Here is a 115,343-nt window from a genome sequence, read left to right as displayed (position 1 = left end):
AGCAGCCGCCCAAGCAGAACAAGGGTCATGACCAGTGCGCTGGTTTCAAAATACACAGGCTGGTCAAGGCCAGACAGCATGACAACGGTACTGAACACAAAGGCGATACCCGTGCCCATAACCACCAGCACATCCATATTGGCGGCCCCGCCACGCAAGGCGTGCATGGCCCCACCATACATGGACCGGCCACACCAGACCTGCACAACGGCTGCCAGCACACATTGCATCCACAAGGGCAGCATGGTTGTGTGCACCCCTGCCAGCATACCCAGCATCTGCCCCGCAAAGGGCAGACTCAGCACGGCGGCAAGCACAAAATTGCGCCACTCGCCACGCAATGCAGTCTTTTGCTGCGCAGTCTGCGCATCCGGGTTCTGCTGGCTGTACAGGGTTGCGCCGTAACCCGCTTTTTCCACACGCGCGATCAGGGCTGCGATATCCACAACGCCGGGCACAAAACTGACATGTGCGCGCTCGCTCGCCAGATTGACCGATGCCTGAACGGATGGCAGGGCATTAAGCACTTTTTCCACCCGGTTCACGCAGGCAGCACAGGTCAGCCCGCTCAGGGCCAGATCCACACTGGCAGTTTCAGGCGCAAAACCCGCGCCGCGCACGGCTGCAAGCACCTGTGGCAACTGGGCTGCGGGGTTCTCCAGCGTGACCTGCGCCTTTGCCGTGGCAAAATTGACCGATGCCTGCAAACCCTGCTGGCGGTTAAGCACTTTTTCCAGCCGGGCAGCGCAACTGGCGCAACTCATACCCTCTATGGAAAAACTGACAATCTGGCTCATGCTCTTGTTGCTCCGCGCCCATGGTCGGACAGACCGGGGCCAAACATGCTTACGCACGGGGGATGATCGGGTTGGGGCCGCATCCATTCTTCTTGCCATATATGCCCCCCAGGGGTATATTTAAAAAATGTTGCGTCGTTTTTTCCTGCGTCAGATCGTTATGGGCTGCCTGCTTGTGCTGGCCGCATCCCTGGGGCTCCGGGCTGCGCACACACCCGCGCAGGCGGCACAGACAGCCATAGCCCACCCCACCATGCACATGGCCGGGCACGGCTGGGCGGGTGCACCCACCCAGCACAACCAGACTCCGGCAGCCATAAACTGCCCCACTGGCGCTTCAGCCACACACCACCGCATGCACCATCACAGCGCATGCTGCATGACAGGGAACGTCCTGTCTGTTGTCGAGGCATCAGCTGGCATATTGCCCGATGCTTTGCTGTGGCACGCCCGGGCACGCCCGGTTTTTGCCACCCCCCCCACCCTGCCCGACCGCAGGGCCGCCCCCCTGCTGCGTCCACCCAGACTGCGTACGGCCTGATACACCCGCCGGAGACACATCTCCGCCCGATCAGCCAGACGCCCTGCCCCGTGCAGAGCGTGCAGTATGGACCAGACCATGCCCAATTCGTCCTCCCATCGTGGCAGAGGCATTGCGCGCCGCCAGTTTATAACTGGCGCCAGCGCACTTGCTGCCATAGCCAGCCTGCCTGCTACCCCCCGCGCGCAGGCCGATACACTGTTTGCCCCCACCATTCCCCCAACCCCACAGCAGGTTTATGACCTGAACATAAGCCCGCTGACCTGCACCATTGCCGGAAAAACCCAGACCATACCCGCCATGAACGGCAGCATGCCCGGCCCCACCCTGCGCTGGCGCGAGGGGGAGGCGGTCACCCTGAACGTGCATAACCACCTGACCGAAGACACCTCCATCCACTGGCATGGCATACGCTGCCCGGCCGCGATGGATGGTGTGCCCGGCCTGAGCTTTGGCGGCATTGCGCCGGGGCGGAGCTTTACATACCATTTTCCCGTCAGACAGAGCGGAACCTACTGGTACCACAGCCATTCCAACATGCAGGAAGCACGCGGGCTGTATGGAGCCATTATCATAGACCCCCGTACTCCACAGACCACAACATGGGAGCGGGACTACGTTATTCTTCTCTCCGACTGGTCAGACGTGGCCCCACACGACATTATAAGTAACCTGAAATTTCAGGACGACTACTACAACTTCCGCCAGCGGACAGCGGTCTCCCTCGTCCATGACGCCAAGCAGGATGGTCTGGGGACCGCCATAAAAAACCGTCTGCAATGGGCGGGCATGAACATGTCCGCCACCGATATTTCAGACGTAACCGGGATTATCTACACCTACCTGATGAATGGGTGCACACCAGAAACCAACTGGACCGGACTGTTCCGCCCCAACGAGAGGGTCAGGCTGCGCTTCATCAACGCGTCTTCCATGACCTTTTACGACATTCGCATTCCCGGCCTGCAAATGGATGTGGTGCAGGCCGATGGCAACGACATAGAACCCGTACGGGTCGATGAGTTTCGCATTGGTGTGGCCGAGACCTATGACTGCATTGTGCGGCCCACCGACAGCAGAGCCTACACCATTTTTGCCCAGACGGAGGACCGTACGGGCTTTGCACGTGGCACACTGGCCCCCATGCGGGGCATGCGGGCCGCCATTCCCCCCATGGACCCACGCCCCGTGCGCACCATGCTGGACATGGGAATGCCATCAGCCATGCAGGGCATGGACATGAAAGGCATGGAGATGTCCGCCCCGGACCCACTCCCTGCCCATACCCCACCGCTGAATGTTGAAAACCAGAACATTGCCCGCATGCCAACCGACCGGCTGGCCGATCCGGGGGATGGGCTGCGCGATAATGGCCGCCGGGTGTTAACTTACGCCGACCTGCGCGCCCTGCACCCGGTGGAAGACACCCGCCCCCCCTCACGTGAGATCACGCTCCACCTGACTGGCAACATGGAGCGCTACATATGGGGCTTTGACGGCAAAAAATTCTCCGAAGCAGAGCCAATCCCCCTGCGGCTGGGCGAGCGCGTCCGCTTTACCCTGATCAATGACACCATGATGGAGCACCCCATTCACCTGCACGGCTTCTGGAGCGAACTGGAAAACGGACAGGGTGCGTACAACCCGGTCAAACATACCATTATCGTGCAGCCGGGGAGTAAACTCAGCTACCTTGTCTCGGCCGATACACCCGGATTATGGGCCTATCACTGCCACCTGCTCTACCATATGGACCTTGGCATGTTCCGCACAGTGGTGGTGTCATGAGCAGATACACCTCAGCCGCCTGTGCGGCCCTGCTGCTGTTTGGCATAAACCTGCCAAACGCCAGCACCCCAGCCCATGCCGCCAGCCAGCCGCCAGCCATGGCAGACATGGCAGACATGGACAATATGCCCGGTATGAACATGGGCGAGAGCATGGATATGCCAGCCCATCCGCCCTCCACCCATGCCAGCGCGTCCCGGCCTGCCACGCCCCCCACCAGCGGGAGCGGCACACCCCCTGCGGTCTCCGGCACATTCCGCGTGAACCTGCCAGCCCTGGCACCCAGCAGCCAGTGGCCTGCCACCCCCCCCGCCACACCGATCGTGCATTATGTGCATAACATGCCGCCTGTCATGGACCGCGGGACCTATTTTCACGTTCTGATGGAGCAGTTCGAAGGTCGCTACACGGCGGGGGACAGCCTGCTGCGCTATTCCGGCCAGAGCTGGTTTGGCACTGACCATGACAAACTCTGGATCAAGTCCGAAGGCACAGTGGATGGGCACCGCCATATGAGTGATGGCGACCACGAATTTTTATACGACCACGCCATTTCCACCTATTTTGACCTACAGGCCGGTGTCCGGCTGGACCTGGATAGTGGCCCAAGCCGTGCATGGGGGGCTGTCGGGGTGCAGGGTCTTGCGCTTTACTTTTTTGATGTCTCAGCCACGGCCTATTTTAATGCCCAAGGTGTGGCGGGCAAACTGGAAGGGTCCTATGACCTGCTGATTACCAACCGCCTGATCCTGCAACCACAGGCGGAGTTCAACTTCTATTCCCATACCGACGCACAGCGTGACGTAAGCCGGGGTTTTTCCGATATTGATGCGGGTTTGCGCCTGCGTTACGAATTCAAACGCAAGATAGCCCCCTATATTGCCGTGACCTATGCCGGTCATTACGGCAATACCGCAAACCACAGGGCCAACTGGCATGGCACAGCCGATAACGGGCCAGAAGACATCCGCTTTACCTTTGGCGTACGCACATGGTTCTAACCCCTGCCAACGCCCGACCCGTGCACTCCCTTTTGCGTCCAGCGCACAGACACTCTACACAGGGAGGAGAGTAACACCACGGGGCGGATACGAAGCCTGACAGGCTCCATACCCGCTCCGGCTCCTGCCTTTTTTCAGAACAGCCTGTAGAAGCCCATGCCCCCAGACAAACCCGGTTGCCATGCCTGCACCCCCCCCGCTCCGCCCAACGCGGAGCGGCACGTTACCCAACCGGACAAGACAGCCCTGATCAACCGCCTCAAACGGATTGAAGGGCAGGTTGGGGGGATTTTGAACATGGTACAGGATGACCGCTACTGCGTGGATATTCTTACCCAGCTATCCGCCGTTAAATCCGCGCTGGATGGTGTGGGTGTGCAAATCCTGACATCCCACGCCAAAGGCTGCGTACGCACGGCCATTGCCGAAAACGGCGGAGAGGAAGCCCTGGAGGAACTGATGGGCGTTATCCGCAAGATGGTAAAATAGGGTTTTCTGCAAAAAGCCCTCCCCCACACACGCGGGCAAAACATTCCCTTCACGCTATATTGACCCCGCCAGACATCCTCCGTAAAAAGTGTGAGTTTTCATCCCGCGATGCCCCATCAGGCGCAGCTTTACTGAGCGCTGGAGGCGCCGCTTTCCCATGTCCAAGACTTTTACCGACCTCTCCCTGATGGAGCCTCTGCTCCTTGCGCTGGCCGAGACGGGCTACGTAACTCCCACCCCCATTCAGGCCCAGTCCATTCCCCTGCTGCTCGAAGGCCGTGACCTGCTGGGGCTGGCCCAGACAGGCACGGGCAAAACAGCTTCTTTTGCGCTGCCGCTCCTGCACCGCCTTGCCACAAACCCACGTCCGGCCCCCAAGGGAGGGGCGCGTATTCTGGTTCTTGCGCCCACGCGCGAGCTTGTCTCCCAGATTGCCGATGGTTTTGAAAACTTTGGCCGCCACATGCAATTGAGCGTAACAACGGTTTTTGGCGGCGTAAGCCAGATGCATCAGGTCAACGCGCTCAGGGACGGTGTGGATATTCTTGTTGCCGCACCCGGACGCCTGCTGGATCTGATCGAACAGGGGCTTTGCGACCTGTCGCAGCTTGAAGCCCTGGTGCTGGACGAAGCCGACCAGATGCTCGATATGGGCTTTGCCAAACCGATTGAGCGGATTGTGGCAACCCTGCCCAAAGACCGGCATACCGTGCTGTTTTCCGCCACCATGCCCAAATCCATTGCCGCACTGGTTGAAAACCTCCTGCGCGATCCGGCCAAGGTGGAAATTGCCCCCCCTTCGACCACCGTGGACCGGATTGAACAGTCGGTTATGTTTGTGAATGCCGCCGACAAAAAAACAGCCCTGCTCGCACAGTTGCAGGAATCCGACATTGGTCAGGCCGTTGTTTTTACCTTGCAGAAAAACATTGCCAACGAAGTCTGCACTTTTCTGACCGATGCCGGGATTACGGCGGAAGCCCTGCACGGCAACCGCTCACAGGGGCAGCGTGAACGCGCACTCAATGCGTTCCGGGAGGGCACGGTGCAGGTTCTGGTGGCAACGGATATTGCCGCACGCGGGATTGATGTCGATACGGTCACGCATGTTTTTAACCACGACCTGCCAAGCCTGCCCGAAAGCTATGTCCACCGCATAGGCCGCACCGGGCGGGCGGGCCGCCGTGGTATTGCCGTAACCCTGTGCGATGCCGAACAGCGCGCCTGGCTCCATGACGTGGAACGCGAGATCGGTCAGACTCTGACAGTCCATACCGAGCATGAATGGCACTCCGAAGATGCCCGGAACTCCACCATGCGCGCCCCCGTGCTGGGTGGCGGACCTGTCAAACAGGTCAAGCCGCAGGTCAAACGCGAGCGCAAGGTCTGGACCGAGGAAGAAAAACAGGCCGCACGCGCCGCAGCCCAAAAAACAGCCTGAATAATACAGTCATTTTTATGGGCGGGGGGTATAGACAGCCTGGCTGTCACCTCCCCCGCCCCGCGACCGCAGATTGAGCAAGACCCTACAGGCCCTGATCAGTCCCGTGCGGCAGCCACACCAGCGCGTACGCGCTGGCCTATGGTGGCATCAATATTGCTCCAGTATTCAAACACCCGTGACAGAACAGGCTCTTCAACACCTTGGAGAACATGGCCGACAATGTTGCTCACCAGCCGATCCCGCGCAGCACTGTCCATGACACGGTTGATCAGGATATTGGCCTGCGCAAAATCATCATCATCCGCGCGTAAGGTGTAGGCTTCCCGCACAAAGGCCCCATCAGCCTCCCAGACTGCGTTATCTGGAAAACGCCGGGCATCCGCCGCCGGCCCACCCTTGGAGTTGGGCACATAAGCCGGGTCATGTGCCGGGCGCATGCGCATTGCACCACCCTTGATGTAACCATGAACGGGGCATTTGGGCGCGTTAACCGGGATCTGCTTGTAATTCACACCAAGGCGTGCGCGGTGGGCATCGGCGTAGGCAAAAGCACGGCCAAGCAACATCTTGTCCGGAGACAGACCCGTGCCCGGTACAAAATTATTCGGTTCAAACGCAAGCTGTTCGATCTGGGAATGAAAATCCGTTGGGTTCCGGTCAAGCGTGAGCCTGCCGACATCCACCAGCGGATAATCCTCATGCGGCCAGACCTTGGTCAGATCAAACGGGTTGATACGGTAGGTTCTGGCATCTTCATACGGCATGATCTGCATTTTGAGCGTCCAGCATGGATACTCCCCACGCCTGATTGCCGCGTAAAGGTCCCGGCGATGATAATCCGCGTCCTGCCCGGCAATTTTACCAGCCTGCTCCTGTGTGAGGCACTGAATACCCTGATCGGTTTTAAAGTGGTATTTAACCCAGAACCGCTCCCCCCGTGCATTGACCCACATGTAGGTATGGCTGGAAAAACCATCCATATGCCGCCATGACGCCGGAATCCCCCGATCTCCCATAAGCCAGGTAACCTGATGTGCGGTTTCCGGGCTGAGTGTCCAGAAATCCCACTGCATGTCGTTGTCACGCAGGCCGTTATCGACCCGGCGCTTCTGGGAATGGATGAAATGCTGGAATTTGAGCGGATCACGCATAAAGAAGATCGGCGTATTGTTGCCGACCATATCAAAATTGCCTTCATCCGTATAAAACTTCAGGGCAAAGCCGCGTGGGTCGCGCCATGTATCGGGGCTGCCAGCCTCCCCCGCCACGGTTGAAAACCGCGCCACAACCTCGGTTTTTGCGCCCGGTTGCAAAAATTTTGCGCAGGTATAAGCACCTACGTCGTGTGTCACTTCAAATGTACCAAACGCACCGCTGCCTTTGGCGTGAGGCTGGCGGTCCGGGATCATCTCGCGATTAAAAGCCGCCATCTGCTCGATCAGGTAATGGTCGTGCAGAACAATAGGACCATCCGCACCGACGGTGAGCGCGTGTTCATCACTCGAAACCGGGATGCCGGATTCCGTTGTGTGTGTTTTCACGGTTGAATCATGTGTCACCACGGTCTCCTTCGCGTGTTTGCATAGACTTATGCAACGCATATCCTGTGCCGGGTGTTCATCACCTGTTCATCACTTTTTCCGGCAGGACCAATCATGCACATATGCAGGCGCGGTCGTGTGCCCCCCAGTGGACCAGGGGGGACCATCAGACGTGCAGGATACAAAAAAGGCTCCCCCACCTTCCGGCAGGGGAGCCTTTAAGCACAGCGTAAACGCCGTAAGGCGCGCAGTCTTAGTTCTTGGTTTTGTCAACCAGACGGGACTTGGCGATCCAGGGCATCATGCCACGCAGTTTTTCGCCAACGGCTTCAATCTGGTGGGCATCGTTACGAGCGCGGGTCGCTTTGAAGAACACGTTGCCGGATTTGTTTTCCAGCACAAAGTTACGTACGAAGGTGCCGTTCTGGATATCCGTCAGGATGTCCTTCATGGCCTTCTTGCTTTCCGCCGTGATCACGCGCGGGCCGGACACGTACTCACCATATTCAGCAGTGTTGGAGATGGAGTAGTTCATATTGGCAATGCCGCCTTCGTAGATCAAGTCCACGATCAGCTTCATTTCGTGCAGGCACTCAAAATAGGCCATTTCCGGGGCGTAACCACCTTCAACCAGCGTTTCAAAGCCAGCGCGGATCAGCTCAACCAGACCACCGCAGAGCACGGCCTGCTCACCGAACAGATCGGTTTCCACTTCTTCCTTGAAGGAGGTTTCGATCGTGCCTGCACGGCCACCACCAATGGCGGATGCGTAGGACAGGGCAATGTCCAGAGCCTTGCCGGACTTGTCCTGTGCAATGGCCACCAGACAGGGCACGCCGCCACCACGCTGGTATTCAGAACGCACGGTGTGGCCGGGGCCTTTGGGTGCGATCAGGAACACGTCCAGATCAGGGCGGGCTTCAATCAGACGGAAATGAATGGACAGACCATGAGCAAAGGCCAGAGCGGCACCCGGCTTGAGGTTCTTTTCCAGAGATTCGGTGTACAGTGCGCCCTGACCTTCATCGGGGGTCAGCACCATAACAACGTCTGCCCAGGCAGCGGCCTTGTCGGGCGTCATAACCGTAAAGCCGGCATTACGGGCTTTTTCCGCTGCCGTGGAGCCTTCACGCAGGCCGATCACAATGTCGGAAACACCGCTATCCTTCAGGTTGTTGGCATGGGCATGGCCCTGACTGCCGTAACCGATAACGGCCACCTTTTTGGATTTGATCAGGTTAACGTCGGCATCACGATCATAATACACGCGCATAGCCATTATTTTTTCTCCCTGTTGCCGGGGGTCAGTCCCCGGCGTTGCACCTGTCTATACTTCAGAAGTTCTGAATTGTCTGCGGCCCACGGCAGATGGAGGCAACCCCGGTGCGGGACACCTCAACCAGCCCGAGCGGGCGCATCAGCTCAATAAAACTGTCCAGCTTGTCCGTGGAGCCGGTCAGTTCAAACACAAAGGAACTGGCGGTTGTATCTACCGCGCGAGCCCGGAATGCCTGTGCGATGCGCAGGGCTTCGGTCCGCGGTTCACCAGAGGACACGACTTTGACCAGAGCCATTTCCCGCGCAACATAAGGCCCTTCCGCCGTAAGGTTGACCACGCGCGAGACGGGCACAAGCCGCTCAAGCTGCGTTTTGACCTGCCGGATGGAAGACTGCGTTCCCGTGGTGACAATGTTCACGCGGGAGGTCTGGCCGTGCTCATCCACCGGAGCCACGGTCAGGCTCTGGATGTTGTAGCCACGGCCCGAAAACAGCTCCACAATACGGGCAAGAGCCCCGCTCTCGTTATCCACCAGAAGGGAAATAACAGCGGAACCGGAAACTTCAACCTGCATACTCATGTTTCTCGCAATCAAGGCAGAAGGGACAAGACGGAACCCAAAAGAACAGAACAGGCCGATCAGACCAGCATCTGCCCTTCCTTGCTGATCGTGGCACTGCCTGCTTCCTGCTCCGGGCCAAGGATCATCTGGTTATGGGCTGCACCAGATGGAATCATGGGAAAACAGTTTTCCCCCTCCGCCACGCAGATATCCACCAGCACGGGGCCATCATGCTCCAGTGCCTTCCCGATGGTGGCATCCAGTTCGTCCAGCCGGGTCACACGCAGGCCGGTGGCATGAAAACTTTCCGCCAGCTTTACAAAGTCCGGCAGGGCATCGGAATAACTTTCCGAATAGCGCGAACCGTGCAGCAGTTCCTGCCACTGGCGGACCATGCCCATATAGTGGTTGTTGATAATGAAAATCTTAACCGGCAGGCGGTACTGCGCAATGGTCCCCAGTTCCTGAATGTTCATCAGGGTTGAGGCTTCCCCAGCAATATCCATAACCAGCGCATCAGGGTGCGCAATCTGCGCACCCACGGCCGCTGGCAGGCCGTAACCCATGGTGCCAAGCCCGCCCGATGTCAGCCAGCGGTTGGGGGCATCAAAACGGAAGAACTGCGCAGCCCACATCTGATGCTGCCCCACTTCGGTGGAAACGTAAGTATCCCGCCCGGTCTGGCGTGCCAGTTCGTATATCCGCTGAATGGCCTGCTGTGGCTTGATCACGGCATCGGGGGCCTTGTCCTGCCCAAAACGCAGGCAGTCCAGCGCGCGCCAGCCTTCAATCTGTGCCCACCAGGCGTCCAGGTCGGACTTATGGGCGTAAGCGGGCTGCTTTTCCCACTCTTCGATCATCAGGCCGATAATCTGCCCGACCTCCCCCACAATGCCTTCGTCCACATGCACGATCTTGTTGATCTGGGAAGGATCAATATCAACATGAACCTTAAAGGAAGTGGGGGAGAAGGCATCCAGCCGCCCGGTCACCCGGTCATCAAACCGGCTACCAAGGGCAATCAGCACATCGCAGCCATGGGTTGCCAGATTGGCCTCGTACGTTCCGTGCATGCCCAGCATACCAAGGAAGCGCTGGTCCGTACCGGGGAACGCCCCCAGCCCCATGAGCGTGGACGTTACGGGAAAGCCCGTCAGTTCCACCAGCCTGCGCAAAGCAGCACTGGCCTGCGGGCCGGAATTGATAACCCCGCCACCCGTGTAAAACAGCGGGCGCTTGCCTGCCTTCATGGCGGCTACGGCGCGGGCAATGGCAGCGCGGTCTGGCTGGGAACTCATGCGGGTGGTACGCGGAGTTACGGCGTGTGCTTCCACATAGGGGGCGTCACCGACCGTAATGTTCTTGGGCAGGTCAATCAGCACCGGGCCGGGGCGGCCGGAACGGGCAATGGCAAACGCCTCATGCACCGCAGGCGCCAGATCTTCTGGCCTGCGCACCAGATAATTGTATTTGGTGACCGGACGAGTAATGCCCGTTGTATCCGCTTCCTGAAAAGCGTCATTGCCGATCAGGGGGGTGGGTACCTGCCCGGACAGGCAGACCAGCGGGATGGAATCCATCATGGCGTCCAGCAGACCGGTTACGGCATTGGTCGCCCCCGGACCACTGGTGACCAGCACCACGCCCACCCTGCCGGTGGAGCGGGCATAGGCCTCCGCCGCATGCACGGCGGCCTGTTCGTGGCGCACCAGAATATGGCGGATATGATTCTGCTTGAACAGGGCATCGTAAATGGGAAGGACGGCCCCACCGGGGTAGCCAAAAATAACCTCCACACCCTGTTCGACCAATGCGCGCAGTAGAACTTCCGCACCCGACAGGGTGGTGGTTGTCTGAGCGTCCAGTGTAGCCGAGCCGGTTGTGCGTGTCATAGCGTCCTCTCTTCCCGAAATTGGGAGCTGGTCGTCTGTTTAGGACCCGGGATTGGGTGCGTCAATCCCCTTTAGAATAAAGGAAATAATTTCATCATACTTTCTTTCCGAAAATTGCTCAAAATCAGAAAAACAGGCATTAACTATACAGGTCAGCCCCTCCACCGTAAGCGGATGATGGGCAAACCATGTAGCCTGCCGCTTGGTGTAACGCCCTGTGGCGGCAACAGCGCGGCCTGCGGCTTCGGCCTGCGTTATCTCCCCCCGCAGCATGGCGGCCAGTTCAGGCACACCATGGGCGCGCATGGCAGGCAGGTCTGGGTCCAGATTCTGTTGTAACAGGGCGCGCACCTCCTCCACGCCACCCTGTTCCAGCATGGCGGTAAACCGGGCCTGTATGCGCGCGCGCAGTTCCACACGGGAGGGGTCCAGACGCACGGCCACAAAATGGGCGGGGGCGGGCGGCAGGCCGGGCTGCGCCAGCCACCAGTCCAGCCCGTGACCCGTGGCCTGCCATACCTCCCACGCCCGGGCCACACGCTGCGAATCCACAGGCTGGAGGCGGGCTGCCGTTTGCGGGTCCACCGCCATGAGCTGCGCATGCACCGCGGGGGCCCCTTGCTCCGCCACCAGAGCGCGGGCAGCCTGCTGCACAGCTGGAGGGCTTTGCGGAATCTGGGCCAGCCCATCGGTCAGGGCACGCATGTACATGCCCGTACCCCCGCACAGTATCGGCAACCGCCCCTCATCCCACGCCTGTTGCATGGCAGCCAGAGCCTGCCCGCGCCACCATGCCACACTCCCTTTACGGGAGGCAGGCAGCACACCATACAGCCGATGCGGCACGCGCTGTTCTTCCGCCGCATCCGGGCGGGCGGTCAGCACACGCAGGTCTTTATAAACCTGCATGGAATCCGCGTTAATGACCACGCCCCCCAACTGCTGGGCCAACCTGAGAGCCAGGGCGGATTTGCCCGAGCAGGTCGGCCCGGCCAGTACAAGAGCGGGGGGCGGGCTTTGCGTTTGGTGGCCTGCCGGGCCGGGGCATGGGTGTTCTGCTTGCTTCATGTCCGTATTCCTGCCACACACGCAGGTACCATGACGAGCCTTGTTCTGACCCTTGTTGCCCCCCGTGAGGCAACAACCCTCGATACCGCCACAATCTCCCTCGCGCGTGATATTGTCCACGCCAGAGAGGAAACCGTTATCCTCTCTCCCGCAGAGGCAGTGGATATTCCCTGCCCGGGCTGCACGCCGGACGTGCTGGCCCAGGTGCAGGCGCATCTTGGCAACAGGGTGGACGTGATACTGAGCCCGGCAGAAGGCCGCCGCAAAAAACTGCTGGTCTCGGACATGGACAGTACCATTGTCGCCAACGAAACACTTGATGATCTGGCAACCCTTGCTGGCATTGGGGACAAGGTTGCCGCCATTACCACCCGCTCCATGAATGGCGAGCTGGATTTTGCCACCTCCCTGCGCGAACGCGTGGCCCTGCTCAAAGGGCTCCCCCAGAGCCTGCTGGAAAAAGCATGGCAGGACGTACACCTGAACCCCGGCGCGGTGGAAATGGTGCGCACCATGCGCGCGCATGGTGCCTACACGGCGCTGGTATCGGGCGGGTTTACCTTTTTTACCTCCCGCGTGGCAGCCCTTTGCGGGTTTGAGGAAAACCACGCCAATACCCTGCTGACCGATGCCACAGGCCACCTGAGCGGCGCCCCCGGCCTGCCCATTCTGGGTGCGCAAACCAAGCTGGATCTGCTCGAACAGCTCAGCACACGGCACAAGCTGGATTCCAAGGCTACTCTGGCCATTGGCGATGGCGCAAACGACCTGCCCATGCTGCGCGCCGCAGGGCTGGGCATTGCCTTTTTTGCAAAGCCGGTTGTGCGCCAGGCCATAGCAGCCCAGATCAACCATACCTCGCTCCGCACCACGCTCTTCATGCAGGGCTACCCCGCATCCGCCTTTGTAAGTGCATAACCCGCAACACCAGACGCTGAACGCCTGTAAAAAAAGTAAAGCAGCACCATGCAGTTTGACCCAAGGGATATCTCAACCTACCCCATAGCCCGCGCAATCAGCATTGTACTGGGTGCCGGGCTGGTGCTGTACTGCCTTAATTTTTATCTGATTCTGCCACAGGATACGCCCGAACACGTCATGCGCCATGTGGCCGCATTGATTGTAGGCACCATCCTGCTGTTGGGCAGTATCTGGATCTAGTTCCAGCCCGGCTCCTGCCATCCCGCTTTTTCCATGACCAGAATAGGCGGTATCCCGCCTTAAGGGAGCGATTTTCCTGTTTTGTCCCCTGTGTGTCTGGAGCACTGTGCGCGCCTCAGGGGTCTGCTCCGTGTGGTGGTGCATATTTTTGCGCGTTGCATACCCCCTCCCCTCCAGGGTAGGGGTTAAATATGGTACATCAGTCTCACTCCCTTATCCGGCGGCAACTGCAACAGGCCCACGGGCATCTGGCTAAAGTGATTGCCATGCTCGACGAAGGCCGGAGCTGCTCCGAACTTGCGCAACAGCTTGAGGCCGTGGAAAGCACGATCCGCAAATCCAAGCGCATGCTGGTGCAGGACCACCTTGAACACTGCATTATAGACGCCATTGCCACAGGCGAGATCAGCCGCGAGGATGCCTTGCAGGCTTTTGCCGCCCTGACCAGATACCTGTAAGCGCATGCTGCATGTTTTGCGCCACCGCACGTACCGCCACCTGTTTGGGGCCCAGCTTGTTGCCCTGACCGGCACCGGCCTTGCCACCGTAGCACTGGGGCTGCTGGCCTTCCGCGTGGCTGGGGGGCATGCCGGAGCCGTGCTGGGCACCGCACTGGCCATAAAAATGCTGGCTTATGTGGGCCTTGCCCCCGTTGCCGCAGCTTTTGCAGACCACCTGCCCCGCCGCACGGCACTGGTCCTGCTGGACCTTGTGCGCTGCGGTGTGGCCGCCTGCCTGCCTTTTGTAAATACGGTCTGGCAGATTTACGTCCTGATCTTTGTCCTGCAAGCAGCCTCTGCCGCGTTCACTCCCACTTTTCAGGCGACTATCCCGGATATTCTGCCCGATGAGCAGGATTATACCGACGCGCTCTCCCTCTCCCGCGTTGCGTATGACATGGAGAGCGTACTCAGCCCACTTCTGGCCGCTGCCCTGTTGGGTGTCGTGTCCTTCCACGCGCTGTTCGTCGGGACTGCACTGGGGTTTTTGGGCTCTGCCGCTCTTGTTGTATCTGTTCGCCTACCCGCCCCCAGAGCCGCACCGCACAGGAGCGTGTATGAGCGCACAACCCGTGGCATACGCCTCTACCTTGCCACACCGCGCCTGCGTGGCCTGCTAGGTATTAACATGGCCGTTGCAGCGGCGGCCTCCATCGTGCTGGTCAACACGGTTGTTTATGTGCAGGGCGTATTCGGGCTAGACCAGAGCGCAACGGCGCTGGCGCTGGCCTGTTTTGGGGCTGGCTCCATGCTGGCAGCACTTGGCCTGCCCCGCGTGCTGGCGTGCTGGACAGACCGTACGGTTATGCTGGGTGGAGCCAGCGTACTATGCGTGGGAGCCGCTCTGGCCATAGGGTTGCCCAGCTATGGCTGGCTGCTGCCGCTCTGGGCCGTAATAGGCGTTGGTTACTCTGTTGCACAAACACCCTCCGGCCGCCTGCTCCGCCGCTCCGGCGCGGCAGAGGACAGGCCAGCACTGTTTGCCGCCCAGTTTTCGCTCTCTCATCTATGCTGGTTGCTGGCTTACCCGCTTGCAGGGCGCATTGGGGCGGCATTTGGGCTCTCCGTTGCAGCTTTTGGGGGATGTGTTCTGGCGGTTATGGCCACGGTACTGGCGTCTCTGGTCTGGCCTGCACACACTCCGGACACCCCCGAACCTTTGCCACCCCGGTAGGCGAGAAAGCTGTCAGGCAGCAAAATCTGTTGACATCAGTATCCCAAAATGTAACCTATAGGTATCAAACCTCTGGTGATAAATCTTATGAACATCGACAATAAAAAATTTAAACGCGAAACATCTTTTAAAAAAATAGCAAGATGGGTTATCGCCGCTACAGTATTTTATGTAGGCGGATATTACCATCCATTATCAATGTTATTTCAGATTAAGCAGAACAGTTCCCCTTCGTGGAGTTGGGACGAAGGCTTCATATGTTTACTTATCATAGTAGCTTTGGATACTTTTTTTATAGGAAGAAAGAATTCCGACCTAAATTACAGAATAAAATCACCATCGATATATGGAAGATTATTTATGCTTCTATTCTCGTCATCTCTACTATCCATTTATTCTTTCAGGTTTTATTTGGAAAATACAGGAATAAGTTCAGAATTAATCATATCAATTATTTTATTTTTATTTATATACATAGCTGAAGCCGGTAGAATTATATTACCTAGAGACGGGATCATATTTGACCCTAATGACGAATGGAAGAAGACAGTTGCTCAAAAAATTCTTCCCTCTTTTTCTGCTTCATTATTTGTATTTTCTTTGATTTTATCGCTTTTCTATATTTTTAATATACGGTTTTTCGCACATTACATCCCATTTCTGTTTTTTGTTATTATTTCTATTTTTTCATACTATCAACATAGACTCGAAAGGATCGCTGAGACCCCAGAATGAAAACCGTAAATAAAATCAGAGAAATGCGGAAAGAATTCAACATGACTCAGGCAGAGCTGGCTGAACAAGTGGGGGTTTCCAGAAAAACCATCAATACCGTAGAAAATTGTGTTTTTATGCCCTCTGTTGGGTTGGCAATATTTATTTCCCAAGTATTTAACAAAAAAGTTGAAGATATATTCTCCATTTCCAAATGAAAAATATTTTTATAGTCCCATATTGGCACTGGAATAAAATAACCTGCTCCGGTTGACAGACTGCGCGCCTTGAACCGTTTTTCCCGACAATAACTGCTGGCAGACCGGGGCTATGGTGCCGACTGGTTCCGTCATATCCGACAGACGGCGTTATAAACGCCATAACCGTCATGGTCCGGTTATTGGGTTCTGCCCCTAGAAACCGAGCCTGCTGTGCATTTCCGCCACCAGTTCTGTTGCGTCATCCAGAGGGGTTACATACCACGGCGTGGGCAGGCGGATAGCACTCTCGCCCAGCACACGCACCCGCCCGGCCAGTTCGAGCTCTTCGACAAATTCATTGATCCGGCGGGATTTGCCGGGCAGCGGAAAAACCGTAACAGGCGCACGCCCTGCCACGGATTCGGAGATCATGGAAACGCTGTCTATGGTTACAAGCAAGCTATCGGCACAGGCGATCAGCCCGATATAGGGGTTATCTCCCTCTCCATCCCACACAAAGCCGCCTGCGGGTTCTATAATTTCCTTCAGCGCGGCCAGTGCCTGCGGGTCCGTCCGTCGTGAGGCAGTCACTATCAGGCTGCCACCTTCATCCTTGCGGGTCTGCACCAGCACACAGGCCAGCCTGCGGGCTTCTGCCTCCCCCAGTTGGAAGCGCCCATTGGAGCCACCAACCAGAGCCGCTACCAGAGGGCGGGGCAAATGGGCGAGCCGTGGCTCCCATTCCTGCCGGGCATGTGCAAGTTCCTCGGGGGTAAGGCCGTGCAGGGCGGTGCGGCCCAGCAGAACATTGGGGCCAGAAATATCATCATGCCGACAGGCCAGAATCAGATCAAAACGGGCGAGCGACTGCCGGGGGTTCTGAATCTGCACCACCGGGCGGTGGTGCGCGCGCAGGGCGGCCCCAATCGCGCCCCCCTTGCCGCCAATGCTGATCACCACATCCGAGCGCAGCAGATCCTTGTGGGACTCAAGCATCTGCCCACTATTACCCCGCAGATACGTCCGGCCAAGCCAGCGTGGGCCAGCCAGCGCCACACGCGCCACACGGCCTGGGCATACAGGCTGGAACGTACCGTCCCACCCGGCACGATGGGCAAGCCCTAATGCCTGCGAACGCATACCGGCAAAATCCTCCCCCACCACAAAGGCGTGGGGGGCCGCACGGGGCAAATCCTCTACCGGTTTTAAGCCAGTTTGCGCCTCTGCATACATTGCGCTCGCCATAACGCGCATTCCTCCGCTACACATCGGCCTTTGCAACCATGCGCCCTGCATGGTCCCCTTTGTCCTTGCTATCGGTTTGTCTTTATAAAGCAAGGCATCTTGTACGCATTCCAGACCACGAGAAAGGCAACAGTATGTCCGCTAGCTTCAAGGATACAGGTCTGTCCCCAGCCCTTTGCTCCCATGCACAGCAGGCAGGAATGACACGTCCGACCCCCATCCAGCTAGCTGCCATTCCCGCGGCGCTGGAAGGGCGGGACATTCTGGCCACCGCCCCGACCGGCACAGGCAAAACGGCGGCTTATGCACTGCCCATGCTGCACAGGCTGCTCAAGGCCCGCAAACCCCGCACACTGCTGGTTATGGTCCCCACGCGTGAGCTGGTGTTGCAGACTGCCAGGGTCTTTCGCGTCTGTCTGGGCGAAGAGGACAACAAACAGGCGCGGACCAAAACCCATACCCCCCCCATTATCTGCCTGTTTGGCGGCGCGGACCGGGATGAGCAGGCCGCAGAACTCATCCAGACCGGGGGCATGAGCCGTATTCTCATTGCAACGCCGGGCCGCCTGCTGGACTTTATTGGCACGGGCACATGCGACCTCTCGGACTGCTTTCAACTGGTGATGGACGAGAGCGACCGCCTGTTCACCCACGAGTTTGAGGAAGAAACCCGCACCATCCTCAACTACCTGCCCACACCACGCCAGACACTGGCTTTTTCCGCCACCATGCCTGCGGCGTGCAAAACCATGCTGGCCAGCATTGTGTACAAGCCGGTGGAACTGAGTGTTGAAAAACCACCCGAGGAGCGCCCCGCCATCCGTCAGGGTGTGCTGTTTCTGGAAGAAGAGCAGAAAGCTGCGTTCCTCAAGACCTTTTTTGGTCGCAGCCCCAAAACACGCAGCATTGTCTTTGTCCGCACCAAGGCAGAAGCGGATGTGCTGGCCGCCACACTTAAAAAAGCGCGTCTGGCCGTGGCCCCCCTGCACGGAGACCTGACACAGGACAAACGCACCAGCACGGTGGCCAGTTTTGGCTCTGGCCGCCTGTTTATTCTGGTCGCCACGGACGTGGCGGCCCGTGGGCTGGATATTGCCTCGGTCACGCAGGTTATTAACTACGATGTACCCGAACAGCCCGAAACCTACCTGCACCGCATTGGCCGCACAGGCCGTGCGGGGCAGAAAGGCTCGGCGCTTACCCTGTGTTCGGGGGCGGAACGCAAACGCCTGCGGCAGGTGGAAGTTGGCGCGCATGTCAAACTCCGCGTAATCAGCACGGAGCAGGCACTCCCACCGGTAACACCTTCTGCCCCACGGGCAGGGGCAGGCAACCCCCGCCCCAGAACCAAGAGTGCATAACCTGCCCCCGGCCCTCCCTGCAGGGAGGGGATTGCCGCCGCACGCAACCCGAACCATACTCAGGCCATGTGGTGCAGTTTTTTCCTCCCTCACCCATTGTGCCGATCTTTTGGGACAACACTCCGTTGCAAAGCACCGGGGCAGCCATGAGCTGTGCCGCAAAGCGCAAACGGGGTGGCAACAGTTCTTACCGCTTTAGAACCCTGTCAGAAGTTCTGCCACCACCCCCGCCACCACTCCCCCACGCACCACCGCAAGACCCCTTGCCAGACATAACACCCTGGATACAGGGGAACTGCGGCATCAGGGGGGTCCATCATTTTGAAAGCCACAGACCCGGCCCCCACATTGCCATAACGGCTCTGATGCACGGTAACGAATATGCCGGAGCCATGGCCCTTACGCACCTGCTGGCAACACCTCCCAGCCTCACGCGGGGGCGGTTGAGCCTGATTTTTCTTAATCCGGATGCGTACGCAGCATTCGATCCCCGCCATCCCTCCCGCTTCCGTTATATTGAGGAGGACATGAACAGGCTGTGGGCGCCCGAACTTATCCGTTCCGAACACACATCTCTGGAAATGCAGCGCGTACGCGAACTTGTGCCCGTGATGGACACGGTGGACGCACTGCTTGACCTGCACACCATGACATGGCCTTCCACCCCCCTGCTGCTGACCAGCATGGCTGAACGCAACCTGCGTATGGCCAGCACACTGGCCTGCCAGCAGGCAGCCCCCCCACAGGTTGTGCTGGATCAGGGCCACCCCACCGGACCACGCCTGATTGATTACGAACGTTTTTCCACCCCAACGGGCACGGCACGGGCCTGCCTGCTTGAAGCCGGGCAACACTGGGCCCGCAGCGCCGCCCGGCACAGCCTGAACATGGCCCGCATGTTTCTGGCCCAGCATGGCATGGGGCCACCGTTACCCACCACACCGCACCAAGCCGGAATTAATGCTATGGTAACCGATTGTGTGGAAGCCCATACCGCATGCTTTGCCTTCCTGCGCCGCTATGCGGGGGGAGATATTATCGAGCACGCCCACACCCTGATTGCCGTTGATGGCATGGACGAAATCCGCACACCCTATGACAACTGCATGCTGGTCATACCCAACCTGCGCCCCCGCCGGGGACACACGGCAGTCCGGCTGGCACGCATTCTTTAAAAGCAGGTATGGCAGAACATACCGGCCTCATTACATCATATCTTCTGGCGCTCCCGCCGTAACAGGCTTCCGGCACGCAAAAAAGCGCGGGAGAAAACTCCCGCGCTTTTGTAAGGCATAACCGGTTTAAACGTGGATTAACGCGTGTAAATGGGGAAACATGCACACAGAGCCTTAACCCGTTCATGCACGGCGTTTTCGACTACGGTATCGCCTTCACCACCAGAGGCGGCAAGAGCTGTCAGTACTTCATCGATCATTTCACCAATCTGGCGGAACTCTGCCTCGCGGAAGCCACGCGCCGTGGCGGCAGGGCTACCCAGACGCACACCAGAGGTAATGGCGGGTTTTTCCGGGTCGAACGGAATGGCGTTTTTATTGGCTGTAATGCCCGCACGCTCCAGAGCCTGCTCCGCTGCCTTGCCGGTCACCTTTTTAGGTCGCAGGTCAACGAGCAGCAGGTGGGAATCCGTGCCACCGGTCACAATATCAAACCCACGCTCCACCAGCACTTCGGCCAGTACTGCGGCGTTCTTCTGCACCGCTTTCTGGTATTCCTTGAACTCGGGGCGCAGGGCCTCGCCAAAAGCTACGGCCTTCCCGGCAATGACATGCATGAGCGGGCCACCCTGCAGGCCGGGGAATACGGCGGAGTTGATTTTTTTCGCCAGCGCTTCACTGTTGGTCAGGATCAGGCCACCACGCGGGCCGCGCAGGGTCTTGTGCGTGGTGGAAGTCACGATATCTGCATATTCCAGCGGATTGGGGTACAGACCTGCGGCAACCAGACCGGCAAAATGGGCCATATCCACCATCAGCAGCGCACCCACTTCGTCGGCAATGCGGCGGAAACGGGCAAAGTCGATAATCCGTGGGTAAGCGGACCCACCTGCTACAATAATGGAAGGCGTGTGTTCACGCGCAAGGCTTTCCATCTGGTCATAGTCCAGCATGCCGTCCTGCTGGCGCACGCCATACTGTACGGCATTGAACCATTTACCAGAATAGTTGGGAGCCGCACCATGGGTAAGGTGGCCGCCCGCTGCCAGGCTCATGCCCAGAACGGTGTCACCCGGCTTGCCCATGGCCATGAACGCGGCCTGGTTGGCGTTAGCACCCGAATGCGGCTGCACATTGGCAAAAGCTGCGCCAAACATGGTTTTGGCCCGCTCAATAGCCAGGGTTTCCACCTTGTCCACTTCCACGCAGCCACCGTAATAGCGGCGACCGGGGTAGCCTTCGGCGTATTTGTTGGTCAGCACACTGCCCTGCGCCTGCAAAACAGCCTCGGAGGCCATGTTTTCGCTGGCGATCAGTTCAATCCCATCCTGCTGACGGGTCAGTTCTGCAGCAATGGCGGACGCAACGTCCGGATCCGTCTGGGTCAGCGGCGCATGAAAAAAACGGTCCAGATCCGTGTGGCTCATTCGGGTGTTCCCTCAAAATCAAACTGTCGTTTGGTAACATGCCTGCCGGGCGGCAGATGGTGGTCACTCTATACGGTTCCGGCTCACTCTTTGCCAGACCATGTTCCACACTGTTTTCATTATAACAGACACAGCACTGGGGGGTATCTTACCCAGTTCCGCACGCCCCTGACAGGAGAAAAACGCAAAAGGGGCGGAACTCCCGTCTTTTGCAATCCCGCGTTTTTGCGCACCGCTCCTTGACTGGATAAACGGCAAACGAGGCTCCGCGGCATGACACCCGTGCTGACCACCCCTATAGGCTGCGGATTCGCGCATTCCGGGCACTGCAAAACCACGCGGAGCTGACCTTTACCCCAACGGGGTTGCATAACAGGGGCAGGAGCGCATACTCCCCACGTTTTGTTCACCCCGTGCCGCCATGGGCAACCGGCCATCAGCCTGCCCCGTGGCAAACACCACGCAAGGAGATCCCGCCCATGATGGCTGGTCGTTTCCCTTTGACCCGCCCACGCCGCAACCGGTTTGACGATGCGACACGCCGTCTGGTTGCCGAAAACTCACTGGGCATCAGCAACCTGATCTGGCCGATTTTTTTCATGGAAGGGACTGGTGTCACAACCGAGGTTTCCTCCATGCCCGGCGCGCACCGCGTAACACTGGACCGGCTTGCCAGGCATGTGGAGCCTGCTGCCAAACTGGGTATTCCAGCCCTTGCCCTGTTCCCCATCACCCCCACGCAGGCACGCGATGATGCCGGGACCGAAGCGCTCAACCCCGACAACCTGATGTGTCGCGCGGCCAGACTGCTGAAAAAGGAATTCCCCGACATGGCCCTGATCGGGGACGTGGCGCTGGACCCCTACACCAGCCACGGCCATGATGGCGTGATCGAAGATGGCTATGTGGTCAATGATGCCTCGGTCCGGATTTTATCCCAGCAGGCCGTGAACCAGGCCAGAGCCGGGGTGGACATTATCGCCCCTTCGGACATGATGGACGGCCGCATTGCCACCATCCGGCAGGACCTGGACGCCAGCGGCCTGATCAACACCCGTATCATGTCTTACGCCGCCAAATATGCATCCGCCTTTTATGGCCCGTTCCGCGATGCGCTTGGCTCTGGCGGGCTGCTGAAAGGAGACAAGAAAACCTATCAGATGGACCCCGCCAACAGCGACGAAGCCCTGCGCGAAGTGGAAATGGACATTGCCGAAGGGGCAGACATGGTGATGGTCAAACCCGGCATGCCGTATCTGGATATTATCCGTCGTGTAAAAGACACCTTTAGCGTGCCGACTTTTGCGTATCAGGTCTCGGGAGAATATGCGATGCTCATGGCAGCCATCAACAATGGCTGGCTCGACCGCGACCGCGCCATCATGGAAAGCCTGATGGCCTTCCGCCGTGCTGGAGCCAATGGCATACTTACGTATTTTGCCATTGAAGCCGCACAGCATATCCGGGAAAGATCGGGCCTGTAACCACCGCCTGGCCCATGCCGGGCATAAGCGGGCCGGTTCTACTGGCCCGCCATGCATCCGGGATTGCCGATTATGACGCCTCCACTGCGCAATCCGCAGTTTTTTTACACCACCACGGCGCAACCATGCCCGTACCTGCCTGCGCGCATGGAACGCAAAATTCTGGTCGATCTGGCAGTACCCGATGCAGATACCCTGCATAGCCGCCTGTCCGCCACGGGTTTCCGGCGTAGCCACACACTGGCTTATGCACCTTTGTGCGCAGGGTGCTCGGCCTGTATTCCCATCCGCCTGCCTGTTGCCGCCTTTACCCCCAGCCGCACACAAAAGCGGGTATGGAACCGCAATGCGGACCTCAGCGCAACCCTGCTTCCCCCCATAGCAACGGGCGAACAATACGACCTGTTCCGCCAGTACCTGACCACCCGCCACGCAGATGGCGAAATGGCGAACATGACCGCGCGGGACTACCGGATTATGGTGGAAGAGACCACGGTTGACACACAGATCATAGAATTCCGCACACCAGACAGCAAACTGGTCGCAGTCAGCCTGACCGATACGCTCAAGGACGGGCTTTCGGCCGTGTACAGTATTTACGACCCACAACAGACCACCCGTTCACTGGGAGTTTATGTTGTGCTTTTTCTTATTCACCAGACATTCCTGCTTGGCTGTCCATATCTTTATCTGGGCTACTGGATTCCGGGGAGCCCCAAGATGGTCTACAAAAGCCGCTTTCGACCAGCAGAAATCCTGCGGAATGATACATGGCAGCCACTGGACCCGGGGCAGCCCCTCAATACCACGCGGAGCGGCCTGTTCCCCGATGCTCCGTTATTCTGACCTTCCTGCCTAGACCTTTTTGCCCGCCCATGTGGGAGCAAGCTTGCCAACACCTGCGCGCTTGCCCAGCCAGTCCTGCAGATCCGCCATGCCACGGCACCGCACGGCTCCGGGCCAGACCAGCCCTTCGGATGCGGTAAACACCAGAGCCTGACGCAACTTCCCGCCATCGGCGTATTTTTGCAACGCCACCCCCAGACCACGCCCCATAACGGGAAGCTGATCGAGCGGAAAAATCAGAAACCGGCGGTTATCTCCAAGGACCGCCACGTGATCCCCCTGTGCGGGAATGCACAACTGGGCGGATTCATCCCCCTTGAGATTAAGCACCTGCCGCCCCGAACGTTTTTCGGAGACAAGGTTATCATCCTCCACAACCATGCCCCGCCCTGCACTGGAAACCACAAGACGTCTACCCCCTTCCTCCAGCACAAAAACCGCCAGCAGTTCCTCATCATTGGACAGGTCCATAAGCAGGCGCACAGGCTGACCATCGCCCCGCCCACGTGGCAGGTCCACACCCTTGAGCGTAAAAGCACGGCCATCGGTCGCAAAAAAGCACAGCCTGTCCGTGCTCTGGCACGGAAGGGCCAGCTTGAGACCATCCCCTTCCTTGAACTTCTGGGTTTCCAGATCAACATTGTGGCCCTTGATGGCCCGCACCCAGCCTTTTTGGGACAGGATCATGGTCAGCGGCTCACGCTCCACTGTTTCCACCACCGAAATATCAACCAGCTTGGGAGCGGACAAAATAGTGCTGCGCCGTGGGCCAACGCGGCCCTTGCCAAAGGCCTTGACCATGGCCTCCAGTTCCTGCCCGATCTGCTTCCAGCGCTGTTTTTCATCCCCCAGCAGTGTGAGCAGTCCGGCTTTTTCAGCCGCAAGGGCGTCATGCTCCTTGCGGATTTCCATTTCCTCCAGCCTGCGCAGGCTGCGCAGGCGCATGTTCAGCACGGATTCCGCCTGCATGTCGGTCAGGCTGAAAGTGGCCATCAGACTGGCTTTGGCGTCATCCTCCTCCCGGATAATACGAATGACCTCATCCAGATTGAGGTAGACAATCAGAAAGCCCGCCAGAATTTCCAGCCGTCGTTCCACGGCGGCAAGGCGGTGGCGGCTGCGCCGCTCCAGTACCTCGTGCCGGTGGTCGAGCCAGGCCTGCAACACCTGTTTAAGCCCCAGCACACCGGGGGAGCGGTCTGCTCCCAGCACGTTCATATTCAGGGAAAAGCGGCTTTCCAGCGCTGTGGCGCGGAACATGGTTTCCATCAGCACTTCGGGTTCAATCCCGCGTGTCTTTGGCTCCAGAATCAGGCGGATTTCATCCGTGCTTTCGTCACGGATATCGCCTAGCAGCGGGAGTTTTTTCTGCTCCAGCAGTTCTGCGACCTGTTCGATCAGGCGGGATTTCTGCACCTGATACGGTATTTCCGACACCACAATATGCCATGTGCCAAACCGTCCCTGCTCCACGGCCCAGCGTGCCCGCATCCGAAAGCCCCCGCGCCCCGTCTCATACGCCTGCAAAATGGCCGAGGCGTCCTCCACGATCAGCCCACCGGTGGGGAAGTCCGGCCCGGGCATAAGCGCCAGCAGGTCCTGCGTGGTTGCCGCGGGGTTACGCACCAGCAGGGCGGCTGCCGCGCATACCTCCGCCGCGTTATGGGGAGGAATGCTGGTGGCCATGCCCACGGCAATGCCCGCAGCACCATTGGCCAGAAGATTGGGGAAGGCTGCTGGCAGCACAACCGGTTCCTGCTCCTCACCATCATAGGTGGGGCGAAAATCGACTGCATCGCTCTCTATCCCGTCCAGCAGGGCCACGGCTACTTCGGTCAGGCGGGATTCCGTGTACCGCATGGCGGCTGCGTTATCACCATCAATCGAGCCAAAATTGCCCTGCCCTTCCACCAGCGGGTAGCGGGCGGCAAAATCCTGAGCCAGACGTACCAGTGCCTCATAGACCGAGGCATCTCCATGGGGATGGAACTTACCAATCACGTCCCCCACAACACGCGCGCATTTTTTAAACCCCGATGCCGGGTCCAGCTTAAGCTGGTGCATGGCGTAAACCAGCCGCCTGTGCACGGGTTTGAGCCCATCGCGCACATCTGGCAGCGAGCGTGACATGATGGTGGACAAAGCATAGGCCAGATAACGCTCACTGAGCGCATCTGCCAGTTTTGTCTCCTCAATATGGCCTTCGAATGTCTCGTTCATGCTCTGCCCCAGATCAAACGGTGCGATGTGTGATGGCCATGACATACCGCCACAGGCCTGGTTGTGCCAGCCTTGGTGCGCAGTTCAGGCGGCTCCTGCCTCTGCGACCAGTTTTTCCACACGCCCCAGCAACCTCTGCCGGGCGGCAGGAAGCGGCAGGTGCCGCTGGCCAAAAGCATCCCGCGCCAGAAAATGCCCACTCAGCCGCAAACCCTCCAGCCAGTCCGGCCAGGAACCAGCCTGTGCGGGGTCATACAAAAAAGCTGGCAGGGGCAGGAGCCGGTCCTTCCATACCCCTGCCCCTTCCCGGCTGACAGCCCGCCCTGTGCGGGGGGAGACAAAGGCAAGGTCATGTTTCTGCCCGGTCACGGCACAGCGGCTCAAATCCAGCCCAAAACCGAGCACATCCAGCAAGGCCAGTTCCCACTCAATATAATTGGACAGGCCAATCTGCTCGGCAACATCGGGACTGTAGCCGATAAAGGAAAGAAGCCTGAGTGTCGCGCCAAAAAATGCCGGGCAAGGCTCGCCTTCGGGCAAGGTGACATCGGCCAGCACGCAGGCCGACTGCATCATGGCCAGTGCAAGCGGCATGCTCAGGATGCGCGCCGCACATCCGTACAGCAACTCACCCGATACCTGAACAGGAGCGCCCTCGCTCCGTTGCGTCAGACGGGCCTTGACCACATTCCCCGGCTGCCACAGGGCGCGGCCAGCACGGCCTGCGCCCCCGTAAGCCAGAGCACGCACCAGCCCGTCCTGCTCGGTCAGCATATGGACCCGCGCACCGTTCTCACCCTGCGCGGCCGCAAAAACAACAAGAGCGGGAGCCTCCCTTTGCAGAGAAGTCCCGCTCTTGTTCAACATACGGAAGAGCCGGTCTTAGACGCCGGAAACCTTGGCCACTTCGGCAGCAAAGTCATCAACGACCTTTTCAATGCCTTCACCCAGATGGAAACGGTCAAAACCAGTCAGCTTGACGCCAGCTTTTTTAACAACGTCCTTCACGCGGGTTTCGCCATCATGCACCCACACCTGTTCCAGAAGTACGACTTCTTCATAGAACTTGCGGATACGACCTTCGACCATTTTTTCAATAATGGCTTCGGGTTTGCCCGATGCGCGGGACTGTTCGATCAGAACAGCGCGTTCACGCTCGACTTCTTCCTGGTTGAGGCTGTTTACGTCCAGCGCGGAGGGGCGGGTGGCGGCAACATGCATGCCAACCTGACGGCCAAGCTGTTCAATGGCGTCATCGGCAGTCGGGGCTTCAATAGCCGCCAGAACACCAATTTTGCCCAAACCCGGACGCAGTGCACCATGCACGTAAGTGGCCACCACGCCAGACGGCACGGTAAATACGCGGGCACGACGCAGGGTCATGTTTTCACCGATGGTGGCGATCAGGTGCGTCAGTTCGTCAGCAACGGTACGGCCCGTGTCCAGCGTTGCAGCCTTGATGGCTTCCAGATCATCGCCAACCTTGAGTGCAACCTGAGCAACGGCTTCCACAAAGTTCTGGAAGGCTTCGTTACGGGCAACAAAGTCAGTTTCGGCATTCACTTCCACCATGGCGGCGGTTTTGTCGCCAGAAGCAACGGCAACCAGACCTTCTGCCGCCACGCGGCCAGATTTTTTGGCGGCGGCGGCAAGGCCCTTGGTGCGCAGCCAGTCAATGGCGGCTTCAATATCACCCTGCGCTTCGTTCAGCGCTTTTTTGCAATCCATCATGCCTGCGCCGGTTTTTTCGCGCAGTTCCTTGACCAGTGCTGCGGTAATTTCCGCCATATTCCTACTCCTTAGAAAACCGCAACGCGCCCCTGGCAGGGCGCGTGGCAGAACATTCCGTTGCCTGCAAAAAAACAGGCATCTCATGCAAAAAAAACAGCCCGGCTCAAGTCCGGGCTGTTTTTAAAAGGCTTCAGCCTGCTGCCGGAGCTTCTTCGGCTACCGGAGCCGCTTCCAGAGCGGGTTCAACCGGCAGTTCTTCAGAGGCGCCCACGTCATGGCCCGCAGCACCCATTTCGGCGGAAATACCGTCGAGCACGGAAGCGGAAACGAGGTCGCAATAAAGACCAATGGCGCGAATGGCGTCATCGTTGCCGGGGACCGGGTAGGTCACGCCGCGTGGGTCGGAGTTGCTGTCCAGAATCGCCACAACCGGGATACCCAGCTTGTTGGCTTCTTCAATGGCCAGCTTTTCCTTGTTCGTGTCGATCACGAACAGGATGTCGGGCAGACCACCCATTTCCTTGATACCACCAAGGGAGCGTTCCAGCTTGTCACGCTGGCGGGTCAGTTCCAGCACTTCTTTCTTGGTCAGGCCGGAAGTCGCGCCTTCGAGCGTGTCCTCAATCTGGCGCAGACGCTTGATGGAGCCCTGAATGGTCTTCCAGTTGGTGAGCATACCACCCAGCCAACGGTGGTTGACGTAGTACTGGCCGCAACGACGTGCTGCTTCTGCAATCGGGTCCTGAGCAGCACGCTTGGTGCCAACGAACAGAACGCGGCCACCACCGGCTACAACATCACGAATCGCCTTGAGGGCGCGGTCGAGCAGGCCAACGGTCTGCTGGAGGTCGATGATGTGAACCTGGTTACGCACGCCGAACAGGAACGGCTCCATGCGCGGGTTCCAGCGACGGGTGTGGTGACCAAAGTGAACACCAGCTTCAAGCAGCTGACGCAGTGTAAAATCGGGCATCGCCATGGGGCGTATTCCTACCTAACTGGTTAAACCTCCGCGAGACACCACCCAGCCATTCGGCTGGGCACCAGAGGTGTATGGCCCCGCGTGTGTTATACCCCAGCCTAACGCCGGGGCGGCTCTATATGGCGTTTTTTGGCCCTGCGGGCAAGGTAAAAAAAACGCGTCAGCCCTGCTTGAGCGGTCTGGCATAACGGTTGGGCACCCCGCTGCGGGCCAGCAGGTCGCGCAAGCTTCTGACAACAGGGAACACCTCCACATTGTGGTCTCCCCCCAGTTCACGCCATGCGTTCTGTTCCATTTCCACAATTTCGCGGTCTTCTTCAAAGATGCGGTGTGTAAACAGGCCCAGCACCGGCCATGCAATATCCAGCAGGAAAGTCCATTTGGGCTTTTTGACCGACAGCAGACCAAACGCCTGAGTAACCTGCTGGGTTTCGCCCAGCGGCAGGTAGCACGCCCACAGGTCCATGATCAGGTCACCGTCCTTGTCGTGGATCTGGAGCGTCTGGTAGGGGTAGGTGGTGCGGATGGACACGACCTCTTCCACCGGCTGTTCGCGGCCATCGTCATGGTGTTTGCCAAAAATCAGGGCTTCGGCCAGCGGCTGGTTGCCCCCTTTACGCGCAAAGCTGTAGCGGGCCTCCATAAAATTATCGCCCTTGTCCTGCCCCAGAAAACGGGCCGTGATGGAGCCCATCTGGCGGCGATGCAGGAACTGGTGGTTCATGTCCATCAGGTTTTCGTGCATGAACGTGTAGTGGCACTTCAGGCGCGGACTGAACTGGCGGGTCTTGTATTCGGGGTTCCCCACCTGCGCAATATCGGGCATGGGCACCTTGTCCGCCAGATCGGGATCGCCAGGGAAGATAAAGATCAGCCCGCTCTTTTCGCGGCAGGGATAAGATTTGACCGGGCGACCCACGCCTTCCTTGTTCAGGTAAGGCACGGTTACACATTTGCCCTGCTGATCAAACGCCCAGCCATGATAGCAGCATTTGATGCAGCCTTTATCGTCCACAACCCCTTTGCTCAGCGGAACCTGACGGTGGGCGCAGCGGTCTTCCAGCGCATAGACGGGGCCGTATTCGGGGCGAATCAGCGCAATGGGGTGGCCTGCAAAACGGGCGGCAAACGCCTTACCCTGCCGTACCTTGCTGGACCATGCCACAGGGTACCAGAAATTGGGATCAACATCGATCTGCCTCAGATCATAGCGGAGGGCATGCCCCTGTTCCGCCGGTTGCTCCGTGGCTGTTGCTGCCTGTTGCATGGTGTCACCTCATCAGAATACCACAGACCGGCTGTTCCGATGCATATCATTCCGGCCTGAAAAGGACAGGCGAACGATTGAGCATTCAGCCGGGTCTGCACAAGCCCTTATCGTCGCATGCCTGCCCTCCAAACGGAATGGGCATAAATCAAACCCGGCTTATGCGCTCTGCCGCAGACATTGCTCCAGTTGCGCAGTGCAAGGTCCGTCCACCGGCAGGGGCGTTCCATCCAGTTCCGTGACCACCCGGAGCGAAAGGGAATTTACCAGCCACACCCCCCGCGCATCCAGCAGGTCAACCGGGGCCAGCCGGGCCTCGCGCACCAGATTCTGCTCCAGCAGGCGCTCACGGGCGATGCCGGGCAACGCGCCCTCGGCCACAGGGGGCGTAAACACCCCCGCACCCGTTGCCACCAGCAGGTTGCTGACCGTGCTTTCCGCCACGCGCCCCTGCGTGTTGAGCAAAAGCGCGTCCTGCGCCCCCATACGCTCGGCCTCCTGCCGGGCCAGAATACCGGGCAGGTAGTTCAGGCTCTTGATATAGGACAGAGGAGATGCCTCATCCCGCCGGATCAGCCGACTGATCATGACCTGACTATGGGAAAGACTGAACTCCCCCCGGACTGCCGTCAGCAACACGGTAGGATGCGCATGAACAGGAGGCAGCAGCCCCCTCGGCCCCTCCCCGCGCGCCACGCTCAGCCGCAGTACCGCATTTTCCAGCCCGCATGCCTGTAACAGCGCCGTAGCCGCCCCCTGCACCGCCGCCGCCTCTGGCACGGGCATGCCCAGAACATCCCCCCCGGCTGCCAGGCGCGCCATGTGCCGGGACAGATGCAAAACCTGTCCGCCAGCCGCGCGCATGGTCTCAAACAGGCCATCCCCCAGTGTAAAGCCCCGATCAGCCGGGCTTATGCGGGCCGCATCACACGCATGAAGCGCGCCATTGAGCCATACGAATGTCATGCCCCCTCCGCAAAGGCGGCAAAGGGTGCAAGTTTCAGGCGCATTTCCTCATATTCCTTTTGCGGGTCGGACAGAATGGTAACTCCGCCCCCCGTGCCCATGCGCAACTGCCCCCCGTGGGCCACAAAACTGCGGATGATCACGGCGCTATCCATCCGCCCATCCGCACCAAGGCAAAAAACCATGCCACAATAAGCCCCTCGGGGGGTGGCTTCCAGTTCGTCAATAATTTCCATGGCGCGGTGCTTGGGCGCACCGGTTACGGAACCGGGCGGCAGGGTGGCTGCCAGCAGGTCGAACACATCGCACCCCTCCCGCAAATGCCCCTGCACCTCGGAGACAAGATGGTGCACATGCGCAAACCGTTCCACCGTCCATAATTCCGGCACACGCACGCTGCCAATACGGGCAACACGCCCGATATCATGGCGCATGAGGTCCACAATCATCAGGTTTTCGGCCCGTTCCTTGTCATCTGCGGCCAGAGCCTGAGCCAGATGCAAATCCTCTGCCCTGCTCTGGCCCCGTGGAGCTGTGCCTTTTATGGGACGGGTTGCTATATGCCCATGCCGATCGACCAGCAAAAACCGCTCGGGCGAGCACGAAAGCAGGGAAAAACCTGCCCCACAGGATAAAAAAGCCCCAAACGGAGCCGGGGCCACCCGCCGCAGATGACGATACAGGTCAGACGTACACACATCAGCAGGCAGGTCCGCCACATGCTGGCAGGTGATATTGACCTGAAAAATATCCCCCTGAGCAATATAGCGTTGCGCAGCACTAACCGCCTGACAGTATTCCGCCTGTGTCTGGCTGGCCTGCAAATGCAGGAGGGGCAACTGTGGCACTGGCACATCCCGCTCAGGCAGGGCGGCCCATAAGGCCTGCGCCTGCTCACAGTCCTGCGGCGTAAGGCCACCATGCGCCAGCCCTGCCAGCACCACCTGCCGGTTCTGACGGTCCCATATATAGGCGTGATCGTAAAAAGCGGCGGAAAATAAAGGAGCGTCCCCTTCCGCATGGCGGGACGCAACACCTTGCAAGGCCCGACCAAATGCGTAGCTGGCAAAGCCGACCCAGCCACCACAGAATGGCACATCGGCCTGATGGGTACCCACCGTGAAACCTGCCTGTATTTTACGCAGAATATTCAGTATCTGCTCAGGCGTGCCCCGCGCCTGACGCACCCCATCCACTTCCACCCTGTCTGCAAAAACCTGTAGGATATGCCGCGGATTATGGCAGAATATACGCCACCGGCTGCGCGTATCCAGCACGCCGCCACTATCGAGAAAAGCGCACCACGGAATACCACCCCACAGGGCCAGAACCGTATCGGGCCCCCGCCACGGCAAGACGCAGGTCCACACCACAGGCTAGACCTGCTCCACGCGGGAAATGCCATCCAGCGTACGCAGCTTCTGCCCGAGCAGAGGGGTTACCCTGTAGCCTCCGCGCAACCGGATTTCCACATCGCAGCTTTCGGCCACACCGGGTAGCAGCACAATGCGGCCTGCTCCGCCTTTCTGGTCGCTCAGCACGGTTTGCAGGGCTGGCAAGGCATCTTCCTTTTCCAGCCATATCCGCAATTCGCTTTGCGCCTGAGCGGCTGCATCCTCCAGTTCCACTATATCGGACGCGGTGATCCGCATGGCTTCGCCCTCCAGCTTCAGTTCGGCCGTCACCAGCACGGCCCGCCCCGCCACCAGACTTTCACGCACACGGCCCAGCACTTCGGAGAACACCGTGACCTCACACCCCCCCGTGGCATCGGACAGGCGCACCCATGCCATTTTATTGCCTGTGCGGGTCGGGCGTTCCTTGCGGTCCACCACGCAGCCCGCAATTTTAACTCGCCCTACCCCGGCCTCTGCTGCGGCAAGCAACTGGGAAGATTTGACAACCCCCAGTCTGCGCAACACCGGCCCGTAGGAATCCAGAGGGTGGGCTGTCATATGGAAGCCAATAGATTCTGCCTCCATCGCCAGTTTTTCAAACTCAGGCCAGTCTGGCCCTTCGGCCAGACGCAGGGGCTCCTTCTGCCCGCCACCACCAAACAGGCCGATCTGGCCCGACGCCGCCTCCTGCGCCTGACTATGGGCACGGCGCAAAAGAGCATCGGCTGAATGGAAGACACGCGCCCGGTTTTTATCCAGACATTCAAACGCACCTGCCTTGGCCAGATTTTCCATTTGCATGCGGTTGATGTGCTTGGGGTCTATACGCGTTGCAAAATCGGCCAGATCGGTAAAAGGCCTGTCCCCTCTTGTGGCTACCAGAACCTCCATGGCCCCAAAACCAACTTTTTTGACCGCGGCCAGTGCATAGCGGATGGCGTATTTACCATCTGGCATGACCTCCACAGCAAAGTCGGCCTCCGAACGGTTGATGTCTGGCGGCAGCACGGCAATGCCCATGCGTTCGGCCTCCTGCCGCAGGGCTGCCAGTTTTTCCGTCCGCTCCCGTGCGAGTGACATACATGCAGCCAGAAAGGCCACAGGGTGGTTGGCCTTCATCCACGCAGTCTGGTAGGAAACAAAAGCGTAGGCCGCAGCATGGGATTTGTTAAACCCGTAATCTGCGAACTTGGCCATGAGGTCGAACACCTCTACCGCCTTGTCATGGTCTATGCCGCGCCCGGTTGCCCCTTTGGTAAAAATCTCGCGCTGGTGGTCCATTTCCGCACGGATTTTTTTACCCATGGCGCGGCGGAGCAGATCTGCCCCACCCAGACTGTAGCCCGCCATTTTCTGGGCAATCTGCATGACCTGTTCCTGATAGACCATAATGCCATAGGTCTCTTCAAGAATATCGCGAATTTCCTCATGCGGGGGTTCCCATGCCTCGCCATGTTTACGGCGGCAGTAATCGGGAATATTGGCCATTGGACCGGGGCGGTACAGAGCTACAGCGGCAATCAGGTCTTCCAGCCGTGTGGGACGCATCTGCTTGAGAACATCACGCATGCCAGCGCCTTCAAACTGGAAAACACCTGCCGTGTCCCCCTTGCTGAGCATGTCATAGGTTGGCGCATCATTGAGCGGAATACCCGCCAGTTCCACATCCTTGCCCATGCGGCGGATAAAATCCACACCGCGTTTGAGAATGGTCAGCGTTGTCAGGCCCAGAAAGTCAAACTTGACCAGACCGGCCTGCTCAACAAACTTCATGTTATACTGGGTGACCAGTGTATCGCTCTTGGGGTCCCGGTACAGCGGCACCAGTTCCACCAGCGGGCGATCCCCGATAACCACCCCCGCGGCATGGGTACTAGCGTGGCGGAACAGTCCTTCAAGCTGCTGGGCAATTTCGAGCAGTCTGCGCAAAGCCTCGTCGTTATCACGCATTTCCTGCAATTTTGGTTCGCCTGCTATCGCCTCCTTGAGTGTAACAGGCTTGGCGGGATTGTTGGGAATAAGCTCGGCCACACGGTTGACCATGCCATATGGCAACCCAAGCACACGCCCCACATCCCGCACTGCCGCGCGGGCCTGCAACTTACCGAAAGTAATAATCTGGGCAACCCGGTCGCCACCGTATTCGCGGCGGACGTATGCAATAACCTCGTCCCGCCGGTCCTGACAGAAGTCGATATCAAAGTCAGGCATGGAGACACGTTCGGGGTTAAGAAACCGTTCGAACAGCAGGTTGAAGGGAATAGGGTCAATATCCGTAATGGTCAGCGCCCATGCGGCCAGCGAACCTGCGCCCGAGCCACGCCCCGGCCCCACCGGAATATCATGCGCCTTGGCCCACTGAATAAAGTCCGCCACGATCATGAAGTAGCCGGGGAACCCCATTTTGGAGATAATATCCAGCTCGAATGTCAGCCTCTCGCGGTAGCGGGCCTGTGTTGCCTCATCCAGCGTCATGGAAGCCATGCGGCGCTCCAGCCCTTCCCACGCCATGGCGCGCAGGGTCTGGTCCTCGGTCGCGCCCTCGCGCACTTTGGGGCAGACGGGCAGCAGAGGCTTGCGGGTTTCCACCTTTATGGCGCAGCGACGGGCAATTTCGAGCGTATTGTCGCACGCATCGGGCAGGTCCGCGAACAGGGTGCGCATCATCTGCGGGGGTTTGAACCAGTGTTCAGGGGTCACGCGGAAGCGGTCTTTTTCCGCCATGGTGCGGCCCTGGGCAATACAGACCAGCGCGTCATGCGCCTCGTACATTTCCGGCTTGGGGAAAAAGCACTCATTGGTCGCCACAAGGGGCAGACCAAACTGGCTGGCAAGACCCAGCACGCCCGGTTCCACCGCTTTTTCAATAGCCAGATTATGGCGGTGCAACTCCACCACCAGCCGGTCGCCAAAGGCTTCGTGCATGCGGGCCAGCCAGCGCGTGGCCTCGTCTTTCTGCCCTTCGGCCAGCATCTGGAACAATGGGCCGCGTGTGCCACCACTCAGCAGTATCAGCCCTTCAGCGCGCGCACATAATGTATCCAGCGTTACAAACGGGTCAGACGGATCGGTTGTCTTGAACCCTTCGGATGAGAGGAACTGGAGGTTGGTCAGCCCCACCTCGTTCTGCGCCAGCACCACCACCGGCTCTGCCGGGGCACCGGGTTTGTCGTTACGGGCAGGCAGACCGATCTGGGCCCCGATAATGGGCTGAATGCCACTTTTTGTGCAGTACTGAGAAAACTCCAATGCACCGAACAGATTGCCCGAATCGGCAATAGCCACGGCAGGCATCTGCATTTCCTGCGCAAGGGATGCAATTTCCGGCACCCGGATTGCCCCCTGACTGAGCGAGTAGGCAGAGTGCACACGAAGATGAACAAAATCAGCGTAGGACATACACCTCCTATAGCACAGGCCCGCCCCCTCTCCACCGGGTTGCCTGCACTTTAAATCTCGCCACCTCCATAAACCACCCTCTCTGGAACCTCAGACCAATCGGCACTACAGTGCCTTTACTCCTGCCCGGCCCGGGCGCTCCCCTTATGGGGTTCATCTGTTTTTCAGGATTTTTCATGCGGATTATCAGATCCAGAACCGAACTGGCCGCACTGGTAGCCCAATGGCGCAGCACGGGCGAAACCATAGGATTTGTGCCCACCATGGGCTCGCTCCACAACGGGCACCTTGCCCTTGTCAATGCATTGGACGGGTTGGCTACGCGCCGAATTGTGAGTGTTTTTGTCAATCCGATCCAGTTTGACAATGCAGCCGACTTCAAACTTTACCCGCGCGGACTGGAAGCAGACGCCGCCCTGCTGGAGAACACAGCCAGAGTGGATGTGCTCTACGCCCCGGACGGGGAGGAAATGTACCCTCGGGGTTTTGCAACCCGCATTACGGTTTCCGGGCTGGATGGCATGCTGTGTGGCGCGGACCGGCCGGGCCATTTTGATGGTGTCGCAACGGTTGTCACCAAGCTTCTGCTCCAGACCGGGGCCGACATTGCCGCTTTTGGCGAAAAAGATTACCAGCAGCTCTGCCTGATCCGCCGTCTTGTACAGGACCTGAACCTGCCGGTGCGCATAAAACCCGTCTCCACCGTGCGCGAGGCCGACGGGCTTGCCCTGTCCTCCCGCAATCGCAGGCTCACCCCCCGGCAGCGCGAGCAGGCCCCTTACCTGCCAGCGGCACTGCGGGCCTGCATTGCGGATCTTCAGGCAGGAAAAGCGGTTGAGACCTGCCTGCACACCTGCCACGAAAATCTGAAAAATCATGGTTTTAACGTGCATTATCTGGACCTGCGCTCGGGGGACACACTCCTTGCCACACACACGCTCACACCAGATGCACGCCTGTTTGTTGCGGCCAGTCTGGGTGATATCCGCCTGATTGACAACATGGCCGCTGCGTAAACTCCATTAGCCATCCCGTTTTTGCACAGGAAAGACAACAGCATGAGCATAACCCGCCTTGAACCCGAAGAGCGCCTGAGTGGCGCCGTTATTCACAACGGCCTTGTCTATCTGGCGGGTCAGGTTGCGGATGACGCCACACTGGATGCACAGGGACAGATGGAAGATATTCTGCGCCAGGTGGACGCCATTCTGGCCAAAGCCGGAACGGATAAAAGCCGCCTGATTTCAGTCCAGATTTTTCTGGCCGATATGGGCGATATGGCTGGCATGAACCGTGCATGGGATGCATGGCTGGACAAAAGCAACAAACCCGCCCGCGCCACGGTAGAAGCCAAGCTGGCTGATCCATCATGGAAGGTGGAACTCACCGGTGTTGCCGCTCAGGCCTGATCGGGAATTTAGAAGAAACACCGCACAATGCCACGCGTTGGCCCCAGTGCTTGATGGTGCAGGCCGTCAAGCACTTCTGCTTTCGCGCTCCCAGAATCAGGGCAACTTCAGAAGCAGGGAGCCCAGCACAGACCCCGAAAGCACTATGCCAAGGTAAGCTAACACTGCGGCCTCTTGCTCAGCGGAGCAAATCAGCGCGTAACTTTTTGATTTTTAAAGGAAAATGTGGCTCCCGAAGTAGGACTCGAACCTACGACCCAGCGATTAACAGTCGCTTGCTCTACCAACTGAGCTATTCGGGAACAGTTATTTTTCAATTACTTAGCGGCATTTAAAGGCATGATCTTTTTTCAAGATGCGGCCCGCCGTGCTGCTGAATGGCTGTATAACGGCAACCCTTTGAGGGTGCAAGACCCTTTTTATATTACAAAACGTTAATTATTTCTTCCCTTAAAAAACACCATCTCTGCATGCCGTTCCCCCGTGCTGCATATAAGCCGGCAGAATACACACCAGCACACACACCTCGGGTGCGTAATATGAGGATTTTGGAAAATTCATTACAAAAAAACACATCATGAAAAATAACAGAACCATAGCCCCCAATGCCGCAGCCATGAGGATGTGCGCGGTCCTGTTTTTTTGATTTTCTGCCCCCTTGGCCGGGACACCTCCGCCAACACGGTGTAAGATAGCGGATATGAGCGCACCTGCACCTTCCCCCTTCTCACGCCGCGCCCTGCTCTGGGGGGCCGGAAGTTGCGCTGCCGCAGGGGGTGTTGTGCTTCTGACCACCCCAAAGCGCCCCCGCAAACCCCGCAAACAGCCCGATGGCGTTTACCGCAAGCTCAGAATTGCCTGGCCAGAGGCCGCCATGTCCCCCGTGCTGGCCGCCGCACTGGAGAAGAATTTTTTTGCCCGGTACAATCTGGACGTCGACCCGCTCCCCAACATTCGTAATGGGCAGGAAGCACTGGCGGCTCTGGCGCAGCAGAAAACCTCTTACGCTCTGGCTCCGGCCCTCACGTGGCTCCAACACCTGCATGCGGGGTTGCCTGCGCATCTGGTTATGGGGGTACAATCAGGTAGCCGCCGCCTGCTGGTGCGGCGTAACAGCGGCATTACACGACTGGACCAGCTTATGGGCCGCAACGTGGCGGTGCCAGACCAGAATGCCGCGGACAAACTGTTCTTCTGTATTATGATGCGCCGCAAAGGCATGGACGCATTCAACCACATTAACTGGGTTGACCTGCCGATCCCACAGTTAGAACCGGCTCTTCATGACCAGACAATAGATGCCGTGGTCATGCATGATCCCGATGCATGGAGCCTGCTCCAGAACCACCCGGGTCTTCTGTACGAACTTGTTGGCAGCGATACAGGCCATTATGCCGAGCGCACCAGCCTTATTCTGGGCGTTGCGGATACCGCGCAGGACAAAGACCCCACCGCTGCCACGGCACTGGTCATGGCCTTGCATGATGCGGCTCTATGGGTCAACACCCACCACGATGATGCCGCAACCCTGATAGCCGACAACGCCGCAGGTCTGCCCGTTACCAGTGCCCGCGCCATGCTGCACAATGAGCCGGTTATCCGCCCCCTTGTAGGCCACGGCCTGCGCGAGCAGATCGCACAGTACTGCGATGAACTCCAGCTTGTGGGCATGATGGCCGATGGGGAGGATTCCACAGCCCTTGCCCACGCCTACGCCCACAATGTTCTGCACGAATAAACGGGATTTTTCTGACCACATTCTGCATCAAACACTCAAGCAGAATGGCCAGAACAGCTTTACAAGGCGTTGCCTCTCTAGTCCTGCGCCCGTTTACGCGGCAGGCGCACTTCGCTTGCCAACACGCCCAGAATAACCAGCGCCCCACCGGCCAGCGCTCTGGCTGGCAGCATATCCCCTGCCAGACGCCCCACCAACCCGGCCCATACAGGTTCACCCGCGTAAATAAGCGTTGCGCGTGTGGGGGAGACTGTTTTTTGCGCCCAGTTCATAACCAGCTGGATAACCGCACTCATGGCCCCAAGACCCAGACCGGGCACCACCCAGCGCCACGCCAGAGCAGGTACGCGTTCGTGCATGATAGGCATGGCGGCAAACGCCAGTAGCCCGGCAACCAGCAACTGCACGATCGCCACCCTGAAACTGTTAATGGCGGGGGAGGCAAAACGGCTGATCAGCACAACTTCCATAGCTATGGCTACAGCACTGGTCAGGGTCACCACCTCACCAAACTGGAGGTGCATATGGGCTATGGCCTGCGGGCCGGTTAGCAGAACCAGACCGCAAAAAGCAAACAGCACACCCAGCCAGACCATAAGATGAGGTGCCTTACGCAGGACAAACCACTGCAAAAAGGGTACAACAGGCACATACATGGCCGTAATAAAGGCCGACTGACTGCTGGAAATACTCCCAAGCCCCAGAGTTTGCAGCCCATAGCCAAAAAAGATGGCCACCCCCACACAGGCTCCGGCCCGCACTTCCCGCAGGGTCAGGTCCAGCAGCAACCGGCGGAACAGAAGCATGGAAAGCAGGGCCGCCGTGATAAAGCGCAACCCCACAAAAAACATGGGCCCCGTATAACGCATGGCCATATGCACGACCAGAAACGTTACCCCCCACAGAACGGTAATGCAGACCAGAGCCACCTCCTCGCGCGAGAAGCTCCGGAAAACACTTTTCTCCCGCACAGGCAGCGGTGCAGGCAGGGACTGGTCAGGCAAGTTCAGGCACTCCTGGCCGGGCCTTGGAACCTGCCCGACCGTATTGTTATACTAATCCGCCAGCAAAGCGCGCGATACGCTGGCAGGCTTCAGCCAGAATTTCATCCGAGGTCGCACAGGACAGACGCAGATAGGGGGACTGCCCAAACGCGCTGCCGGGTACGGTTGCCACAAACTCTTCATCCAGCAGAGCTGCGGCAAAGTCATGGTCAGTCTCCAGCAGACGCCCGGCGGCTGTTGTGCGGCCAAGGCAGGCGGCAACACCGGGATAGGCGTAAAAAGCCCCTTCGGGCATGGCGCAGGTCAGGCCCGGTACCGCGCGCAGGGCCTGCACCACATTGGTGCGGCGGCGGCTATATGTGGCAACCATGGTCTGCACAAGGTCCGGCGGCCCATCCAGAGCGGCGGCGGCGGCGGCCTGCGCAATGGAGCAGACGCCCGATGTGGCGTTCCCCTGCACACCCCGCATTGCGGCAATAAGGTCGGCAGGTCCACCAGCAAACCCTACGCGCCACCCGGTCATGGCATAGGCCTTGGAAACACCATTGAGCGTAAGGGTACGGTCCTTGAGATCGGGTGCTACGGCTGCGATTGATGCCGAACGTGCCCCGCCAAACACCAGATGTTCATAAATTTCGTCCGATAAAATCCACACATCGGGATAATCGCGCAGAACGCTGGCAATGGTGGCCAGGTCTTCAGCCGGGCAGATGGCTCCGGTGGGATTGTTGGGAAAGTTCAGCACAACCCAGCGCGTGCGGGGCGTAAGAGCCTGCGCCAGTACATCTGCCCGGAGCCTGAACCCGTCTTCCTCCCGGCATGGAGCAAACACCGGCGTTGCCCCGAACATGCGTGCAATCAACGGGTAGCTGACCCAGTAGGGCGTTGGCACCACCACCTCGTCCCCCGCGTTCAGGGTCGCCATAAAGGCATTGAAGATGACCTGCTTGCCCCCGTTGGAAACCATGATCTGCTCGGCCGTATAGTCCAGCCCGTTCTCCCGCGTGAACTTGCGGGCGATGGCGACCTTGAGCGCGGGCGTGCCGTCCACAGGCGGGTATTTGGTCTGCCCGGCCAGCGCTGCCTGATGGGCGGCTTCCACCACCGCAGGCGGCGTTGCAAAATCAGGCTCGCCCAGAGCAAGCGAGATAACCGGCCTGCCCTCCGCCTTGAGGGCCCGGGCACGCCGGGCCATCTCTATTGTTGCGGGGGCAGGCAGGCCATTCAGACGCTGCGCAAAACTCCGGGACATGATTTACAGCAGACCTTCGCAAAAATTCTGGATCCGGGTGCAGGCATCCCGCAGGCTCTGCGTATCGGTTGCGTAGGAAATACGCATATACCCCGGATACATGAAGGCTGAGCCATGCACTGCGGCCACACCTTCTTCTTCCAGCAGGGCAGTTACAAAATCCTCGTCTGTTTTAAGCAGTTTTCCGACCGGGGAAGTTTTTCCAAGGCATTTTTCAATGCAGGGGAAAACATAGAACGCCCCTTGGGGAACGTCGCATTCCATGCCCTTGGCCTGGTTGATCATGCTGACCACCATGTCGCGCCGCCCCTGATAGGTATCGACCATGGTCTGGATAAAATCCTGCGGGCCGGTCAGGGCTTCCACCGCTGCTGCCTGGGCAATGGAGCAGGTGTTGGAGGTGGACTGCCCCTGCAACTTGTTCATGGCCTTGGTCAGTTCCACCGGCGCGCCGGAAAAACCGATACGCCAGCCGGTCATGGCATAGGCTTTGGACACGCCGTTCATGGTAACGGTACGGCTGCGCAGGCGGGGTTCGACTTCCACGAAGGTTGCGGGGCGAAAACCATCGTACACAAGCTTGGCGTAAATATCGTCCGTAAAAATCCACACATGCGGATGGCGCAGCAGTACATCACACAGCGGACGCAGGTCTTCGGCCGAATAGGCAACCCCGGTGGGGTTGCAGGGCGAGTTCAGGAATACCCATTTGGTGCGCGGGGTAATGGCGGCTTCCAGCTCATCGGCCTGAAGGCGAAAACCGTTTTCGCGCTTGCAGGGAACCACCACGGGCACGCCTTCGGCCAACGTCACAATATCGGGGTAGGATACCCAGCACGGCGCGGGAATAATGGCCTCATCCCCCGGGTTCAGGGTCGCCATCATGGCATTGTAGATGATCTGCTTGCCACCGGTGGAAACAATCACTTCCTCGGGCGTGTAATCCAGCCCGCTATCCAGCCTGAAGCGCTCTGCCACGGCCTTGCGCAGCTCTGGCGTACCGGCCACATCCGTATAACGGGTCTGGCCCGCAGCAATGGCCTTTACGGCGGCCTGAGCAATGTGGTCGGGTGTGTTGAAATCCGGCTCACCCGCAGAAAGGCTGATAACATTCCGCCCCTCCGCCTTCAGCGCCCGTGCACGCGTTGAGATGACGATTGTCTGGCTAGGACTGATCCTGTTCAGGCGGTCAGCAACAAGGCTCATGGTTTTCTTACTTTCCGACACAATATTTTTAGGCACCCGGCACCTGAACGGGCACAGACCCGGACAGAGGCGGCAAATGCGCTGCTCCGGTGCGCACAGTAATCCTCTTCCGGTCGGGGCGGAACCGGAGATTCCATCTGCTCTGTCTTTTTTGTTCTGCGCGGACTTTTCCCCTGTCATGCAAAAACAGGGTTCCGGGTGTTGTCACGCCTGCTGGTGCTAAACCGGGCTGCCATGGGGTATGCTCGCAAACACGGCCCTGTCCCGCACCTGCCGGGCAGTCAACCCGCTCTGGCGCATGGCGCGCACGCTCAGCGCACCATCACGCTTGGCCAGACGGCGGCCTGTGGCATCGCACAGCAGGGGGTGGAACGCATAATGCGGTACGGGCCAGCCCATAAGGGTCTGCAACAACCGGTGCAGGCTGGTAGCCGGGCGCAGGTCCTCCCCCCGTGTGACCAGTGTGACGCCCTGCGCGGCATCATCACACGTCACGCACAGATGGTAGGATGCGGGAACATCCCGCCGGGCCAGAACCACATCACCAAACAGTTCGGGCTGGCAGGGGACCGGGCCACAGGCCAGATCGTGGTACATCAGCGGCCATGCGCTCCCTGCTGCGCCACACCCTGCACCGCTCCGGGTGCTGGCCAGCGTACGGGCACATTCCATAGCGCGCGCCATATGCAGCCGCAACACGTAAGGCTGCCCCGCCTCCATGCACTGTGCCCGCGTATGGGCATCAAGCTGGCGGCAACGACCGGGGTAGAGCAGGCTGCCATCGGGGGCGGTATGGGGGGCGGAGAACATGGCTGCACTCTCGCGCGCAATATCCGAACGGGTACAGAAGCAGGGATACAGCACGCCCATATGCTCAAGAGTGTCCAGCACGGCCCGATAAACCGCCATGCGGGTGGACTGGTACAGAACAGGTCCGTCTGACACCAGCCCAAGCCAGGCCAGATCTTCTACAAGAGCGGTGGCAAAGGCAGGTTTGCAGCGCTGGGGGTCTATATCCTCCATACGGACCAGCCATTGCCCGCCACGCTGCGCCAGTTCCCACCCGAACAGGGCGGAAGCCACATGGCCCAGATGCAGCGCCCCCGTGGGGCTGGGAGCGAACCGCGTAACCCATGCTGTTTTACAATATTCATTGTACTGTAATCGAATAGTCATATTAATCTTACCAGATATATAAAACCGCCAGATATCAGTGACTATTGGCCCGCATTTTCTTGCCACGCCTCTTTGCGTCTGCAATAGTCTTGCCGGTAATTATCTCGACGACGCACTTCTGCTGGCGGTCGGCTTGAGTTGTTCTGACCCCTTCGGAGCTGTGTTCTCGTGCTGACGAGGAGACACATCTTGGCCGATGGCAGTACTCTAAACTACCCAGCCCTTGTTCTGAATGCAGACTTCCGACCACTTTCCTATTTTCCGCTTTCCCTCTGGGCATGGCAGGATGCCATAAAAGCGGTGTGTCTGGACCGGGTTTCGGTCCTGAGCGAATATGACATGGAAGTTCATTCACCCAATCAGGCTTTCCGCCTGCCCAGCGTGATTGCCCTCAAGGACTATGTGCCCGCCGCCCGCAAACCGGCTTTTACGCGCTTTAACGTGTTTTTGCGCGACAATTTTTCCTGCCAGTATTGCGGGGAACGCCACCCCACGCAGGAACTGACGTTTGACCACGTTATCCCCCGCTGCAAAGGCGGACGTACAAGCTGGGAGAATGTTGTTACCGCATGTGGCTGCTGCAACCTGCGCAAAGGCCCACACATGCCCCACCATATTGGCATGCTGCCCCGCCGCACCCCCGTACGCCCCACATCATGGGAACTTCAGGACAACGGGCGCGCTTTTCCACCCAACTACCTGCACAAAAGCTGGCACGATTATTTATACTGGGATGCGGAACTGGAAGGCTAGGCTCACCCACACGCCCTAGCGTGTGTAGGTGTAGCCGTATTCATCCGCCATTTTCTGCAGGTCCGGCGCCCCCTTCAGTTCAAGAGGGAGAGGTCTGGCCTTGGCCTCGCCCAGCACAAACCCGTTATTGCTCATGCGCTGGCAGGTATTGGCCGCCAGTGGAAAACTCAGAAACATGGGGCCTGCCATCTGCTTGTGCAGGCAGCTTATATCCGTATCCAGCATGGGCACACGCCCGATTTCGGATGAACATCCAGCCAGCAGCAAGCCACCTGCCGCCATTACCCACAGAGCAGATTTGTTTGTTTTTTGCGTCACGGACCAGCTTACCTTTGTTTTTGCCTGTCGAGCGGCGTTTGACCACCGGTTACCCCGGTGCACCCCATGGTGCCATGCCCTCCCCCCAACAACCAGAGAGCGCAGCTCACGCCCCCTTTCCGCTGACTGCATGACACGGCACAAGGCAGTTCAGCTCACCTCGTAACCAGCGCCGCGAATGGCATCCCGCAGGGAAGAAACACCAACACGTGCGGGGTCATACAATACCTTGACCTCGCCATTGGCCAGATTCACATCCGTACCTTCCACACCATCAATTGCGGCCAGCGCACGTTTTACGGACGAGACACAACCGTCGCATGTCATTCCTTCGACCATAAAGCTTGCTGTCGTCTGGCTCATTGCGTTTGCATCCTTTTTACAAAATTCCATACATGACGTTTTTACACGGTCATTCTGTTTCTTCCATAACGCAACTCCGCCTCGATGCGAAACAGTGATGTGCAGCCCATACCCGCCCCAAAGCATGATATAAGACCCCTATGCCCAACTTTGCGCCCCCTCAGCCCGCCACGGAGCCTTTATCCCCCCCCTGGCGGAACAGCTTCATACACCGGCTTATGCTGGCAACCCTGATCAGCCAGATGGAAAACCGCCTGCTGGCCGAAAACAGCGCCACACAAACGCTGGAACACTGGCTGCGCGAACACGCGCTCCTGAGCACGCAGGAAACCCTGCGCGCCGAGCGTGAAGCCGGTGCCCGCAGCACCTGCCCACCCGACCTGCTGGCAGCACTGGACCTGCCCGCAGCCCGGGGAGGACAAGCCCTGCGTTACCGCAAAATCCGGCTGGCAGGGCACAACCGCATTTATTCGGAAGCAGAAAACTGGTTTGTGCCAGAACGCCTGACAAAAACCATGACCGAAGCACTGGAACAGACCGACACGCCCTTTGGTCGTGTTGTGTCTCCCCTGCGGTTTACCCGCCAGCTCATCCGGCGCGAAACCCTGTGGTCTCCCTTGCCAGATCTGTGGGAAATGCAGCCTCATCTCCCCAACAGCACAACGGAAGCAGAACCACTGGCCCTGCCCCCGCATCTTTTCCGGCATATTGCCCTGTTACGAACCCATGCCGGCACACCGTTCAGTCTGGTAGTGGAAACCTATACGCCACAGGCATTTGCCTTTACGCCGCCCATTTTACGCCAGGCTCCGCACAGCTAAACCGCAGGGCGGGACCATGGAAAGATGCAGGTCAAGCATCTTCCCCCATACGGGTCTTGTCCACAAAGGTTTCGGTCGCATCATCCAGTGCGCGGGTTTTGCGCCCGCCGGGACCATGCACATACAGGTCGTTACGATCGATCTTGTCCACTGCATCAGGTTGCACGGGCATAAGGTAGCGCGCAGGACGCTGGTGGTCAGCAAGCTGAAGGGCAGGGTTAAAGACCGAGTTGAACTTCCACAGCATTTTAACAAAGTTGGTCTGGCCGTTCCTGAGCAGGTTCACCGCAATCCCTGCCGTATCCTTGAGCGCCTCCCAGCCCATATGCTTGGTGTTGAGCACCTGCTGGGTCTTGACCAGTTCCTCATAAAACTCGGGCAGAGGCAGTGTAGTAGGCAGCACGGCATGCTGAATATCAAACAGGCGGTAGTCACGCGTGGTCAGGCGACGTGCTTCCTTGTGCCAGATTTCCGTCCCCGGATAAGGCGTTGTGACGGAAATATTCACAATATCGGGAATTTCCAGACACCACTGCCGCACGGCCTCAAACCGTGCACGGTCCCATGATGGATCGGCAATAATGTTGATGGCCACAATCAGCCCCAGAGAACGGGCATATTCAAGGGCCTCAAAATTTTTATCGAGCGAGACACGTTTGCGGAACTGCTTGAGCCCTTCCTCATCCACCGCTTCCAGACCAATGAAGATGTAGGAGAGGCCGATCTCGCTCCAGACCTTGAACACTTCCTTGTTGCGCAGCAGCACATCTGCGCGAGTTTCAAGGTAATATTCCTTTTTGATGCCACGTTTTTTAATTTCGTTGGCAATGGCCATGCCGTGTTCTTCATGCACAAAGGCCACGTCATCCACAATAAAGATGCCGGGCTCCTTGATCTCCTCCAGTTCATCCGCAATGACCTGCGGGCTGGCCGTGCGATAGGAGCGACCATAAAAGGTCCATGCCGAGCAGAACGTGCAGTCCCACGGGCAGCCACGGGCAAATTCAATGGAGGCTGCGGGGTCCAGCGTGCCAATAAAATACTTGTTGCGGTGGCGCAGCAGGTCACGCGCGGGGCGCACCTCGTCCAGCGATTTGACAAAAATGGGGGGTGGACCTTCCCCGTCCAGTGTAACGGTGCCGGGAACTTCCAGAATATCCGTGCCGTTCTGCACCGCATCCAGCAGCAGGCCGACCGTAGCATCGCCCTCCCCTTTGAGAATGCAGTTGACCGTACCTTCGGAAAGATCAAGCACATCCTTGGCAATGAACGAAACCGAATGTCCGCCAATAAACTGGAACACCTGCGGAAAGCGGTAGCGTGTTTCGCGGCACAGATCGAGAATTTCCGGCACATTAGCCAGATAACTGCCCGAGTAGCACACGGCATCGGGCTGGAATTCGTCAACCAGCTTCCAGTAATCCTCGTGCGTTTCGGCCTGCAGGTCGATAATCCGCACGTCGTGTCCGGCATTCCGCGCAGCACCTGCCACCAGTTCCAGCCCCAACGGCTCGAGCCGCAGGAAAACCTTGGTGTACATCAGGGCACTGGGATGAACCGCCAGAACTTTCATAACATTCCTTTCTGCCTGCTGCGGGCCGGGAATGCGAACAGCATTCCGCCTTGCCCATAATGCCTGAGCATAAGACAGGATTATAGAAGGAATGCAGCCTGTTGCCCTATCCTGCTGCCGGGTATCTCCCATGCACAAGACGTCTGGCTTGGCGGTTAACCGCCATTCCGGCTACCCCGACGTATGCACAAGGCACAACGCCGGGGTGTGGCCTGCCAGAATTAGGGCAGGATTTCCGTTTCTGCAAAGAAGAAGCGGATTTCGTTTGCAGCATTTTCCGCGCTGTCAGAACCATGCACGGAGTTTGCTTCAATGCTTTCCGCAAACTGGGCGCGAATGGTCTGGGGGTCGGCCTTTTTGGGGTCGGTTGCGCCCATGACTTCACGGTTCTTGGCAACGGCGTTTTCGCCTTCAAGCACCTGCACCACAACCGGGCCGGAGATCATGAAGGATACCAGATCGTTGTAAAAAGGGCGTTCCTTGTGCACGGCGTAAAAAGCGCCAGCCACAGCGTGGGAAAGCTGGACGCGCTTTTGTGCGACAATGCTCAGGCCCGCATCTTCAAACACGGCGTTGATCTTGCCGGTCAGGTTACGACGGGTTGCATCCGGCTTGATAATGGACAGGGTACGTTCTTTAGCCATAAGGCCCTCCTTGGGTATAAACGCAGATATCCGCCTTGATCTGGCAGACGTTCAGCGTTTCCATCTAGAGCATATCGGCGCTGGCTGGTAGGTACCACACAGAATGTAATGAACAATTCCAGAAGAAACGAGATTTGCGTTGAGCCTGCTTGTCATCTCCAACCTTAGCCTGCGTATGGCTGGCCGCGTTCTGCTGGACCAGGCGAGCCTTTCCATAGACCCTGGCCGCAAGGTTGGGCTGGTCGGGCGCAATGGTGCTGGCAAGTCCACCCTGCTGGCCGCCATTGCGGGCGATATTGCCCCCGATGGGGGGGAAATCCGCCTGTCCTCACGCGCGCGCATGGCCCGTGTCAAACAGGAAGCGCCTGCGGATGGCGCCAATCTGCTGGACACCGTTCTGGCGGGGGATGTAGAGCGCACAACCCTGCTGACCGAGGCCGAACAGGCCACAGACCCCATGCGCCTTGGCGAAATACACGAACGCCTGCGCGCCATAGGGGCAGACAGCGCCCCCGCGCGCGCCGGGGCGGTGCTGGCGGGGCTGGGCTTTAGCGCTCAGGCGCAGCAGCGCCCGGTATCGGACTTTTCGGGCGGGTGGCGTATGCGTGTTTCGCTGGCCACAGCCCTTTTTCTGGAACCCGACCTGCTGCTGCTCGACGAACCCACAAACCATCTGGACCTTGAAGCCACACTCTGGCTGGAAGACTGGCTGCGCCGATTCGCAGGGGCGGCTCTTATTGTCAGCCATGACCGTGGCCTGCTCGATTCCTGCGTGGACGCCATAGCCCATCTGGAACGCGGCAAGCTGAACCTGACCCCCGGCGGTTACGAAAATTTTGTCCGAATCCGCACCGAACAGGCATTGCAGCAGACCCGGCAGGCCGAAAAAATTGCCGCGCGTCGTGCCCATATGCAGTCTTTTGTGGACCGCTTTCGTGCCAAGGCCACCAAGGCCAAGCAGGCACAGGCCCGGCTGAAGGCGCTGGAAAAACTCCCCGTAATCGACGCTGTGGTGGAAGATACCGCAGCCCATTTTGCCTTTCCCGAGCCTGAGCAGCTTCCTCCCCCCATCCTCAGCGTCAACCGCGCGAGCGTGGGGTATGATGACAAGCCTGTGCTGGACAACCTCTCCTTCCGGCTGGATATGGAAAGCCGGATTGCCCTGCTCGGCGCCAATGGCAACGGCAAATCCACCCTTGCCAAGCTGATAGCGGGCCGCCTTGGTGCTCTTTCGGGCGATGTGGAGCGCAATCCCCGGCTTCGGGTCGGGTATTTTGCCCAGCACCAGACCGAAGAACTGCATCTGGATCAAACCCCGATCGAACACATGGCGCGCGCCCTGCCCAAAGCCACCCTGCCGGTTGTACGCGCGCAGCTGGCCCGCTTCGGGCTGGATGTGGACCGGGCGGAAACCGCGGTCAAAGACCTCTCAGGCGGAGAAAAAGCCCGCCTGCTGCTGGCCCTTGCCACGCGTGACGCCCCCCAGTTGCTTATTCTGGACGAACCCACCAACCATCTGGACCTCGATGCGCGTGATGCGCTGATCCGCGCGCTGGCGGATTTTGAAGGAGCGGTCGTGCTGATCAGTCATGACCCGCATCTGGTGGAACTGGTGGCAGACCGGCTGTGGCTGGTAGCAGATGGGCAGGTTACCCCGTTTGAAGGGGATATGGCCGAATACCGCACATGGCTACTGGAGCGCAGCCGCGCCACCAGCCGCCCCAAACAGGACACCCCAGGCCAGAACAGCCGCAAGGATGAACGCCGTGACCGGGCCGAAATCCGCAAGGCGCAGGCTCCCTTGCGTAAAATCGTCAAGGATGCGGAAGCCAGACTGGCCAGACTGGCCCTTGAGCGCACAAAGCTGGAAGCCGCGCTGGCGGACCCCGCTCTGTACGAACAGGGCAAGGCGGCAGAAGTCACCCGCTTGAACACCCGGCTGGCTGCCATAGCCAGAGAGGAATCCGAAGCAGAGGAACACTGGCTGGCCGCCGAAGCCCAAATGGAGGAGGACACCGCCAGCACCCCGTAAGCGCCCATTCCGCGCCCAAGCCCCGCCCCCTCTGACCCGGCTGAAGGGAGGCCGGGTCGTAAACGGTCTGGTCTTCAGGCTATTATGGACGTTGTGGAGGAGGTGTAATGCGCGTCATTCTCCTCAAGCACCTTGCGAAGAGATTTAAGCGATTCAATATTCTGCTGGACGTTGAAGATGCCGTTTTTTTCCTGATACTCCAGCATCGCATCAATCATGGAATACATGTTGGTTGAGCCACTCACAAGCTTTCCACCATTCACGCCTTCCAGAGCAAAGCCATCCATCAAAGCCATTGTCACACTTTGATGAAGCGAAATTTTGCCTTCCCGCCCCAACTCCCGCCGTGCGGATTCCATTTCCTGCGGCGTCATGTTGCTGAAATCCAGACCGAGCGATTTCCGGCCCTGCCTTTGCAGGGCCATACTCGCAGGAGTGTTCAGTATCTGGTAGGGACTACTGATTTCCATACTCACACACCTTCATTACTGATCCGTTCTTGCCAAACCCACGCTGTAACGGCGCTGTGCGCCCTCCGGGCTGCAAATCGGCCCTTATGCGCACACAGGCTCCATGCCACGGCTTACGCCGCACTACTCTCGGCCTGTGCTGTTTTTATGGCATCCAGCGTTTCCACCCGCAAGGATAGCAGAAAAAGCACAAGCCCCACGAGCGAAAGCACCATACCAGCCCAGCCTGTAGCTTCCAGCCCAAACCCCACAGCCAGCACCACCCCGCCCAGCCACGCCCCAATGGCGTTGGCGAGGTTGAAGGCCGCATGGTTCATGGAAGCAGCAAGGGTTTGCGCATCCGCGGCTACATCCATCAGACGGACCTGCATGGCCGGACCAAGGGCAATACCGCCGCCAAGCATAAAAACGGCCAGCGCCGTCAGCCAGGCAGAATGTGCAACCAGCGCAAACAGGCCCAGTGCGGCTGCATTCCACAAAAACGCAAAAATGGTCGCCCACTTCAGGTTCCTGTCCATCAGATGACCACCAGCCCAGGCACCTACGCACATACCCACACCCCAGAGCGCCTGAAAAAGCGGCACCCCCCAGAGTGGCACATGGGTCACATCCTGCAACGTTACGGAAAAATAGGTGTACACGCAGAACATGCCACCACACCCCACCGCCACAGTGCCCATGACGTACCAGACCTGCTTGCGCGAAAACGCTCCAAGTTCCGACAAGGCCGAGCGCGCCCGGTTGGGCGCATCATAAGGCACCCATGCCAGCACCATAAGGCAGCACGCAACGCCAATAAGGCCGATAAACAGATAGGACAGCCGCCACCCAAAATAAGACCCGGCATAGGTCGCAAAGGGAGCACCCACCACATTGGCAATGGTCAGGCCCGAAAATACACGCCCCACAGCCCGCCCACGGTAACCACGGTCCACCAGCCCTGCGGCAACCAGTGCCGCAACCCCCATAAAGGAGCCATGCGGCAACCCGGTTACAAAGCGTGCCAGATCAAGCATACCTAGCGAGGCGGCCAACGTGCCCAGCGCATTGGCCACGGCAAACCAGCCCATCAGCAGCACCAGCAACTGCCTGCGCGACATCTGCGCCGCCATGACCGACACAACAGGAGCCCCCACCACAACCCCCAGAGCATAGGCCGAAATAGCCTCCCCCGTGCGTGGAATACTGGCATGCATGCTGTCCGCCATCTGGGGCAGCAGCCCCATTGCCGCAAACTCTCCCGTGCCGATGGCAAACGTGCCCACCGCCAGAGCGAGAATGGCTTTGGAGGCAGTCGCCAGCCCCCCGTCGTTCCCGCCAGACATGTCCGTTTATGCTCCTGCAATTATCTAAAGAAATTTCTTCTCACATCCGTGCATGAATGGATAAGATTACACAAAAAAGTAAGACATCATGTGCTTACAGATTAACGACACGGACAGCCGTTACACAGCCTCCCCCGATCCTGAAAGAATTTTCTTGCATGCCATCCGACAGCGGTTCCCCTCCTTTACCCATGCCACAACCGGACTCGCCTCTATTTGGTCCCGAACACATTGCCCGTATTCTGCGCCTGTCCATAGGCACTGTGTGCATTGGCCTGCTCATATGGCTTCTGGGTGATGTACTTATGGTGGTGTTTGCCTCCGTATTATGTGCGGTGGTACTGTATGGGCTCGCCCGCATCCTGCGCCGCCACCTTGGCGTGTCGCACGCATGGGCGCTGACCATTGTGGTGCTGGCCCTGCTGGCCAGCGCGGCTCTGCTGGTCTGGAACAGTGGCCCCGCCATTGTCAGCGAAGTGATCCGCCTGCAAGAAGCCCTGCGCCAGCAGGAAATGGCCTTGCGGGACACCCTGCAGAGCACCCCCACCGGGCAGATGATCCTGAACTATCTACCCGCCTCCCTTGGAGGCCGTCATACCGGGGGTGATAGCGGTCTGGCCTCCCTTGGCTCACGCATTGCCGGATCCATGACCGGCATACTGGGTTCCGCCTTTGGCGCCATTGGCACGCTGATTGTGGTGCTGATTGCCGGGCTGTATTTTGCCATGTCTCCCGCCACTTACGCCAACGGTCTGCTGCGGCTGGTGCCAGAAGAACGCCGCCCGATCATCCGGCAGTTGCTGCTGCGGGCGGGGCAGACCCTGTGGGCATGGGTTGCAGGCCAGTCCCTGGACATGCTGGTGGTTGGCACGCTCTCGGGTATCGGACTGTGGTTTATTGGTGTGCCTTTGGCGCTGGCGCTGGGTGTGCTGGCGGGAATGTGTAATTTTATCCCCTATATTGGTGCCATTATGGGAGCGGTGCCTGCCCTGCTGCTCGCTCTCTCCCTTGGTACGCGTGAGACCATTATGGTGGCAGTGCTGTATGGCGTGATCCAGTTTTTTGAAGGCAACGTGCTTGCCCCCGTTATCCAGCGCCACGCAGTGCAGATGCCACCAGCCCTTACCGTGCTGTCCCAGACCCTGTTTGGCGCCATTCTGGGCTTTCCGGGGTTGATTTTTGCATCTCCCCTGACAGCGGTTCTGCTGGCAATGCTCGATTCTCTTACAAAACCCCTAGCCGAGACAGACCGTATATGAAACATTCCCGCACTAGCCCGTGACAGGAACATATATTTCCTGTAAGAATTTGGTAATCCGTTTGGGTAATTGGGGTCTGTCTATGCGTGTTCTTCTAATAGAAGATGATCAAACGGTCCGTAACTTTGTTGCCAAGGGCCTGTCCGAAGCCGGTCATCTGGTAGAACAGGCCGCAGACGGCAAGCAGGGCCTTGCCCTTGCCTGTCAGGATAAATTCGATGTCATTATCCTCGACCGTATGCTCCCTGGCGGGGTAGAGGGTCTCCATATTCTGGAAACCCTGCGCCGCGAAGGCAACCTGACCCCCGTTCTCCTGCTGTCCGCTCTGGCAGATGTAGACGAAAAAGTGGCCGGGCTTAAAGCGGGCGGAGATGACTACGTAAGCAAGCCCTTCTCTTTTTCCGAGCTACAGGCCCGGCTGGAAGCCCTTGTGCGCCGTAACCGCAACGAGGCACAACCCCTGACCAAACTGAGTGTGGGTGACCTGGAAATAGACCTGCTCTCCCGCGCTGTCCGTCGGGGTGGGCAGAAAATAGACCTGCAACCGCGTGAGTTCCGTCTTCTGGAATTTTTAATGCGCCATACCGGGCAGGTCGTCACCCGCACCATGCTGCTGGAAGGCGTGTGGGACTACCATTTTGACCCGCAGACCAATGTCATTGACGTCCATATCTCCCGCCTGCGCCAGAAAATAGACAAACCTTTTGAGCACGCGCTGGTGCATACGGTACGCAATGCCGGATACATGCTGCAAGAATGACCGGGCCTGCGCGATTTATGCAGACTATTTTACGCAAGGTCCGCATACAATCCGTCAGCCTGCGTTTTGGGCTTGTTTACAGCGTTCTGTTTATCAGCTCCGCCATACTGTTCCTGTCGTTTGTATGGTGGGGCACCATTGGCCTGCTGGAACAGCGCGTTCGCCGCTCCATTGCGCTTGATGCCCATGCCCTCCTTACTGAATGGCAGCGTGACGGCATTCTGGGGCTGGAAAACCTGATCAACAACCGTCTGGCGCAGGATATAGATGACAATGCCCTGTACCTGCTGAGCGCGCCGGACGGCAAACTTCTGGCTGGCAATCTGGCCCGCTGGCCCGTACAGCTTGATCCCTCCCTGATCTGGCAAACCCTGCCCGTGCTCCGTGACGGCCAGCTTGATCTTGCACAGATCCGCGTGTGGACACTGCAAGGCAATTACCTTCTGCTGATCGGGCGCGATATTAGTGAGCGCACCCAGATCCAGCGGATGCTTACGGACACCATGCTCTGGACATGCCTTATGATCGGGCTGCTGGCCATTGGCGGGGGCTGGGTTGTGCGCGTGCTGTTCCGGCGGATCATCCACTCCATCAACCGCACAACCCTGGCCATTACACAGGGCGATATGTCCCGCCGTATTCCCGTATCCGGCATGGGGGACGAACTCGATGATGTGGCCTTGACCATCAACCAGATGCTCGACCGCATTACCCGACTGATGGATGGGGTCAAGCAGGTTTCCAACTCCATTGCGCACGATCTGCGGACCCCCATTGCCCGTGCCCGTGCGGAACTGGAGGATGCCTCCCGCTCCGCCAAAAGCGAACCGGCCCTGCGCGCCGCCATTGACAAGGCTGCGGTCAATCTGGACAACGTGACCGGCATTTGCGAAGCCCTGCTGCGCATTGCCCAGATTGAATCGGGCACCCGCCGCTCGGCCTTTGCCATATTCGATCTGGCTACCATCTTGCGTGATATTACGGAATTATATGAAGCCGTGGCAGATGAGCATGATCTGAAGCTGCTGAGAGACTTCCCCTTCCACCTGCCATTCTGGGGTGATCAGGCCATGTTCCAGCAGGCTTTGGCCAATATTCTGGACAACGCCATCAAATTCTCCCCCTCGCAAGGGGTCATAAGCCTGAGTGCACACCACATTCCCCCCACGTCCTCTGCCGAACACTCACAGACAGGCAGCATCCGCATTACGGTTGCGGACAAAGGGATTGGCATGAATGACGCAGACCTTGCCCGCGCATCGGAACGCTTCTTTCGGGCCGAGCGGGCACGCCACACCCCCGGTTCAGGGCTGGGGCTGGCTCTTGTGCAGGCCATTGTGGAGTTGCATGGTGGCATATTGCGCTTATCGCACAACAATCCGGGCCTCGCCGTGACTATAGATGTGCCCGCAATATATGATTGCCCTGATAAACTTTAAAATACCTGTAATATTACAATGATGACCTAAATCTATTAACGTTAATAGATCGTTTTTTGTGGATAGTTTTGTTGAAATAACATGCAATTGCGTCTCTTAGTATTCCATGAACTTCCGCTCACCCCTTGTTCTGGCTCTGGCGTGCGTTATCACGGGTGGTGCTGTCACACTTGCCAGTAATGCGCATCTGCCAATATCCGCACCTTTTGACTGGGATTTGTTTCCCTCCACCGGATTATCTCCCCCTATTGTCGTCACATCCGACAGCCTTTCCTTCTGCCTTGAACTTGCCCATTTAATAGACTCATATTCAGCCACAAAGTCCTCCGTCTCCGTTTCCAAATTAAAAATGGAAGGCGTGAATCTTTGCAAAAGCGGGCATGTCCGCCCCGGACTGGTGCGGTTGCGCCGCGCCTTATTAAACGCAGAAGGAGCACCATCGTGACTCTCCTCCCATCTTTCAAACCCATGGGTTTTCTTGCTCTGGCTTCGGGTGTGGCCATGCTGGCCCACACGCTCCCTGCCCACGCCCAGGACAGCGCCAAGCCTTATACCCGGCTGGAAATCCACACCACGGGTATCACAGAAGCCGCACCAGACAAGCTGAGTGCGCGCTTCAGGGCGGAAAGCCAGAACAAAAATGCTGCCTCCGCCCAAGGGGATGTAAACGCCGTGGTAAAAAAAGCCACGGATGAAGCAGCCAAAAATACCGACATCAAAGCCGCAGTGCTCCAGTATTCCGTTTACGAAACACGGCCCGAAAAAGCCCGCCCATACTGGACCGCCAGCCAGACTCTGAGCTTTTCCGCCACGGATGGTAAAAGCCTTTTACCTCTGGCCGGACAGTTGCAGGCTCAGGGGCTTATTCTGGAAGGGCTGGACTGGTCACTCTCGGACGAAAAACGTCAGAGTCTGTTCCTGGAATCCGAGAAAAAAGCCATAGCGGAACTAAAAAAACAGGCCGACACACTCGCCCAATCCCTTGGCCTCCACGTGGCCCGGTTTGCGCAGATCAGTGTCTCTGACCAAAAATATCCCCGTCCCATGCCGATCATGCTCCGTGCCGCTGTTGCTGGCGCTGCAAACGATTCGATCGGTTCCAGCCCGTCCAGTACGGCAGAGGCCCAGACCGTACGCGCCGACCTGCGGGCAACCGTACTTCTGGAACCCTGAAGCACAGCTTTGGGGGTGCATGACCAATAATCAGCCATAAAAAAACCGCCCGAGGCTTAGCCCCGGGCGGTTTTTTAGCCAGTCCAGACAGAAAAAAGCTTAGCGCGGCGCCAGCACCATAATCATCTGGCGGTTTTCAAGACGGGGCATCTGCTCCACCTTGGCCAGTTCATCAATTTCTGTCCGAATCCGTTCCAGAACCTTGATCCCCAGTTCCTGATGCGCCATTTCGCGCCCACGGAAACGCAGTGTGACCTTGACCTTATCCCCGTCGCCAATAAAGCTTTTCACAGAGCGCATCTTAACCTGGTAGTCATTTTCGTCGATATTCGGACGAACCTTGACTTCCTTGATTTCGATAACTTTCTGTTTTTTCTTGGCTTCGTTGCGCTTTTTCTGCTGCTCGTACTTGAACTTGCCGTAGTCGAGAATTTTTACAACCGGCGGCTCAGCATTGGGGCTTATTTCCAGCAGGTCCAGCCCAACGCCATAGGCACGGGCAAGCGCATCACGCACGGACATAACGCCCGCCATTTCGCCTGTTTCATCAATCAGGCGAACCTGCGGCACACGAATTTCTTCATTCACACGCGGCCCTTCTTTGCTGGGCGCCGCGGGGTAAGGGGATCTGACTATGGTCGGCTCCTGTAATGCATTTCAAAAACAAACAGAGGCACCGTTACACCGGTGCTCCGCCTGCTATGAGTATGTGCGCAATTCTCCGCTGTTTATCAAGCGGTCCATGCAATAAATCAGGGGCATTGCAGCATTGCCACAACAACCCTGCCCTCCTCACGCCTTTCTGCGCAGATCGGGGGGGGTGGCTTCGTGGCTGAGTGCAGCAATGACCTGATCCAGCGTTAGCACCTCCTGCGCCTGCGAGCCAAGGCGGCGCATGGCCACGGTGCCTTCCTCTGCCTCGCGGCGGCCAACGACCAGTATAACCGGCACGCGGCCTACACTATGCTCGCGTACTTTGGCATTGATCTTGTCATTGCGGACATCGGCTTCCGCCACCAGACCGGCATTGCGCAGAGCCGCGGCAACGTCCTGTGCATAGGGTGCGGCGTCACTGACAATGGAGGCCACAACCACCTGAACGGGTGCGAGCCACAGCGGAAAACGCCCTGCGTGCTGTTCGATCAGAATCCCGAGGAAGCGCTCGAACGAGCCCAGAATGGCACGGTGGAGCATAACAGGGCGATGCTTGGCCGAGTCCTCGCCCACATAACTGGCATCCAGCCGTTCGGGCAGAACAAGATCCACCTGCAAGGTGCCGCACTGCCAGTCGCGGCCAATGGCGTCACGCAGCACGAATTCGAGCTTGGGGCCGTAGAACGCCCCCTCACCCGGATTATATTCGTAATCAACCCCCGCAACGGTGCAGGCTTCCCTGAGTGCGGCTTCGGCCTTGTCCCACACCGCTTCGCTGCCTGCGCGCTGTTCGGGGCGGTCGGCAAATTTGACGCGTACGTGTTCAAACCCGAGGTCCTGGTACACTTCGTGCAGCATCTGCACAAACTGCACGGTTTCGGCCGCAATCTGGTCTTCGGTGCAGAAAATATGCGCATCATCCTGCGTAAAACCACGCACGCGCATCAGGCCATGCAGTGCGCCTGAGGGCTCATACCGATGGCAGGCCCCAAACTCGGCCATGCGGAGCGGCAGCTCACGGTAGGAGCGCAGTCCGTGGCGGAAAATCTGCACATGGCACGGGCAGTTCATGGGTTTGAGGGCGAGGGTTTTATCCTCATCCTCCACCGTGGCAACAAACATGTGATGGCGGTATTTGTCCCAGTGGCCCGATGCCTCCCACAGGCCGCGGTCCACAAGCTGGGGGGTGCGCACTTCCTGATAGCCGTGGCGGGTCTGCGCCCTGCGCATGTAGTCCTGCAGCACGGAATAAACGCGCCAGCCCTTGGCGTGCCAGAAGACCTGACCCACTGCTTCTTCCTGAAAGTGGAACAGACCCATCTCCCGCCCGATGCGGCGGTGGTCACGCTTTTCGGCCTCTTCAAGCTGGAGCAGGTAGGCGTCGAGTTCTTTCTGGTCGCGCCATGCGGTGCCGTACACGCGGGTCAGCATGGGGTTGCGATGATCTCCACGCCAGTAAGCGCCAGCTACCTTCATCAGTTTAAAGGCGGTTCCCACATCTCTGGTGGTGCGCAGGTGGGGGCCACGGCACAGGTCCAGCCACTGGCCCTGCCGGTAGATGGAAATATCTTCCGTTTCCGGCAGGTCGCGGATCAGCTCGCCCTTGAACGATTCGCCACGTTCTTCAAAAAATGCAATGGCGGCATCACGCGGCCAGACCTCGCGCTCGAACGGCTCGGCTCTTGCCACGATTTCCTTCATTCTGGCTTCGATGGCGGCAAAATCTTCGGGGGTGAAGGGCTCTGCGCGGAAAAAGTCGTAGTAGAACCCGTGTTCAATGGACGGGCCGATGGTAACCTGCGTACCGGGGAACAGCTCCTGCACGGCCTCAGCCAGCACATGGGCGGCATCGTGGCGGATCAGTTCGAGCGCTTCGGGGTCTTTTCTGGTAATAAACCGGACCTTGGCATCGGCTTTTATGGTCTGACGAATATCGCTTAGCTGGCCGTCCACTTCCATGGCCAAAGCGGCCTTGGCCAGTCCTGCACCAATGGACTCCGCCACCGTAGTGCCCGTAACTGGCCCGTCAAAACTGCGAACAGAACCGTCGGGCAGGGTGATAGCGGGCATGGGTGCAAGCTCCAAAAAATAAAAAGAATAAAACCAAACAGTGTTTAATGGCGCTACCAGAGCGCGGCTGCAACCCTCTGAACTGAAAGGACTGCAAGATCACGCGCCCATAACACACCTACCTGCCCCGGCGCATACCCCAAAGGGGCCGTGCGCGCAGGCGTACTCTCGCGCGAAAACAGGACAAGGCAGCGGCATCCAACCTCGGCCGCCAGATGCATGGGACCGGTATCATTCCCCACAGCACCCCATGCCCGCGCGGCAAGGCCCGCCAGATCGGGCAGGCTGGTCTGACCTGTCAGGTCCAGCGCCTGCGGGCAGCACTGCAGAATTTGTGCCGCCAGCGGCTGTTCCCCCGCACTCCCGACCACAACAGGGGTTATGCCCCGCGCCACCATTTCGGCCGCCAGCTGACCGTAATACCCGGCGGGCCAGCGTTTGGCGGGGCGATGGGGGGCCGCACCGGGCACAAGCAGGGCATAGGGCCGGGGCAGATGCGGCCCACCTTCCACCAGCCAGCCAAGGTCCGGCCGGTCCACCGGGGCAACACCTGCCATACGCAACTGGTCGCGCTGGCGGGGGCGGGTGTGCATGATGTCACGCCACGGATTGGCATGGAGCAAGGCAGAACACCCCGCATGCCCGGACCACACCGGCCGCCCCGCCAGCCAGAAGTACCGCGCCGTGCGTCCCGATGTCTGCAAATCATAAACCCGGTCATACCCACGCAACTGCCGCCTTAAGGTGCACAGTCCAGCGAAGTCGGTCCAGCGGGGGCGATGGTCTACCTCCACATGGTCAAACCATGGAGCAAGGCGGGCCAGCTCCACAAAGGGGCGGGTGGTCAGCAGGGTTATGCGGGCATTGGGGTGGGCGCGCCTGATGGCTTCGAACGGGCCAAAACTCTGCACAAAATCCCCCAGCGCGCTCAACCGGATAACCAGAATGCGCTGTGCCTCCAGCCCCTGCCCGCTGCTCATGGAGAATCGGGGTCTGCCGCCATAACGGCCAGGTCCTGACGGGCCAGATCGGCCTCATGACCGTCCGGGGAGAGGTCCAGCACTTTCTGCCAGTCCTGCTGGGCGCCGGTGGCATCACCCTTCCACTCGCGGATAATCCCGCGCTCCAGCAGGGCTGCGGCACTGTCTGGCGCAACCACCAGAGCATGGGCCACATGCTGCATGGCCAGATCAAGCCGCCCCATCTTGCGCTCGGCCTCAGCCAGCAGAACATAGGCTTCGGGCCTGGCTCCGGGCTGGCGTGTTATCAGGGCGGTGAGTTCCTGCTCCGCCAGATCGGCCCGGTTCTGGGCCAGCACACTGCGCGCCCGGGCAATTTGCAAGGACTGGTCATGTGGCTGGGCGAGCAGCCCGAAATCCGCACTGGCCTGTGCCCTGCCCGGATCACCGGCGGCCAGCCATGCCTCGGCGGCCTCATCCTCCAGAGTGGCACGCAGGGCCGGAGGAGGCACATCCCCCTTGGGCGCGTTCTGGTGGGCCAGTTCATCCAGCTCGCGCGCGGATTGGTCCTCATCCCCCGCTTCAAGCAAGGCCAGGGCATGGCAGTGCCGGGCATCGCGCCCGCCACCATGGTGCTGCCAGTCCAGCGCATAATCCCGCGCGCCGTAGGGGTCATCACCGATCATGGCCATGCAGACGGTCACGGACCAGACCTGCTTTTTATCCCCCGCCGCCTGCGGCGTGCGGGCCAGTGCGACATCTTCAAACGAAGATGCTCCCGCCAGAACAACAGCGCCAGCCAGCATGCAGGGCAGGGACCGACGCGCAGAGAAAACTGCTTTCATAGAGCATCCATAGCAAACTCTGGCCCATACTGGTCAAGCACGGAGCCTTGTGCGGTCAGAATATGGCACCTTTGCCCCGGTGCGTGATAATAGGAGCACCATGGCCAGTTTTCTAAGCTCTCCTGTTATTTTGCAAATTCTTCCCGCCCTGCAACAAGGCGGTGTTGAACGTGGCACTCTGGAAATGGCGCAGGCCATTACTCAGGCAGGAGGCAAGGCACTCGTCGCCAGCAGCGGAGGACGCCTTGTGCCCATGCTGCGGAGTCTGGGGGCGGAGCATATTACCCTCCCCGAATGTGGCAGCCGCAACCCCGCTCATGTCTGGCGGAATGCCCGTCTGCTGGCCCGCATACTGGGCCAGCACAATGTGGCTCTGGTACATGCCCGCTCCCGCATTCCCGCCTGGACGGCCAGAATGGCGTGCTGGCGCACCCACACCGCGTTTGTCACTACCTGGCATGGCGTGCATGCCCACACCATGCCGGGCAAAAAACTGTATAACTCCGTGCTGGCCAGCGGGGACCGGGTTATTGCCATAAGCGCACATATCGGGCAGATGCTCCACAAGGACTACAATGTGCCCCCCACCCGCCTGCGGGTTATTCCACGCGGGGCGGATATCGCTCAGTTCAGCCCCCATGCGGTCAGCGGGCAGCGCATGCACCAACTGGCCGAGCAATGGAACATTCCTACAGGTTCGGCCATTATTCTCATGCCCGGCAGACTGACCGCCTGGAAAGGGCAGACCCTTGTGCTACAAGCGCTGGCGCAACTGGAAGCCGGGTTACCCGACCAGCCTTGGCACTGCGTGTTTGCCGGGTCCGACAAGGCAGACGGACGCTACGTGCAGGAGCTGACCCAACTGGCCAGCAGTCTGGGGCTGGATAACAGAATCCGCTTTGCCGGACACTGCGAGGACATGCCCGCCGCCATGGCGCTGGCGAGCATGGTGCTTGTGCCTTCCCTTCGCCCCGAACCGTTTGGCCGTGTTGTGGTGGAAGCGCAGGCCATGTGCCGCCCGGTTATTGTCTCCCATCACGGTGCGGCGGTGGAAACGGTGGATAATGGTGTCACCGGCCTGTCCGTCCCTCCCAACGATGTGGAGGCACTGGCCGATGCCATGCTGGCCTTACTCAGCGCCCCGGCCGCATCACTTACCCATATGGGCAGGGCTGCCCGGCAGGCCGTTCTGGCACACTACACGACCGAGGCCATGCAGCACGCGACACTGGGAGTGTATGACGAGTTACTGGGCACCCGGCTGGCCCCTGCCTTCCTCCACACCAAAAATGAGGCCGCCCCCTTTCAGAACCACGGTCTTGCGGGGTAAGACACACTCTTCCTTCCTCCACCCACAGGGCAGAGCATGAGTGCCGCATCCTCCTCCACGCAGCCCCTTTTTGCCCAGACGCCGCGCAGGCTGGCCTTCATGGCTGCCCCCACGCTTGAGGCGCGGATGGAGTTTGACCGGCTGGTAGCCCATTACGGCAACTGCCACCCCGGAGATGCGGAAGTCATTGTCTGTCTGGGTGGGGACGGCTTTATGCTTGAGACCCTGCGCGTGGTGCTGGAAACGCAGCTTACCGCCCCGGTTTACGGCATGAATTGCGGCTCCGTTGGTTTTCTGATGAACCCGATGGACGAGGAAGACCTGCCTCACCGCCTTTTCCACGCACAGGCCGCCACCTTGCACCCACTGCGCATGACGGCCACCACCAGCAGCAATGAGACATACGAAGCGCTGGCACTCAACGATGTGTATCTGTTCCGCCAGACCCGTCAGGCCGCCAAGCTCCGGATAGATGTAGACGGGCTGGTCCGGGTGCCCGAACTGATCTGTGATGGCGCATTGCTGGCAACCCCTGCGGGCTCCACCGCCTACAACCTGTCCGCCCATGGGCCGATTGTTCCCCTTTCGGGCAATCTGCTGCCGCTAACCCCCATATGCGCCTTTAGGCCCCGCCGCTGGCGTGGTGCGCTGCTGCCCTCCACCGCCCATGTGGGTTTTACGGTCATGGAAGCTGAAAAACGGCCCGTTGCCGCCGTGGCCGATTCGGTAGAAGTGCGCGACATAACCTCGGTTCAGGTGCGCGAAGACCGCAACCTGACCGTAACCTTGCTGTTTGATCCGGGGCAGACACTCTCCGAACGTATTGCAGAAGAGCAGTTTTCCGCATGACTGCGCGCCTTTTTGCACCCTCTTGCCAGAATACCCCGTTTTATCCCTCCCACCTTCTGGGCTAGTCTGCACTGCAATGAAAAAAATGTTCTCTCTTTCGTGCCGTCTTTCCCTGCTCTGCGCCGCAGGGCTGGTCGGGACGGGCACGGCCCATGCCCAGGTCACGACAAACGCGCAGGCGCTTGACAGTCTGGCAGGTACACAGCCCCCCCCGGCGGTCTCCGGAACCGCCGCCTCGCAGGCAAGGCAGAACACACCACAACACCCGCGCGCCCAGCACCACGCAGCCTCCGGGCCCACACAACGGCCACGGCCACAGACACAAACCGCCACACCCGGAACCAACCAGCCAGCCGCCACGGCCAATGCCGCTGTCACTCCGCGCACCTCCTCCGCAACACCAGCAGGTCAGAACACGCAGCCATTGCCAGCACCGGCAGCCACACCCGGCATGGCCCAGCCTGTTCCTGCGGGTAAGGCCCGCGCCACGCAGGCACAAGTGCCGGTTGCGGCCCCTGCTCCGGTACGCCCCCCGCCGGAAGCCACCATTCCCAATGCGCCACCGGCAACACCGCAGCTCACTGCGCCTCCGTCCGATGTGGAGGTGCACCCCTTCCCCATTCCTCCGCAGCCTACCGTGCAGCTTCAGGCTACAGGCGTTCTTACCCCCATTCCCGGTGGTGTACGTCTGACATTTGCCCCCGGCTCAGCCGATCTTAACCCCGAAACGCATCAGGCCATTCTGGCATTTGGCCAGAACCTTGCGTACAAACCGCATGTGCGCGCCCTTGTTGATGCCTATAGCTCAGGTTCGGCGGACGATCCCTCACTCCCACGGCGCATGGCTCTTGCCCGTGGTCTGGCCGCGCGGAGCGTGCTGATGAACGGCGGAACGCCTTCGACCAGAATTTATGTACGGGTCATTGGCCAGCCCCAGAACGCCAAGCCGGGTGCACCTCAGGACTATATTGATATTTATCAGTCTGACATGGAGCCATAAGGCGGGGTTACGCGCCTGCTTTCTGCTCTTCCATGCAGATACGGGCCTGTGTGGCCAACTGGTCCACCCGTTCGTTCTCCGGCACGCCAGAATGGCCCTTGACCCAGTACCATGACACATCATGCGGTTTGGCGGCATCCAGCAGGCGCCGCCATAAATCCATGTTGGCGACCGGGTCTCCCGCCGCGTTGCGCCAGTTACGGCGGACCCAGCCCGTATGCCAGCGCGTAATGCCATTCCGCACATATTCACTATCGGTATGCAGGCTGACTACGCAGGGCCTGGTCAGCGCTTCCAATGCCTCGGCGGCGGCTGTCAGTTCCATACGGTTGTTGGTAGTCGCCAGTTCCCCGCCCGAGAGTTCACGCTCCACTCCCCTGCAGCGCAGCAATACCCCCCAGCCGCCGGGGCCAGGATTAGGCTTGCACCCACCATCGGTCCAGATTTCAACCTGCATCCGGTTTTCCGGGGTTGGGGAAGAAGGTTCAGAGTCCATAACCACCCACAGTCTGCGTCGCCAGATGGAACCTGAGCCGTTTGAGGTAATCCAGCGGGTTTTTGGGCGTAACCAGCGCATCGGCCGGGGTGTTGATCCAGTCATACAACCGGGTCAGCAAAAAGCGCATGGCCGCGCCCTGAGCCAGAACAGGCATGGCCCGGCGCTCGGCACGATCGAGCATCCGCACTTCCTCATAACCCAGTAGCATCTGACGCGCGAAGGTCACGTTAAACGCGCCATCGGGCTGGAAGCACCACGCATTCAGGCAGATGGCCACATCGTATGCCAGATAGTCCGTGCAGGCAAAATAGAAGTCAATCAGCCCCGACACGCCATGATTGAGAAAAAACACGTTATCGGGGAACAGGTCAGCATGAATTTGTCCGCGCGGCAGGGTGGGGTTGCCACCATGGCCCGGCCATGCGGGCACAATGCAGGCCAGCGCCTGTTCCAGCTCCGTCTGCAAGCCCGGCTGCACCATATTGGCCCCGCCAGCGCAGCTTTGCAGCAGGGGAGCCCATGCGTCTGGCCCCAGCGCATTGGCACGCTCTGGCGCGTAGGAGCGGCCCGCCGCATGGAGTTGCGCCAGCGCACGGCCAAGGGGGCGGCAATGCTCGCCCCGCACGGTGCGCGGCCAGACACCGGGCAAAAATGTGGTAATGGCCGCAGGACGGCCCGCAAGGGTTTTGAGCGTTTCCCCCCGCCGGTCTGCGACTGGCTGCGGGCAGGTGACTCCCTCCCGCGCAAGATGCTGCATCAGACCCAGAAACCAGGGGAGTTCCCGCGCATTCACCCGCTTTTCGTACAGGGTGAGAATAAAATCCCCCCCGGTTGTACGAAGCTGGAAGTTGGTGTTTTCCACCCCCTCGGCAATGCCACGGAACGATACCAGATCCCCAATGGCAAATTCTGCCAGAAAGTCCTGTAGCGCCTCGTCGCTAACGTCCGTGTAAACGGCCATGAACCACCTTTAGCCCAGAGGTGCTGGAAGACGGAACGTTACGTTTTCTTCCTTCACAATCCGTTCTTCAATGCACAGGGTATAACGCTTGGCCATTTCTGCCAGCATTTCCTGCACCAGCGCTTCCGGCGCGGAGGCACCCGCCGTAATGCCCAGCGTACCCACGCCATCAAGCACGGACCAGTCCAGCGCATCCAGGCGGGGCACCAGCAGGGCGCGCGCTGCACCGGAGCGTTCAGCCACTTCCCGCAGACGCTGGGAGTTGGAGGAATTGGGCGAGCCGATCACAATAACCAGATCGCACTCGGGAGCTATGGTCTTGACTGCTTCCTGCCGGTTGGTGGTGGCGTAGCAGATATCCTCCCGCTTTGGTCCTTCGATCAGGGGGAACCGCTCGCGCAGGATGTCCACGATTTCTGCCGTATCATCGACCGAAAGGGTGGTCTGGGTAATAAAGGCCAGCATGCTCGGGTCCGCAGGCTGCACGCTGCGGGCTTCGTCCGCATCGTTGATCAGGGTTACGGCCCCGGCGGGGAGCTGGCCCATGGTGCCTACAACCTCGGGGTGACCGGCATGGCCGATCATAAGGATATGGCGGCTTTCGGGGCCACCTGCGGCATAATGGCGCTCGGCCTCGCGGTGGACCTTGGACACCAGCGGGCATGTGGCATCCAGATACAGCAGGTTGCGGCGTTCAGCCTCGGCCGGTACGGTCTTGGGTACGCCATGGGCTGAAAAAACAACGTGACCATCTGCGGGAACTTCATCCAGTTCCTCCACAAAAATGGCACCCTGTGCCTCCAGTTCCTCTACGACGGTGCGGTTATGAACGATCTCGTGCCGGACATAGACCGGCGCGCCGTAACGGCGAATGGCTTCCTCCACCACACGGATGGCGCGGTCGACCCCGGCACAAAAACCGCGCGGACCAGCCAGAAGGACCTTGAGTGAGCGGCCATGCTGCGTATCCGCGGTCTGGGTGGTGGTCAGGGTGTCAGTTTGATCGGGCATGGTGTTCCCCAAAGTTGCAGCGGACTGTATAGAGAAGATAACTGGCTATGAAGACGCATACTGAAAACAGGCTACGCCCGAAACCCGGTAAAGGCCGTGGCAGTTGTGGCCTACGCAAAGGACGCATGTGATGCAACCCGTTTTGCAGCATTCAAGACGTGAAACACGCGCGCTGCGGAGCGTGGCGGGTTGGTGCGTCACTTATTTCTGTTCCTCCACCCCTTATAATGCCGGATCACTCCATGCCTTATGATCATACCCGCCTGCGCCGCCTGCTCCCCCGCATAACCGCTTCAGGCGCACTGGCCATGGGCCTGCTGACGAGCCTGACGGCCTGCAATGCTGGGGAAAGCGCCTCCATGGAGTTTGCGCCTGCCTGCCCCATTACACATATCCCCTCCGAGGCTGCGGACTATTACCTGTATAACGGGAAAGGCACCGGTTTTGGTGATCTGGTGGCGCGGGCCAGCATTGTCAAGCTGGAGGGCGAATGCTCTGCCGGTGGCCCCAAGGACCTCAAAACCCGAGTCGCACTGCACATTACCATTGAACGTGGCCCTGCCTCCTCTACCGAGACACTGAACATACCGTGGTTTATTGCCGTGCTGCACGGGGACCGGATTGTGAACAAGCACATCTTCCGTCACACCGTTACATTCCCCGCCAACCTTGCAACGTTTGACACTACCAGCAAGGTGGTCACGATTGACCTGCCAATCCCCCCGCGCAATGTCGATTCCGACTACCGGTTCGAGGTGGGGTTCCAGTTAAGCCCCCGCCAGCTTGAATATAACCAGACGCATCTCAAACGCGCGACCTATCAGGCTTACTAGGCTGGCTGGGGCGCGCAAGAGAGCATCCGCCCCTCTCCGCCCCCTGCCCCGATGCCGGGCCTGTAACGCCCTGCCAGCCCTTCAGGTAGCTGGCGGCGCGTCAGGGGGGAAGCGAGCCTCTTTTATGGCCACATCCTGCCGCTGCGTCAGAGCCTGCTCATCAAACCCGTCTACAATGTCGTGGAACAGTTCGCTCCAGTTCATTTTAACCTTGAGCCGCATAAACACCGACCCAAGCCCAATGGCCGAACGGTCCACCAGCACAAATTCACGCGGCAGACGCACACCTCCCGCTTTTTGCAGGCCTTCATGCACGCGGCTCAGTACCGCGCGCCCATGCTCGGGGGTGTTCTCTTCCTGAATATAACGCTCGCGGTCATCCATAAGCGGGGCGTAGAGCAGGCTGGCCCATTCATTGAGCACACGCACCTTCTCGCGCGAGAGGTCTTTGAAGCCCCATGCCTCGTACGCATGGGCGGCCAGGTCCTCGTCCTTTGTACGCAGGGCGTTATACAGGTCGATATTACCCTTGATGAACGAGGGCCGGAAAATACGGATTGCCCCAAAATCCAGCAGGTTCAGCCCGCCATCCTCGCGCACGGTAAAATTGCCCATATGCGGGTCACCATGCACTACGCCATACTGGTAAAGTGGCACGTACCAGCCCCGGAACAGGGCTCGGGCGATTGTTTTTTTCTGCTCATCTGAAAGCCCGGCCTTGATGGCGGCGTTCAGGTTCTGGCCTGCCACCCATTCCATGGTCAGCAGGCGGCGGGTACTCAGCGCATCCACCGGCAAGGGCACGGTTACATCCGGGCAGTCACGCAAAATGGCGTGGTAGAGGCGCATATTGGCGGCTTCGCGCCGGTAATCCAGTTCTTCGCGCAGGCGTTCGGCCAGTTCCTCCACCACATCGTCCTGGCGGATGGCATTGTCGAGCTTGTGGTAAACACCAATGGCCATGCGGAGTTGCTTGAGGTCTGCCTCCACCGCCGAGTTCATATCCGGGTACTGGAGCTTGCAGGCCACGCGGCGACCATCGACCAGAATGGCCTGATGCACCTGCCCAAGACTGGCGGCGGCGGCAGCCTCCTTGCCAAAGGCACGGAAGTTCTTCTCCCACCCGGTTCCAAGCTCGGCCGTCATGCGGCGGCGCACAAAGTTCCAGCCCATGGGCGGGGCATTGGACTGGAGCTGGGCCAGTTCCTCCGCATATTCTTCGGGCAACGCACCGGGTATGGTGGCCAGAAGCTGCGCCGCCTTCATGAGCGGGCCTTTAAGCCCACCCAGCACGGATTTAAGGTCTTCCGCGTGGCTCAGACCCGTGGTGCGGATCCCCATTCTGTGCCCGGCCATGCGTGCGGCAATACCCCCCACCGTGCCGGTGGTCTGCGCCATACGCCGCAATTCCCCGAACATGCCGGAGTTATCAAGATCACGCGCCATGCTCTGCCTGCTCCAACTGGTCAATAAAGCCGGAAATCACATCCAGCCCCTTGCGCCAGAAACCGGGGTCAGAGGCATCCAGCCCGAAGGGGGCCAGCAGTTCCCTGTGCCGCAACGTGCCCCCGGCTTCCAGCATGGCGATGTATTTATCCTGAAAACCCGGAGCCCCTTCACTGAACACCCTGTACAGCGCGTTCACCAGACAATCCCCGAACGCATAGGCATACACATAGAAGGGGGAATGGATAAAGTGCGGGATATACGCCCAGAACACATCGTAATCAGGTGTAAAGTCAAAGGCCGGACCAAGGCTTTCGGTCTGGACAGCACGCCAGATTTCACCAATCCGTTCGGGCAGAAGCTCGCCTTTTTTCCGCTCGTCATGCACGCGGGTTTCAAACTCGTAGAACGCAATCTGGCGCACCACGGTGTTAAGCATATCCTCCACCTTGCCAGCCAGCAGCAGGCGGCGGCGGGCAGGGTCCTGTTCCGCATCCAGCAGGGACTGGAAGGTTAGCATCTCACCAAACACACTGGCGGTTTCAGCCAGCGTGAGCGGGGTATCGGACATCAGATAGCCCTGCTTTGCCGCCAGAACCTGATGCACGCCATGCCCCAGTTCGTGCGCCAGCGTCATCACATCCCGAATGCGGCCGTGGTAGTTGAGCAGGATATACGGGTGGGCCGAAGGTACGGTGGGGTGGGCAAACGCGCCGGGGGACTTGCCGGGAGCGGGGGGCACATCAATCCACGGGCTGGTCAGAAAAGTGCTGATCACCTTGCCCATGCGCGGGTCAAACCCGTCATAGGCCTTCTGCACAATGGATTTGGCCTCGGTCCACGGAATCTGGCGGTCTTCGCAACCGGGCAGAGGGGCGTTGCGGTCCCAGTGCTCCAGCCTGTCCAGACCCATCCATTTGGCCTTGAGCGCATAATAACGGTGGGACAGACGCGGATAATCCGTGCGCACGGCGGAGACCAGCGCATCCACCACACCATCTTCCACCATATTGGACAGATTGCGCGAGGATGTGGGGCGGGCAAAATGCCGCAGCCCGTCGGATATGGATTTGTCCTTGGCCAGCGTGTTGGTAATGAGCGCAAACAGGCGGACATTCCCCTCAAACACGGCCCCCACAGCCTTACCGGCACGCTCGCGCACCCCGCGGTCTGTATCAGACAGGCGGTTGAGCGCATCGCCCACCGGCATGGTCTGCCCGTCCACCGTGACCCGCAGGGCGGCTATGGTCTCATCAAACAGGCGGCACCATGCCTGTGCGCCGGTTACGGATTTTTCCAGCAGCACTTTTTCCACGTCATCACCAAGCTGGTGGGGGCGGTACATACGCACATCACGCAGGTAAGGCTGCCAGCGGGCCAGAGCGGGGTCTGCCATTCTGGCCTGAAGGTCGGCCTCTTCCAGCCGGTTCAGTTCCAGCCCGAAGAACAGCAGATCGGTGGAAATATCGGTCAGGCGCTCGTTGATGGACTGGCTGAAGCGGCTGATGGAGGGGCTGGACGAATCCGCGGCAAACAGCAAAGAGGCATAGGAGCCAGCCCGGCCCAGTTTTTCCTCTATATCTTCAAACTCGCTCATGGCCTGAGCCATCTGCGCGCCATTCAGGCTGCCCAGACGCCCCTGATACAGCCTGGCAAAGCTTCTGGCGGCTGCGGCAGCTCCAGCAAGATCGGCTTCCAGTTGCGGGTCGTCCATGCCTGCGTACAGGGCCGACAGATCCCAGCGCGGCAGGGAAGCAGCACTCTGGTCGGAGGAAGGGGCAGGTCCGGCTTCCGCCGCCATGAGCGGAAGTGACAGCGAACGGGAAAAATGCGCAGTATGTTCCATGCCCCCACTCTACCGTGCAAATCCACCAGAGGCGAGAGCCCTTGCATGCAAAGACAAAGCACCAGAACGGCAAAACGGGCGAGAGCCATAAGCCCCCGCCCGTTTTGCACACGCACGCCCTGTAAAGGCTGGTTCAGGCCGACTTGGCCTGCTCTGCGCTTTCAACATCAAAGCCGATGATTTTGGCGTAGTCTCTGGGCACGATCTGCCAGAACTGGGGCAGAACCTCATCCCATTTGTGCAGCAGCATGGAGGCGTAGGCCGAGCCGGTTTCCTCCACATGACGTTCCACCAGAGCGCGCAGGCTTTCGGCCCATTTGGGGTCGGTTACACGCGACCACAGCAGGGATTCGGGGTTGATGCGCCGGGTAAAGCCACCACTGCTGTCCAGCACAAAGGCCACACCACCAGTAAAGCCCGCGCCAAAGTTGTCGCCCACCTCACCCAGCACCACAACGGTACCGCCGGTCATATATTCGCAGCAGTTGGAACCGCAGCCTTCAATAACCGCCGTAGCCCCGGAGTTACGTACGGCAAAACGTTCACCCGCCTGCCCTGCCGCATACAGCTCGCCCGCCGTAGCCCCATACAGCACCGTGTTGCCGATAATGGCGTTCTGGTTGGACACGAGCGTGGAGGACGAAGACGGACGGACCGTAATGGTCGCGCCTGAGAGGCCTTTGCCCACATAATCGTTCGCATCACCCAGCACTTCCAGCTTGAGCCCCTGCACCGCAAACGCCCCGAGGGATTGCCCGGCCGAACCACGCAGGCGCACGGTCAGGTGGCCCGGAGCCAGCGTTTTCATGCCGAACTGGCGCACGATAAGGGAGGAAATGCGCGTGCCAATGGCGCGCTGTGTGTTCTGCACATTGTAGTGCAGCTGCATTTTCTCACCGTGGTCAAACAGTGGACGGGCGTCATTGATCATCTGCGCGTCCAGCGTATCGGGCACCTCGTTACGGCCTTCCAGCGTGCAGTAACGGGCAAACGGTCCGGGGTCCGCCTGCGAAAGCAGGGAGTTCAGGTCCAGATCGTCCAGATAATCCGCTCCGCGGGAGACCTGACGCAGCAGATCCGTGCGGCCGATAATCTCGTTGAGCGTGCGGAAGCCAAGAGAGGCCAGAATATTGCGCACATCCTCCGCAATGAACGAGAACAGGTTGATCACCTTCTCGGGAGTGCCTTCAAACTTGGCGCGCATGGCCGGGTCCTGCGAGCACACACCAACCGGGCAGGTATTGGAGTGGCACTGCCGCACCATAATGCAGCCCATGGCCACAAGGCTGGCCGTGCCAATACCAAACTCTTCCGCACCCAGCATGGCCGCGATCACCACATCACGCCCGGTCTTGATGCCACCATCGGCACGCAGACGCACGCGGTGGCGCAGACGGTTGAGCATGAGAACCTGATGCGTTTCCGCCAGCCCCAGCTCCCACGGCAGACCGGCATATTTGATGGAGCTGACCGGGCTTGCCCCCGTGCCACCGGAATGGCCGGAAATAAGAATGGCATCAGCCTTGGCCTTGGCCACACCCGCGGCAATGGTGCCAATGCCCGAGCGGGCTACCAGTTTAACGGTTACGCTGGCATCAGGGTTGATCTGCTTGAGGTCATAAATAAGCTGGGCCAGATCCTCGATGGAATAAATATCATGGTGCGGCGGCGGGGAAATCAACGTAACCCCCGGCGTTGCATGGCGCAGTCTGGCAATAAGCTCGGTCACCTTGAAGCCAGGCAACTGCCCGCCCTCACCCGGCTTCGCACCCTGGGCTACCTTGATTTCCAACTCGCGGCAGTCGTTCAGATATTGCGCGGTCACCCCGAAACGGCCTGACGCCACCTGCTTGATGGCGGAGGATGCGTTATCCCCGTTCGGGCGGGGCTTGGCGCGTGCCGGGTCTTCCCCGCCCTCACCGGAATCGGATTTTGCGCCAATCCGGTTCATGGCGATGGAGAGGGTCTCATGCGCTTCGGGGCTGAGTGCGCCAAGAGAAATAGCGGGCGAGATCAGGCGTTTACGCAGTTGTGTAATGCTTTCCACCTCTTCCACCGGAATGGGCGTACGCCCGTCACGGAAGTCGAGCAGGTCTCGCAGGGCCACAGGCGGCTGGGCGCGCACGGCATCCGCGTAACGCTGGTAGATGGTAAAGCTGTCTGTTGCCACGGCGGTCTGGAGCATATGGATCAGCCCGCCATCAAATGCGTGCTGCTCACCACTGCGGCGCAGTTTGTACAGCCCGCCTACCGGCAGGGTCAGCGCGGAAGCGGAGCCCCATGCCTGCTCGTGGAAGCTGAGCACATTACGGGCAATACCCGACAGACCAATACCGGAAATGCGCGAGGGCATACCGGGGAAGAACTCCGCCGTAAGCGCGCGGGACAGGCCCACGGCTTCAAAATTGCAGCCACCACGGTAGGACGCCACAATGGAGATACCCATTTTGGACATGATCTTGAGCAGACCCTTGTCCACCGCCTTGCGGTAACGCTCCATGCACTCACGCAGGCTACGGCTGCCAAACAGGCCACGGCGGTGGCGGTCGGCAATGCTTTCCTGCGCCAGATACGGGTTAACCGTTGTGGCACCCACACCAATGGTCACGGCAATGGCATGCACATCCAGCGCCGTGGAGGTGCGCACGTTGAGCGACGTGAACGTACGCAGGGACGTACGGACAAGATGCGTATGAACGGCCCCTGTGGCCAGAATCATGGGAATGGAGGCCCGGTCGGGGGACTGGCCTTCATCCGTCAGGAAGACATGGGTGCAGCCACCCCGCACGCTTTCCTCCGCCTCCCGGCGGATGCGGGCAATGGCTTCACGCAGACCGGCCTCACCATCACGCGCGGGAAAGGTGCAGTCGATCACGCTGGCGGACGTACCGCAAAAGCCACGCAGGGCTTCGTACTCGCCCGAGGTCAGGACCGGGCTGGGCAGTTGCAGCATGTCACACTGCTCGGCCGACTGGTCCAGAATGTTGCCAAGGTTACCCAGACGCGTGGCAAGGCTCATCACCCCGGATTCACGCAGGCTGTCAATCGGCGGGTTGGTCACCTGGCTGAACATCTGGCGGAAATAGTGTGACAGGCCACGGTAACGGGGCGAAAGCACGGCCAGAGGTGTATCATCCCCCATGGAGCCAATGGCTTCGCTCGCATCTTCCACCATCGGGTGGAGCAGGGTTTCCAGCTCCTCCAGCGTGGTGCCTACGGCCAGCTCGCGGCGGCGCAGCTCATCCCCCGTGTAGTAAACCGGCTCGGTCACTTCGGAGCGGACAAGGTGGCCGATCTTCTGGGTGCGCTTGATCCAGTCAGAAAAATCCTGCCGCGAGGACAGCACATCCAGCAGCGCGCTGTTGCCGTAAAGTCTGGCTTCGTCCAGGTCCACACCAATCATCTCGCCCGGGCCAAGGCGGCCACGGCTGACAATGGCGTTTTCGGGCACGCGCACCATACCGGTTTCGGAACCGACAATAAGCAGGTTATCCGTTGTCACCGTATAACGCAGCGGACGCAGGCCGGAGCGGTCCAGCCCGGCCACAACCCAGCGGCCATCGGTCGCACACAGGGCGGCGGGGCCGTCCCACGGTTCCATAACCGCGTTGCAGTAGGTGAACATATCCCGGTGTTCGGGCTTCATGGCCGCATTGCCGCCCACGCTGGCAGGGATCATCAGCGCCTTGGCAGCGGGCGCATCCCGCCCGGCAAAGGTCAGGAGTTCAAACACGTTATCCAGCGTTGCCGTATCCGACCCGCCAGCCTGCACCAGCGGTTTGATGTCCGCCATCCACGGGTCCAGGTCCGGATGGGACAGCCGTGTTTCGTGGCTTTTCATCCAGTTGATATTGCCCGAAATGGTGTTGATTTCACCATTATGGGCAAGGCGGCGGAACGGCTGAGCCAGCTTCCATGTGGGGAAGGTGTTGGTGGAATACCGCTGGTGGTAGATGGCAAAGCGGCTGACAAAGCGCGCGTCCAGCAGGTCGGGGTAAAACTCGGTCAGATGTTCGGCAAGGAACATGCCCTTATAAATAAGGGACCGGCAGGAGAGCGAGCAGATATACAGGTCGACCTGCGCTGCAATAGCGGCTTTTTCTATCCGGCGGCGAATAACGTAGAGGTCGCGCTCAAACGCTTCTTCCGTTCTGCCGGGCAGGTTGCGGATAAGGATCTGCTCGATTTCGGGCCGGGTTGTATTGGCTTTTTCACCAATGCAGGAGGTGTCGATCGGCACCTGACGCCAGCCGTAAATACCGTAGCCAAACGCCAGAATCTGGGTTTCGATAATCTGGCGGCACTGTTCCTGTGCCACAAAATCGGTCTTGGGCAGAAACACCTGACCCACGGCAATGGGGCCATCGCTCGGGCGGTCACCCGTGCTGGTAATGGCGTCGGCAAAAAACTCCTGCGGGATTTCTACATGAATCCCAGCGCCGTCACCCGTTTTACCATCGGCATCAACCGCGCCACGGTGCCAGATGGCTTTAAGCGCGGCAATACCGGCCTCCACCACTTCGCGCCGGCGCTTGCCATCCAGCGCCGCCACAAGGCCCACCCCGCAGGAATCGCGCTCGTCCGCCGGGTCATACAGCCCTTCCAGCGCCTGTACGTTGGCGTCCCATGCCTTGAGAAACTCTTCACCGCTTTCAGCGGAAACAGTGTGCGAAAACTGTTCCATATCCATTATCCCTGCTCCGCTGTACGGGCCATTGCATCGGCCCTGATCCACTCATGGATACTCTGGGCGGCTTCCCGCCCGTCCTTGATCGCCCACACGACCAGACTCGCCCCACGCACAATATCCCCTGCCGCAAACACACCGGGCAACGAGGTCATGAAGCTTTTCTGGTCCACCTTGAGCGTACCCCAGCGCGAGGCCGCCAGAGCGGGTTCGTCCCACAGTTGCGGCAGGGGTTCGGGGTCAAAGCCGAGTGCTGCAATCACCATATCCGCGTCCAGCGTAAAGGAAGACCCTTCCAGCGGTTCCACCGACTGGCGGCCCGAGGCATCGGGCAGACCCAGCTTCATACGCGATGCGCGCACACCTGTTACGTGGGTATCGCCCAGAAAAGCCTCGGGGGCGGCCAGCCATTCAAACTGCACACCTTCCTCTTCCGCGTTCTTCACCTCACGCGTGGAGCCGGGCATGTTCGCGCGGTCGCGGCGGTAGAGGCAGCGCACCGATCTGGCACCCTGACGGATCGCTGTGCGCACGCAGTCCATGGCCGTATCGCCACCACCCAGCACCACCACGTTTTTACCCGCGGCATCCAGCGCCTGCGCCTCATCGGGCAGCACGTCCCCCAGAGAACGACGGTTGGAGGCTGTCAGGTAATCCAGCGCCTTTTCAATCCCGGCAAGACCCGCACCGGGGCCGCCAATTGCGCGGGACTTGTACACACCTGTTGCGATCAGCAGCGCATTATGCCGCCCACGCAGTTCGGCAAAGGACAACTCACCAGAACCGCTGCCAATACCCTGCCCCAGATGGAAGACAACGCCGCCCTCCACCAGCAGTTCATGCCTGCGGGCCACAATATGCTTTTCAAGCTTGAAACCGGGAATACCATACACCAGCAACCCGCCCACACGGTCATACCGGTCATATACATGGACCTGATAACCCTGCGCACGCAATTGGTCCGCCGCAGCCAGCCCGGCAGGGCCAGCCCCCACGATACCCACGGATTCAGTACGCTCGCACCGGGGGCTGACCGGCTTGACCCAGCCATTTTCAAACGCCGTATCCGTTACAAACCGCTCAACCGCACCAATGGTCACGCTCTCGAACCCCGGTTCGATCACGCAGCTTCCTTCGCACAGGCGATCCTGCGGGCAGATACGGCCACAGATTTCAGGGAAGGTGTTGGTCGCGGAGGACACGCCATAAGCTTCCTCAAGCCGACCCTGAGCCGTCAGCATCAGCCAGTCGGGAATATTGTTCCCCAGCGGACAATGAACAGAGCAGAACGGAACCCCGCACTGCGAGCAGCGGCCCGCCTGTTCGGTGGCCTGTTCTGGTTTAAAGTCATTGTAAATTTCGTCAAAATCCGTCCGCCGTTCAGCCGCCGTGCGTTTTTGTGGCTGCTTTTGCGGAACGGAGACAAATTTCAGCATTTTGGTTGTCATACGCCATCCCCGGCTAACAAGGGCGCGGCAGATAGCCCTCGCCCCCCCTAAAATCAAGCAGGAGGAAAGGTGCCTGTTATCCTTCCAGATAAAAAGACAGCATTGCTTACCTATTTTAATTTTAGGTCCGAAATGGCGTTAAATGGCGTATTTTTTATAGAATAAATGGTTCCATTCCGGACCTTTATGACCACAACCTACCGCTGCGGAACAAAAACTCCGGATCGCCCGCCACCAGCCCTGTACCGCTCCAGATAAAACGGCACACAGGCCGCCACGCTGCGCGGCACAATACCCAGTACCTCGAACCCCGATTCCGTCAGCGGCACGACATTATCTTCAGAGAGCATGAGCAACTGGTCACGCGTAAGCAGCTTGCCGGGCAGGCGCTCCAGCACCGCAGCTTGCAACCGCGCCAGCGCCAGAGGCACACGCATAACGGGTTTGTCACGCTGCGTCTGCCGCAATGCGAACTCGGCAATATCCTGCATGGTCATGACATCCGGCCCACCAAGCAGCCACTCCCGCCCCGCCAGTTCCGGTGTGGTGGCCAACTGCGCCACGGCCTGCGCCACATCCCCCACATAAACAGGCTGCACACGGGTGGTAGCTCCATAGACCGGCATAAATGGCAGGTAGCGCGCCAGCGTGCCGAACAGATTGAAAAACCTGTCTTCCGGCCCAAAAATAACCGATGGCCGGACAATGGAGGCATCGGGCCGGAACCGCCTGACCAGCGCCTCCCCCGCAGCACGGCTCCGCCCATAGGCGGAAAGCGCATCGGCCGAAGCACCAAGGGCGGACATATGCACGTAGCGCGCAACCCCGGCTTCCGCCGCAAGGCGGGCTACACGCCCAGCCCCCTCCACGTTGACCGCCTGCAGGCTCTGCGCGGAAGAAGAAGACAGAACCGCTGCAAGATTGACCACCACATCGGCCCCACGCACAACACAGGCTACCGTGCCCTCATCCAGCACAGAGACATAAAAGGGCGCGACCTGCCCCACCCGCCCCATGGGCCGCAGCAGGGCGCTCTGGTCCGGCCTCCGGCTGGCGACGCGCACCGTGTACCCGGCCTGCGCCAGACACTGCACAACATACTGGCCAACAAAGCCATTCCCGCCCAGCACTGCCGCAGTCTTGTTCCCACTCATGCCCGCATTCCCTTGCTTCAGTCTCTTGCGCTTCACGCAACAGGTGCAGTGTGTTGCATTCGCACCCAACAGGCCAGAGGAGAGGCTGACACAAATTCGTCAAAAAAATCATTTTACCTGTTGACGGTAGCATATGTGCAGAGTAAATGCCTCTTCACCAGCCCGGAACACTCCGGGTTGCCATTTGAGCCCAGATGGCGGAATTGGTAGACGCGCAGGTTTCAGGTACCTGTGACCGAAAGGTTGTGGAAGTTCGAGTCTTCTTCTGGGCACCAAATTCTCCCCCGGGAATTTGTCAAGCTAAGCAGCCCCCGCAAGGGGGCTTCTGCTTTTCTGGCCTCCGGCTCTACCTCCCTCTCCAAAAAAACATGATATTTCTGCCACGGGCAACACCGGTCTGGCCACAGGCATGCCGCTGCATGCCTGGCATACGCCAGAAATTATCCTACCCTGCCAGCCCCGCACCAGCAGAAGCAAAATATAGATTAACGGCCCTGCACATGGCCCCCGCCACCATGGCCCTGTGCCCCGCCTGCCGTAGTGCTGCCTCATCCAGCCGGTTGGACATGAAGCCCATTTCCACCAGAACAGAGGGAATCTGCGCAGATTTGAGCACCGCAAACGCGGCATGGCGGTGCGGATGCGTTAAAAGCTGCACACGGGACTGAAAAGCGGACACAACAGCCTGCGCCATATGGGAGGACCCCTTACGGGTTTCCTCCGTCACCAGACTGGCCAGAATACGCTGCACCTCGGGCGAGGCCCCATGCACCATGGGCCCACCAAACCGGTCCGCACTGTTTTCCGTACGGGCCAGATCGGCCGTCTGGCTGTCCGATGCCCCGTGGGCGTGGGTGTACACACTCGCCCCACGCACGCTGGCATCGTGCAGGGCATCGGCGTGCATGGACACAAAAAGCGACGCCCCATGCTGCTGGGCCATGTCCACCCGCCCATCCAGCGGAATAAAATGGTCACTTGATCGCGTCAGGGCCACACGGTAGCGCCCCGTTGCCAGCAACTGGCGCGCCAGCTCCTGCGCTGCGGCCTCTGCCACGTGCTTTTCATAGGTACCGGAAAAACCAATGGCGCCGGGGTCTTTACCCCCATGCCCGGGGTCCAGCATGACCAACGGTCTGGGCGGCTGGGCGCGCCCGATCACGGCAGGCGCATGCACCGCTGCCGTGTGGTGCGTCGCACGCGCACTGGCCCGGACCAGAGAACCAGCCAGAACACCAGCCCCCACCACCCCGCCAGCCACATTGGACAGAAAGGTTCTGCGCGGCACGGACAGGCTCCGCGAAGCAGGGAGCAGCAGGTGCGTATCCGACCAAACATGCTCCGGCCTGTGCGGTGCCATCATGCGCGCCTTATATCGTTGGGTTGTTTGCCTCATACTGTGCCCTAAAAACGGCAAAAAAATAACCACTCATTTGCACCCCAAAGCCTTTATTACGAATAGCTTGCAGTCTTGCTGTATTTGAGTCATGCTTAATGTGCATGGCATCTGGGCATTCGTGTACCCGCCGTGCACCCTGCCTGTAGCCTTTGGGGCGTTGTGTTCGCGCGGCATGCTCCGCCACCACCCAACACCCGAAAGCCGGGCAAAGTGATGATTGAAGGATAAACGACCATAGCTCGCCCCATTACCCTGAGTATCTCGGCCAGACCACAGGCACCAGCATGCCTGCAGGGCACTGGTGCGTGGCTGTCAGCGGACGTTGGGGGCACCTTCGGTTTTCCATTTCACGCCTGTTTATACCCGCTGGAAGCGCCCCTGCTCCGTGCTGCGCCATGTTGGCAAAAGCACTGCTCAGGCTGGCCACCAGCGCACCGGAGTTTTTCTTTTTATGTCAAAGCGGATGCTGATCGACGCAACACACGCAGAAGAAACGCGTGTTGTTGTGATGGACGGAAATAGACTTGAAGATTACGATGTTGAATCTGCTTCAAAAAAGCAGCTTAAAGGCAATATCTACCTCGCACGCGTTATCCGCGTAGAACCCAGCCTGCAAGCTGCCTTTGTGGAATATGGCGGCAACCGGCACGGCTTTCTCGCCTTTAGCGAAATCCACCCGGATTACTACCAGATTCCGGTTGCCGACCGTGAGAAACTTCTGGCCCTTCAGGCGGAAGAAGAAACGCTGATCGACGACTCCGACTCTGATGAAGACGAAGCCACCGCTCACAGCGCGGACGCCGAAGCGGATGAAACCTCCGGCACGGCCGATCATGATGGCGCTGAAGAAGGCGAAGACCGGCAGGAAGCACCCGAATACGTAAGTGGTGAAACCGATACGGGTGAGGAAGCGCTTATCCAGAAGCGGATCGCCCGCTTCCTGCGCAACTACCGCATTCAGGAAGTCATTCGCCGCCGTCAGGTTCTTCTGGTGCAGGTCGTCAAGGAAGAGCGTGGCAACAAAGGTGCGGCGCTGACCACCTATGTCTCGCTTGCTGGCCGCTACTGTGTGCTCATGCCCAACGCGCTGCGTGGGGGCGGTGTTTCCCGCAAGATTACATCCGTGGCCGACCGCCGCCGCTTGCGCGATATTATAAGCAGCCTGAACCTGCCGCGCGGCATGGCCATGATCGTCCGCACCGCCGGTGCCCAGCGCCCCGGCCCCGAAATTACGCGTGACTGCGAATACCTGCTCCATCTGTGGGATGACATTCGCGAACATACGCTCCAGTCCATGGCCCCTGCCCTGATTTATGAGGAAGCCAGTCTGGTCAAACGCGCCATCCGCGATGTGTACACGCGCGATGTTAGCGAGATCGTGGTGGACGGCGAAAGCGGGTGGAAAGCCGCGCGCGACTTCATGCGCATGCTCATGCCCCAGCACGCTGAAAAAGTGCGCCTGTGGAGCAAGGAACACCAGCCGCTCTTTACCCACTACAATGTGGAGGGGCATCTGGACGCCATGTTCTCCCCCGTGGTGGCGCTGCGGTCGGGTGGGTATCTGGTCATCAACCAGACCGAAGCGCTGGTCGCCATTGACGTGAACTCCGGCAAGGCCACGAGCCAGCGGAACATTGAAGAAACCGCCTTCCGCACCAATCAGGAAGCTGCGGACGAAGTGGCCCGCCAGCTCCGTCTGCGCGACCTGGCCGGGCTGATTGTCATTGACTTTATTGACATGGAATCCCGCCGCCATAACGCCACCATCGAACGCCGCCTGAAGGACGCCCTGCGCCACGACCGCGCCCGTATCCAGATCGGCTCCATATCGCATTTCGGCCTGCTGGAAATGTCCCGCCAGAGGCTACGCCCTTCTGTTGCGGAAGCTGCCTTTACGGTCTGCCCGCACTGCAACGGCACCGGCATGACCCGTAGCGTGGAAAGCTCCGCCCTGCATGTGCTGCGCTCCGTGGAAGAAGAAGGGGCACGCCGCCGCGCTGGCGCCATTACGGTGCATGTGGCGGCCGAAATTGCCTTCTACATCCTCAACAACAAGCGCGACTGGCTGGCCAATATCGAGCAGCGCCACCAGATGGATGTGCTGTTCTCCCCCGACAACACCCTCCCCGCGCCGGAAATCCGCATCGAACGCCGCGCCGCGCCGCGCCCCATGGCGGCTGCACCGCAGCAGGTGCTGCCTCCGGTTGAAAATGTGGATGTGGATGTGGACGTCCCCACACCCTCACCAGCAGCCTCCCCCTCCAGCTCCACCCCCGACACGACAGAAGCCGCCACCGGGGATGAAGAGCCACGCCGCCGCCGCCGCCGCCGCCGCCGCCGTGGAGGGAATGGCAACGCCAATGCACAGGGCCAGAATGGCACCTCCGCTTCCGCCGAAACTGACACCGAAGACACCGACGGGCCAGCGGCTGCATCCCCCGCCCCCGCTCCTGCTCCGCAGCAGGGCACGGATGGGCAGCATCTTGTTCCCGGTCGCCGCCGCACACGCCACTCCCGCGTGCAGCGCCAGACTCCTGAAACGGGGGCAGAACAGCGCGTGACCATAGAGGAAGGCCCCGCTCCCCGCCCGCAACGTGCGGTCTGGACCGGGCCAACCCCTGCCAACCCGTTTGGCGATGGGCCTGATATTTTTGAACTGCTGGAAAACAGTGCGCAGGCCAGACCTGCCCCTGCCCTCGCAGCCAAAGAAGCGGTCCGCAAGGATGTGGTGACCGAAGCCGCACCTGCAGCCCCACAGGCAGATGCACAGGCTGAAGAGCCAGAAGTGCCCAAAAAACCCGGCCGCCGCCGCACCACGCGCAAACCGGCTCTGGCCAGAGCTGATGCGACAGGCGTAGACACGGCAGACGCACCAGCAGAGCCCAAGGCACCAGCCCCGATGGCCGATGCGGGTGAAAACGCTGAAGCCGCGCCCAAAAAGCCGACCCGCCGCCGCGCAACACGCAGCAGCACCGCTGCGGCAAGTAAGGAAGCGGAGACGGCACAGGTGGCCACCGCCACACAGGATGCGGAGCAGGAAGCCCCCAAAAAGCCGACCCGCCGCCGCACCACGCGCAAAACCAGCGCGGAGACCGCACCACAGGCTGAGGTCACGGCCGCCCCTGCACCAGAGGAAAAAGCCGAACCTCTGGTACAGCCGATCGTGATCGAGGACAGCCCACCCGCTACCCGCCGTCGTACCGGGTGGTGGAAGCGCTAAAACCCGCACTGTCTTTCCGGGTGGGGGAGGTCTTCCACCCGGAATACAGGTGCCGGTTTTTCTTCCCGGCGACCTTGTGCTAGGAGAGCAGGCCGCATTTCAATGCCTTGCCTGCCGGAGTTTGCATGAACCAGCCCTTTCCAGACCCCCAGACCGCCAACGCGCTCGGTGCGGGCCATGACGGGCAGATGGTTCTGGCCCTGCCCAAAGGCCGTATTCTCAAGGCCGTAACCCCCCTTATGGCGGGAACTGGCATGGCCCCTTCGGCCGATTGCCTGGGTGATAGTAGCCGTAAGCTGCGTTTTTCCACCGAAGATCCCGGCGTAGACATTGTGCGCGTTCGCTCGTTTGACGTTGCCACTTTTGTGGCCGCAGGCGGCGCGCAGGTTGGCATCTGCGGCTCTGACGTGCTGATGGAATTTGACTACCCCGAAATTTATGCACCGCTGGACCTTGGTATCGGGGCATGCCGTATTGCCGTGGCCCAGCCAGCCCACCTGCCACATGACCCGCAGGAATGGGCACGCTGGTCAGAAGTCCGTGTGGCTACCAAATACCCCGCCATTACCCGCCGCTTTTTTGCCGCGCGCGGTATTAACGCCACCATTGTACATCTGCACGGTGCGATGGAACTGGCTCCCATGCTTGGCCTGTCCCGCCTGATTGTGGACCTGGTGGACACCGGCTCCACGCTGCGCGCCAACGGGTTGAAAGAGGTCGAGACCATAGCGCAGGTTTCCAGCCGCCTGATTATCAACCGCACGGCGCTCAAAACCCGCCCTGACCAGATTGACTGCATTCTCTCCCGCTTCCGCACAGCGCTTGCGGGCACCACAACCGCCGCAAAATAATGTGTAAGGCAGATCGGATTCCATGAAACGGCTTGATACGCGTGATGCCGGTTTTGAGAGCGCCTTCAGCGCGCTGCTGACCAACCGGGAAGAACAGGGGCAGGAAGTTACAACCCCCGTGGCCAATATTCTGGCCTCCGTGCGCAAGGAGGGTGACACCGCCCTGTGCGCCCTGACCGAACGCTTTGACCGCCTGCCCGTAACACCGGCCACACTGGCCTTTACAGCGCAGGAAATTGCCCAAGCCACGGCTCAGGTCAGCCCCGAACTGCTTGAAGCACTCGACGTAGCGGCCCGGCGGATTGAAAGCTTCCACCAGAAGCAGCTTCCGTCCGACATGCGCTACACGGATGCCGAGGGCATGACTCTGGGCATGCGCTGGATCCCGCTGGACGCGGCCGGGCTGTATGTGCCCGGTGGCAAGGCCGCTTACCCCTCCTCCGTGCTGATGAACGCCATCCCTGCCAAGGTGGCTGGGGTCAGCCGACTGGCGATGTGCGTGCCAACGCCCGATGGGGTGATCAACCCGCTGGTGCTCGCCGCAGCCGCACGCGCGGGCGTGACCGAAATCTACCGCGTAGGTGGCGCACAGGCCGTTGGGGCCATGGCTTATGGTACACAGACCATCCGCCCCGTTGACCGCATTGTTGGCCCCGGCAACGCCTATGTGGCTGAAGCCAAGCGGCAGGTCTTTGGCCATGTGGGGATTGATAGCATTGCAGGACCGTCCGATGTGGTGGTCATTGCCGATTCGGGGTCTGACCCGCGTGTGATCGCACTCGACCTGCTGGCGCAGGCCGAGCATGACGAGCTTGCACAGGCCACACTGATTACTCCCGATGCAGCTTTTGCCGACAGGGTGATTGCGGCTGTGGATGCGGAACTTAAAGTTCTCTCCCGCACGGCCATTGCCAGTGCAAGCTGGGCCCGTAATGGCGCTGTGCTGGTCACGCGCGATCTGCTGGAAGCGGTGGAACTGGCTAACCGTCTGGCCCCCGAACATCTGGAACTGATGGTGGATGACCCCGAGGCCCTTTTTGTCCATGTCCGGCATGCGGGAGCCGCATTTCTTGGCCGTTTCTGCCCGGAAGCCGTGGGCGATTACGTGGGGGGGCCAAACCATGTTCTGCCCACCTCACGGACCGCGCGCTTTGCCTCCGGCCTGTCGATCTATGACTTTATGAAGCGCACCACTTTCCTTTCCGGCGGGCCGGATGCCCTGCGCCGGATTGGCCCTTCCGCCGTGGCTCTGGCCCATGCCGAAGGGCTGCAAGCCCACGCCCTTAGCGTTTCTGCCCGGCTGGATGCCCTGGCTGAGCAAACACCTAATGCTTGACCACCAGCCGCCCCTCAACCATATCTGCTGACCGGACTCCCGTCAGTTTCAACATACACGAAGGATGCAATGTCTAAAGAAGACATGATCGAATTTAGCGGCACAGTAACCGAACTGCTGCCTAATGCCATGTTCCGCGTAAAGCTGGACAACGAACACGTTATTCTCGCCCATACCAGCGGCAAGATGCGCAAGAACCGTATTCGCGTTCTGGCGGGTGACCGGGTGAATGTGGAAATGACCCCTTATGACCTGTCCAAAGGTCGTATCACCTTCCGCTTCAAGTAAGCATGACTTCCTCCGGGCAGACACAGGCGGGGCAGGTTACGGCCCCTCTGCTGGTTCTCGCGTCCGCCTCCCCCCGCCGTATTGCGTTACTGGAACAGATCGGGCTTGTGCCCGACCGCGTTCTGCCCGCCAATATTGACGAAACGCCCGCAAAAGGTGAAACGCCAAGGGCTTATGCCCAGCGCGTGGCAACCGAAAAAGCCAGATGCATTACCGTAACGTTGAATGAACCTGCTCTGGTGCTTGCCGCCGATACGGTTGTGGCTCTTGGCCGCCGCATTCTGCCCAAAGCCGAAGACCGGGAGAGTGCGCGCTTTTGTCTGGAGCGTCTCTCCGGCAGGCGGCACACCGTGCTGACCTGCGTTGTGGTGAGCCCCACAACCAGTTGGCCCCACGGGCGGCATGGCACAAGGCTGGTGGAAACCGCTGTAACATTCTCGCGCCTGACACCCTACCAGATTGACGCATTGCTTGATGCGGGAGACTGGTCTGGCAAGGCTGGCGGGTATGCCCTGCAAGGCCATGCGGCTGGTTTTATCCGCGCATTGTCCGGGAGTGCCTCGGGTGTCATTGGCCTCCCTTTGTTTGAAACGGCCCAACTCCTGCGCGGGCAACCCGGTGGCTGGCTAGCGTGAGCCTGTTCCTGCGCGTTGCCACATTCCCCGGCGAAATGCGCATTGCCGTTACCAAAAACGACACGTTACTGGATTTTGCGCTCTGGCGCCCCGCTGCCCCGGATATGGTGGGCAGCATATACCACGCCCGTATAGAAGCCCTGACCCCGGCCATGGGGGGAGCTTTTGTTGCGCTTGGTGGTAACCAGAGCGGTTTTTTACCCTTACAGAACAACGCTCCCAAACTAACGGAGGGGCAGGCCATCACGGTGGAGGTCAGCCGTGCCGCACAAGGCGGCAAGGGCCTGCGCCTGCGCCTGCTGGCGGCTGATGTGGCCTCGGAGCAAAAGGGGCTCGTAACCCCCGGCCCCACACCACTGGCCCGACTGGCAGCCTTGTGGCCTGCGGCGGCTCTGGTGGTGGACAGTCCGGCAGCGGCGGCTCTTATCCCGTCAGCCCTGCGCGACCGGCGTGAACCGGGCTTTGCCCCCTACCCCGACCCCATAGCCACCGCATGTGATGCCTTGGAAGACCCGCTGGTTGCCCTGCCCGGTGGCATGGAAGCCACCATAACCCCCACCCCAGCCCTGATCGCGATTGACATGGACGCGCCCCCCGCACAAACGGGCCGCACCAAACAGACCGCGCAGTTTGCCGCCAACCGCGATGCCCTGCCAGCACTTATGTGCCAGATCAGGCTACGCAACCTGTCTGGTGCCATTCTCATCGACCCGGCAGGCCTTGCCGCCCGCAAACGCCAGGCTCTGCTGGAGCCGGTTAATGCCGCACTCAAGCCAGACCCGCTTAACCCCCGCTGTCTGGGCATTACCGCCCTTGGGTTGATTGAAATTGTGCGCGCCCGTATTTACCCATCCCTGCCCGAACTGCTGCACAGTCCACATGGCCGCGCACTGCGGGTGCTGCGGCATATTCTGGCACATGCACCCCAGACAACACGGATAACAGGTGGAGCAGGAATGATCCGCGCATTGGAGCAGGACCCCGAAGCCGTGGCCGACTGCGCGCGCCAGCTTGGTCACACACTGAGCCTGCACACAAACCACGCCCTGCCCGATTTGACATGGACAGTTCAGGAATCCTGATGAGCAAAGCTGCCAGATGCCCGGTCTGCGGGCAACCCGGTTCCCCTGACTATCGCCCTTTCTGCTCCCGCCGCTGTGCGGATGTGGACCTTGGCCGCTGGTTTGGCGGTAACTACCGCATCTCCGGCGAACCAGTTCAGGAAACGGATGGTGAAAAAGCTGAAATAAATGATGAAACATGGCTTGATCTCAACAGCGAGCTGAGATAAATCCTCTCTCACGCCGCAAGGCTTGCGGTGCCCAAGTAGCTCAGTTGGTAGAGCATGCGACTGAAAATCGCAGTGTCACTGGTTCGATCCCGGTCTTGGGCACCATTTTCTCTAGGTTTTTCAATAACCTGGAGCATTATCTCAAATCCCTGTAAAATAAAAAATTGTAACAAAACTGCTCAAGCGTGCAACAGCCGCGGCCGCCAACACTGGCCTGTTGTTTGTGCTATACAAACAAACACGCAAAAACAAAGCAGCGGTACAATGACTACAAAACACAGCCGGACTTTATGCTGGCTGTGTATTATGTTTTTCTATGAGGCTCGCCCACTGCAATCCTGCGCAGCCTGCTTGCATCACGCACAACCAGCATCGGGCGTGAGCGGGCAAGAAGGCCCGTCTTCTCCCACGCAGCCAGCATGCGGCTGGCGGTATGGAGCGTTGTGCCAGCCAGTTCCGCCACATCCCTGCGGCGCAGAGGCATGCAGATCGCACCAGCCTTACCCTCCACAGCGCCATTCTGTTCGACCAGCATGAGCAACGCATGTGCAATACGCTGCTCTGCGCTCTGGGTAGCCATTTCACGCAAGCGGTTTTGAACATTGGCAAGCCGCTGCCCGACCATGCCAATAATGTTGATCGCAATCTGTGGATGGGCCATGGTCAACGCCAGAAAATCCGCTTTTGACCAGCTTACAACGTGTGAGGGCATCGCTGTTTCAGCATCAGCCGGATAGTCCTCCCCTGTAAACAGCACGATGGTGCCAAACATCTCTCCCGGGGCAATCATGCGCATCAATGCCTGTGCGCCGTCGCTCCCGATCTGGCGAATACGCACAGCCCCCACAAGCACTGCATAAGCGCGCCGCACCTCCGCCCCCTGCGTAAAAACGCGGGCCCCGGCAGGCAAAACATCAACGCGCGCCAAGGACGCAACATGCCCCACAACCTCGGGTGGCAATCCTTTTACCAAACCAAGTACGCAGATAGCCTTGCCCATATCATGGGGAAGCATTTTTTGTTCAGACATACCAAGACCCTTACACCGCTTACGCCGAGCAGGATATTTTTATGCCATGAACACGATCAGAACAGAGACCAGCCATGGCTGCCTGCCACGGCACCAAAAACGGTTACAAGACCCAGCACCAGCAGTACAATATGCCCCCGTTGCAGGGCGGCAAAAGCGGCGTCCGGATCACGTTTTGCCCAGACGCTAAAACGCTGGTGGAGAATAAGAGGCTCCGCAACAAACAGGACAAGAGCAAAAACCAGCCACAGCCCCACCATGGCGTGCATCCACCAGAAACCCGGTTCAGAAAAGCGTGCCCAGAGGTCCATTTTCATGACCATAAAAAGCCCGCTCAGCCCGACAAGCACCACAGCACTGCGCGCCTGCCACACAAAACGGCGTTCAAAAGCCTGAAAAGCCGCAAGTCTGTCAGGCCCGAACGCACCGTGGCGGAGCGCGGGCAAAGCCGCCGTCGTGGCCATTGAGACACCACCAATCCAGACCACGACACCGATCACGTGCAACGCGCGGGCAATTGCCAGTTCTTCCATTGTTTCCTCCTCGGAAAAATTGCCATTTTTCTCTGCAAAGCTGCATTTCTAATGCGTTTTGGCCACACCGGGTTTGCGCTGGCGCAACCTTTCTGCCAGTCGCATCAGATAGAATGTGCCCTACACCCTGTTAAGGAGGTCCATGTCATGAGCAGGCTGCCACTGAACGAGGACGGACTGGCGATACTCGTAGAAGCCTTTTATACGCGTGTCCGCGCCGATCCTGATCTTAGCCCCATTTTTGAAGATGCCGTGACCGACTGGCCAGAACACCTGCAAACGCTAACTTCCTTCTGGTCTTCCGTCATGCTGGGTAGCGGGCGTTATAAAGGCCAGCCAGTACCGGTACATATGCAATACCGTGAGCGGATCACGCCAGAACTCTTTGATCGCTGGCTGGCCCTGTGGCGCGAGACCACTTCCACACACATGCCAGCAGATGTTGCCGCCACTCTTCAGGACAAAGCCGCCAATATTGCCAGAAGTTTGCAATTTGCACTCTCCTTTTACGCCAGCCGTGCTGTGCCCCAACACAACACAGCGCCCTGAAGCAAAGCACACCAGAAAAGTGACGCTCCATGACTGAAGTCCTGCCTTATCGCTCCACACCCGTGTTTGATCAGGACACGCTGCCTGCGGCCTTACGCACACGCCATAATACCAGAGCGGGTGTATGGGGTGTGATCCGCGTGCTTGAAGGAACCTTGAAGCTCACTTACCTAGACCCGCCATCCGAGCTTCTGCTGACACCTGACAAACCCGGTCTAGTCCTGCCGCAGCAGCCCCATTTTGTCACACCTATGGGCGCCATGATGATGAGAGTGGATTTTTACGACCAATCCCCTCCGGCTGAACTCTAATCTGGCCGATACAGCACGCTGCGTGAGAGAGGATCTGCCAACAATATAGGGGAAATGCTTTTAGCCCTTCTCTGTCAAAAAAAATCCAACTTTTTGAATAAAAAACAAAAATTCTTTATGCCCCATAAAAACACATGCCATCGTTAAGAAAATAATATCAAATAATGATAGGGAAATATTATAATATTATTAAGTAGTCATTATTAAAATACTCTCTGGATATTCCTAATCAGCCCGTCCAGGAGAGAACCGCATGTTGGGAAAATGCCTAACAGTTTTCCGCAAACCACGCGTTAACGGGCTTAAGGTTTATCTTTTTACCACTTCCCTGTTCGTCTCTGTTCCCGCTTTCGCAGCCAGCAGTGCGACGGATTATACCGTCAGCACAGGCACGAGCTACTCGGTCAGCAATAACCAGAATATAAACCTGACCAACAACGGCAACACGTCCATTACCGCATCCGGTAGCATTAGTGGCACAACAACCAATAATGGTATGTTAAATAGTTCAGGAACACTCAACGATACAACCAATAACGGGTCATTCTACCTGACCAGAGGAACAACCGGTAGCATTGTCAACCTTGCCTCAGGGTCCATCCGAGCCACATTTGCGACAATGGGTGACGTTACCAATTACGGCGGCATGAGGCTCTCAGCAGCATCGGCCCTTAATGTTATCAACCAGCAGAATGCAGTATTCACAAATTTATCCGGCTCCATAAAAGGCAGTTTTGATAATTCCGGTAGTGCCACGCTCTCTTTCACCCCAATGCAGGAGGGGCTGACAAACCACGCATCCGGCACCTTTACAACCAATGCCTTAATAGGGAGCGATGTCAGCAATTCCGGTGCACTCAACCTGAATGGCAGCGCTATGGTTCAGGGCAATGTTGTCAGCGATGGCGGCACTGTCACACTCGCGGGAATGGGCGTTTATGTGCTGGGCACGCTGGAAGCCAACGGGGGCACATTCAATGTTATTAATGGAACGGTGAACTCCCTTTCCGGCACGGCAAACGGCACCCTGACTGGTACCTTGATCATCAGCCGCGCAGGCGGCACCCTGTATTCCGGCGTTATGTCCGGAGCGGGGGGCATAACACTCTCCAACGGGGTTCAGTCTTTTTCAGGGCAGAATACATACACAGGGACGACCGCAGTCAGCACGGATGGTGCCTTGCATTTATCCGGGTCAATCGCTGGTAGCCTGACCAACAGTGCGAGTACTGCCAACCCCACCATTATTACCAGCAGCGGCAAGGTTTTTGGGAATGTGCTCAACACCGGACAACTGACTGTTAACGGAACCATTGGCGGAGTAACGACCAACTCCAGCCAGGGGGTTATTCAGGCTGCCAGTCATGCGGTTTTTGAACAGTCCCTTACAAACTCCGGCACGGCTACACTCAGCAGTTCCTCTGTTATCAATGGTAATTTAACAGACACCGCAGGCTCCACCTTCAACTTAACCGGCTCATCCCGTATTCTGGGGGATGTGGACAATGCCGGTACCGCAAATATTACGACCAATTCAACAGTTGTCGGGAATTTTACAAACTCGACAGTTCTGAACATGGATGCAGCAACCATACAGGGAAGCCTTTCCAACATTGGAGTCATGACCATCCAGAACAACTCCCATGTCGGAAGTATGGAAAACAAAAGCGGTACGGCAACTTTTTCCGACAGCACAATAACGGATGCAGCGGTCAATGATTCCGGCGGCACCCTGACACTCAATGGTGGCACTACAGGCAGTGCTGTAAACGCGGGAACACTGTTGCTCGCCAAAAACAATACGGTCCTGCACAACGCAACCAACACGTCGGGAACCCTAACGCTGGATGGGAACACCATAAATGGGCAGCTTATAGCCAATGGTGGCGCTTTTGATGTCACTGCAAACGGTGCTACCATCGGGTCTTTAAGTGGTTCGGCCAACGGTACCCTGACCGGGCTGCTCACACTTGCCACGGCAGACAACACCTATTCCGGCGTGCTCTCGGGCGCTGGTGGTGTGAACGTCAGCGCATCCGGGGCACAGGTTTTTAATGGCAGCAATGCCTATACCGGAACCACCCTGATCACATCGGGCACTCTTGCCATTAATGGTGATCAGGGCAAAGCCACCGGGGATACGCTGGTAAACGCCACAGCCACTTTATCGGGCACCGGCACACTGGGGGGGAACACATTCATACAAAATGGAGGCACCCTGACCCCGGGCGACGTAACAAACCATGTGGGTATCTTGAGCATGGCGCAAAACCTGACACTGGCGGGCGGATCATCCCAGAACTTTTATCTGGGGCAGACCAATGTTGCTGGTGGTGCCTATAACTCTCTGGTCGCGGTGCAGGGGAATCTAGCCCTTGGAGGCACGCTCAGCATTACCCCCAATACAGCCGGACCAAACGCAAACAATAACAGTCTGGAGACCGGTCTTTACCGTTTGTACACATATGGCGGTACATTAAGTGGCGCCGCAGACCAGACACTGGCCCCAATGAGCGTTCCCCCCGGTGCCACGGCATCCTTGCAGACATCCATTAATCATCAGGTCAATCTGGTTATTAATTACGTCAACCTGACATTCTGGGACGGTGGAAACCCCAGCAACCGGAGCAACAACACAGTCGATGGGGGTTCGGGAACATGGGACGCCCAGACCGGTGCGAATGACCTGAACTGGACTGACAAAACAGGCCAGACCAATGGGCCGTGGGTCAATGGCCAGTTTGTTGTTTATACCGGCAATGCCGGAACGGTTACCGTGCAGGACACACAGAACGGCGTTACAAACAATGTTGTCGTCAATGGCATGCAGTTTTCCAATAATGACGGAAAAACATACACCGTTACAGGGGATGATATTTACACAAACAGTGCGTCCACTCTTGTCCGTGTGGGGGATGGCACCACGGCAGGCGCATCCATTACCGCCGTACTGGATACTGTGCTGAATGACCGGTTGGTTTCGGGCGGTACATCTCTGGTAAAAGCGGATATGGGAACCCTGATTATAACCAAGGACCAGACCTATCAGGGTGCGACATTTATTAACAGCGGTGTATTGCAACTGGGCAATGGAGGCACTTCCGGGGCTCTTGCGGCTGGCACTGCCATCCACAATAACGGCGTGCTGGCCATAAACCACAGCGGCACCTTTACACTGGCGCAAAGTATTGATGGCAGTGGCGGTCTGGCGCAAAATGGTGCAGGCACAACCATACTGGGCGCAAACAACATCTACACGGGAGCCACCACCGTAAGACAAGGCACGCTGGAGGTCGATGGGGCCATTACCTCTTCATCCGTCAGTGTCAGCAATGGTGGCACCCTGAGCGGTTCTGGTTCTGTGGGAAATACCGTTATTGGCTCCGGCGGAACCTTTGCCACGCCCGATGTGCAGAACAGCCTGCGCGTAACAGGAAATTTGCAAACCGACCAGAACTCCACCCTCGTACTTCATGGCACGGACCAGCTTTCAGGCAACGTAACGGCTCTTCTGGGCATGCAGTACCAGCAGTTGCAATCCAATACGCTCAGCGTTGCGGGCAGTGCTGCTCTTTCAGGCACCGTCGTGCTGAATGTTACGCCTGCCACCTCGTTAAAACCGAATGAATATTATACCATTCTTACAACCGGAGACGGTTTTGTGCAAAAAACCCATGCCCTGCAGACCAACCTGACCAACCCTTACACATTTATCTCCCCATCCCTGTTTTATAACGGCAATGATCTGGACGTGCTTCTGGCGCGCAACAGCCTGAGCTTTGCCTCTGTCACCAATACCCGCAATGAGCGTGAAACCGCACAGATGCTTGATCGCATGCCCCAGAGCAGCCCCCTTGTGGGGGCCATGGGGCCCCTGAGCGCCACACAGGCCCGCCAGAGCATGAACCCGCTTTCGGGCGAGGTGCATGCCTCCGCACGCACGGCCCTTGTGCAGGACAGCTTTCTGCTACGTCAGGCCGCCATGGAACGGCTGGATACAGCAGACTGCGACAAAGGTTATGTAGACGACACCCTGCACACGGCATCACTCAAGACCGGCCGCAAGGATGAAGGATGCCTGAGCGAACAGACAGTACTGTGGGGGCAGGCTTACGGCAGTCTTGGCCACAATGGGAGCGACGGCAATGCCGCAGCCCTGCACCACTCCACCACTGGTTTTATCATGGGGGTAGATACCCCCATACTCAACAACACATGGCGCATTGGCAGCATGCTCAGCTATGGCCGCACCATGTTTGATGTGGGAAGTGGGCGCGGCTCATCCGGTCATGGCAACACGGTAACCCTTGGGGGTTACGCGGGAACGCACTGGGGTGCGCTCACCTTTAAACTGGGCGCTGCCTACACGTGGAATATGCTGAGCCTGCAACGTAATGTTGCTTTTCCCGGCTATGCGGACCGTCTTTCAAGCAGTTATCTTGGCGGCACCGCACAGGGGTTTGGCGAGCTGGGCTACCGCCTTTACATGGGGCGGAGCGTAGCTGAACCTTTTGCCAATGTGGCGTATGTAAACCTGCACACCAATGGGTACCATGAACATGGCGGCGCTGCGGCGCTGCGCGGAGCCGGAATGGATACGGGAGTTACGTTTTCCACTTTTGGGGTCAAGGCTTCTTCCAGCTTTTATGCGGGCAGGCTTCTGTTAATCCCGCATGTTTCCGTGGCGTACCGGCACACATTCGGGCTGACAACACCCACAACCCATATGATGTTTGCAGCCAGGAGCAGCGGGAGTATGGATATTGCTGGCGCTCCCCTTTCAACCAATGCTGCGGTGCTGGATACGGGGCTGACCGCCCGACTGTCCGATCGTATAAAAATCGGTCTGTCCTATAGCGGCCAGTATGGCGCGCAATCAGTGGAAAGCGGGGTTAAGGCCAACATATTGCTGAAGTTCTAGGACTCTTTCCACAAGAAGTATAAAACCTGTTAACCCTGCACTGTTTTTCAGATTATATATCTAAAGATTCAGGCGCATATGGGTGCGCAGGTCATTACACCGCCTGGCATACTGGGATGCTCTGGACGCCGTGAAGTAATTGATCAGGAACGCGCCCAGCAGGGAGCCGAACGAAACCACGGTCAGCAGTTCCCCTGTAAACAGGATGGGGGCATCATAATGCAGGGCGGAATACCACAACAGCCCTATGCTCAGCACCGCGCCACAAAAGCCGAGCACGCCGGTTGATTTGAGCAAGGAGTCCTCAACGCTTTCAAACGCCGATGTCTCCCGCCACAGGTCAAACAGCTTGCGGTCCACATCATCCACGGCGGCGGTGTGTTCCTTGATTTCGGCTTCCGTGCGCTTGTGGGGGTTTTTACGATGAATATCGAGCTCCTGCCGAGCCTTGGCAAACACGCGCCGCCGCTCCTTGATCGCGGGCAGGCTGATATCCACAAAGCTGAGAATTGCCACGTTAAGGCCAGCCGATAACTGCACAACGGCCTGAAAATCGCCCCATGTCACACTCATTTTCTGGCACTTCCCCCGTGGCTCACCTGCTGATCGGGCTTCTTCTTATAAAGCAGGGTGGGGGAAATAAAGGGGGAGTGCGAGCATGTCCGTCATGCCCGCACCCCCAGCACACCATCCCCTATGGCAACGGTGCGGTCTGATACAACGATACCCGCAGCCCCCCATGGGGCACAGGAGCTTCGGGTGGCAAAAACGGCAGGCCTGTTCCGTGGGCAAGCTTTGCTTCAGTCGTGACAATAGCCACGCGCCAGCCCGAAAAATGCGCCAGCATGGTCTGCCCAAACGCACTATAAAGGGGGAGCAGGCTCTGCCTGTCCCCTATGCGGGTACCATACGGGGGGTTGGCAATGACCAGCCCCGCAGGCCCCGGTGGTGGCCGCAGGGCGCTGATCGGGGTCTGTGCAAAGGTGACGTAGTCCTGCACGCCCGCGCGTGCGGCATTGGCGCAGCTCATGGTTATGGCGCCCGCGTCCCGGTCACTACCATAAAAACGGACCGGAGGTGTGCGCTCGCTTTTGACTGCGCGCATCTGCTGCCATGCCTGCGCATCAAATGTGGCCAGCAGCTCAAACGCAAAGTGGCGCGCCCGGCCGGGGTTAAGGCGGGCGGCAATTTCGGCCGCCTCAATCACAAACGTACCCGAGCCGCACATGGGGTCCAGCACCGGTTCCTGCCCGTTATAGCTACACTGGCGCAGGAACAGGGCCGCCATCGTCTCCCGCAGGGGGGCGCGGTTAACGGCCTGTTTGTAGCCGCGCCGGTGCAGCAGGTCACCCGACGTATCCACGCTTATGGTGCAGATATTCTGCTCAATACGCGCGCGCACCAGCACCGGCGCATCATCCGCCTGTGTGGCACCCAGCGTCTGGGTAATGGCCTTGGCTATGCGCTCGGCCGCTGCTCCGGCGTGGTACACGCGCGAACCGGCACAGCTTGCCTCCACCCGGAAGGACACATCCGGGCGCAGAACGTCCTGCCACACCACCTGCCGTGCACGCCTGTCAAGCTGGGACAGATGCATAGCAGGAAAAGACGCTATACGCGCCAGAACCCGGCTGGTCCCGCGCACCCACAGGTTTGCACGCCAGACCTCCGGCCACCCACCGCGGATAACAACTCCACCGGGCACGGCCACAGGCTGCCTGAACCCTTTAAGCCGCACCTCCGCGCACAGCACGGTTTCCAGCCCTGGCACGGTGGCCAGAAATATCTCGAAGTCCTTGTCTTTCGTCATGACGCCTGAATGACAGGAAGCCAGCCCAACGGCAACTTTATCCTTGCTCGCCCCGTATGCAGGTCTGTGCGCAAGGGGAGTTGAGATAAGACCAAAGCCGTGTATAATTATTGCGGAACCGAACGATTAAGCAGGAGTTTTTCATGAAAAAGACCATTCTGGCTGTGCTGGCTGCAACTGCGGGCCTGTCTGGCCTTGCAGGGAACGCACACGCAGCAGCCGATGGTGCGCAACTGTTCGCAACACACTGCGCCATGTGCCACCAGAGCACCGGCAGCGGTGTACCCGGGCAGTTCCCTCCGCTTAAAGGCCGCATCAACCAGATTGCAGCCACACCCGAAGGCAAAACCTACGTCATCCACGTCATGCTCAACGGCCTGGCAGGCAGCCTGAAGGCGGGCGGTCTGTCTTATATGGGCTACATGCCCTCCATGGCCGCCATGTCGGATGATGATCTTGCTGCATTGCTGAGCTATGTTTCCGCCCTGTCGGGCGATGCCTCCGCTCCGACCTTTACAGCAGACGAAATCAAAAGCGCGCGTGCGACCCCCTTCCAGCCGGGCCAGATTCTGGAAGAACGCAACACGCTTAACGCAGCCCACCCTCTGCCATAAGCCTCTGCCCCATTGCGGGCAGGCCATAAAAAAAGCCTCCCGCAGCACTATGCGGGAGGCTTTTTTGTTGCGCCACGGCCCGTTCAGGCACGGGGGACAAAACGGTTTACTGGGCCGTGTAACCGCCATCAATGACCAGTTCGCTCCCGGTCATGAATTTGGATTCGTCAGACGCCAGATACAGAATACCGTAAGCAATATCCTCCGGTTCACCCAGATGGCCCAGCGGGTGCAGGTCCACCAGTTTCTGGCGTGCTTCTGCTCCGTCCTTGGTCAACCCCTGCACCATGGGGGTCCAGATATAACCCGGATGCACCGAGTTGACCCGAATCCTGTAGCCTGACTTGGCACAGTGCAGTGCGGCGGATTTGGTAAACAGGCGCACGCCACCCTTACTGGCATTATAGGCCGCAAGAGTGGGGTCACCTACCAGCCCTTCAATGGAGGACAGGTTGATAATAGACCCGCCCCCTGCTTTTTTCATGGCTTCGACCGCATATTTGGTGCCGAGGAACACGCCGTTGAGGTTGATGGACTGCACGCGCTGCCAGTCTTCCAGACTCGTGCTTTCCACTGTGCCACTATAGGCAATACCGGCATTGTTGACCGCAACATCCAGCTTGCCAAAGGTCTGCTCCGCCAGATTGACAGCGTTCTGCCAGTCTGCCTCCTGCGTAACGTTGAGTTTGACAAACAGAGCCTCACCCCCTGCCGCCTTGATTTCGGCTACCGTGCTGTGCCCGGCTTCTTCCTGCAAATCGGCGACAACAACCCTGGCTCCTTCCTTGGCCAGCAGAATTGCGGTGGCCTTGCCAATACCATTGGCTGCCCCTGTTACAATGGCGACTTTTCCTGCTACGCGGGTCATGAGTCTGCTCCGTGGTTTGTTCTGTCCTGTCATGACAAACGCAAACCGAAGCCTTTAGCCTTGATGCCCATCAAAAAAATTATTTTCTTCACCATATTTTCAAAAAAATCAGGGCTTTACTCCGTACCAGCCGGGCACAGGGCCAGCATGGGCCTGTTCACGCCTTGGTTTTTTGCGCGCTCCATGCCGCCAGTGCCCGCGCACGCGCCACGCCGTGGTCCACAATAGGAGCGGGGTAGCCAGTCCGCTGCAACTGGTTTGCCTGCCAGGGTGTATGAATATCAGAACCATGCAGCCCCACCAGTTCGGGCACCCATGTGCGGATATACGTACCATCGGGGTCGAACTTCTGCGATTGCAGGACGGGATTCATGATCCGGAAAAAAGGTGCGGATTCTACCCCGGTTCCGGCATTCCATTGCCAGTTCATCGGATTACTTGCAGGGTCATGATCCACCAGCGTATGGGCAAACCAGCGCTCCCCCTCGCGCCAGTCAACCAGCAGGTGCTTGACCAGAAAAGACGCCACAACCATACGCACCCGGTTGTGCATAAGGCCTGTCTGCCAGAGCTGGCGCATACCCGCATCAACCAGCGGGTAACCTGTACGCCCTTTCTGCCAGCACACCAGACCTTTGGGGTCCACCCGCCACGGCATTGTATCAAACTCGGGTCTGAGGTTGCGTGTGTTCAGGTCAGGGTGTTCCCACAGCAAGGACCACGCAAATTCGCGCCACCCGATTTCGGACAGGAATTTAGCTCCTCCATCCTGCACACCTGCCGCTACCACGGCGTGCCATATCTGTGCTGGCGTTATCTGGCCCGTGCGCAAGAAGGGAGAGAGTTCGGACGTTGCATCCCTGCTGGGGAAATCCCTGTCCTGCGCATAGTGTTGCAGGGCATGGGCAATAAAGTCGCGCAGTCGGGCATGCGCGTCCTGTTCTGCAAAAGCGTGGTAGGGCCGCATGGCCTCGGCCCAGCCCGGCAGGTTCTGCACGGCTGCATCGGGCGGCATCCGTGCAGCGGGCAACGCCATGCACGGAGCAAACACCATGCTGGAAGGCACTGGCAAGGGTGCCGGATAATGGGCTGCGGCACTGGCCGCGCGCCAGAACGCGCCAAAAACCTGAAAAGGCTGCCCCGCCCTGCTCCGCACGGTCCATGGCTCATGCAGCAGGCTGCCCGGCGTGCTGTGCACCGCCACACCCATCTGTTTAAGCTGGGCCTTGAGCCGGGTATCCGTCGCCTTTCCAGTCGGGTCGTAACGACGGTTCCAGAATACCTGCTTACATCTGCCCTGACGCACCAGTTCGGGCAGAATCTGCTCCGCCTGCCCCGTAAACAGATGCAACCGCCCACCACATGCGCGCAAGGTGTGGTCCAGCGCCTGCACACTCCGGGCCTGCCACCAGTCCAGCGCGGTTGTACAGACCGGGCCAGCAGGGCGCACATACACGCACCAGAGGGGCTGGCCGCTCCGCACGGCGTGGGTCAGGGCAAGGTTGTCGGCCAGTCGCAGATCATCGCGGAACCAGACCACAACAGGGGATGAGCTGGTTCCATCCATACCGGCACCTGTTGCGTGCATGGGTGCCGCGCTAGTTCACCGGGCCATCGGACAGGCGCACAAGCACCTTGACCGGGTTGCCGTTATCATCTGGCCCTACGTAAAAATCGCGCCATGTATTGCGCGTAAATATCCATGTTTTGGCAAGATTAACCCCAAGGGCGCTGCTTTTGCACGGTGGGCTGCCGTCCCCCGGCTGACCGTTACCACACTGCCCCCCTCCCCCGTTGGTGGGTAGATACACGTTGGTCTCCAGCGTAGCCGTGCGGCCGTTCAGGCGGATTGTGCCTTCCACCCCGACTTTTTTACTGACTTCCAGCGGCGCTCCCCCCTGCGGCGGCGCGCCCTGCACCACAACATCGGAAAAATTGGCCGGGTTGACCGAACACACTTCAGACGCAGCGGTACTGATTGTGTGTTCCACATCATTCACGGTCACCACCACATGCACATCAATAATGTACACCGGGCCGGACACGCATAACGTACTCTCACCATCATTGGCCGCATAGGGCGAACGGGGGGCAGACGCCGCCTGTGCTCTGGCGGCAGGCAAAAACGCAGCGACTGACGCGATAAACAGGCAGGATACCACAACAAAAAGTCTCTGCTTCATCACCACTGCCGCACCCTTCTATCCACCGTTTGTAAAAAAGCTGTCCTGAATACCACCCGTAATCTGGCATGAATGGCCAAAAATAAACAGTCTGTCCGCATGCGGGAAACATCTGCCCGCCGCCCGGACAGGGGGGGACACGCACCTGTCGCAAAGCTGAGGCTGTCTGTTCAGCGCATCACAACAGCCTGAAGCTCCCGCCCGAAAACAGGAAAGTGCCTAACCTGCCAACAAGACGGCTGTTTTCTGCTATTTTTACAGGAGAATGGTGGACCCGACGCGATTCGAACGCGTGACCTTTGCCTTCGGAGGGCAACGCTCTATCCAGCTGAGCTACGGGTCCGTTGGCCCCTCTCCTAACCCAAAGCGGGGGGCGTTGCCAAGCTTTTATCTTTCATATCCGCCCGAACAGGCCAGCACCGGCAAAATACCCGTCACGGAAGCACACTGGCCCGTTCTAGGGGGCAACAACGCCATCCAGTCTGGCAGGCAGGAACCATACCGGGTTACGCCCACCCGGCCCACTGGCCCCCTGCTCCTGCGCCAGCCACACAGCGGCGGTTATATCTCCCCCTGATGGCAAAAAGTGGTCGGGCCGACTTATCCAGCCTGCAATATCACCCAAGGCCAGAGCCCCACGCCGATCACGCAACAGCAGGTGGTGCCCACCGGTTATCAGGTCCAGCCGCACCGCTGGTGGCAGCACCTGCCATGCCTGCGCCATGGCTTGCGGGGGCACAAGCTGGTCCTGATCTCCATACAGGCACAAGACCGGGCCATGCAGCCGTGGGGCGGCACGCGCTGCCCCACGCATGAGTGCCACCAGCCCGTGCAGGGCTTCCAGCCGGGTCTGGCGCAGGGTAAGCGGGTCATAATACAGACGGATAAGGGCTGCGGGGTTATCGCTGGCCACAACATGCACCGGCAACTCATGCCCGGTAACAAGGCGTCTGGGGAAAAATGTGGCCAGAATAGCAAGCGGAATATCCGCCCCCACTCCCATGTCCCACACAGCGGGGGCCAGCAATATGGTCCCCGCGACTCTGGGGGCATCCGGGCCGGACATAAGCAGCATAAGAACCGCCCCTCCCATGCTTTCCCCCATAAGGTAAAGTGGCACGCCGGGGTGCTTCTGGCGGGTCTGGGCCGCCTCCTCGCGCGCATCGGCAACCAGCCGGGCACTTCCTGCCCAGCCACCACGCTGGGGGGCGGCTCCAAACCCGCGTATATCGGGAGCGACAAGCGTAATCCCCTGTGCCGCCAGAGCCGGGGCGGAATATTCCCACGCGTCCTTGCTGTCATTAAAGCCATGCAGGGCCAGCACAACCGCGCGCTCACGCCCATGGGCGTGCCACACCCGCACGGGTATGGCCGCACCATCACGCAGGGTCATCACTCCATCAGGCGGGACAAAGCGGGCAGCAGCGGCATATCGGGGGGGCGGGACAGGCGCAGGAGGCGGCATACTGGCGCAGCCCACAAGCAGAACCAGCCCACACGCAAACAGGGGCACAGCCCTGCTCCAGCGCCGGAGTAAGCCTTTGCTCACGCGTATGGGAAAAGATGCCTGCTGCACAACCACGGCTACAATGCGTATCATCCCCCCGGACTTTGCGCCACACCCGCACCTGCCAACCTGATACGAGGCTTTCTGAACCCATGCTTATCCAACCGGCAAACCCCATTCCCCGCCCCCGTCTGGGGCATGTGGAAACCATTCTGGTCGATCAGCGCAAAATTGCCTGCGATGGCGGGCTTGGCCAACTGGGGCACCCGCGCGTCTGGCTCAGGATCGGTGGGCACCAGACGGTCTGCCCCTACTGCTCACGCCTGTTTGTGCTCCAGCCCGGTGCGGCGGCCGACTCCGGGCATTAAATCCAGCAGCGGGCGCACGATCCATTTCCCACACAGACGGGCTTTGCGTATGCTGGCCCCTCTGGCCCCTACCCCGTGCTGAAAGCTGACGTTGATGCGCCGCCCTGCCCGCTCCGCCACACAACCACCTGCCGCCAAGACCCTGCGTTCCGCACCCACGCCTGCCAGCACATGCGCACCCAACCGTCTGTTTTGGCGTCACTCCTGGCGGGGGGCACGGCTGACAAAAGGGCTGGCCAGGGGGCTGGCCGGAATACTGGGGGTGGCACTGGCCTATGCCAGCGGCCCGCACCATGCGGCATGGGCGGCGCAAAGTGCCCCCGTGGTCAGCGCTCACAGCACTGCCAGCCTGATTACGGATGCCAGCACCGCCAGCGCCAACGCCCCGCTGCATGTTGCCCTGCGCCTGCAACTCCAGCCCGGATGGCACACGTACTGGCTCAACCCCGGAGATGCGGGCGACCCCGCCCGCCTGAGCGTAACCGCATCAGGCGCGCTACAGGGCACCGCCCAGAACATTATCTGGCCCACACCCCAACGCATAAGGGATGCCTCCCTTATGTCCTATGCCTACACGGGCGATGTGATGCTGCCGGTTACGCTGCACCTGCAACCCGGCACGCCAGACGCGCACGGCTGGACAACCCTGAACGCGCAGGCCAGCTGGCTTGTGTGCGCGCAGTCCTGCATTCCCGAAGACGGTACATTTACCCTGACCCTACCCACAGGGGCTCCACTGGCCTCTGCCCAGACATCTCTTTTTGTGCAGGCAGCCCAGCATACGCCTGTGCCCTCCCCCTACCCGGTGACAATAACCCCTGCGGGTACGCTCCATGTGCAGGCGCCGGGCCTGAACCGGCAATCCGTGGGGGATGCATGGTTCATGCCCAGCGAGCGTGGACAGATTGCCGAAGCCACACCACAGGCCCTGACCTTTGATGCCCATGGACTATCCCTCCGCCTTGAACCCGCAACAGGTTTTGCCAGTAACAGACCTCTGTCCGGTATTCTGGTCCTGCAAGCACATGACGGGTCCGAACGCGCCCTGAGCGTACAGGCCACCCCACAGGCGGATGCGCCTGCTCCGACACAGGAGACGGCGGTGGGTGGAGTGCCAAGCAAAATACCAGCGACAACTCCACCAGCAGATGCACCCGCTCCCACCCGTCCCGAGGTGCAAGGCCCAGCCACCACGGTCAGTTCCGCACCCGACATTCCCCCCCCGGCAGGCAGCGTAGCAGCAGAGAAAACCAGCACAACGGGCGACCTCTTCCGCTTTATCGTGCTGGGTCTGCTTGGTGGACTGGTGCTGAACCTGATGCCCTGCGTTTTTCCCATTCTGGCCATGAAGGCGCTGGCCGTGGCCCGTATGGGCCAAAGCGAGCGCAGGCACCAGAAGCAGAGCGCCATAGCTTACGCCGCCGGAGTTATTGCAGGTTTTACAGCCCTTGGCGCACTGGTTATGGGGCTGCGGGTTGGGGGGAGTGCAACGGGCTGGGGGTTCCAGTTCCAGTCCACCGTATTTGTGGGCATGATCACCTGGCTGCTGTTTGCCATGGCGCTCAACCTGCTGGATGTATTTGCCTTTCTCCCCCCTGCTCTGGGCAATGCCTCCTCCCACAAACATGGGCTTGCGCATGATGTACTGACCGGCCTGCTGGCTGTGCTTGTAGCCTCCCCCTGCACGGCCCCGTTCATGGGGGTGGCCATTGCTGGAGCCCTTGCTGGCCCGCCGCTTACCGGACTGGTGGTGTTTGCCGCCCTTGGCGTTGGTCTGGCAGCCCCCTACATGCTGCTGGCCTTTAGCCCGGCACTGGCCAGCCACCTGCCCCGCCCCGGTGCATGGATGGATTATTTACGCCAGTTTCTGGCTTTTCCCCTGTTTGGCACCTGTGTGTGGCTGCTCTGGGTCGCCACGGTGGAAGGAGGCGCCACCACAGTGCTGATCCTGTGTTCGGGCATGGTCTGTCTGGCTTTTGCCGCATGGGTTTACGGCATTGCCCAGAAGCGCCAGCGCCACATGGGCCATAGCCGGAGTTGCACGGCCCTGTATGGTGTGGCGCTGCTGGGGCTGCTGGGGGCCATGGCGTTGCTCCCCGCCCTGCAACAGGTAGCGGCACAGCAGCCCGGCACGGCCACGGCCTTACTTAATGAGACCGAGGCGTTCTCGCAAAAGCGGCTGGACGCCCTGCACGCCGCCGGTAAGCCCGTGTTTGTGGATATGACTGCGGCATGGTGCATTACCTGCCTTGTAAACGAGCGCGTGGCCCTGAACACCAATGCCACACAGGCCGCTATGGCCCGCTACGGCGTAACGGTCCTGCGCGGGGACTGGACCCGGCGCGACCCGGCCATAACGGCTTTTCTGCACGCCCATGGGCGCGATGGTGTGCCGTTTTATCTGTTTGTGCCCGCACAGGGCGATGCCGTGGTGCTCCCCCAGATTCTGACACAGGGTCTGGTGCTCCGCACCATAACCCCCAAGCCCTGAGAGCTGCGGCGCTGCTCCAGCGCCCCGCAAGCAGGGCTGCGAAGGCTAATGTGTAGTGGTGGAAAACAGGTTGATCACCACCACACCGGCCAGAATAAGAGCTATGCCCGCAATGGCCGGGGCATCGAGGGTCTGTTTTAAAAACACCGCGCCAATACCGGAGATAAGCACAATGCCAACCCCTGACCACAAGGCATACACAACGCCTGCGGGCAGGACTTTGAGCGGGATGGACAAAAAGTAAAATGCACACCCATAGGCCAGCAGGCTGACAACCGCAGGCAACCACCGTGCAAACCCCTGCGAAGCTGCAAGGCAGGCCGTGCCAACCACTTCCGCTACAATGGCAAGGCCCAGCAGCAGCAGGGGTTTGTGAGTCATGCCCCCATGCCCGGCTCAGGGGCTGCGCACCCGGAGTTACGCAATGCGCGCAAGACCACCCATATAGGACCGCAGAACCTCTGGTACGGTTATGGACCCGTCCTCGTTCTGGTAGTTTTCCATCACGGCAATCAAGGTACGCCCCACAGCCAGCCCGGAACCGTTAAGGGTATGCACAAAGGAGGGTGCGCCACCGGCCTGCGCGCGGTAACGTGCATTCATGCGGCGTGCCTGAAAATCGCGCGTGTTGGAGCACGACGAAATCTCGCGCCAGGCGTCCTGCCCCGGCAGCCAGGCCTCAAGATCAAACGTCTTGGCGGCACCAAAACCCGTATCCCCCGCACACAGCAGCATGCGGCGGTAGGAAATGTTCAGTTTTTCCAGCACAACCTCTGCACAGCGGGTCATGCGCTCGTGTTCGGCCTCACTCTCTTCCGGGGTGGTCACGCTGACCATTTCCACTTTTTCAAACTGGTGCTGGCGCAGCATGCCGCGTACGTCCCGCCCGGAAGCCCCGGCCTCGCTACGGAAACACTGGCTGAGTGCAGTCAGGCGCATGGGGAGGGTGGCACCCTCCACAATATCCCCCGCGACCGAAGCGCTCAGCGGCACTTCGGCTGTGGGAATAAGCCAGCGTCCATCCTCCGTTCTAAAGGACTGGTCGGCAAACTTGGGCAGCTTGTCGGTGCCGTACATGGCATCATCATTCACCAGCACGGGCACCTGTGTTTCCGTGTAGCCATGCTCAGTGGTGTGCAGGTCGAGCATGAACTGGCCCAGAGCACGCTCCAGCCGTGCCAGTGCGCCACGCAGCACCACAAAGCGTGACCCCGAAAGCTTGGCCGCCGTGGCAAAATCCATCTGGCCCAGAGCCTCGCCCAGTTCAAAATGCTGTTTGGGTGCAAAGGCAAAATCTGGTCTGGCGCCCCATGTGTGCACCACAACATTCGCAGTTTCGTCCGGGCCATCGGGCACGCCCGGGTCCAGACGGTTGGGCAAGGTGGCCAGCAGGTTTGTGGTCTGGTTGCCCAGAGTGTCCACCTTCTCCTTCAGCCCTTCCATCTCCATGCGCAGGCAAGCGCCTTCGGCTTCCAGCCCGGCTGTATCCCCCCCTGTGCGCTTGAGGGTTCCTATCTCACGCGCAAGGGTTTTGCTGCGGGTCTGCCTGTCCTGCAAAAGGGTCTGGGCCTGCCGTTTTTCCTCATCCCATGCGAGAAGCTGCGCAGAGACAGGGGCCATGCCCCTGCGCGCCAGATCTGCATCAAACGCCGTGGGGTCGGCTCTTAGGGCGCGAATGTCATGCATGGATCAGGGAACCTCCTGCTTGGGGTTGGTCGTTGGGTCGGGTGTATCCGCCAGCGGCCGTTTAGGCTCGATCACGCGGGCACACAGAATGGAAATTTCGTAAAGCAACACCAGCGGTACAGCCAGACCGAACTGGGTAATAGGGTCGGGCGGCATAAAAATGGCCCCAAGCACAAACGCGCCCACAATGGCGTAGCGGCGGAACTTGCGCAGCATGGCGGAGGTGACAATACCCACACGTGCGAGCAGGCTGAGCACCACCGGCAACTCGAATGCAATGCCAAACGCCATAATCATCTTCATGACCAGAGACAGATATTCCGACACCTTGGCCTGAAGTTCGATCTGCACCTGGTCACCCCCCGCGCCCGGTGTCTGGAACGACACGAAAAACCGCCATGCCACAGGGAAAATAAAGTAATACGCCAGTGCCGCCCCCGCCACGAACAGCACGGGCGTTGCGATCAGGAACGGTGCAAACGCCCGTTTTTCCGAGCGGTAAAGCCCCGGCGCAATAAACATCCACGCCTGTATGGCTACTATGGGGAAGGACAGGAACGCCGCACCGAACAGGGCCACCCGGATATAGGTAAAAAACGCCTCGTACAGTGCGGTATAAATCAGGTGGGGCTGCTCGCCACGCTGGCGCATGATCTCGCCTAACGGGCGGGCGAGAAACAGGTAGATATCACCTGCATAATGGTAACATAGGGCAAAACACACAATAAACGCAGCCCCCGACCACAGCAGGCGGCGGCGCAACTCCAGCAGATGCTCCAGCAAGGGCATGGGCTGGTCGTAGATCGGGTCTTCCGGATTTGGGGCGTTGTCGCTCATGCCTGTGGGTCCGTTGTCGTACTGGCTGATCCGGGCTGCTCGGGCGTAGGTGCAGCGGAGGGGGAGGGAACTGTGGGAACAGGGTCTGTTTGCGCGGGAGTTACCGGCTCCGTGCCGGTCTGGCTCTCCAGCCCGGTAATAACACCGGGGACCACGCTATGGCCCGCATGCATAAGCCGCACAGGAGGCAGGATGGCAGGCGGGTGCAACCGGTCCTGCTCCCGCAGGATACGGCGCACGATAAGGGGGGGCAGTTCAGGGGGAGCGCTTTCCACCTGCCGCTCCTGCACACTGTCCTGCCATGCAGGGGCAGACCCGTAGTGTTCATGGCCCATAGGCCCGGCGGCGTATTCCGCCGCACCTGAGGAGGAGCCTGCCGAGCGGGGTATGGCATCCAGCGCTCTGGGGCCGGAGGGCACAAAACGCTCGGCAACCGGCTGGGCGGATACAGCCCTGTGCAGGCTGCCATCCCCATCCAGCGCCTGCATGATCCGGCCACGCACGTTCAGGTTTTTCAGGTCCCGCACATGCCCGCTCACCTCGGACAGGTCCGCCTCACGCACCACCTCATCAAGGTGGGACTGGAACTCGCTGGCCAGCGCACGGGCTTTTTTAATGCCCTTTGCAAGCCCACGAATAGCAACCGGCAGGTCCTTGGGGCCAATAACAACCAGAGCCACTGCGCCGATCAGGGCGAATTCCGACCATGCAAAATCAAACATACCAAGCCCCGTTCACGCCCATTCCATGCAACCCACAACATGGTCCTGCAACACAGTCAGGGCGTGCATCTCTATCACGGACCATCGGAGGCGGGAACAGCAACCTGTGCAACCAGCCCATCTGCGGAGCTGGCAGAAGGGGAATCATCGGGTTCGTGCCCCTCAGGCTTTTGCACTAAGACATTGAAAATACGTTATAAAACAGAATGGTGATAGGTGAACGGGACTTTCCCGGCTGTCTTCCCAGTCTGGGAACTCACATGCTGCGCCTTATCGGCTATCACTACCACTTCCGCCGCGCCGTCCCGGTCGTCCTGCAGGCCTGTCTTGGCAAAACGGAAGACCATGAAACCGAGGGATAAGCTGACCCGTAAGGTGGTCAGGAGACCTCGAAACACCAAGAAAAAACCAGCTATCCTCATGCTCTCCAATTCTTTGGAGCAGTTTGTCTTGAGCAACCCCAAGAACAGTTGCCCTTTATGTCAGGGCTTTTGGGGATACGCATGTCAGTGCCAGTGGCGGCAGTCAGGCGCGAGCCTTTCGTGACCTGCTTCTTCCCCTGCCCGCAACACTGGGCAAGGGCAAAAGCCGCCTGACCCTGCAACAGGAGGCGCAGAGAGCCAAGTCTGATGGTCTTCCTACCCTGAGCAATAAAAGCGTCAAGAACCATATGCTCCGTCTGTCCGCCCTATGGAACCAACTGGTGCAATAGGAGATGGTGACAAAGAACCCCTGGGCTGGCTGGCACTTTGAAAGTACCCCCAAGACCGTGCGACGAAGCTGAACACCACAGGAACTGGCACTACTGGCCTCTGTTTCATGCCACAGTTCCTTGGTGCCTGAACCCAGCTTCCGGCTTGTGACCCTTATTGCTTCCTATACCGGCATGAGACTGGGAGAAATCTGCACGTTGCGGAAAGAAGACCTGCAAACCATCGCTGGTATTCCCTGTTTTCTGGTCAGGCCCCATGCAGAAGACGGTTGGCCACCAAAGACGGAGGCTGGCATAATGGCCTTTAAGGACAACACGGAAAGTGATTACCTCATACCGGGCCTTGAAGAGTCTAAGCAGAAGGACAGAGGAGCCACACTGAGCCGGGCCTTCTCGCAACTCAAGACCCGTCTTGGCTTACCGGCTGAAATTACGTTCCACCCGCTTCGTCATACGGTCTCGACCCAGATCAGGAATACCACAACTGACATTCGGGAAATCTGGATAAACCGGCTTCTCGGCCATGAAGCCATTCACAGAAGTCAGGGCACAACGACCTATCTGACCAGCATCACAATCGCGAATCTCAGGCAAACAGTGGAGGTAATAAGCTACCCAGAAACAGCCTTCAAAAAGAGAACGTTTTAAAAGGGAGCAAACAGTGTTGAATGGCTACCCATTCAACATCTGGCAAGGAGGAATACCTTCCCCCGTTGACCCCCAAAAAAGCAGTTTTCTGACCTTATTTCTCTCTCGTGCAAAGGCGGACATAGCTGCTGAAGGGCTCGATTTTCATCCCTCCACATTACAGAGTTATAGAGATACGACTTTACTGACAGACGTTGGGCGATAAAATGAAAATTCTTATCCTCGAAGGTTTCCGTTTATGTCTGCTCTTTTTACCCGTCTTGACATCATCAAATAATAGCTCTTTATGACACCAGAAATGTATTGGAGTTATCAATAGTCTTGACTACTCCCGAAACTCGACAGAAACACAATACACCCCCCTTCGCAATTCTTGTGAGGGTGTTGGTTCTTGTCGGGTTTTTAGGACAACTTTTCCTTCAGGGTTTTTCCCTACCTGACGAAACGCCAAGAACCGCAATTGAGCGGCTAACGGGCATTGATATCAGCCCGCAGCGCAACATGAGCCATGATATGGCGATGATGGATATGCCTATGAGCATGTCAGGTCATCACCATGATACACATCATCACGACAAAAGCTGCCCGCTTTGCCCATTGCTGGAACTTGTCGCTGTTATTCTGACGAACCTCCCGGCACTACCTGCTTATACTGTGTATCGATATCAACAGGAAATGCGGGCGCATCCTCCCAGAGCACCACCATCTGTTCTGACAGGTCTGCCACCGTCACGCGGCCCCCCTTTATTTTCCTGAGCCTTTCGTCAGCTTCTGGTGTGTGTCATCTCACCCTATACGCCGCTTTTCTGCGTGTTTGGGAGTGTTTCTGCACGACCCAGTGCTGAGTCTTTCTCAGTTCAGGATTTTCTTTAACTATGTATGAAAAAACCCGTGGCGCTCAAGGAGCGTTAACGTGTCGCTTTATCGCGCGCATCGTCGTGCTGTCTTACGGTTTTACCGCTACACCTTTATGGGCGCAGAGCAGCACAAACAAAACATCATTTTCCCAGACCGGGATGTTGCCTCAGAAAAAGAAAAAGATAGAAGTCGCGTCCCAGTCACAAAGCCTTGTGATCGTTAACGGAACACGGCAGCCTGCCGACGATTATCTTGCTCACACCAATAGTTCAGCTCTGAAAATTCCTGTTTCCATCCAGAAAACACCAGCATCGGTACAGGTCATCACTCATGCTGTCATACTGGATCGGGGCCTTCTCAGCATTAATCAGGCCATCGAGACAGTCAGCGGTGTTGAACGTAATCTGACCTTCCCTAATTCTCTGACTTTTCGTGTGCGTGGGTTTGTAGACGCTTCTACAACCTTGCGAGATGGTTTTAGAGAACAGACCGGAACCCAAGATATTCAGGGCGTTGATAACATTGAAGTCCTCAAAGGGCCTGCATCGGTGTTATACGGTGGCTCGACCTCTTCAGGCGGTACCGTCAACGTCACGACAAAACGAGCCATTGCAAACCATAACTTTCTGAATGCCGGATTATCAGGGGGAAGTTTTGGATTATTCCGTGGAACCGCAGACGGTAACCGTGATCTGTCAGGAGATGGAAAAATTGTAGGGCGTATCAATTTCGCCTATCAGCATGATGATACATTCCGAGACTTCGGTTACAACGAAACAACCTATGTTGCTCCCACTGTCCAGTGGACTCCATCTCTTCATGATAAGATTGATTTCTTCGCGTCTTGGCAGCTTTCAAACTATACTTGGGGTGTATCCCAAACCCCTTTGATCCGAAAAGCTCTGGCCCTACCCCTCTCCTATAACTTCGACAATCAGACTCTTGGAGCCTCGCATCAGAACTCCTGGCGTTTAGGATACAACTGGGTACATAAATTTTCTGATTCATTCCGATTTCGTTCAGGCTTTGCAAGCTCAATCAACAACTATGATTTCGGTACGGATCGTATGAGCACCTTTGCTCTCTCAACGAACGGACGCACCCTGATCCGAGGAGTATCCAGCGGCCCTCAGATGGGTAAAGATTTTGATCTCCAGAATGAATTTTCAGGTATTTTTCATACTGGGCCACTAAAACATGACTGGCTGGTCGGCAGTGAGCTCTATCAGACAGATTATAGTGCAAAAACCTATGCCGCCTCACTCCCTGTACTTGTTCTTACAGATCCCATTTATACGGGGGCACCAGGACCTGCACGGTTACGCTCCAATATTTCAACACAGGCAGAATCCGCCTCGCTGTATTTTCAGGACTACATTTCTCTTTTTGATCGCTTCTATATTCTTGGTGGGGGACGCTATGATGCCACGACAACATCGTCTCTCAATAAAATAAAAGAAATCAACACCTCTGTCTCTGCAAATAAATTCTCTCCCAGACTTGGCATTCTCTACGCAGCAGGCAGAACAACATCTCTTTATTTTAACTGGTCAACGAGTTTTATTCCTACATCAACTTCTTCCTTCACTGGAACTCCCCTTTCACCCGGAAGGTCTCGCCAGATTGAAGCAGGCGTTAAACAACAACTGTTTCATGATCATCTGCAAGCGACTGTCGCGGTATATGATATTCGTCGCTCAAATGTTGCCACGACAGACCCTGCTCATCCGCTTTATTCCATTGCCGTTGGACAGCAGCGTAGTCGAGGCATAGAGGCTGATGTGGCAGGTGAGATTCTACCGGGCTGGAAAGCCGTTCTCAGTTACGCTTACACTTTTGCCAATGTAACCCGTGACAACAAATATCCTGTCGACAGTGTTCTTGCTGGTGTTGCCAAACATACCGGAAATGTCTGGACAACATACGAATTTGCGGACGGAACAGTTTTGCATGGTCTAGGCTTGGGACTGGGTATCAGAGCCGCCACACGACGGGAGGCAACACTTCCCAACTCGTTCTACCTTCCTGGCTATTTCCGGCTTGATTCCACCTTATGGTATAAATTTTCCTTACACGGACGACCAGTCAGGGCTCAGCTCAATATGACAAACCTGACCAATGCCCGCATTTATGACACGAATGGAACATTCTCCATGCGTGCGGAAGCTCCTCGTTCGGCTGTGGGCTCACTTCAGGTGGCATTCTGATGACGAAACCCAACAGCGCTCTTGAGAACGGCTTGTGCGCCGTTTTTGCTCAGATCAAACCCTCTTGCAAAGAAACAATCATGCCAAATTTACTGCCAGATGCGTCTTCTTTACCCGGTCTTAAACGACGTGCCCTTGCCACTCTTATCATGGCCTCCATAGTCTCAGAAAGCGCCAAGGCTGCAACAGGTGGTTCTGAAAAAGAGCATCTGGAGCATATGCAAGGTATGAAATTCTCTGGTCCCCCCATTAAAATTGCCATGCTTGTTTATCCGAACATGGTTCTTCAGGATCTTGTTGGTCCGCAGACCATTTTTAAAATTCTAGGTGCGGAAATTTATCTGATTGGCATGACCATGATGCCAGTCTCCACCGATGTCGGTATTCCTGTCCCTCCAACAGACACACCAGCGACGTGCCCGCAGGAACTGGATGTATTGTTTGTACCAGGCGGGCTAATGGGAACAATTGCCTGCATGAACGATCCCGACGTCCTTGCTTTTTTGACAAGTCGTGCACTACACTCTCGCTTTATTACAAGCGTTTGCACAGGTAGCCTTATTCTTGCCGCAGCAGGGTTATTGGAGGGTTACAAAGCGACATCCCATTGGGGTGTTGTTAATCTGCTGCCGTTAATGGGGGCCATTGAAAGCCACGAACGCGTTGTGCAGGATCGCAATAGGATTACAGGAGGCGGTGTGACTGCTGGCCTTGATTTTGGGCTTACTCTCGCAGCGCAATTACGCGGGCAGGCCGCAGCAGAACATATTCAACTCATTATCCAGTATGCACCCCAGCCCCCGTTTCATCATGGCGACCCATCGGAAATTCCGGAAGCCCAAATGGCACTTGAACGTAGCCGTAGAGCGTGGATGGACGGGAAAGCATTGCAAGCAGCACAAACAGCTTCAAAACGATTAAAGCTATAACAAGAGGAGGTTCACGGGGGAGAGCAATGCTCTCCTCCTGACCAGTTTGCAAACCATCGCGACACAACGTGTCCGCTGGTTGACACGGCTGCCTTTTCAAGGTGTTGTGCGACTGCCCCTGCGGGTCGGTGAGGGTGCATGCCAGAACCACAGAACTGTTCTACCAGACCCATCTGGCTCTCTCTGAACCAGACGTTTCAAGCAGGGTTAGACGCAGGCATCTGCATTGTGCCTGTCCATTCAAAACAGATTGAAGTGGGAGTTCTAACCCTTAAGGATACCACTGATGCCCCTACCTTATTCCCGGCTTGGAGACTTCAAGGCAAGATGTCAGGGGCGCAACTTGGCAGAGCCTTCCCATGCCTTAAGAGCCGAATTGGCCTACCAGCGCAAACTACATTCCATTCCTTCGGCCATACCGTTTCCACTCAACTTAGAAACACCAATCCCAATATCCGAGAAGTCTGGATAAACAGCCTGCCAGGTCATGGAGCCACCCATAAAAATCAGGGCACCACACCCTATCTGACCAACATTAAAACAGAAAACCTCCGACAAACAGTTGAGACTATTTTCCACCCTCAAAAAATCTTTATAAAATAGTGAATAAGCCCCATATCTAACGCTTACCCAAGCCTATCACATTCTCAATTAAAAGACTTCATACATGTCAGACCTGCTTGAAAACACTCTGAATCTAGCAGAAAAAATGCATAACTCCGCCAATATAGAAGACTTGAATGCAGGTTTCCGGAATTTCCTCACACGGCTAGGGCCTTTTGCTCATACAATAGGGATGGTGCATAAAACCCATGTCAAAGAACGCTATCTTATCGACACAACTTATCCTGACAGCTGGATGCAATATTACCTCAAAAACTGTTATCAAAATATTGACCCTGTTATCGAAAATGCCAGACATAAATTTTCACCCTACGACTGGAATTCAATAAATATTCGCAATAATGATCAGAAGAAAATGATGCGCGAATTTCAAGATACCGGCTTTAAAAGCGGATATGTCGTTCCTCTGCCTGTATCGCCTTCCATGTTGCTGTTAGTCGGAATAGCATCGAACGATACCGAAATAAATTTCCGTGATCGGGCCATGCTCCAAATAGCAGTCAACCATTATCATGCACGCTACATGCAGCTTATCAATGATAGCCCCCAAAAAGAAGAATGCTCCCTTTCAGACAGGGAACGCGAGTGCCTTCTTTGGAGTGCTCATGGAAAAAATACTTCAGAAATCAGTTCCATTCTCAGGATTAGTGAAAATACTGTAAAATACCATCTCAAGAATATCATGCAAAAATTAGGGTCTCATAACCGTATTCAGGCTGTTGTTAAGGCAATCAACCTGGGTCTTATTCACCCGTAACATTTTATCATATAGCATGTAACATACCGCAACAGTGTCCCTACCTGTTTGGGTAGGCAGTGTGTAACGGCTTACCACATTACAATAAGACCTCGGTTGAACTACCAAGGCCCTCTTTTGTATGTCTCCCATTAATGTGCATTTTATGTCAGGTCTTCCCCGCTCAGGCTCAACACTGCTTGCAGCATTGCTTCAGCAAAATCCTGCCATAAGCAAAACGGGGCATATTTCTCCTGTTGCCCCCATGATGTTAAAGTTAAGTTCTGTTATGGTAGAGGGGGAATATCAAACCGAATTTGATAATGATACAAAAAATCGGCTCTTACGCGGAATACTGTTTAACTATTATGGAAATATTCCATCTCACGAAATCAATTCAGAACCAGTCATTATTGATAATAGTCGTCTTTGGTGCACAAGACTAGGACTCATCAACTCTCTTTTCCCTACAGCAAAAACTATCTGCTGCGTAAGAGACCCTGTCTGGATTATCGATTCTTTTGAACGCGTAATGCAGAAGAATCCCCTTTTAAGTTCTAAAATCGTTCCAATCGAGCATAGGGGGAATCTGCATAGCCGAGTGGACTCACTTCTCTCAGCCAATGGTGCATTCGGGTTTTGCTGGCGTGCCTTCAATGAAGCCTTTTACAGCGATTTAGCTCATAACCTTATAATCGTTGATTACGATTTTTTGGTCAATGACCCCCATAGAACCATGAGTATTTTGAGCTCTGCATTAAATATTCCCTCATTCGACTATGACTTCGACAATGTTTTTTTTGAAGAACCCGTAAAATTTGATGAAAGCCTAAATTCTCCCGGCTTGCATAAGGTGAGACAGCAGGTTGAAGCTCTTCATCGCAGACCCATCCTCCCGCCAGATATCGTGTCCAAGCTTGCAGGCTCTGCTTTCTGGCGAGAGCATAGGAAAAACCCGGGAGGCGCAGTTATTATTGCATAGCAGATTTAAAAACTCGATGACTGCCCCAAGGATTTTGTCCGCACAGTAAACCCGCAGCCACCATATGAAGGATGGTTTCGTCAGAAATTACCGCTCTATTCCAATGGAGCCGTCTGTCTAATCGCAACTAGGCTCAGGACTCATTCTTTAAGATAGAAGATGAAGCTTGCTGCGATATGGATTGCGGACATGAAGGTGTGAGCGCAACGGTCATATCTGGTCGCAACACGTCGCCAGTC

Annotated in this window: 98 protein-coding genes, 4 tRNA genes and 1 pseudogene (1 of these 103 running past the window's edge); 49 read left to right on the top strand and 54 right to left on the bottom strand. The window is 58.6% G+C overall.

Annotation, left to right across the window (positions count from 1 at the left end):
• A protein-coding gene (locus PY793_RS03755) for a heavy metal translocating P-type ATPase (RefSeq protein WP_275176780.1) crosses the window boundary here: on the bottom strand, nt 1-797 show its 5' end (the start). The gene continues 1,588 nt to the left of window position 1, outside the view; 797 of the gene's 2,385 nt are visible here — the first part of the coding sequence; it begins with the start codon at nt 795-797; the stop codon falls past the left edge of the window.
• Between the two features lie 127 nt (nt 798-924).
• Between PY793_RS03755 and PY793_RS03750 the strand changes: the two genes are divergently transcribed.
• The 5 genes from PY793_RS03750 (at nt 925) to PY793_RS03730 (ending at nt 6,057) form a co-directional block, all read left to right on the top strand.
• Nucleotides 925-1,338 carry a hypothetical protein gene (locus tag PY793_RS03750; RefSeq protein ID WP_275176779.1) on the top strand — a complete coding sequence of 138 codons (414 nt, stop codon included), beginning with the start codon at nt 925-927 and terminating at the stop codon, nt 1,336-1,338.
• A gap of 78 nt (nt 1,339-1,416) precedes the next feature.
• A complete protein-coding gene (locus PY793_RS03745) occupies nt 1,417-3,126 on the top strand; it encodes a copper resistance system multicopper oxidase (RefSeq protein WP_275176778.1) in 1,710 nt (569 codons plus the stop codon).
• Nucleotides 3,123-4,127 carry a copper resistance protein B gene (locus PY793_RS03740; RefSeq protein ID WP_275176777.1) on the top strand — a complete coding sequence of 335 codons (1,005 nt, stop codon included), beginning with the start codon at nt 3,123-3,125 and terminating at the stop codon, nt 4,125-4,127. Before PY793_RS03745 ends, PY793_RS03740 begins: the two co-directional genes overlap by 4 nt.
• A 156-nt stretch (nt 4,128-4,283) precedes the next feature.
• Entirely contained in the window at nt 4,284-4,616 is a 333-nt protein-coding gene (locus PY793_RS03735) for a metal-sensitive transcriptional regulator (protein WP_275176776.1), read from the top strand.
• A 157-nt stretch (nt 4,617-4,773) separates the two neighbouring features.
• Nucleotides 4,774-6,057: a DEAD/DEAH box helicase gene (locus PY793_RS03730; RefSeq protein ID WP_275176775.1), complete on the top strand. Its 1,284-nt coding sequence runs from the start codon at nt 4,774-4,776 to the stop codon at nt 6,055-6,057.
• 98 nt (nt 6,058-6,155) lie between these two features.
• Here PY793_RS03730 and PY793_RS03725 read toward each other — a convergent pair whose 3' ends face one another.
• From PY793_RS03725 to miaA, 5 genes are all read right to left on the bottom strand, one after another.
• Nucleotides 6,156-7,619 carry a catalase gene (locus PY793_RS03725; protein ID WP_275176774.1) on the bottom strand — a complete coding sequence of 488 codons (1,464 nt, stop codon included), beginning with the start codon at nt 7,617-7,619 and terminating at the stop codon, nt 6,156-6,158.
• Between the two features lie 235 nt (nt 7,620-7,854).
• Complete coding sequence (gene ilvC, locus PY793_RS03720; protein ID WP_275177102.1) at nt 7,855-8,874, bottom strand: ketol-acid reductoisomerase; 1,020 nt, start codon at nt 8,872-8,874, stop codon at nt 7,855-7,857.
• A 61-nt stretch (nt 8,875-8,935) separates the two neighbouring features.
• Complete coding sequence (gene ilvN, locus PY793_RS03715; RefSeq protein WP_083503692.1) at nt 8,936-9,454, bottom strand: acetolactate synthase small subunit; 519 nt, start codon at nt 9,452-9,454, stop codon at nt 8,936-8,938.
• 65 nt (nt 9,455-9,519) lie between these two features.
• Nucleotides 9,520-11,334 (bottom strand): biosynthetic-type acetolactate synthase large subunit, encoded by a 1,815-nt coding sequence (gene ilvB / locus PY793_RS03710; protein ID WP_275176773.1) that lies wholly within the window; start codon nt 11,332-11,334, stop codon nt 9,520-9,522.
• Nucleotides 11,335-11,373: 39 nt separating this feature from the next.
• Entirely contained in the window at nt 11,374-12,402 is a 1,029-nt protein-coding gene (gene miaA / locus PY793_RS03705; RefSeq protein WP_275176772.1) for a tRNA (adenosine(37)-N6)-dimethylallyltransferase MiaA, read from the bottom strand.
• Between the two features lie 30 nt (nt 12,403-12,432).
• Between miaA and serB the strand changes: the two genes are divergently transcribed.
• From serB to PY793_RS03680, 5 genes are all read left to right on the top strand, one after another.
• Nucleotides 12,433-13,320, top strand: a complete 888-nt coding sequence (gene serB / locus PY793_RS03700; RefSeq protein WP_275176771.1) for a phosphoserine phosphatase SerB — start codon at nt 12,433-12,435, stop codon at nt 13,318-13,320.
• A 48-nt stretch (nt 13,321-13,368) separates the two neighbouring features.
• A complete protein-coding gene (locus PY793_RS03695) occupies nt 13,369-13,563 on the top strand; it encodes a hypothetical protein (protein ID WP_275176770.1) in 195 nt (64 codons plus the stop codon).
• 191 nt (nt 13,564-13,754) lie between these two features.
• Entirely contained in the window at nt 13,755-14,021 is a 267-nt protein-coding gene (locus tag PY793_RS03690; RefSeq protein WP_275176769.1) for a metal-sensing transcriptional repressor, read from the top strand.
• A gap of 4 nt (nt 14,022-14,025) precedes the next feature.
• Nucleotides 14,026-15,237 carry an MFS transporter gene (locus tag PY793_RS03685; protein WP_275176768.1) on the top strand — a complete coding sequence of 404 codons (1,212 nt, stop codon included), beginning with the start codon at nt 14,026-14,028 and terminating at the stop codon, nt 15,235-15,237.
• Between the two features lie 731 nt (nt 15,238-15,968).
• Entirely contained in the window at nt 15,969-16,169 is a 201-nt protein-coding gene (locus tag PY793_RS03680) for a helix-turn-helix transcriptional regulator (protein ID WP_342803908.1), read from the top strand.
• Between the two features lie 195 nt (nt 16,170-16,364).
• Here PY793_RS03680 and PY793_RS03675 read toward each other — a convergent pair whose 3' ends face one another.
• Entirely contained in the window at nt 16,365-17,396 is a 1,032-nt protein-coding gene (locus PY793_RS03675) for a mitochondrial fission ELM1 family protein (protein WP_275176767.1), read from the bottom strand.
• A 200-nt stretch (nt 17,397-17,596) separates the two neighbouring features.
• Between PY793_RS03675 and PY793_RS03670 the strand changes: the two genes are divergently transcribed.
• Together PY793_RS03670 and PY793_RS03665 are read left to right on the top strand one after the other, a co-directional pair.
• Nucleotides 17,597-18,757, top strand: coding sequence for a DEAD/DEAH box helicase (locus PY793_RS03670; RefSeq protein WP_275176766.1), 1,161 nt, complete (start codon nt 17,597-17,599; stop codon nt 18,755-18,757).
• A 146-nt stretch (nt 18,758-18,903) separates the two neighbouring features.
• Nucleotides 18,904-19,932 (top strand): M14 family metallopeptidase, encoded by a 1,029-nt coding sequence (locus tag PY793_RS03665; protein ID WP_275176765.1) that lies wholly within the window; start codon nt 18,904-18,906, stop codon nt 19,930-19,932.
• 137 nt (nt 19,933-20,069) lie between these two features.
• Here the strand turns inward: PY793_RS03665 and glyA are convergent, their stop codons facing one another.
• Complete coding sequence (gene glyA / locus PY793_RS03660) at nt 20,070-21,359, bottom strand: serine hydroxymethyltransferase (protein WP_275176764.1); 1,290 nt, start codon at nt 21,357-21,359, stop codon at nt 20,070-20,072.
• A 479-nt stretch (nt 21,360-21,838) separates the two neighbouring features.
• On the opposite strand from glyA, the gene hemB reads away from it, so the two are divergent.
• Together hemB and PY793_RS03650 are read left to right on the top strand one after the other, a co-directional pair.
• Nucleotides 21,839-22,843 carry a porphobilinogen synthase gene (gene hemB / locus PY793_RS03655; RefSeq protein WP_275176763.1) on the top strand — a complete coding sequence of 335 codons (1,005 nt, stop codon included), beginning with the start codon at nt 21,839-21,841 and terminating at the stop codon, nt 22,841-22,843.
• A gap of 72 nt (nt 22,844-22,915) precedes the next feature.
• The gene (locus PY793_RS03650) at nt 22,916-23,689 is read left to right on the top strand and encodes an arginyltransferase (RefSeq protein ID WP_275176762.1); all 774 of its coding nucleotides are present in this window, start codon (nt 22,916-22,918) and stop codon (nt 23,687-23,689) included.
• Between the two features lie 9 nt (nt 23,690-23,698).
• Here the strand turns inward: PY793_RS03650 and parC are convergent, their stop codons facing one another.
• The 8 genes from parC to dnaE all read right to left on the bottom strand — a co-directional run bounded on the left by parC (nt 23,699) and on the right by dnaE (nt 35,651).
• Complete coding sequence (gene parC, locus PY793_RS03645) at nt 23,699-25,909, bottom strand: DNA topoisomerase IV subunit A (protein ID WP_275177100.1); 2,211 nt, start codon at nt 25,907-25,909, stop codon at nt 23,699-23,701.
• 84 nt (nt 25,910-25,993) lie between these two features.
• The gene (gene recO / locus PY793_RS03640; RefSeq protein ID WP_275177099.1) at nt 25,994-26,752 is read right to left on the bottom strand and encodes a DNA repair protein RecO; all 759 of its coding nucleotides are present in this window, start codon (nt 26,750-26,752) and stop codon (nt 25,994-25,996) included.
• 39 nt (nt 26,753-26,791) lie between these two features.
• Complete coding sequence (gene tsf / locus PY793_RS03635; protein WP_275176761.1) at nt 26,792-27,697, bottom strand: translation elongation factor Ts; 906 nt, start codon at nt 27,695-27,697, stop codon at nt 26,792-26,794.
• A 133-nt stretch (nt 27,698-27,830) separates the two neighbouring features.
• Complete coding sequence (gene rpsB, locus PY793_RS03630; RefSeq protein ID WP_275176760.1) at nt 27,831-28,619, bottom strand: 30S ribosomal protein S2; 789 nt, start codon at nt 28,617-28,619, stop codon at nt 27,831-27,833.
• A 163-nt stretch (nt 28,620-28,782) separates the two neighbouring features.
• Nucleotides 28,783-29,889, bottom strand: coding sequence for an aromatic ring-hydroxylating dioxygenase subunit alpha (locus PY793_RS03625; protein WP_275176759.1), 1,107 nt, complete (start codon nt 29,887-29,889; stop codon nt 28,783-28,785).
• Nucleotides 29,890-30,048: 159 nt separating this feature from the next.
• Nucleotides 30,049-30,855, bottom strand: a complete 807-nt coding sequence (locus PY793_RS03620) for an aminotransferase class IV (RefSeq protein ID WP_275176758.1) — start codon at nt 30,853-30,855, stop codon at nt 30,049-30,051.
• Nucleotides 30,852-32,228, bottom strand: a complete 1,377-nt coding sequence (locus PY793_RS03615) for an anthranilate synthase component I family protein (protein WP_408744660.1) — start codon at nt 32,226-32,228, stop codon at nt 30,852-30,854. The genes PY793_RS03620 and PY793_RS03615 overlap by 4 nt, the downstream gene beginning before the upstream one ends.
• Before the next feature lie 3 nt (nt 32,229-32,231).
• Entirely contained in the window at nt 32,232-35,651 is a 3,420-nt protein-coding gene (dnaE, locus tag PY793_RS03610) for a DNA polymerase III subunit alpha (protein ID WP_275176756.1), read from the bottom strand.
• Between the two features lie 176 nt (nt 35,652-35,827).
• On the opposite strand from dnaE, the gene panC reads away from it, so the two are divergent.
• The gene (gene panC / locus PY793_RS03605) at nt 35,828-36,667 is read left to right on the top strand and encodes a pantoate--beta-alanine ligase (RefSeq protein WP_275176755.1); all 840 of its coding nucleotides are present in this window, start codon (nt 35,828-35,830) and stop codon (nt 36,665-36,667) included.
• A gap of 42 nt (nt 36,668-36,709) precedes the next feature.
• Nucleotides 36,710-37,060: a RidA family protein gene (locus PY793_RS03600; RefSeq protein ID WP_275176754.1), complete on the top strand. Its 351-nt coding sequence runs from the start codon at nt 36,710-36,712 to the stop codon at nt 37,058-37,060.
• A gap of 226 nt (nt 37,061-37,286) precedes the next feature.
• On the opposite strand, the gene PY793_RS03595 is transcribed toward PY793_RS03600, so the two are convergent.
• Nucleotides 37,287-37,362, bottom strand: a tRNA-Asn gene (locus tag PY793_RS03595).
• A gap of 398 nt (nt 37,363-37,760) precedes the next feature.
• Here PY793_RS03595 and PY793_RS03590 point away from each other — a divergent pair.
• A complete protein-coding gene (locus PY793_RS03590; protein WP_275176753.1) occupies nt 37,761-38,798 on the top strand; it encodes an ABC transporter substrate-binding protein in 1,038 nt (345 codons plus the stop codon).
• Nucleotides 38,799-38,875: 77 nt separating this feature from the next.
• On the opposite strand, the gene PY793_RS03585 is transcribed toward PY793_RS03590, so the two are convergent.
• From PY793_RS03585 to gluQRS, 4 genes are all read right to left on the bottom strand, one after another.
• Nucleotides 38,876-39,802 (bottom strand): DMT family transporter, encoded by a 927-nt coding sequence (locus PY793_RS03585; protein WP_275176752.1) that lies wholly within the window; start codon nt 39,800-39,802, stop codon nt 38,876-38,878.
• Between the two features lie 46 nt (nt 39,803-39,848).
• On the bottom strand, nt 39,849-41,054 hold the full coding sequence (locus PY793_RS03580; protein ID WP_275176751.1) for a pyridoxal phosphate-dependent aminotransferase: 1,206 nt from the start codon (nt 41,052-41,054) through the stop codon (nt 39,849-39,851).
• Nucleotides 41,055-41,057: 3 nt separating this feature from the next.
• The gene (locus PY793_RS03575; protein WP_275176750.1) at nt 41,058-42,260 is read right to left on the bottom strand and encodes a pyridoxal phosphate-dependent aminotransferase; all 1,203 of its coding nucleotides are present in this window, start codon (nt 42,258-42,260) and stop codon (nt 41,058-41,060) included.
• Between the two features lie 219 nt (nt 42,261-42,479).
• Nucleotides 42,480-43,436, bottom strand: coding sequence for a tRNA glutamyl-Q(34) synthetase GluQRS (gene gluQRS / locus PY793_RS03570; RefSeq protein WP_275176749.1), 957 nt, complete (start codon nt 43,434-43,436; stop codon nt 42,480-42,482).
• A 189-nt stretch (nt 43,437-43,625) separates the two neighbouring features.
• On the opposite strand from gluQRS, the gene PY793_RS03565 reads away from it, so the two are divergent.
• Complete coding sequence (locus PY793_RS03565; RefSeq protein WP_275176748.1) at nt 43,626-44,189, top strand: HNH endonuclease; 564 nt, start codon at nt 43,626-43,628, stop codon at nt 44,187-44,189.
• Nucleotides 44,190-44,204: 15 nt separating this feature from the next.
• Here the strand turns inward: PY793_RS03565 and PY793_RS03560 are convergent, their stop codons facing one another.
• Together PY793_RS03560 and PY793_RS03555 are read right to left on the bottom strand one after the other, a co-directional pair.
• Nucleotides 44,205-44,471, bottom strand: a complete 267-nt coding sequence (locus PY793_RS03560) for a hypothetical protein (RefSeq protein ID WP_275177098.1) — start codon at nt 44,469-44,471, stop codon at nt 44,205-44,207.
• A 186-nt stretch (nt 44,472-44,657) separates the two neighbouring features.
• Nucleotides 44,658-44,870: a heavy-metal-associated domain-containing protein gene (locus PY793_RS03555; protein ID WP_275176747.1), complete on the bottom strand. Its 213-nt coding sequence runs from the start codon at nt 44,868-44,870 to the stop codon at nt 44,658-44,660.
• 140 nt (nt 44,871-45,010) lie between these two features.
• Here PY793_RS03555 and PY793_RS03550 point away from each other — a divergent pair, with 140 nt between their 5' ends.
• A complete protein-coding gene (locus tag PY793_RS03550) occupies nt 45,011-45,691 on the top strand; it encodes a hypothetical protein (protein ID WP_275176746.1) in 681 nt (226 codons plus the stop codon).
• A 31-nt stretch (nt 45,692-45,722) separates the two neighbouring features.
• On the opposite strand, the gene hpnR is transcribed toward PY793_RS03550, so the two are convergent.
• Nucleotides 45,723-47,264, bottom strand: coding sequence for a hopanoid C-3 methylase HpnR (gene hpnR / locus PY793_RS03545; protein WP_275176745.1), 1,542 nt, complete (start codon nt 47,262-47,264; stop codon nt 45,723-45,725).
• A gap of 221 nt (nt 47,265-47,485) precedes the next feature.
• Complete coding sequence (gene ndk, locus PY793_RS03540; protein ID WP_086645638.1) at nt 47,486-47,908, bottom strand: nucleoside-diphosphate kinase; 423 nt, start codon at nt 47,906-47,908, stop codon at nt 47,486-47,488.
• Nucleotides 47,909-48,047: 139 nt separating this feature from the next.
• Between ndk and PY793_RS03535 the strand changes: the two genes are divergently transcribed.
• Nucleotides 48,048-49,940, top strand: a complete 1,893-nt coding sequence (locus PY793_RS03535) for an ABC-F family ATP-binding cassette domain-containing protein (RefSeq protein ID WP_275176744.1) — start codon at nt 48,048-48,050, stop codon at nt 49,938-49,940.
• Nucleotides 49,941-50,014: 74 nt separating this feature from the next.
• On the opposite strand, the gene PY793_RS03530 is transcribed toward PY793_RS03535, so the two are convergent.
• A complete protein-coding gene (locus PY793_RS03530) occupies nt 50,015-50,410 on the bottom strand; it encodes a hypothetical protein (protein WP_275176743.1) in 396 nt (131 codons plus the stop codon).
• Nucleotides 50,411-50,523: 113 nt separating this feature from the next.
• Nucleotides 50,524-51,735 carry an MFS transporter gene (locus PY793_RS03525; RefSeq protein ID WP_275176742.1) on the bottom strand — a complete coding sequence of 404 codons (1,212 nt, stop codon included), beginning with the start codon at nt 51,733-51,735 and terminating at the stop codon, nt 50,524-50,526.
• Between the two features lie 191 nt (nt 51,736-51,926).
• Between PY793_RS03525 and PY793_RS03520 the strand changes: the two genes are divergently transcribed.
• The 4 genes from PY793_RS03520 to PY793_RS03505 all read left to right on the top strand — a co-directional run bounded on the left by PY793_RS03520 (nt 51,927) and on the right by PY793_RS03505 (nt 56,366).
• Nucleotides 51,927-52,994, top strand: coding sequence for an AI-2E family transporter (locus tag PY793_RS03520; RefSeq protein WP_275177097.1), 1,068 nt, complete (start codon nt 51,927-51,929; stop codon nt 52,992-52,994).
• 82 nt (nt 52,995-53,076) lie between these two features.
• Complete coding sequence (locus PY793_RS03515) at nt 53,077-53,754, top strand: winged helix-turn-helix domain-containing protein (protein WP_166111611.1); 678 nt, start codon at nt 53,077-53,079, stop codon at nt 53,752-53,754.
• Nucleotides 53,751-55,193 carry a HAMP domain-containing sensor histidine kinase gene (locus tag PY793_RS03510; RefSeq protein WP_275176741.1) on the top strand — a complete coding sequence of 481 codons (1,443 nt, stop codon included), beginning with the start codon at nt 53,751-53,753 and terminating at the stop codon, nt 55,191-55,193. Before PY793_RS03515 ends, PY793_RS03510 begins: the two co-directional genes overlap by 4 nt.
• Nucleotides 55,194-55,634: 441 nt before the next feature.
• Nucleotides 55,635-56,366 (top strand): SIMPL domain-containing protein, encoded by a 732-nt coding sequence (locus PY793_RS03505; protein WP_275176740.1) that lies wholly within the window; start codon nt 55,635-55,637, stop codon nt 56,364-56,366.
• Nucleotides 56,367-56,465: 99 nt separating this feature from the next.
• Here PY793_RS03505 and infC read toward each other — a convergent pair whose 3' ends face one another.
• The 4 genes from infC to PY793_RS03485 all read right to left on the bottom strand — a co-directional run bounded on the left by infC (nt 56,466) and on the right by PY793_RS03485 (nt 60,894).
• A complete protein-coding gene (gene infC, locus PY793_RS03500; protein WP_059024330.1) occupies nt 56,466-57,002 on the bottom strand; it encodes a translation initiation factor IF-3 in 537 nt (178 codons plus the stop codon).
• Nucleotides 57,003-57,158: 156 nt separating this feature from the next.
• Nucleotides 57,159-59,090, bottom strand: a complete 1,932-nt coding sequence (thrS, locus tag PY793_RS03495) for a threonine--tRNA ligase (protein ID WP_275176739.1) — start codon at nt 59,088-59,090, stop codon at nt 57,159-57,161.
• A 53-nt stretch (nt 59,091-59,143) separates the two neighbouring features.
• On the bottom strand, nt 59,144-60,070 hold the full coding sequence (locus PY793_RS03490) for a glycosyltransferase family 9 protein (protein ID WP_275176738.1): 927 nt from the start codon (nt 60,068-60,070) through the stop codon (nt 59,144-59,146).
• On the bottom strand, nt 60,067-60,894 hold the full coding sequence (locus PY793_RS03485) for a tetratricopeptide repeat protein (protein ID WP_275176737.1): 828 nt from the start codon (nt 60,892-60,894) through the stop codon (nt 60,067-60,069). Before PY793_RS03485 ends, PY793_RS03490 begins: the two co-directional genes overlap by 4 nt.
• A gap of 100 nt (nt 60,895-60,994) precedes the next feature.
• Between PY793_RS03485 and PY793_RS03480 the strand changes: the two genes are divergently transcribed.
• From PY793_RS03480 to PY793_RS03470, 3 genes are all read left to right on the top strand, one after another.
• Nucleotides 60,995-62,224, top strand: a complete 1,230-nt coding sequence (locus PY793_RS03480) for a glycosyltransferase family 4 protein (RefSeq protein WP_275176736.1) — start codon at nt 60,995-60,997, stop codon at nt 62,222-62,224.
• A gap of 36 nt (nt 62,225-62,260) precedes the next feature.
• Complete coding sequence (locus PY793_RS03475) at nt 62,261-63,073, top strand: NAD kinase (protein WP_275176735.1); 813 nt, start codon at nt 62,261-62,263, stop codon at nt 63,071-63,073.
• Between the two features lie 85 nt (nt 63,074-63,158).
• Nucleotides 63,159-64,073 (top strand): OmpA family protein, encoded by a 915-nt coding sequence (locus tag PY793_RS03470; protein WP_275176734.1) that lies wholly within the window; start codon nt 63,159-63,161, stop codon nt 64,071-64,073.
• A gap of 7 nt (nt 64,074-64,080) precedes the next feature.
• Here the strand turns inward: PY793_RS03470 and rnhA are convergent, their stop codons facing one another.
• The 3 genes from rnhA to ispH are packed head-to-tail and all read right to left on the bottom strand — an operon-like array spanning nt 64,081 to nt 66,544.
• A complete protein-coding gene (rnhA, locus tag PY793_RS03465; RefSeq protein ID WP_408744659.1) occupies nt 64,081-64,530 on the bottom strand; it encodes a ribonuclease HI in 450 nt (149 codons plus the stop codon).
• A 28-nt stretch (nt 64,531-64,558) separates the two neighbouring features.
• A complete protein-coding gene (locus PY793_RS03460; RefSeq protein ID WP_275176732.1) occupies nt 64,559-65,533 on the bottom strand; it encodes a homoserine kinase in 975 nt (324 codons plus the stop codon).
• A gap of 9 nt (nt 65,534-65,542) precedes the next feature.
• Nucleotides 65,543-66,544 carry a 4-hydroxy-3-methylbut-2-enyl diphosphate reductase gene (ispH, locus tag PY793_RS03455; RefSeq protein WP_086645653.1) on the bottom strand — a complete coding sequence of 334 codons (1,002 nt, stop codon included), beginning with the start codon at nt 66,542-66,544 and terminating at the stop codon, nt 65,543-65,545.
• Nucleotides 66,545-66,786: 242 nt separating this feature from the next.
• On the opposite strand from ispH, the gene PY793_RS03450 reads away from it, so the two are divergent.
• Nucleotides 66,787-67,377, top strand: coding sequence for a hypothetical protein (locus PY793_RS03450; RefSeq protein WP_275176731.1), 591 nt, complete (start codon nt 66,787-66,789; stop codon nt 67,375-67,377).
• Between the two features lie 81 nt (nt 67,378-67,458).
• Here the strand turns inward: PY793_RS03450 and PY793_RS03445 are convergent, their stop codons facing one another.
• From PY793_RS03445 to PY793_RS03425, 5 genes are all read right to left on the bottom strand, one after another.
• Nucleotides 67,459-68,823: an ABC1 kinase family protein gene (locus PY793_RS03445; protein WP_275176730.1), complete on the bottom strand. Its 1,365-nt coding sequence runs from the start codon at nt 68,821-68,823 to the stop codon at nt 67,459-67,461.
• Nucleotides 68,813-70,669: a M3 family oligoendopeptidase gene (locus tag PY793_RS03440; protein WP_408744658.1), complete on the bottom strand. Its 1,857-nt coding sequence runs from the start codon at nt 70,667-70,669 to the stop codon at nt 68,813-68,815. Before PY793_RS03440 ends, PY793_RS03445 begins: the two co-directional genes overlap by 11 nt.
• 133 nt (nt 70,670-70,802) lie before the next feature.
• Entirely contained in the window at nt 70,803-75,359 is a 4,557-nt protein-coding gene (gltB, locus tag PY793_RS03435; RefSeq protein WP_275176729.1) for a glutamate synthase large subunit, read from the bottom strand.
• Nucleotides 75,359-76,804, bottom strand: coding sequence for an NAD(P)-dependent oxidoreductase (locus tag PY793_RS03430; RefSeq protein ID WP_275176728.1), 1,446 nt, complete (start codon nt 76,802-76,804; stop codon nt 75,359-75,361). The genes gltB and PY793_RS03430 overlap by 1 nt, the downstream gene beginning before the upstream one ends.
• Before the next feature lie 197 nt (nt 76,805-77,001).
• Nucleotides 77,002-77,958: a complex I NDUFA9 subunit family protein gene (locus tag PY793_RS03425; protein WP_275176727.1), complete on the bottom strand. Its 957-nt coding sequence runs from the start codon at nt 77,956-77,958 to the stop codon at nt 77,002-77,004.
• Between the two features lie 188 nt (nt 77,959-78,146).
• Between PY793_RS03425 and PY793_RS03420 the strand changes: the two genes are divergently transcribed.
• Nucleotides 78,147-78,233 (top strand) — tRNA-Leu (locus tag PY793_RS03420).
• A 170-nt stretch (nt 78,234-78,403) separates the two neighbouring features.
• On the opposite strand, the gene PY793_RS03415 is transcribed toward PY793_RS03420, so the two are convergent.
• Nucleotides 78,404-79,246 (bottom strand): N-acetylmuramoyl-L-alanine amidase family protein, encoded by an 843-nt coding sequence (locus PY793_RS03415; RefSeq protein WP_408744657.1) that lies wholly within the window; start codon nt 79,244-79,246, stop codon nt 78,404-78,406.
• A 562-nt stretch (nt 79,247-79,808) separates the two neighbouring features.
• On the opposite strand from PY793_RS03415, the gene PY793_RS03410 reads away from it, so the two are divergent.
• The 8 genes from PY793_RS03410 to PY793_RS03375 all read left to right on the top strand — a co-directional run bounded on the left by PY793_RS03410 (nt 79,809) and on the right by PY793_RS03375 (nt 87,083).
• Nucleotides 79,809-82,577 carry an Rne/Rng family ribonuclease gene (locus PY793_RS03410; protein WP_275176726.1) on the top strand — a complete coding sequence of 923 codons (2,769 nt, stop codon included), beginning with the start codon at nt 79,809-79,811 and terminating at the stop codon, nt 82,575-82,577.
• 125 nt (nt 82,578-82,702) lie between these two features.
• Complete coding sequence (gene hisG, locus PY793_RS03405) at nt 82,703-83,428, top strand: ATP phosphoribosyltransferase (RefSeq protein WP_086645659.1); 726 nt, start codon at nt 82,703-82,705, stop codon at nt 83,426-83,428.
• Between the two features lie 22 nt (nt 83,429-83,450).
• The gene (gene hisD / locus PY793_RS03400) at nt 83,451-84,764 is read left to right on the top strand and encodes a histidinol dehydrogenase (RefSeq protein ID WP_275176725.1); all 1,314 of its coding nucleotides are present in this window, start codon (nt 83,451-83,453) and stop codon (nt 84,762-84,764) included.
• Between the two features lie 69 nt (nt 84,765-84,833).
• A complete protein-coding gene (gene infA / locus PY793_RS03395) occupies nt 84,834-85,052 on the top strand; it encodes a translation initiation factor IF-1 (protein WP_003623225.1) in 219 nt (72 codons plus the stop codon).
• A gap of 2 nt (nt 85,053-85,054) precedes the next feature.
• Nucleotides 85,055-85,687, top strand: a complete 633-nt coding sequence (locus tag PY793_RS03390) for a Maf family protein (protein WP_275176724.1) — start codon at nt 85,055-85,057, stop codon at nt 85,685-85,687.
• On the top strand, nt 85,684-86,769 hold the full coding sequence (locus PY793_RS03385; RefSeq protein ID WP_275176723.1) for a ribonuclease E/G: 1,086 nt from the start codon (nt 85,684-85,686) through the stop codon (nt 86,767-86,769). Before PY793_RS03390 ends, PY793_RS03385 begins: the two co-directional genes overlap by 4 nt.
• The gene (locus tag PY793_RS03380; RefSeq protein ID WP_475638940.1) at nt 86,769-86,978 is read left to right on the top strand and encodes a DNA gyrase inhibitor YacG; all 210 of its coding nucleotides are present in this window, start codon (nt 86,769-86,771) and stop codon (nt 86,976-86,978) included. The genes PY793_RS03385 and PY793_RS03380 overlap by 1 nt, the downstream gene beginning before the upstream one ends.
• 29 nt (nt 86,979-87,007) lie before the next feature.
• Nucleotides 87,008-87,083 (top strand) — tRNA-Phe (locus PY793_RS03375).
• A gap of 199 nt (nt 87,084-87,282) precedes the next feature.
• Here the strand turns inward: PY793_RS03375 and PY793_RS03370 are convergent.
• Together PY793_RS03370 and PY793_RS03365 are read right to left on the bottom strand one after the other, a co-directional pair.
• Nucleotides 87,283-88,008, bottom strand: coding sequence for a Crp/Fnr family transcriptional regulator (locus tag PY793_RS03370; protein WP_275176722.1), 726 nt, complete (start codon nt 88,006-88,008; stop codon nt 87,283-87,285).
• Nucleotides 88,009-88,064: 56 nt separating this feature from the next.
• On the bottom strand, nt 88,065-88,541 hold the full coding sequence (locus tag PY793_RS03365; RefSeq protein WP_275176721.1) for a hypothetical protein: 477 nt from the start codon (nt 88,539-88,541) through the stop codon (nt 88,065-88,067).
• Nucleotides 88,542-88,688: 147 nt separating this feature from the next.
• On the opposite strand from PY793_RS03365, the gene PY793_RS03360 reads away from it, so the two are divergent.
• The 3 genes from PY793_RS03360 (at nt 88,689) to PY793_RS03350 (ending at nt 94,322) form a co-directional block, all read left to right on the top strand.
• Nucleotides 88,689-89,090 carry a group III truncated hemoglobin gene (locus PY793_RS03360; protein WP_275176720.1) on the top strand — a complete coding sequence of 134 codons (402 nt, stop codon included), beginning with the start codon at nt 88,689-88,691 and terminating at the stop codon, nt 89,088-89,090.
• Nucleotides 89,091-89,119: 29 nt separating this feature from the next.
• Entirely contained in the window at nt 89,120-89,401 is a 282-nt protein-coding gene (locus PY793_RS03355; protein WP_275176719.1) for a TehB family protein, read from the top strand.
• Nucleotides 89,402-89,654: 253 nt separating this feature from the next.
• Nucleotides 89,655-94,322 carry an autotransporter domain-containing protein gene (locus tag PY793_RS03350; RefSeq protein WP_275176718.1) on the top strand — a complete coding sequence of 1,556 codons (4,668 nt, stop codon included), beginning with the start codon at nt 89,655-89,657 and terminating at the stop codon, nt 94,320-94,322.
• A 60-nt stretch (nt 94,323-94,382) separates the two neighbouring features.
• On the opposite strand, the gene PY793_RS03345 is transcribed toward PY793_RS03350, so the two are convergent.
• Together PY793_RS03345 and PY793_RS03340 are read right to left on the bottom strand one after the other, a co-directional pair.
• Entirely contained in the window at nt 94,383-94,895 is a 513-nt protein-coding gene (locus tag PY793_RS03345) for a hypothetical protein (protein ID WP_275176717.1), read from the bottom strand.
• A gap of 121 nt (nt 94,896-95,016) precedes the next feature.
• Nucleotides 95,017-96,132, bottom strand: coding sequence for a THUMP domain-containing class I SAM-dependent RNA methyltransferase (locus PY793_RS03340; protein WP_275176716.1), 1,116 nt, complete (start codon nt 96,130-96,132; stop codon nt 95,017-95,019).
• 143 nt (nt 96,133-96,275) lie between these two features.
• On the opposite strand from PY793_RS03340, the gene PY793_RS03335 reads away from it, so the two are divergent.
• Entirely contained in the window at nt 96,276-96,746 is a 471-nt protein-coding gene (locus tag PY793_RS03335; protein WP_275176715.1) for a c-type cytochrome, read from the top strand.
• Nucleotides 96,747-96,852: 106 nt separating this feature from the next.
• On the opposite strand, the gene PY793_RS03330 is transcribed toward PY793_RS03335, so the two are convergent.
• The 5 genes from PY793_RS03330 to PY793_RS03310 form a co-directional block, all read right to left on the bottom strand.
• The gene (locus PY793_RS03330) at nt 96,853-97,614 is read right to left on the bottom strand and encodes an SDR family oxidoreductase (RefSeq protein WP_275176714.1); all 762 of its coding nucleotides are present in this window, start codon (nt 97,612-97,614) and stop codon (nt 96,853-96,855) included.
• 157 nt (nt 97,615-97,771) lie between these two features.
• Nucleotides 97,772-99,181, bottom strand: a complete 1,410-nt coding sequence (locus PY793_RS03325; RefSeq protein ID WP_275176713.1) for a cryptochrome/photolyase family protein — start codon at nt 99,179-99,181, stop codon at nt 97,772-97,774.
• A gap of 31 nt (nt 99,182-99,212) precedes the next feature.
• Nucleotides 99,213-99,797, bottom strand: a complete 585-nt coding sequence (locus PY793_RS03320) for a hypothetical protein (RefSeq protein WP_275176712.1) — start codon at nt 99,795-99,797, stop codon at nt 99,213-99,215.
• 266 nt (nt 99,798-100,063) lie between these two features.
• Nucleotides 100,064-100,140 (bottom strand) — tRNA-Arg (locus tag PY793_RS03315).
• 114 nt (nt 100,141-100,254) lie between these two features.
• Entirely contained in the window at nt 100,255-101,397 is a 1,143-nt protein-coding gene (locus tag PY793_RS03310) for an alpha/beta fold hydrolase (protein WP_275176711.1), read from the bottom strand.
• 59 nt (nt 101,398-101,456) lie between these two features.
• Between PY793_RS03310 and PY793_RS03305 the strand changes: the two genes are divergently transcribed.
• A complete protein-coding gene (locus tag PY793_RS03305) occupies nt 101,457-101,672 on the top strand; it encodes a zinc-finger domain-containing protein (RefSeq protein WP_086646640.1) in 216 nt (71 codons plus the stop codon).
• 94 nt (nt 101,673-101,766) lie between these two features.
• Nucleotides 101,767-104,163 carry a cytochrome c biogenesis protein CcdA gene (locus tag PY793_RS03300; RefSeq protein ID WP_275176710.1) on the top strand — a complete coding sequence of 799 codons (2,397 nt, stop codon included), beginning with the start codon at nt 101,767-101,769 and terminating at the stop codon, nt 104,161-104,163.
• Nucleotides 104,164-104,208: 45 nt separating this feature from the next.
• Here the strand turns inward: PY793_RS03300 and PY793_RS03295 are convergent, their stop codons facing one another.
• From PY793_RS03295 to tatB, 4 genes are read right to left on the bottom strand one after another with little or no spacing between them, the layout of a single operon-like run.
• Nucleotides 104,209-104,544: a DMT family transporter gene (locus tag PY793_RS03295; protein ID WP_275176709.1), complete on the bottom strand. Its 336-nt coding sequence runs from the start codon at nt 104,542-104,544 to the stop codon at nt 104,209-104,211.
• A gap of 36 nt (nt 104,545-104,580) precedes the next feature.
• On the bottom strand, nt 104,581-105,849 hold the full coding sequence (serS, locus tag PY793_RS03290) for a serine--tRNA ligase (protein ID WP_275176708.1): 1,269 nt from the start codon (nt 105,847-105,849) through the stop codon (nt 104,581-104,583).
• Between the two features lie 3 nt (nt 105,850-105,852).
• On the bottom strand, nt 105,853-106,686 hold the full coding sequence (gene tatC, locus PY793_RS03285; RefSeq protein ID WP_275176707.1) for a twin-arginine translocase subunit TatC: 834 nt from the start codon (nt 106,684-106,686) through the stop codon (nt 105,853-105,855).
• A complete protein-coding gene (gene tatB, locus PY793_RS03280; protein WP_275176706.1) occupies nt 106,683-107,408 on the bottom strand; it encodes a Sec-independent protein translocase protein TatB in 726 nt (241 codons plus the stop codon). The genes tatC and tatB overlap by 4 nt, the downstream gene beginning before the upstream one ends.
• Before the next feature lie 859 nt (nt 107,409-108,267).
• Between tatB and PY793_RS03275 the strand changes: the two genes are divergently transcribed.
• The 6 genes from PY793_RS03275 (at nt 108,268) to PY793_RS03250 (ending at nt 115,104) form a co-directional block, all read left to right on the top strand.
• Entirely contained in the window at nt 108,268-108,768 is a 501-nt protein-coding gene (locus PY793_RS03275) for a tyrosine-type recombinase/integrase (RefSeq protein WP_275176705.1), read from the top strand.
• A 321-nt stretch (nt 108,769-109,089) separates the two neighbouring features.
• Nucleotides 109,090-109,524, top strand: a complete 435-nt coding sequence (locus PY793_RS03270) for a DUF2946 family protein (RefSeq protein WP_275176704.1) — start codon at nt 109,090-109,092, stop codon at nt 109,522-109,524.
• Nucleotides 109,525-109,643: 119 nt separating this feature from the next.
• Complete coding sequence (locus PY793_RS03265) at nt 109,644-111,833, top strand: TonB-dependent siderophore receptor (RefSeq protein WP_275176703.1); 2,190 nt, start codon at nt 109,644-109,646, stop codon at nt 111,831-111,833.
• The gene (locus PY793_RS03260; protein ID WP_275176702.1) at nt 111,833-112,762 is read left to right on the top strand and encodes a DJ-1/PfpI family protein; all 930 of its coding nucleotides are present in this window, start codon (nt 111,833-111,835) and stop codon (nt 112,760-112,762) included. Before PY793_RS03265 ends, PY793_RS03260 begins: the two co-directional genes overlap by 1 nt.
• Before the next feature lie 667 nt (nt 112,763-113,429).
• Nucleotides 113,430-114,143 (top strand): helix-turn-helix transcriptional regulator, encoded by a 714-nt coding sequence (locus PY793_RS03255; protein WP_275176701.1) that lies wholly within the window; start codon nt 113,430-113,432, stop codon nt 114,141-114,143.
• A 121-nt stretch (nt 114,144-114,264) separates the two neighbouring features.
• Nucleotides 114,265-115,104 (top strand): sulfotransferase, encoded by an 840-nt coding sequence (locus PY793_RS03250; RefSeq protein ID WP_275176700.1) that lies wholly within the window; start codon nt 114,265-114,267, stop codon nt 115,102-115,104.
• Between the two features lie 140 nt (nt 115,105-115,244).
• Here PY793_RS03250 and PY793_RS03245 read toward each other — a convergent pair.
• Nucleotides 115,245-115,343, bottom strand: a pseudogene (locus PY793_RS03245) (IS5/IS1182 family transposase); the annotation flags it as partial.

The sequence above is a fragment of the Acetobacter fabarum genome, from assembly GCF_029069195.1.
Classification (GTDB): domain Bacteria; phylum Pseudomonadota; class Alphaproteobacteria; order Acetobacterales; family Acetobacteraceae; genus Acetobacter; species Acetobacter fabarum_A.
The sequence above is the reverse complement of the archived record's forward strand: the minus strand, read 5'-3'. Positions and strand labels throughout refer to the sequence as shown.

What these genes read in the sequence shown, in the direction of transcription:
- PY793_RS03750 (WP_275176779.1), top strand. Translation starts at nt 925, where the DNA reads ATGTTGCGTCGTTTTTTCCTGCGTCAGATCGTTATGGGCTGCCTGCTT.
- PY793_RS03745 (WP_275176778.1), top strand. Translation starts at nt 1,417, where the DNA reads ATGCCCAATTCGTCCTCCCATCGTGGCAGAGGCATTGCGCGCCGCCAG.
- PY793_RS03740 (WP_275176777.1), top strand. Translation starts at nt 3,123, where the DNA reads ATGAGCAGATACACCTCAGCCGCCTGTGCGGCCCTGCTGCTGTTTGGC.
- PY793_RS03735 (WP_275176776.1), top strand. Translation starts at nt 4,284, where the DNA reads ATGCCCCCAGACAAACCCGGTTGCCATGCCTGCACCCCCCCCGCTCCG.
- PY793_RS03730 (WP_275176775.1), top strand. Translation starts at nt 4,774, where the DNA reads ATGTCCAAGACTTTTACCGACCTCTCCCTGATGGAGCCTCTGCTCCTT.
- ilvC (WP_275177102.1), bottom strand. Translation starts at nt 8,874, where the DNA reads ATGCGCGTGTATTATGATCGTGATGCCGACGTTAACCTGATCAAATCC.
- ilvN (WP_083503692.1), bottom strand. Translation starts at nt 9,454, where the DNA reads ATGCAGGTTGAAGTTTCCGGTTCCGCTGTTATTTCCCTTCTGGTGGAT.
- ilvB (WP_275176773.1), bottom strand. Translation starts at nt 11,334, where the DNA reads ATGACACGCACAACCGGCTCGGCTACACTGGACGCTCAGACAACCACC.
- miaA (WP_275176772.1), bottom strand. Translation starts at nt 12,402, where the DNA reads ATGAAGCAAGCAGAACACCCATGCCCCGGCCCGGCAGGCCACCAAACG.
- serB (WP_275176771.1), top strand. Translation starts at nt 12,433, where the DNA reads ATGACGAGCCTTGTTCTGACCCTTGTTGCCCCCCGTGAGGCAACAACC.
- PY793_RS03695 (WP_275176770.1), top strand. Translation starts at nt 13,369, where the DNA reads ATGCAGTTTGACCCAAGGGATATCTCAACCTACCCCATAGCCCGCGCA.
- PY793_RS03690 (WP_275176769.1), top strand. Translation starts at nt 13,755, where the DNA reads ATGGTACATCAGTCTCACTCCCTTATCCGGCGGCAACTGCAACAGGCC.
- PY793_RS03685 (WP_275176768.1), top strand. Translation starts at nt 14,026, where the DNA reads ATGCTGCATGTTTTGCGCCACCGCACGTACCGCCACCTGTTTGGGGCC.
- PY793_RS03680 (WP_342803908.1), top strand. Translation starts at nt 15,969, where the DNA reads ATGAAAACCGTAAATAAAATCAGAGAAATGCGGAAAGAATTCAACATG.
- PY793_RS03675 (WP_275176767.1), bottom strand. Translation starts at nt 17,396, where the DNA reads ATGGCGAGCGCAATGTATGCAGAGGCGCAAACTGGCTTAAAACCGGTA.
- PY793_RS03670 (WP_275176766.1), top strand. Translation starts at nt 17,597, where the DNA reads ATGACACGTCCGACCCCCATCCAGCTAGCTGCCATTCCCGCGGCGCTG.
- PY793_RS03665 (WP_275176765.1), top strand. Translation starts at nt 18,904, where the DNA reads ATGAGCTGTGCCGCAAAGCGCAAACGGGGTGGCAACAGTTCTTACCGC.
- glyA (WP_275176764.1), bottom strand. Translation starts at nt 21,359, where the DNA reads ATGAGCCACACGGATCTGGACCGTTTTTTTCATGCGCCGCTGACCCAG.
- hemB (WP_275176763.1), top strand. Translation starts at nt 21,839, where the DNA reads ATGATGGCTGGTCGTTTCCCTTTGACCCGCCCACGCCGCAACCGGTTT.
- PY793_RS03650 (WP_275176762.1), top strand. Translation starts at nt 22,916, where the DNA reads ATGACGCCTCCACTGCGCAATCCGCAGTTTTTTTACACCACCACGGCG.
- parC (WP_275177100.1), bottom strand. Translation starts at nt 25,909, where the DNA reads ATGAACGAGACATTCGAAGGCCATATTGAGGAGACAAAACTGGCAGAT.
- tsf (WP_275176761.1), bottom strand. Translation starts at nt 27,697, where the DNA reads ATGGCGGAAATTACCGCAGCACTGGTCAAGGAACTGCGCGAAAAAACC.
- rpsB (WP_275176760.1), bottom strand. Translation starts at nt 28,619, where the DNA reads ATGGCGATGCCCGATTTTACACTGCGTCAGCTGCTTGAAGCTGGTGTT.
- PY793_RS03625 (WP_275176759.1), bottom strand. Translation starts at nt 29,889, where the DNA reads ATGCAACAGGCAGCAACAGCCACGGAGCAACCGGCGGAACAGGGGCAT.
- PY793_RS03620 (WP_275176758.1), bottom strand. Translation starts at nt 30,855, where the DNA reads ATGACATTCGTATGGCTCAATGGCGCGCTTCATGCGTGTGATGCGGCC.
- dnaE (WP_275176756.1), bottom strand. Translation starts at nt 35,651, where the DNA reads ATGTCCTACGCTGATTTTGTTCATCTTCGTGTGCACTCTGCCTACTCG.
- panC (WP_275176755.1), top strand. Translation starts at nt 35,828, where the DNA reads ATGCGGATTATCAGATCCAGAACCGAACTGGCCGCACTGGTAGCCCAA.
- PY793_RS03600 (WP_275176754.1), top strand. Translation starts at nt 36,710, where the DNA reads ATGAGCATAACCCGCCTTGAACCCGAAGAGCGCCTGAGTGGCGCCGTT.
- PY793_RS03590 (WP_275176753.1), top strand. Translation starts at nt 37,761, where the DNA reads ATGAGCGCACCTGCACCTTCCCCCTTCTCACGCCGCGCCCTGCTCTGG.
- PY793_RS03580 (WP_275176751.1), bottom strand. Translation starts at nt 41,054, where the DNA reads ATGTCCCGGAGTTTTGCGCAGCGTCTGAATGGCCTGCCTGCCCCCGCA.
- PY793_RS03575 (WP_275176750.1), bottom strand. Translation starts at nt 42,260, where the DNA reads ATGAGCCTTGTTGCTGACCGCCTGAACAGGATCAGTCCTAGCCAGACA.
- gluQRS (WP_275176749.1), bottom strand. Translation starts at nt 43,436, where the DNA reads ATGACTATTCGATTACAGTACAATGAATATTGTAAAACAGCATGGGTT.
- PY793_RS03560 (WP_275177098.1), bottom strand. Translation starts at nt 44,471, where the DNA reads ATGGCGGCAGGTGGCTTGCTGCTGGCTGGATGTTCATCCGAAATCGGG.
- PY793_RS03555 (WP_275176747.1), bottom strand. Translation starts at nt 44,870, where the DNA reads ATGAGCCAGACGACAGCAAGCTTTATGGTCGAAGGAATGACATGCGAC.
- PY793_RS03550 (WP_275176746.1), top strand. Translation starts at nt 45,011, where the DNA reads ATGCCCAACTTTGCGCCCCCTCAGCCCGCCACGGAGCCTTTATCCCCC.
- hpnR (WP_275176745.1), bottom strand. Translation starts at nt 47,264, where the DNA reads ATGAAAGTTCTGGCGGTTCATCCCAGTGCCCTGATGTACACCAAGGTT.
- ndk (WP_086645638.1), bottom strand. Translation starts at nt 47,908, where the DNA reads ATGGCTAAAGAACGTACCCTGTCCATTATCAAGCCGGATGCAACCCGT.
- PY793_RS03530 (WP_275176743.1), bottom strand. Translation starts at nt 50,410, where the DNA reads ATGGAAATCAGTAGTCCCTACCAGATACTGAACACTCCTGCGAGTATG.
- PY793_RS03525 (WP_275176742.1), bottom strand. Translation starts at nt 51,735, where the DNA reads ATGTCTGGCGGGAACGACGGGGGGCTGGCGACTGCCTCCAAAGCCATT.
- PY793_RS03520 (WP_275177097.1), top strand. Translation starts at nt 51,927, where the DNA reads ATGCCACAACCGGACTCGCCTCTATTTGGTCCCGAACACATTGCCCGT.
- PY793_RS03515 (WP_166111611.1), top strand. Translation starts at nt 53,077, where the DNA reads ATGCGTGTTCTTCTAATAGAAGATGATCAAACGGTCCGTAACTTTGTT.
- PY793_RS03510 (WP_275176741.1), top strand. Translation starts at nt 53,751, where the DNA reads ATGACCGGGCCTGCGCGATTTATGCAGACTATTTTACGCAAGGTCCGC.
- thrS (WP_275176739.1), bottom strand. Translation starts at nt 59,090, where the DNA reads ATGCCCGCTATCACCCTGCCCGACGGTTCTGTTCGCAGTTTTGACGGG.
- PY793_RS03490 (WP_275176738.1), bottom strand. Translation starts at nt 60,070, where the DNA reads ATGAGCAGCGGGCAGGGGCTGGAGGCACAGCGCATTCTGGTTATCCGG.
- PY793_RS03485 (WP_275176737.1), bottom strand. Translation starts at nt 60,894, where the DNA reads ATGAAAGCAGTTTTCTCTGCGCGTCGGTCCCTGCCCTGCATGCTGGCT.
- PY793_RS03480 (WP_275176736.1), top strand. Translation starts at nt 60,995, where the DNA reads ATGGCCAGTTTTCTAAGCTCTCCTGTTATTTTGCAAATTCTTCCCGCC.
- PY793_RS03475 (WP_275176735.1), top strand. Translation starts at nt 62,261, where the DNA reads ATGAGTGCCGCATCCTCCTCCACGCAGCCCCTTTTTGCCCAGACGCCG.
- PY793_RS03470 (WP_275176734.1), top strand. Translation starts at nt 63,159, where the DNA reads ATGTTCTCTCTTTCGTGCCGTCTTTCCCTGCTCTGCGCCGCAGGGCTG.
- rnhA (WP_408744659.1), bottom strand. Translation starts at nt 64,530, where the DNA reads ATGCAGGTTGAAATCTGGACCGATGGTGGGTGCAAGCCTAATCCTGGC.
- PY793_RS03460 (WP_275176732.1), bottom strand. Translation starts at nt 65,533, where the DNA reads ATGGCCGTTTACACGGACGTTAGCGACGAGGCGCTACAGGACTTTCTG.
- ispH (WP_086645653.1), bottom strand. Translation starts at nt 66,544, where the DNA reads ATGCCCGATCAAACTGACACCCTGACCACCACCCAGACCGCGGATACG.
- PY793_RS03450 (WP_275176731.1), top strand. Translation starts at nt 66,787, where the DNA reads ATGCCTTATGATCATACCCGCCTGCGCCGCCTGCTCCCCCGCATAACC.
- PY793_RS03445 (WP_275176730.1), bottom strand. Translation starts at nt 68,823, where the DNA reads ATGGCGCGTGATCTTGATAACTCCGGCATGTTCGGGGAATTGCGGCGT.
- PY793_RS03440 (WP_408744658.1), bottom strand. Translation starts at nt 70,669, where the DNA reads ATGGAACATACTGCGCATTTTTCCCGTTCGCTGTCACTTCCGCTCATG.
- gltB (WP_275176729.1), bottom strand. Translation starts at nt 75,359, where the DNA reads ATGGATATGGAACAGTTTTCGCACACTGTTTCCGCTGAAAGCGGTGAA.
- PY793_RS03430 (WP_275176728.1), bottom strand. Translation starts at nt 76,804, where the DNA reads ATGACAACCAAAATGCTGAAATTTGTCTCCGTTCCGCAAAAGCAGCCA.
- PY793_RS03425 (WP_275176727.1), bottom strand. Translation starts at nt 77,958, where the DNA reads ATGAGTGGGAACAAGACTGCGGCAGTGCTGGGCGGGAATGGCTTTGTT.
- PY793_RS03410 (WP_275176726.1), top strand. Translation starts at nt 79,809, where the DNA reads ATGTCAAAGCGGATGCTGATCGACGCAACACACGCAGAAGAAACGCGT.
- hisG (WP_086645659.1), top strand. Translation starts at nt 82,703, where the DNA reads ATGAACCAGCCCTTTCCAGACCCCCAGACCGCCAACGCGCTCGGTGCG.
- hisD (WP_275176725.1), top strand. Translation starts at nt 83,451, where the DNA reads ATGAAACGGCTTGATACGCGTGATGCCGGTTTTGAGAGCGCCTTCAGC.
- infA (WP_003623225.1), top strand. Translation starts at nt 84,834, where the DNA reads ATGTCTAAAGAAGACATGATCGAATTTAGCGGCACAGTAACCGAACTG.
- PY793_RS03390 (WP_275176724.1), top strand. Translation starts at nt 85,055, where the DNA reads ATGACTTCCTCCGGGCAGACACAGGCGGGGCAGGTTACGGCCCCTCTG.
- PY793_RS03380 (WP_475638940.1), top strand. Translation starts at nt 86,769, where the DNA reads ATGAGCAAAGCTGCCAGATGCCCGGTCTGCGGGCAACCCGGTTCCCCT.
- PY793_RS03370 (WP_275176722.1), bottom strand. Translation starts at nt 88,008, where the DNA reads ATGTCTGAACAAAAAATGCTTCCCCATGATATGGGCAAGGCTATCTGC.
- PY793_RS03365 (WP_275176721.1), bottom strand. Translation starts at nt 88,541, where the DNA reads ATGGAAGAACTGGCAATTGCCCGCGCGTTGCACGTGATCGGTGTCGTG.
- PY793_RS03360 (WP_275176720.1), top strand. Translation starts at nt 88,689, where the DNA reads ATGAGCAGGCTGCCACTGAACGAGGACGGACTGGCGATACTCGTAGAA.
- PY793_RS03355 (WP_275176719.1), top strand. Translation starts at nt 89,120, where the DNA reads ATGACTGAAGTCCTGCCTTATCGCTCCACACCCGTGTTTGATCAGGAC.
- PY793_RS03350 (WP_275176718.1), top strand. Translation starts at nt 89,655, where the DNA reads ATGTTGGGAAAATGCCTAACAGTTTTCCGCAAACCACGCGTTAACGGG.
- PY793_RS03345 (WP_275176717.1), bottom strand. Translation starts at nt 94,895, where the DNA reads ATGAGTGTGACATGGGGCGATTTTCAGGCCGTTGTGCAGTTATCGGCT.
- PY793_RS03340 (WP_275176716.1), bottom strand. Translation starts at nt 96,132, where the DNA reads ATGACGAAAGACAAGGACTTCGAGATATTTCTGGCCACCGTGCCAGGG.
- PY793_RS03335 (WP_275176715.1), top strand. Translation starts at nt 96,276, where the DNA reads ATGAAAAAGACCATTCTGGCTGTGCTGGCTGCAACTGCGGGCCTGTCT.
- PY793_RS03330 (WP_275176714.1), bottom strand. Translation starts at nt 97,614, where the DNA reads ATGACCCGCGTAGCAGGAAAAGTCGCCATTGTAACAGGGGCAGCCAAT.
- PY793_RS03325 (WP_275176713.1), bottom strand. Translation starts at nt 99,181, where the DNA reads ATGGATGGAACCAGCTCATCCCCTGTTGTGGTCTGGTTCCGCGATGAT.
- PY793_RS03320 (WP_275176712.1), bottom strand. Translation starts at nt 99,797, where the DNA reads ATGAAGCAGAGACTTTTTGTTGTGGTATCCTGCCTGTTTATCGCGTCA.
- PY793_RS03310 (WP_275176711.1), bottom strand. Translation starts at nt 101,397, where the DNA reads ATGATACGCATTGTAGCCGTGGTTGTGCAGCAGGCATCTTTTCCCATA.
- PY793_RS03305 (WP_086646640.1), top strand. Translation starts at nt 101,457, where the DNA reads ATGCTTATCCAACCGGCAAACCCCATTCCCCGCCCCCGTCTGGGGCAT.
- PY793_RS03300 (WP_275176710.1), top strand. Translation starts at nt 101,767, where the DNA reads ATGCGCCGCCCTGCCCGCTCCGCCACACAACCACCTGCCGCCAAGACC.
- PY793_RS03295 (WP_275176709.1), bottom strand. Translation starts at nt 104,544, where the DNA reads ATGACTCACAAACCCCTGCTGCTGCTGGGCCTTGCCATTGTAGCGGAA.
- serS (WP_275176708.1), bottom strand. Translation starts at nt 105,849, where the DNA reads ATGCATGACATTCGCGCCCTAAGAGCCGACCCCACGGCGTTTGATGCA.
- tatC (WP_275176707.1), bottom strand. Translation starts at nt 106,686, where the DNA reads ATGAGCGACAACGCCCCAAATCCGGAAGACCCGATCTACGACCAGCCC.
- tatB (WP_275176706.1), bottom strand. Translation starts at nt 107,408, where the DNA reads ATGTTTGATTTTGCATGGTCGGAATTCGCCCTGATCGGCGCAGTGGCT.
- PY793_RS03265 (WP_275176703.1), top strand. Translation starts at nt 109,644, where the DNA reads ATGTATGAAAAAACCCGTGGCGCTCAAGGAGCGTTAACGTGTCGCTTT.
- PY793_RS03260 (WP_275176702.1), top strand. Translation starts at nt 111,833, where the DNA reads ATGACGAAACCCAACAGCGCTCTTGAGAACGGCTTGTGCGCCGTTTTT.
- PY793_RS03255 (WP_275176701.1), top strand. Translation starts at nt 113,430, where the DNA reads ATGTCAGACCTGCTTGAAAACACTCTGAATCTAGCAGAAAAAATGCAT.
- PY793_RS03250 (WP_275176700.1), top strand. Translation starts at nt 114,265, where the DNA reads ATGTCTCCCATTAATGTGCATTTTATGTCAGGTCTTCCCCGCTCAGGC.